Below are 115,343 nucleotides of genomic sequence, written 5' to 3'. Positions count from 1 at the left end.
GTGAAACAGCCACCTTGCATATCAGATGCCGTTAGCTTACCAGCACGTGCTTTCTTAGAGATAGTCATTAGCTCTTCAGATAGCTCGTAAATACCTTTCTTGTTCACGTCTTTAAATACAGGAACAACCAAGCCATTCGGAGTATCTACCGCGATGCCGATGTTGATGTATTTCTTCAAAATCAAGCTCGCGCCATCATCAGATAGTGAAGAGTTGAATGAAGGGAACGCTTCCAGTGCTTTTGCTACCGCTTTAAGAATGAACACAAGTGGCGTGATTTTCATGCCAGTGTCTTTCTTCGCTTCGATCGCGTTTTGATCTTTACGGAATGCTTCAAGCTCAGTGATATCTGCATTATCCCACTGTGTAACGTGTGGAATCATTACCCAGTTACGGTGCAGGTTAGCGCCAGAAATCTTCTTAATGCGAGAAAGTGGCTTAACTTCTGTGTCACCAAACTTGCTGAAGTCAATCTTCGGCCAAGGTAGTAGACCCAACGCTGCGCCATCGCCTTTACCTGAAGCCGATGCTGCTGCACCAGATTCAAGACGCTTAAGTGCATCTTTAACAAAGCTTTGAACGTCTTCTTTCAGTACGCGGTTCTTACGGCCAGTACCTTTAACTTTCGCAAGGTTAACGCCAAACTCACGTGCTAGACGACGAACAACCGGTGATGCATGTGCATAATCGTTGTTTTCTTCAAAGTCGCCAGTCGTTGCCGCAGGTGTTGATGCAACAGATGCTGCCACTGGAGCAGGAGCCGCTACTTGCGCAGGTGCTGCAACCGCTACCGCAACAGGTGCTGCGCCAACAACGTCAAAGATCATGATCAATGAACCAGTAGAAACCTTGTCGCCAGTTGCGATTTTGATTTCTTTGATAGTACCTGCAAACGGTGCCGGAACTTCCATTGATGCTTTGTCGCCTTCAACAGTAATTAAAGATTGCTCTTCTTCTACTGTATCGCCAACTGCAACCATGATTTCAGTTACTTCAACTTCGTCACCGCCGATATCAGGCACGTGAACTTCTTTTGCTGCTGCAACGGCTGGAGCCGCCGCCACAGGTGCTGCAACTGGAGCAGCTACTGCGCCAGAGCCTGCAACTTCAAAGATCATCACAAGTGAGCCAGTTGAAACTTTATCACCCGTTGCAATTTTGATTTCTTTTAGTACACCAGCGAACGGTGCAGGTACTTCCATTGACGCTTTATCGCCTTCAACAGTAAGTAGTGACTGCTCTTCTTCGATGCTGTCGCCGATAGCAACCATGATTTCAGTTACTTCAACTTCATCACCGCCGATGTCAGGCACGTGCACTTCTTTAAGTTCTGCTGTCGCTGCTGCAACAGGCGCAGCAACAGGTGCTGCTTCTGCTACAGGGGCAGCAACCGCTGCGCCTTCAGCTTCAAAGATCATGATCAATGAACCAGTCGATACTGTGTCACCAACAACGATTTTAATTTCTTTCACAATACCCGCTTGAGAAGCAGGCACTTCCATTGATGCTTTATCGCCTTCAACAGTGATCAGTGATTGTTCTTCTTCAACCTTGTCGCCAACGCTAACAAGAATCTCAGTTACTTCAACCTCATCCGCACCGATGTCAGGTACATTAATTTCGATTGCCATTATATTTGCCTCTTACGCGTATAGCGGATTGATCTTATCTGCGTCAATGTTGAATTTAGCGATTGCATCTGCAACAACTGAATTCTCAATGTCACCACGTTTTGCCAATTCAGAAAGTGCTGCAATAACAACGTAGCCAGCATTAACTTCAAAGTGACGACGTAGGTTAGCGCGGCTGTCTGAACGACCGAAGCCATCAGTACCCAGTACTTTAAATGACTCAGAAGGCATGAACGCGCGAACTTGTTCTGCGTAGTTCTTCATGTAGTCAGTCGCAGCGATTGCAGGTTCAGAACCCATAACCGTTGTGATGTAAGGCACTTTCTGCTCAGCTTGTGGGTGCAGCATGTTGTAACGCTCAACATCTTGACCGTCACGGGTCAATTCGTTGAATGATGTTACAGAGTAAACATCAGACGCCACACCGTACTCTTCACTAAGAATTTGAGCCGCAGCACGGACTTCATTCATGATAGTACCAGAGCTCATTAACTGAACTTTTGACGTCTCACCAGCGTAAGATTCAAGCTTATAAATACCCTTACGGATACCCGCTTCAGCGCCTTCTGGCATGCCAGGCATCGCGTAGTTTTCATTCATTACTGTTAGGTAGTAATAAATGTTCTCTTGGTTCTCACCGTACATGCGACGAATACCGTCTTGCATGATAACCGCTAGCTCGTAAGCAAACGTTGGATCATAAGAGACACAGTTTGGCACTGTATTAGCCATGATGTGTGAATGACCATCTTCGTGTTGAAGACCTTCACCGTTCAAGGTTGTACGACCCGCAGTAGCACCTAATAAGAAGCCACGAGCTTGTTGGTCACCCGCCATCCACGCCATGTCGCCAACACGTTGGAAGCCGAACATTGAGTAGTAAATGTAGAACGGAATCATTGGTAGGTTGTTGGTGCTGTATGATGTTGCAGCAGCAACCCAAGATGCCATTGAACCTAATTCGTTGATACCTTCTTGCAGTACCTGACCTGAGTTTGCTTCTTTGTAGTAAGAAACAACGCCACGGTCTTCAGGTGTGTAAGTTTGACCCGCTGGGTTGTAGATACCCACTTGACGGAACAGACCTTCCATACCAAAAGTACGCGCTTCATCACAAATGATTGGTACGATGTTTTTACCAATATTCTTATCTTTCAATAGAATATTTAGCGTACGCACGTAAGCCATTGTGGTAGAAATTTCACGCTTTTGCTCAACCAATAAAGAGGTAAACTCTTCAAGCTCAGGCACTTTAAATTCTTGAGTAAACTTAGGGCTACGCTTAGGTGTGTAACCTAGTAGTGCCTCACGACGAGCGTGTAAGTAGTTAAACTCAGCAGAGCCTTTTTCAAGCTCTAGATAAGGCAATGATTTAATTGCTTCATCAGAAATAAGATCTTGTAGACCTAAACGATCACGTAGGTATTGAACATGGGTCATGTCCATTTTCTTCACACCGTGAGCGATGTTTTTACCTTCCGCTGCATCACCCATGCCGTAACCTTTAACAGTTTTAGCAAGAATAACAGTCGGTTTACCTTGAGTGTCTTTCGCATTCGTAAATGCAGCAAATAGTTTCGATGAATCGTGACCACCACGTTTCAGATCGAAGATTTGCTCATCTGTCATGTCAGCAACAAGTGCCGCAGTCTCAGGGTATTTACCAAAGAAGTTCTCACGTACGTAAGCGCCATCTTTAGATTTAAATGTCTGGTAATCACCATCGACAGTTTCGTTCATTAACTGAAGTAACTTACCGGTAGTGTCTTTTGCTAGTAGTGAATCCCAGTTGTTACCCCAGATCACTTTAACCACATTCCAGCCAGCGCCTTTAAATAGACCTTCTAGCTCTTGAATGATCTTACCGTTACCCATAACCGGGCCATCAAGGCGCTGTAGGTTACAGTTGATAAGGAAACATAGGTTATCTAGCTTCTCACGCGCAGCGAAAGAGATCGCACCGCGTGATTCTGGCTCATCCATCTCGCCATCACCTAGGAACGCGTAAACACGTTGCGCTGAAGTATCTTTAAGACCGCGACCATTTAGATATTTAAGGAAACGTGCTTGGTAAATCGCAGAGATAGGACCTAGACCCATAGATACCGTAGGGAACTGCCAGAATTCAGGCATTAACTTAGGGTGTGGGTATGAAGGAATACCTTTGCCATCAACTTCTTGACGGAAGTTATCAAGCTGATCTGCTGTTAAGCGGCCTTCAACGAAAGCACGAGAGTAGATCCCTGGAGAGATGTGACCTTGGTAATAAACCAAATCGCCGCCATCAACGTCATTAGGTGCGCGGAAAAAGTGGTTAAAACATACTTCGTAGAAAGCAGAAGCAGACTGGTAAGACGCCATGTGGCCGCCTAGGTCTAAATCTTTCTTCGAGGCACGCAATACGATCATGATTGCGTTCCAACGGATGATAGAACGGATACGACGTTCTAGCGTAGTATCACCTGGGTACGCAGGTTGTTGCGCCGCAGGAATCGTATTAATGTAATTAGTATTGATGCCTGTTGCCATATCAACACCGTCTAAACGTGCTTTATCCAATACTTGCTCTAATAAGTACTGGGCGCGTTCAACACCTTCTTCACGAACTACTGATTCAAGAGCTTCTAACCAATCTTGAGTTTCCAGTACATCCAGGTCACTCTTCATGACTTCAGACATGCGATCTATCCTTTCGTTATAATCAACTAAACTAACAATGTCGCGACTTGCAAATGGCCTTTGGCTGATAAAGAACCCTAGTCAAGTCCGTCCTTGCGTTGCTGGATTCGACGGAGAGAGCGTTGACGTCTGCTATCTTCTCGCGATAAATCCAACAAAGTTTCCTCAATATAAGCCAAATGTGCATGGGATGCTTCACGCGCCTTTATAGGCTGTTTTGAAACAATCGCCTCGACAATATTGGCTCTATGTTTGCTTACCTTATCCACCACCGCTTGGTGCCGATTAAGATATTCAAAATTCTGTAATACGTTCTGTTCTAACAACGGCGCTAAGCTACGAATAATATGTAATAACACCACATTATGTGCCGACTCGGTGACCGCAATAAGGTATTGCATAACCGCGGTAGCTTCAGCGGCTAAATCGCCTTGTTGTTGTGCTTGCTGAATACGCACATGACAATCTTTAATACGATTAAAATCATCATCATTACCACGCAGGGCCGCATAATATGCCGCTAATCCCTCTAGCGCATGGCGCGCTTCGACTAAATCTAATTGTGTTTCTGGGTGTGCGGCTAATAAATCTAGCAATGGTTCAGAAAAACTCTTCCATAACTTCTCTGTCACAAAAGTGCCGCCACCTTGACGACGAGTCAGTAAATGTTTGGCCTCTAAACGTTGAATAGCTTCACGAACAGAGGGGCGAGAAACATCAAATTGCTTTGCTAGTTCACGCTCAGGAGGCAGTTGTTGTCCGGGTGATAATGTTCCCTCGACAATCAAACACTCAAGCTCTTTTTCGATAGCCTCACAAAGTTTGGGTTGGCGAATACGTTTATACGTCATTATGATGAATGCTTCTTATAATCAATATGATTGATAACAAAACTAACAACACGGGTAATTGGTATTACCAATTTGCTGACGTGGAAAGTTTACAGAAATAATCATGAAAGTCCACATTCAACTTGATTGAAATCATAGAACGAAGTTTGTTTAACAAAAAACTCACATTAAATACAAAGTAAAACAACAATCACGTTCAAATAAAACTACAGTCAATATTTAAAACCAACACTCAACCAACTATAGCCAACAGTTATTTTTCGTTTTTTATCAATAATATACTCAGTAGTTATTAATAAATAACCGCCTACAACTGGGCTTTATAATTATGCCAATCAAACACTAATCCCGGATCAGTTTTTCGCCCCGGTGCAATAAATTCATGCCCTGTTATTCGCTGGCGAGTAATCGCAGGATACTGCTGCATGATCTTTTGGGTTAAGGTGGCTAATGTTTCATACTGACAATCTGTGAACGGCAAATAATCACAACCTTCAAGTTCAATTCCTATCGAATAGTCATTACATTTATCTCGCCCTTCAAAGCAAGAAATCCCCGCATGCCACGCACGAGCATTGAACGGTACAAACTGAATAATGCTGCCATCACGACGAATCAAGCAGTGCGCCGAAACGCGGAACTGATGAATCAATGCGAAATAAGCATGCTCATTAGGATCAAGCTGACCCGTAAACAGTTGTTCAATATAAGGCCCACCAAATTCACCCGGTGGTAAGCTAATGTTATGCACTACCAGCAGTGATATATCATTCTCAGGGCGGGCATCACAAAATGGCGATGGCACCCGTTTAACGTTATCAAGCCAATGGTCACTGTTGATTGTTAGAGTCATAGAAATCTCAGATTATAGAAAAGGAGTATCGAGTATCGAGTATCGAGATAAAAATTAAAACCTCTCTCCTCGAAAACTGATTTTTTTCCCTGTATGCTTTTACTATCACTCGCGGTAATTCACTTACCGGCAAACTCTTGCTATGGATACGACATGACAACGATGGAACAAAAACACGACAGCAGCACTCGTCTTGCTTACCTTAAACAACAACTGCCATTGGAAATCACCCGCGCGGTTGCTGATGCTTTGCGTGAAGATTTAGGCGGTGAGATTCATGCCAATCGTGACATTACGGCTAATTTAATTGCCGCTGATAGTTACAGCACCGCCACCATTATTACCCGTGAATATGGCGTTTTTTGTGGGCAACTGTGGGCGAATGAAGTGTTTGTCCAATTGGGAGCTGAAGTGGTGATTGATTGGCACGTTGCCGATGGTGATGTCGTCAAACCCAACCAAGTGTTATGTACCCTGAGTGGCCCGTCACGGGTGTTGCTTACTGGCGAGCGTAATGCGATGAACTTTATTCAAACCCTTTCAGGCTGCGCTACCCTTACAGCGGAATATGTTAACCAACTGGTCGGCACTAATACTCGTTTATTAGACACCCGTAAAACCATCCCCGGTTTGCGCAGCGCACTTAAATATGCAGTCAGTTGTGGTGGCGGTTTTAACCATCGCATTGGGGTGTTTGATGCCTACTTAATTAAAGAAAACCACATCATGGCCTGTGGCGGGATTGAAAAAGCAATCGCCACTGCCAAGCAATTAAACCCCGGCAAACCCGTAGAAATTGAAACCGAATCGCTAGCAGAATTAGAACAAGCGATTATTGCTGGTGCGGATATTATTATGCTCGATAATTTTTCATTAGAGATGATGCGTGAAGCAGTAAAAATTAACGCAGGTCGTGCGGCGTTGGAAAACTCTGGTGATATTACCCTGAATAATATTCGCGAATGTGCGTTAACAGGTGTAGATTATATTTCAGTCGGTGCGCTAACCAAGCATGTGCGAGCAATGGATTTATCGATGCGGTTTAGTAACTAACCACCGTCGTTTTCAACAGGGAATGCCGAACTCACCCAGTCATTCCCTACAGTGAATGCCCGCGAGGGCGATAGGGAATCTACTCACTGCGCGTTGTTGAATTGATATTTTCACTGGCTTTTCCTGCTCTCCCTCGCCCCTTATTCACCTCACAACCTGCCACATTTCTGCGCCCCAACTCCAGCCCTATTTTGTAACTGCTGCAACAATGGCATAAATAATTCAAACTGTGCCGAGCAATAACACCACTGTTATTCAATCAATATCTTAAGCCTTTTATTCTAGTTCCACAGCACTACCCCTTTGTCCATGTTGGACAACTTAAAACCTTCAAGGAATGGAATATGAAAAAGCAACAAGGCTTTACCCTTATTGAACTGATGATCGTAGTGGCAATTATTGGTGTGTTATCGGCAATTGCAATTCCGGCTTATAAAGATTATGTAGCTAAAAGTGAAATGGCATCTGCAATGGCAACCATGAAAGCATTAATAACGCCGGCTGAATTACAAATACAAGAAAAGGGTGCTTTAAGTACAGCAGTATCTACATTAGGTATTGAAGAGGGATCAAATACTTTAGGCAAAATTACTGCAACGGCAGATACACTCGTTTTTACATTTGATGAAGGTTCATTATTAAATAAAACGCTTACATTTACTCGAGACCCTGATACTGGTTGGAAATGTGTTTCCACTGCAGAGACACCAACTGTTGAAGGCTGTCCAAATAGCTAATGCAAACCAACCTCGCTTCGATCCTGTTCCAAGCTGAGTTAATCAGCGCCGAACAAGAGCAGCAAATAGTCGAGTCGGTGACGGCGGAAGGGATCAATGTCCCAACCGCCATTACTCGCCTAGGTATCATGGCGGATGATGAACTAGCACGTTCATTATCGCACCTGTTTAATCTAGATCGAGTGGATGTTCACCATTATGACTTTCAAGGTTGCTGTCAAAGTGTCTACCAACGTGAATTGGTGTTACGCCATCGCGTGCTGCCGCTTGCGCAAGACAATAGCACCCTTTTTGTCGGCCTTAGCGATCCTACCAATGTCGAGGCGCAGGATGAGTTTCGCTTCGCCATTGGTAAGAACGTTGAACCACTGTTATTAGAAAATAAACAACTTGAATCGGCGATTCGACGGGTTTACGGCAGTGATATTGGTGATGTCGGTAACAGCCGCCAAATCAGCGATGAAGATTTAGGTAACTTAATTGATATTAACGATCTTGAAATTGATGACTCAACCGATTTAAGTCAAGACAGCGCCCCTGTTACCCGTTATATCAACCAAGTATTAATGGATGCGCTGCGCCGTAAAGCATCAGACATTCACTTTGAACCCTATGAAACCAGCTATCGAATTCGGTTTCGCTGTGATGGCATTTTACATCAACATTTAACCCCTCCGTCAAGTTTGTCGCGGCGGTTATCAACCCGTTTAAAGGTAATGTCAAAGCTCAATATTGCCGAACGTCGCCAACCACAAGATGGACGCATCAAGCTTAAATTATCGGAATCACTGGCGATTGATTTACGGGTATCGACCCTGCCCACGTTATGGGGTGAAAAAGTCGTACTGCGGATTTTAGACAGTTCCAGTGCCAGCTTAAATATTGATATTTTAGGGTATAGCGATGCTCAAAAGCAGGCTTATTTAAACGCCCTGCAACGCCCGCAAGGGATGATTTTAATGACGGGACCAACAGGCAGCGGCAAAACCGTATCGTTATATACCGGCTTAAGTATTTTAAATACCGATGAGCGCAATATTTCCACCGCTGAAGATCCGGTGGAGATCAACCTTCAAGGCATTAACCAAGTTCAGATCAACAATCTCGCCGGACTGGGGTTTGCAGAAGCATTACGATCATTTCTACGTCAAGACCCTGATGTGGTGATGGTTGGTGAAATTCGTGATTTAGAAACCGCCGAAATTGCGGTTAAAGCCGCCCAAACAGGGCACTTGGTATTATCAACGTTGCACACCAATTCAGCGGCAGAAACCATTACCCGTTTAACTAATATGGGAGTTGAAGATTTTAACCTTGCGTCATCACTGAGTTTAATTATTGCACAGCGGTTAGCACGCCGATTATGCAGTCACTGTAAACAACCGCACCTGCTGGATGACTTAACCTGTGAGCGCTTAAAACTGCCACTCAACACCAGCGTTTTTCAAGCCAATAAAGAAGGCTGTGATGATTGCAATAAAGGCTACGTTGGACGGGTGGGTATTTATGAAGTGATGCAGTTTAGCCGTGAGATTGCCGAAGCATTAATGCAAAATGCCACCAGCTTACAATTAGAAGATATTGCCGCCAGCCAAGGTATGCAACGATTACGAGAATCAGGCGTCGATAAATTAGTTGATGGCATTACCAGCCTTGTCGAATTACAACGGGTACTGCAACTCTGATCTCACCATCGTGTTATTGCTTGCAGCGCCCTTTAAACAATCTCTGTATTTTATTAAAAAGGATTTATTATGGTTGTTGCCACTAAAATTCGTTACTACCAATGGCGTGGCGTCAATCAAGCCGGACGTAAAGTCTCTGGCGTCACGATGGGATTTCAAGAACAAGAAGTTCGCCATCAGCTTACCGAGCAAATGATCAATATTAAAAAGATCAAGCGTACCTCTCCTGGCACCTTAAACCGCCTTCGCAATCAAATGAAATCCGAAGATGTCACCATGGTCACTCGTCAATTAGCCACCATGGTTGAATCAGGCGTACCTGTAGTACAAGCCCTAACACTGATGGCGAACAGTCATCATAAAGCAGAAATGCGCGCGACCCTTATTCAGGTCACCAATCAAGTTGAAGCGGGATCGTCATTATCCAAAGCGATGCGTTCCAGCTCGCCATTGTTTGATAAATTCTATTGCGACTTGGTCGATACTGGCGAGCAGACGGGGCACCTAGGGCAAGTATTTTCGCGTATTGCCATTTATCGTGAAAAAGCCGAAGCCATGCGCAAGAAGATCATCAAAGCGATGATCTACCCGTCAATGGTATCCATCACTGCAATATTAGTTACAGTACTCATGTTGGTATTTGTTATTCCGCAGTTTGCGGCTATTTTTAGTGGCTTTGGCGCTGAATTGCCGTGGTTTACTCGCCAAGTAATGAAAGCGTCCGATTTTTTAATTAATTATGGGCTTTATCTTGGACTTGGAATATTAATTACGATTATCGGCTACCGTTATAGCTACCACCATTATTATCGTTTTCATTACCGTATGGATAAACTGAGCTTAAAGTTACCGATTGTTGGAGAGGTATTACTCAAGGCGACGATTTCTCGTTTTTCTCGTACCCTCGCGACCACCTTTAATGCGGGTATCCCACTGTTAACGGGTATTCAATCAGCAGGAAAAATCAGTAATAACCTTTATATTGAACAAGCCATTGATGAGGTTTATAACAGCACCGCCGCCGGAATGCCTTTATACGTAGCCTTACGTCAAGCCGATGTTTTTCCTGAATTAATGCTGCAAATGGTGATGATTGGTGAAGAATCTGGCGCACTTGATGATATGCTCAATAAAATGGCACAGTTATACGAAGATGATGTTGATAATACTGTCGATAACTTGGGTCAAATTTTAGAACCGTTTATTATCATTATTCTTGGTATCATTATCGGTGGTTTATTAGTTGCGATGTACATGCCTATTTTTACGCTAATGAGCGTTATGGGATAATTTCAACGTATTCAATAGCCATGATATTAACGTTAATCGATGTATTTTTTAAGAGAGCACTTCATGGCTGTACTGAGTTATTACCCGTGGCTATACCCGCTGTTTGCAACACTCTTTGGTTTATTAATTGGCAGCTTCCTCAATGTGGTCATTTACCGCCTGCCAATCATGATGGAACGCCAATGGCGTCAAGAATGTCAGGATTATTTCCCAGAACTGGATGATCCACAATCCAATGATGTAACCCCATTTAATTTAAGTGTGCCTCGCTCTCGCTGCCCTCATTGTCATCATGCTATCAGTGCGTTGGAAAATATTCCGGTTATTAGCTGGTTAGCTTTAAGGGGTAAATGCCGCGAGTGTAAAGCACCGATCAGCAAACGCTACCCTGCGATTGAACTCCTAACGGCCATGATTAGCTTAACTGTCGCATTAGTATTACCGCCAACATGGTGGGCTGTTGCAGTGTTAGGTTGTAGCTTTGCCCTGATTGCGCTGACGTTTATTGATATCGACAAAATGCTACTGCCAGATCAAATCACGCTACCATTAATGTGGGCGGGTATTTTATTCGCTCTTATTGGTATCAGTCCGATTTCATTAACCGATTCAATTATTGGTGCAATGGCAGGATATTTATCACTGTGGTCAATTTTTTGGGCATTTAAGCTGCTGACAAAAAAAGATGGCATGGGTTACGGTGATTTTAAGCTATTAGCAGCTATCGGTGCGTGGGTGGGCTGGTCATTATTACCGTTTGTGGTCTTACTATCTTCTCTTGTCGGAGCGATATGTGGCATTGTCATGCTACGAATAAAGCATGAAGATCAACAAACCCCGTTCTCTTTTGGACCATATCTTGCTGTTGCTGGCGGGATTGCTATGCTATGGGGCGAACCAATTTTACATTGGTATGTTAGCTCTTATTTAGGATTCTGATTGATGACAATGGTGATTGGTTTAACAGGTGGAATTGGCAGCGGTAAAACGACTGTTGCTAATTTATTTGGTGCTTATGGAATTGATTTAATCGATGCCGACATCATAGCCCGCGAGGTAGTCGCCATCGGTAGTGTCGGTTTAGCGCGTATTATTGAAAAATTCGGTAACGACATACTGCTTGCTGATGGAAATCTAGATCGTAGCCAATTAAGAGCTGCAATATTTAGTGATCCACAACAGAAAAACTGGCTCAATCAACTGCTACATCCGTTGATCCGTGACAAAATGTTAGCAGATATCGATCGCGCGACTTCCCCGTATTGCCTACTGATTGTGCCGTTAATGATTGAAAATAACCTTCAAACCCTAACTGATCGCTTACTGGTAGTTGACGTTGACCAACAAACACAGATAATGCGTACCCAACAGCGAGATAATGTATCGCTTGAGCAAATAAAAAATATTCTTGCCGCACAAGCATCACGCCAACAGCGGCTTGATGCTGCCGATGATATCATTTGTAATAACGGTGATAATCAGGCACTGTTAACGCAAGTTGCTCAGCTACACCAATATTATCTCGCACTTGCACAAACTGCGAAATAACGCTTAGCGTGCATTCATTATTTTTTGATTTTCACTGGTTTTCCGTTATGCAAATACATAGCTATGAACATCCTCTAAATGAAAAAGTGCGTATTTACTTGCGCCTTGAACACTTACTCAAACAATTACACCACAGCAGCGAACTTAACGATCCGTGGCAATATACGATTTTCTTTAATGCATTGTTTGATTTTCTAGAATTAATAGAACAAATCCCAGTTAAAACCGATCTTGCTAAAGCGCTCAATAATCAAAGTATTAAATTGAAAGCATGGCTAGATTATGACGGCGTTGATCCCATCGCGATCCAGTCATTACTCGATAATATGAGTCATGCTCAGAAAAACCTATTAGCTGCACCACGTTTAGGTCAAAGCCTACGTGAAGACCGTTTTCTAAGCTCGATTCGTCAACGATTTTCGATTCCTGGTGGTACCTGTAGTTTTGACCTGCCAGCGCTGCACTTCTGGTGTCAACAACCACTAGAAGAACGTCAACAAACAATGCAAGCATGGCTCGATCAATTGGCTGAAGTCGATGAAGCACTCAAGCTATGGCTACACTTAGTCCGTCAATCTGCACAATACCAACCACAATCAGCACATAACGGTTTTTTCCAAAATGATGCTAGCTTATCGTGTTTACTTCGCATTGAAATCGATGCAAGCTATGGTGTTTATCCTGTTATATCCGGTCATCGTAGCCACTTCTCTATTCGTTTTTCTCCTTATGAAGAAGGAACGACAGTGGCAACCAATATCGACTTTAAACTAGCTATTTGCTGAGGTAACTATGTCGCAATCTCAACCGACTGTGGTGAAATGTCCAACCTGTAAAACTGACGTTGTCTGGGGTGAACAAAGCCCATATCGTCCTTTCTGCTGTAAACGCTGCCAATTAATTGATCTTGGAGAGTGGGCAGATGAAGAAAAAGCCATTGCTAGTGCGCCAGATATGTCTGACACTGATGTGTGGTCAGAAGATAACTACTAAAAACCACCATGCTATTTAGCAACTTATTGCTGATCAAGGGCGAACTAATATTACTATTAGCTCGCCCTTTTTAATGGCTACATTATTACTGACTGATTTTATGTAGGTACTACGTTATGACAAAAAAAGTGATAATCAAAAAACGAATTTGGATCGCAGCAGGGATCATTCTAAACCCAACTCAAGATCGAATTTTCATTACGCGTCGCCATGCTAATGCCCATCAAGGTGGATTATGGGAATTTGCAGGTGGCAAAGTAGAAGCCAATGAAACCGCTGAGCAAGCGGTTATTCGTGAACTTAACGAGGAAGTGGGGATTCAAGTCACTACGCTAACGCCATTGATTAGCCTTGCTCATGATTACCCCGATAAATCCTTACAGTTTGATTTTTTCGCCATCACAGCATTCACAGGTGAAGCGTGTGGTAATGAAGGTCAAACTGGATTGTGGGTCGCAATTCACGATCTTGATCAGTATCCATTCCCTGACGCTAATGTAGCGGTATTGGCGAAGATAGCAGCGGTTTATGGGGAATAAAAAAAGGTCGCTCTAGGCGACCTTTTTTATAACAGCTTAACAGCGATCTTAGTCGATCTTACCGTGACACTGCTTGTATTTCTTACCAGAACCACATGGGCAAGGCTCATTACGGCCGACTTTACGCTCTTCGCGCTCAAACGTACCTTGATGACCATTGTCTTCTGCTGGTGATGATTCATCAGCAATTTGATTGTCTGCATTTTGATGTTGGAATTGTTGACGATGTGCTAGCATTTCTGCCATTTGACGACGTTCGTCTTCCATACGATCAACTTCTTCCTGCTGCTGTACTCGTACCTTACTTAAGATAGAAACAACATCACTCTTCAAGTTATCTAACATCTCTTCAAACAGTTCAAACGACTCACGCTTGTACTCTTGCTTAGGGTTCTTTTGTGCATAACCACGTAGGTGAATACCTTGACGAAGATGATCCATTGCCGCTAGGTGTTCTTTCCATAATGTATCAAGGTTTTGCAGCATTACCGTTTTTTCAAAGTTCCGTAGCACTTCAGCGCCAACAACTTGTTCTTTCTCACGGTACAACTCAAATGCTTTTTCGATAATACGTTCACGAAGGGCTTCTTCATAAAGCTTATCTTCAGTGTCTAACCAATTTTTAATCGGGAACTCTAAATCAAAGTCTTCTTTTAGACGCGCTTCTAGGCCGTCGATATCCCACATTTCTTCTAGCGATTGCTGAGGAATGTAGTTATCAATAATTGCGTTCAACACGTCTTCACGGTTGTGCTCAATCATTTCACTGATATCGTTAGCATTCATAAGCTCATCACGTAGTTCATACACTACCTGACGCTGATCATTAGCGACGTCATCAAATTCAAGTAATTGCTTACGAATATCGAAGTTACGTCCTTCAACTTTACGTTGTGCGTTTTCGATAGCTTTTGATACCCATGGGTGCTCAATCGCTTCGCCTTCTTCCATACCTAGCTTCTTCATCATGCCTGAAACACGATCAGAGGCGAAGATACGCATAAGGCCATCTTCCATTGAAAGATAGAAACGAGACGAACCAGCATCACCCTGACGACCTGCACGACCACGTAACTGGTTGTCGATACGACGAGATTCATGACGCTCAGTACCAAGGATGTGTAAACCACCGGATGCTAATACTGCATCATGCTTGATTTGCCAATCAGCACGAATCTTTGCGATTTGCTCATCAGTAGGATCAATCAGTTTCTCAACATCCGCCTTCCACGAACCACCTAGCATGATATCAGTACCACGACCGGCCATGTTAGTTGCGATAGTTACCGTACTTGGCGAACCCGCTTCAGCAATAATATCGGCTTCTTTTTCGTGGAACTTAGCATTCAGTACGTTGTGCTTGATACCTGCATCTTTCAACGCTTTAGATAACAGCTCTGATTTTTCAATCGACACTGTACCGACAAGACATGGCTGACCATTTTTAACACGCTCAGAAATATCTTTACTGATTGCCACGAATTTCTCAGCTTCAGTCATGTAGACTAAATCGCCGTTATCAATACGTGCCATTGGGCGGTTAGTCGGTAACACTACCGTATCTAAATTATAAATAGACTGGAATTCAAACGCTTCAGTATCCGCAGTACCTGTCATACCTGATAATTTCTCGTATAAACGGAAATAGTTCTGGAAGGTAATCGATGCCAAGGTTTGGTTTTCGTTTTGAATCTTAACGCCTTCTTTCGCTTCAACAGCTTGGTGAAGACCTTCAGACCAACGACGACCTGGCATAGTACGGCCAGTATGTTCATCGACAATGACAACTTCATCATCTTGAACAATATAATCGACGTCTTTTTCAAACAACACGTGTGCACGTAAACCGGCATTAACGTGGTGCAGTAAACTAATATTAGCCGGAGAATATAGAGTATCGTTCTCAGCCATAATGTCATTTTTAATCAATAATTCTTCAATGAATTCTTGACCCGTTTCAGTAAAGTGCGCTTGCTTTGATTTTTCATCGACAGTGTAGTGACCATCGCCACGATAATCAGCGCTATCTTCTTTATCTTGACGAACAAGCAACGGAATTAAGTGATTAATCTTAATGTACATTTCCGAGCTATCTTCAGCAGGACCAGAGATAATCAACGGTGTACGCGCTTCATCAATTAGGATGGAGTCAACTTCATCGACAACCGCAAAGAAGCGCTCGCGTTGAACGCGATCTTCAGGACGGAACGCCATGTTGTCACGTAGGTAATCAAAACCAAATTCGTTGTTAGTACCGTAAAGTATGTCGGCAGCGTATGCTTCTTTTTTCGCTGGCGGTGACATATTAGGTACGTTAACGCCAATAGTCATACCGAGGAATTCAAATAATTCACGGTTAGTTTCGGCATCACGCGCAGCGAGGTAATCGTTCACGGTTACGATGTGAACGCCTTTACCTGTAAGGGCGTTAAGATATGACGGCAATGTTGCAGTAAGAGTTTTACCCTCACCAGTACGCATTTCAGCAATTTTACAGTCGTTTAAAACCATGCCACCAAGTAGCTGTACGTCAAAGTGACGCATGCCATAGACACGGCTTGATGCTTCGCGAACAGTCGCAAAGGCTTCTGGTAGTAGTTGATCTAGCGTTTCGCCTTGATCTAAACGCTCACGAAATTCAGCTGTTTTTACTTGCAGCTCATGATCTTGTAGGCTTTCAAACTGAGGTTCTAGCTTATTGATTTGATCAACAATTTTGCGCATACGACGCAGAGTGCGGTCGTTACGGCTACCGATAACTTTAGTCAGTAGTTTTGATAACATGGTGATGCCGGTTTCTCTTTGTTATATCAGCGTTTCTATTGCTGAATCGCTTAATTCGGGTTTCATTCCTTGGGGGACCTAAGCCATCCTTATCCCACAGGAATTGTCACGACGGTGACTAAGAAGTTAATCCTAAAACATGTGTTAATTGATATTGTGTCGCGATAGTCGCTTTTCAAGGGTTAACATTACTATCCTAACAAAAAGCACCTTACTCAATGCTAAACTAATACTGTTTATTGCCATCTAAGTACAAAAACACGCTGGTGACTGCGACTTAGCAGACATATCGCTCAACATATATTAACCTATATACCTAATATAATAAGTCATATTCGTGTCATCGCCTATGATAAAAGCCACTGCGCAGGTTTTTATCTTTGATAATGAAGATCATATCCGCAAAAGTAACATTTTTATTCTGTCGAATATCCAGGAATTAAAATCATGAGAGATCATCGCCCCCAAACCGCAGCACATCTACTTGATAGTGATGGTCTAACATCGATTCAACAACGGGCAGCGGCATTAAACCAACTGAATACTGCGGTAAAAAGCCACCTTAATTGTGCCGAGCATTGTCGAGTCAGTAATTATCGACAAGGGGTGTTAATCATTGAAACAGAATCAGCAGCATGGTCGATGCGACTTAACTATGAACGTTACCAATTAACGCTTAAATTACGCGAGAAATTATTACCCAAATTGCGTGAGATCGAAGTTAAGGTAAACCCCATATTGGCAGCAGTGGCAATTCGTAAACAAGATAAAATTCCCGATATTATTCAAAAGCCAATCAGCCATGTGGCCGCGCAACATCTGTTAGCAACAGCGGCTAATGCTCCAGATAAAGTCAAAGTCTGTTTAGAACGACTGGCTAAGCTAGCACAAAAAAATACTCGCTAATGCTTTGTTGAATGCGAATGTCGTATCGGTAAAGAATGTCACCTCGCTAAAAAATATCGCATCGGCAATTCGACAAATAACAGATACAAAAACGCCGAACATTTATGCTCGGCGTTTTTTAATACAAGGCAGTTGCGTGATTTACGCCAATACCATACCCGGTTGAGCAAAAGTGACAGGCACTTCACGCTCGTCTTCAAAGGTTGACCACTCATAGGCTTCTTGATCAGCCAATACTGCACGCAGTAGTTGGTTGTTAAGCGCATGACCTGATTTATAAGCGCGCATTTCACCAATGATATTGTGACCACACATGTAAAGGTCACCAATGGCATCCAATACTTTGTGAGTGACAAGTTCATTGTCAAAACGCAAACCATCCTCGTTCAGGATACGGTAGTCATCCAGTACAATTGCGTTATCAAAGCTACCACCAAGACACAAGTTTTGTGACTGGAGATATTCGATATCGCGCATGAAACCGAAAGTACGTGCACGGCTAATCTTTTTAACAAAAGACTGGCTTGAAAAATCTAACACTAGACGCTGCTGATCTGAATCAATCGCAGGGTGATTAAAGTCGATAGCAAAATCGAGACGGAAACCGTTATAAGGTACGAGTTCCGCCCACTTGTCGCCATCCTCAATGCGAACAGGCTTTTTAATACGTAAAAAACGCTTTGGCGAATTTAATGTATCAATACCAGCTGATTGAAGCAGGTAAATAAATGGGCTTGCGCTACCATCCATAATAGGAATTTCAGGCGCATTAACTTCGATAATCACGTTATCGATACCCATACCGGCTAGTGCAGCATTCAAGTGCTCAACTGTTGAAATGCGCACGCCTTGTTCATTAACAAGAGCGGTACATAACATGGTATCGCGTACTGAATCTGCATTTGCAGGGAAATCCACAGGTGGATTAAGGTCAGTACGGCGATAAATCACGCCAGTATTTGCGGCTGCAGGACGCAGGATAAGCGTCACTTTACGTCCAGAGTGGAGGCCCACACCAGTCGTCTGCACAATGCTTTTAAGTGTACGTTGTCTGATCATCTGCTTATATCTCAACGGTTAAACAAACTTTTGCTTGCAAACTAATTAGGTGAATAGAAACTATTCTCAACACCAGTATGGCGAATTGAACACTTATCATACCATAACCTAAAAAATATCCAAAATAATTCACTGCAGATGTAAAAAAGCATCTTTTGTGGTGAAACAAAAGATGCAGCTCTTACCCAGCTAAATTAGCTACCACAATCAATATGTTGGCTATTTTAGTCTGCTTGCTTACGCAAGAATGCAGGGATATCTAAGTAGTCATGATCCGCACCCTGAGCTTTAGCTTGTTGACTTTCAACAGGCTTATCTTCAGCGATTGCAGCAGGTTTTTCCTGTGCAACAACAGGTGCAGGCTTTGATGACGTTACTAATGTGATATCAGGCTTACACTCTTTGCCAATGCCTGTTGCCACTACGGTTACACGTAGCTCGTCAGTCATATCAGGGTCAAGTGAAGTACCAATAACCACGGTAGCGTTATCAGAAGCGAACGCTTTAACTGTGTTACCCACAGTTTCGAATTCGTCTAGACGCATATCCATACCAGCAGTAATGTTAACTAAAACACCACGAGCGCCAGCTAGGTCGATATCTTCTAGTAATGGGCTAGAAATTGCCATTTCAGCAGCTTCTTCAGCACGATCATCACCAGCAGCAACACCGCTACCCATCATTGCATGACCCATTTCAGACATTACGGTACGTACGTCCGCAAAGTCGACGTTGATCATGCCAGGGCGAGTGATTAGCTCAGCAATACCTTGAACAGCATTTTTAAGTACGTCGTTTGCTTTCGCAAAGGCATCAAGTAATGTGATACCACGACCAAGTACTTTAAGTAACTTTTCGTTAGGAATAGTAATTAATGAATCTACATGCTTAGAAAGCTCATCAATACCTTGCTCTGCAAATGCCATACGCTTCTTACCTTCGAAGCTAAATGGTTTAGTCACAACAGCAACAGTAAGAATACCAAGCTCTTTAGCCACTTCAGCAATGATTGGTGCAGCACCAGTACCGGTACCACCACCCATGCCCGCTGCAATGAAGATCATATCAGAGCCTTCAAGCTCTTTTTTGATCGCTTCACGATCTTCTAACGCTGAATCACGGCCCACTTGTGGGTTAGCACCCGCACCCAAACCTTTAGTGATATCACCACCGATCTGAATAACAGTACTTACGCTTGTTTTACGAAGAGCTTGTGCATCAGTGTTAACACTAATGAACTGCACGCCTTCAATAGACTCACGTACCATGTGATCGACTGCATTACCGCCGCCGCCGCCAACGCCAATGACCTTAATTACAGCTTCATCAGACATTTCCATCATCGGTTCAAACATTTGTTCTCTCCGTTATCCTGTTCGCATCAGGTTTAAAAATTCTTTTCGAACCAACCACTAATTCGTGAAAATAACCCAGTTACCGAGCGTTTCGGTTCTTGTGCATTTTCATCAAATGATTGACTATCCTTTCCGTAGTGCAGTAATCCTACTGCAGTAGCATAGGGTGGCGACTGAACATAATCAGTCAATCCACTCAGCTCAAGAGGCTGACCAATACGTACTTGATTGCGGAAAACCCGCTCAGCACATTCAGTTAAACCTTCCATTTGTGCAGCGCCCCCGGTAAGGACGATGCCCGCTGCTAGGTGGTGTTTAACACCAGCCTCTCGCAATTGATCTTGTACGGTTAGTAATTTTTGATTTACTAACCCTAGCAATTCACTATATCGAGGCTCTATTACTTCTGCGAGTGTTTGACTTTGCAAGCTTCTAGATGGACGACCACCAACACTCGGTACATCAACCTTAGCATCTTTGCTCACCAATTCACTCAGTGCACAACCGTATTTCACTTTAATATCTTCAGCGTCACCCGGTGGTGTACCAAACGCATAAGCAATATCACTGGTTACTGCATTACCAGCATACGGAATCACTTCCGCATGGCGTAATGCGCCGCCAGTCCAAATAGCAAGATCCATTGTACCGCCGCCAATATCGACCACGCATACGCCGAGCTCACGCTCATCTGGGGTCAGTACAGCATGGCTTGTTGCTAATCCTGAGAAAATCAGATGATCAACAGTTAAACCACAACGCTCTACTGCTTTAACGATGTTGCGCGCCATGTCGTTATGACAAGTGATCAAATGAACACTTGCTTCCATACGAACACCTGATAAACCAACAGGGTTTTTAATACCTTCTTGGTAATCAATCGCAAATTCTTGTGGAATCACATGCAACGTACGTTGCTCATCGCTTATTTTTACTGATTTCGCCGTATGAATAACATTATCGACGTCATCTTGAGTCACTTCTTTATCAGAAATTGGCACCATGCCTTTTTCTGTTTGGCAACTAATATGTTTACCTGATAGCGACAAACACACGGAACCAATTTGGCAATCAGCCATAAGTTCAGCCTGATCAACAGCACGTTGAACTGACTTCACTACTGACTCAAGGTCATTAACCCCACCTTTATCCATTCCGCGTGACGGGCTGCTACCTACACCAATGACATTAACATTGCCATCGGGTAGGACCTCCCCAACCAAAGCGCAAACTTTGGAAGTGCCGATATCAAGACCAACGATGAGTTTTTTATCTGCAGCCTTAGTCATCAGTGCACGCTCTTATTTTTTATCCGGCGCATGATTATCATACTCCGGCTTTGTTTTCCAACCCACAGCTGCGCCAGTATCGTAACGCAAATCTACATAATCAATCGGCTTATCCTGTTTCAATAAATCAGGATAAATCTCGATAAAACGCTTTATACGTTGCATTCGAGCGTCATGCCCCAATTCAAGTCTAATCCCGTTTGTTAATACCACGCGCCAAGCACGGCGTTCATTAAACGATAATGACGCAATCCCGAAACCCGCTTTTTTCAACACTGGACGCATTTCTTTGAGTCCAGCTAAAACTTCTTCACTGCTGCCTTTAGGACCAATAAGATTGGTTAACCCTAATCCTGCAACTTGCAATACTGGCGCTTTAAAAACAACGCCTGAACGGTTAACTAAATAAGTACCATTCCATTCAGCGACAGGTTGATTTTCAACCAAAAAAACTTTAATGGTATCTGGCCATTGTTTACGTACAGCAGCTTGAGCAACCCAAGGTAAAGCCTCGACGGATGCTTGAATACTATTTACATCTTGGGTCATAAAGCTACCCAAATGATGAAGATGTAAAATTGACTGTCTAACATCATCTTTAGTGAGATAATGTAACTGCCCTTGAATGACTAAATTTGACAAGGGTAATCGGTTTGCATCTGTCATCCAGTCTTTGGTAGCACTAACAAGCCAAACCGTAAAACCAATGACAAAGAGAAAAAACGCTAATCCACCCCAACGCTTTAAACCACGAGGTGAAGATAATATATGCTCTTTATTTTCGACTTGTTCAGTCATCGCGTGTCTATTTACCTTACCATTTAAGCCAAACCATTCCATAAAGGTATTTTATGATGGCGCGCTCAGTCAGGTATAACGAGCAAAGTTAAACGATTATACCGAGCAACTCGACCCACTCCAACACTCATAGGGCGTTTTCCGAGCATAACCTGACAATAAATTTATCTATTTGTCGAGAAATCACAAAAAATAGCGATCACTGGCGATGGAATATTCATTTTACAACCAGTAATCGATATTAATGCGTTTACTCAAAGCGAAACATACCAATTAAGCATCTTGACGCATATCGGCTATATTTAGTCTTAACTCTGCCAGTTGGCGAGCTATTTTTCCGACATCACCCGCACCTTGGGTCAACACCAAATCATCATTTTGGATAATATTGGCTAAAATTGCGGGCAAATGCTCTGCTTGTGACACAAAGATAGGATCAATTTTAGCGCGTGAACGAATAGTGCGACATAACGAACGACTATCAGCACCCGCAATAGGCGTTTCTCCCGCAGCATAAACATCCAGCACCAATAACACATCGACTTGCTCTAACACATTGGCAAAATCATCGTATAAATCACGAGTACGACTATAACGGTGCGGTTGGAATATCATCACTAACCGTTTATCTGGCCAACCAGCACGTGCAGCTTGAATCGTCACATCAACTTCACTTGGATGATGACCATAATCATCTACCAGCATCACGTTACCATTGCCGGTTTCAAACTCACCAAGATGATCAAAACGACGACCAGTACCTTCAAATTCAACTAAGGCGCGCATGATAGCATCATCACTGACACCTTCTTCGGTAGCCACAGCAATAGCCGCCGTTGCATTTAACGCGTTGTGCTTACCGGGAATATTAAGGGTAATATTCAATGCCGGCTTATCATTACGCAATACTGTAAAGTGACCCTGTTGGCCAGTTTGAGTATAGTTAACTAAACGCACATCAGCATCTTCCGCAAACCCATAAGTCAACATTGGGCGCCCCACTCGTGGTAATAATTCACGCACAACGGGATCATCAATACACATTACCGCTAAGCCATAGAATGGCAGATTATGGATAAAATCAATGAAGGTTTGTTTTAGCACCTCAAAATCGCCGCCATAAGTATCCATATGATCAGCTTCAATGTTAGTGATCACACACACCATCGGTTGCAAATGTAAAAATGACGCATCACTTTCATCAGCTTCGGCAATTAAATAACGGCTACAACCTAAACGTGCATTAGTACCAGCACTTTTTACCAAACCACCATTCACAAATGTTGGATCTAGCCCTGCTTCAGAATAAATTTGGGTTGTTAATGCTGTTGTGGTCGTTTTACCATGTGTTCCTGCAATCGCAATACCATGACGGTAACGCATTAATTCTGCCAACATTTCAGCACGACGCACAACCGGAATACGTAATTCTGTTGCAGCTAATAATTCTGGATTTTGTTTGTTGATAGCGGTTGATGCCACAACTACACTGGCACCAATCACATTTTCAGCCGCATGGCCAAAAAAGATCTCGACGCCTTTAGCCGTTAAACGATTAGTCAAAGCATTCGGTGTAATATCAGAACCACTGATACGATAACCTTCATTAACTAATACTTCTGCGATGCCGCTCATTCCAGCACCACCAATACCAACAAAGTGAATACGTTCGACTCGGCGCATCTCGGGCACCATAGTTCGAATTTTTGCTAATTGCTGGTTATCCAGTTTACTCATCACTTTGTTCCTGTTTAATTCTTTGCTAGTGATTTGATCACATCAGCAACACGTTGGTCTGCATCAATGATAGCAGCATTACGCGCAGCACAAGCCATGTGCTCAAGCGCAATACGATTTAATAAATTAATTTGCTGGGCTAAACCATCAACCGTTAATTGTGGTTGTTCAATCATTTTAGCCGCACCACATGCCACTAAATGCTCAGCATTTAATGCTTGCTGACGATCTTTATGCATGAAAGGAATAAAAATAGCACCAACACCCGCGGCCGATAATTCAGAAACAGTCAGTGCCCCTGAACGACAAACAACTAAATCGGCCCAAGCATAAGCGGCAGCTACATCATCAATAAACTCAGTCACTTTATGTTGTGTTTGGCTATCTTTTGCATAAGCTTGCTCAGTCGATTGCTGATTACCTTTACCCGCTTGATGCCAAATAGTGACATTTTCACCTAGGATCCCCGCCACTTCTGGCATGGTCTGGTTTAAAATTCTCGCCCCTTGACTGCCGCCCATCACCAGCACTCGAATTGGGCCGGTGCGTTCAGCAAAACGCTGTTGCGGTGCAGGTAATAATGTCACATCCTCACGAACCGGATTACCAACGACTTGCTTATCTTTAAATGCACCAGGGAATGCTTGTAGCACTTTACTGGCAATTTTAGCGAGCCATTGATTGGTTAGCCCAGCGACAGCATTTTGTTCATGCAATACCACTGGAATACCCAAAGACCATGCCGCAACACCACCAGGGCCACTGACATAACCGCCCATGCCAAGCACCACATCCGGTTGCCATGCTTTGATATATTTACGGGCTTGAATAATGGCACCAACAATTTTAAACGGTGCACCAAGTAAAGACACAATACCGCTACCACGCAGGCCTTTAACTTTAATGAAATCAATAGCAATACCATGCTTCGGTACTAACTCAGCTTCCATACGATCAGCCGTGCCTAGCCAGCGGATCTCCCACCCTTGTTGCTGTAATTTACGAGCAACTGCAAGTCCGGGGAAAACGTGACCGCCAGTACCACCAGCCATCACTAATAAACGTTTATTCTTTGTCATTAGAATGCTTTTTATCTTGTTCTAGTTGTGAATGATTAGCCGTTACAAGCACTTGAGAATCTAAAGTTCCTTGTTCAACCGCTACGTCCATCGTATCTAATGCTTCATCATCAACATCAGCAGGATGCTCTGATAAAAATTTAGCCGCGACCCGTTGTTCAAAATCGATTCGAATCAAAATAGCCACAGCAGCAGCCATAATAAACAAACTCGAACCACCATAACTGATCAAGGGTAACGTTAAGCCTTTCGTCGGTACAATACCTGCGGCGGCGCCAACGTTAACCAAGGTTTGAAATGCAAACCAAATACCAAACCCAAACGCTAAATAGCCGCCAAACAATAGGCCACCTTCAAGACATTTACGTCCAATAATAATTGCTTTAAACACTAGGGCAAACAACAGTGTTAATACCACAATCACCCCCGCCAAGCCTAATTCTTCGGCTAAGACGGCAAACACAAAGTCAGTATGTGCTTCAGGAAGATAGGCTAATTTTTGAATGGAGTTACCCAACCCCTGACCAAACCATTCACCACGACCGAATGCCATTAGTGATTGGGTTAACTGATAACCACTACCATAAGGATCTTGCCATGGGTCTAAAAACGAAGTTACCCGTCGCATACGATAAGGTTCAAAGGCAATCAGCATTGCAATACCGACTAATGCCGTTGCTAGCATCACTAAGAATTGCCATAACCGTGCACCTGCAATAAATAGCATCCCGATAGTACCAACAAACATCACCACGAACGAACCTAAGTCAGGTTGTTGTAGCAATAGAAAGCCCATAATACCGAGTACAACTAATGGCTTAGCAAAACCAATAAAACTGCCACGCACTTGGTTATATTGACGGACTAAATACCCGGCAAGAAACACAAATAACGACAATTTAGCGACTTCTGCAGGTTGTAAGTTAAATACCCCAAGTGGGATCCACCGTGCAGCACCATTAACTGAATGGCCAATAGCTAATACTACAATCAATAACAAGATTGAGATTAACAACATTGGCACACTGTACTTTTCCCATTGAGCTAATGGGATCCGCATAACAAATGCCGCGATCACTAACGAACAGACTAAAAAGAATCCATGTCGTAGTGCGAAGAAGAAAGGAACACCAGTAAGACGAGTTGCGACAGGTATGGATGCTGAAGTAACCATGACTAAACCGATCATCATCAGAGCTATTGCTATCCACACCAATTGGCGGTCATACAGAATCGGTTTGGCGGGTTTTAAAAACCAACCAGAGACTACCGATAATCCGTTACGGGCCATTTTAAACATTACATTTTTCCTGAGACTGAATCTTGAAGCCGAAGGGCTTGTTCAACAAAAGCATCACCGCGTGCCATAAAGTTGGCAAATTGATCCCAACTGGCACATGCTGGTGATAATAAAACCATATCGCCAGCTTTTACGGTAACTGCTGCGCGATCCATTGCTTCACTCATGGTATCGACATTTATCGCGTTTTCGACTAATTCGCTAAATAAATGACCATCACGACCAAAACAATAAAGTTGTACATTTAAGTCAGCTAGAACTGGTTTAAGTTCACTAAAATCAGCGCCTTTACCATCACCACCCATTAATAAATGCAGTTTTCCTGCTAATTGTAAGCCCGTTAATGCAGCTACTGTACTAGCAAGGTTTGTCGCCTTAGAATCATTGACCCATTTAACACCGTGACGATTCACTGCCAATTGACAACGATGGGCTAATCCAGTGTAACGACGCATGGTTTGACAAGCCGCTATACGATCAATACCGACAGCATCGGCTAACGCTAATGCAGCTAAACAGTTAGCGACATTATGGCGACCAACTAACGCAATTTCACTGACAGCCATTAATGGCTCACCCGCAATGGCTAACCATTCTGCGCCATCAACCATCACCAAACCATAATCAGTATTATCAAAACCAAAACTGGTCATGTTACCGTTAAAATCAGGCTTAGTTGCGAGATCGTCACGGTTATACACCGCTAATTTAGCATGATCAAAAATACGCATTTTAGCGTTACTATAATCAGCCAAACCACCAGGATAACGATCCATATGATCTTCAGACAGATTTAAATACACCGCAGCTTCAAGCACTAACGATGACGTAGTTTCTAACTGAAAACTAGACAGCTCAAGGACATAAAGATCATGATCTTGCCCTAGCATATCAAGTGCTGCAAAACCAATATTGCCACCAACACCAACATCAATGCCGGCTTCTTTTGCCATTTCACCGACTAAACTGGTGACGGTACTTTTGCCATTAGAACCAGTGATAGCCACTACGGGCTTATTCACTGCACGAGCAAATAGTTCAATATCACCGATAAGCTCAATGCCTGATTGTGCCGCTAACAATAACTCTGGAGTTGCTAATGCAATCCCAGGGCTAACAACAATTAAATCTGCGTCAAGTAGCCATTGCAGATTCCATTGACCAGCACACAGATCAACACCTGTAGGCAATTGTTCTTGGCCTGGTGGATTATCACGGGTATCAATTACTTTAATATCCAGCAATTGTGGTAATCGTACTAAATGATTCACCACCGATAGACCTGTCATTCCAAGTCCAATCACAACAACCTTGTTAATACCTACCAAGCCATTCATGTTAACGCACCTTCAATGTAGCTAATGCAATCAATACCAGCATCAGCGTAATAATCCAGAAACGGACAATAACGCGTGGTTCTGGCCAACCTTTTAATTCGTAGTGATGGTGAATCGGTGCCATGCGGAAAATACGTTGTCCACGCAGTTTAAACGAGCCAACTTGCAAAATAACCGATACCGTTTCCATCACGAACACACCGCCCATGATCACCAATAAAAATTCTTGGCGAACTAACACGGCAATCGTACCTAATGCGCCACCTAATGCTAATGAGCCTACATCGCCCATAAATACTTGCGCTGGATAGGTGTTAAACCATAAGAAACCCAAACCTGCACCAACAATAGCAGTACAAACAATAACTAACTCACCCGCATTACTTAAATAAGGGATATGTAAGTATTCAGCATAGTTGTAGTTACCCGTTGCCCATGCAATAAAGGCAAAACCACCAGCAACCATCACTGTTGGCATAATGGCAAGACCATCTAAACCATCGGTTAAATTAACCGCATTACTGGTACCGACAATCACAAAATAAGTCAGTACAATATAAGACAGACCTAACTGTGGCATCACATCTTTAAAAAATGGCAAGACTAATTGTGTCGCAGCGGTATCTTTTCCGTAGGCATAAAGCACAAAAGCCACCACAAGTGCGATAGCTGATTGCCAAAAATATTTCCAACGTGCAATTAAGCCATCGGTATTTTTTCGTACCACTTTACGGTAGTCATCAACAAAGCCAATCACACCATAGCCAAGCATAACGATAAGCACAGCCCATACATAAGGGTTGCTAAGATCACACCATAACAATACGGTTAACGTAATTGCAGCTAAAATCATCAGTCCGCCCATGGTTGGCGTACCACGCTTACTGAAATGTGACTCAGGACCATCGTTACGTACTATTTGCCCAATTTGCAGCATTTGCAATTTAGCAATCATGCGCGGGCCTAACCACAACGAAAATATTAACGCGGTTAAAATACTCATAATGGCGCGGAACGTCAGGTATTCAAACAGACGGAAAAAGGGGATTGAGGACTGAAAGTGGTCAGCTAACCAGTAAATCATTATTTATCTTCCTGCAATGCAATAATAACATCTTCCATCTGTGAGCTACGCGCGCCTTTAGCAAGCACAGTCACCTGAGGAGAATTAGGTTGGTTAAGTTGTTGATGTAATTTTTGTTTAAGTTCATCGATCAATGCAGTTTTATCGCTAAAATGTTGACCGTTATTTAATGCACTGACCACAGCACTGGCACGACCAAATGTCATCACACCATCAAACTGTTTATCACGCGCATATTCACCGACCTCACGATGTAAGCTCTCACTTTCTTCGCCCAGCTCAGCCATGTCGCCTAAAATAAAGTAACGTTTACCTCTGAAATTATGTAGCACATCAATTGCAGCTTTTACAGAAGCAACACTGGCATTATAAGTATCATCAATTAACCGTAACCCAGAAGGAAGCTGAGTGATCGCTAATCGACCTTTAACATTAACAACGCACTCTAACCCTTGTTTTACATCAGCAAGAGTGGCACCCAATGCCATAGTCAATGCGGCGGCGGCCAGTGCATTACTAACATTGTGAGTGCCCGCTAACGTTAAGCTAATATCAATAGCACCCATTGGGGTTTGCATTGTAAAACAAGCTAGCCCTTGAGAGTTAATATTTATATCAGTAGCGAAATAATCTGCATTATTAGTCGTTATCGAGAAGCAACTAACACGGTGCTGTGCCAGTAATGGTTGCCACATTGTTAACTGGTTAGAATCAAGATTAATGACCGCTTGCCCCTGTGCGGCTAATCCTTCAAAAATTTCACCTTTGGCTTTTGCAACACCGGCTAATGAACCGAAACCTTCAAGGTGAGCGGCCGCAAGATTATTAATTAATGCCACATCAGGTTTGACTAATGCTGTTGTATAAGCAATTTCACCTAAATGGTTAGCGCCTAATTCAATCACTGCGTAATTATAGGCAGGAGTTAAACGTAACAATGTCAGTGGGACGCCAATATCGTTATTAAAATTACCCGCAGTCGCTAATACTTGACCTTTAGTCGCTAAAATTGCCGCTGCCATTTCTTTTACAGTGGTTTTGCCACAACTACCCGTTAATGCTAATGTTTTTAACCCATGCTCAGCGGTCATTTTTGCTTTTAACCATTGACCTAACTGACCTAATGCTTGATGGGTATCAGCAACAACTAACTGTGGAATATCTAACGCTAAGGGTTTACTTACCAATAATGCTTTTGCACCATTTTCAACCGCCGTTTGACAAAAGTCATGGCCATCAAAACGCTCACCAATTAAGGCAATAAAGAGAGTGTCATTGTCGATTACACGCGTATCAGTTGATGTCGCTGCAATTTCAGTATCCGCGCCAATGAGTTCAGCATTTAAAACTGACTGTAAATGACTTAGTTGAACTTTTATCATGCCTGTTCTCTAAATAATGCGGCCACAGTTTCGCGGTCTGAATAGTGGATCGTACGATCTGCTAGAATTTGGTAGTCTTCATGGCCTTTACCTGCAACTAAAATAATGTCATTAGGTTTAGCCTGTGTAATAGCATAAGCACACGCTTGAGCGCGGTCATGGATCACAGTTGCAGCAGTCATTGCAGTTAACCCTGCTTGCATATCAAGCATGATTTGTTGAGGATCTTCACTACGCGGGTTGTCATCGACTAAAATAATATGATCAGCATATTGCTCTGCAATCGCAGCCATCATAGGGCGTTTGCCCGTATCACGATCACCACCACAGCCAAATAAACACCACAACTGACCGTCACAATGGACGCGTAATGCTTGCAGTGCTTTTTCTAGTGCATCTGGAGTATGAGCATAATCAACCACCATCATCGCTTTGTCGCCAATCGAGGATTGAAATACTTCCATACGCCCAATAACTGCTTGTAAACGCGGGGCGACTGCTAATAACTCTGGTAATGAATGACCGCTGACTAATAAGGTCGCCAATGCCAATAATAAATTAGTTGCATTAAATGAACCTACAAGTGGCGCGGTAAAGGTACCTTTACCCCAGCTAGACTCAAAACTAATGGTGACACCTTGGGTACTAAAATCGACCGCCGTTGCCCATAGTTTTGATCCAGAGTGAGCTATAACAGCGTCAGCATTCATTGCAACCGCAACCGCTTGAGGTAAATCAGCTAGCCATTGTTGACCAACCATATCATCAGCATTAATGACCGCAATACCGCTGTGATGCTCGGTAAATAAACTTTTTTTAGCCGCGGCGTAATGCGCCATATCACCATGATAATCAAGGTGATCACGACTAAGATTAGTAAAGATACTTGCTACAAAATGTAACGCACTAACTCGACCTTGTACTAAGCCATGGGATGACACTTCCATTGCCGCAAAATTAGCACCTTGAGCAACTAATTCGGATAACGTTTGTTGGATTTCAATCGCACTACCAGTGGTATTTGCAGCTGGTCGTAAATCAGTTAACAAGCCATTACCCGTCGTGCCCATTACGCCAGCACGATAACCAACCAAATCAGCCCATTGTGCTAATAGTTGGCTAATAGTGGTTTTACCATTGGTGCCTGTTACCGCATACAATTTAAGCTGGCTATCAGGCTCTCCATAAAAGCGCCCAGCAATGGCAGATAATTTATGACCAAGATTGTGCAAATAAATAATGATAACCCCATTTTCAAATAGGATCTCACCGTCAGCCGCAACACCATCGGCTTCTGCAATAATTGCGCTTGCACCAGCAGCAATCGCATTATCAATAAAACGACGCCCATCAACAGTATGACCGTTAACGGCCGCAAATAAGCAGCCAACCGTGACTTGACGGCTATCTAATGTCATTGAGGTTAACATCAACTGTAAATATACAGTTGGCACTTTTGCAACTGTTAACCAAGGTGCTAATAAAGCGCCTAATTGTACTTCCGGTTTAACCAATGCCATGATCACACTCATTTATCTATTTTTAGCGTATCAGCATCTGGCGGTACGTTCAGGATCTGTAATGCACCACCAAGTACTTTTGATAAAATTGGTGCTGCAACGGCACCACCATAGAATTTATCGCCTTTAGGTTCATTGACCATTACCACAATCGCTAATCGTGGATGACTAATTGGTGCCACACCAACGGTATAAGAGAAGTAATCATTACCATAGCCACCTGCAATCGCTTTTTTCGCAGTACCCGTTTTAACACCAATACGGTAACCTGGAATAGCACCACGCCAACCACCACCACCACCCGCTTTATCGGTCACTGATTCAATCATCAATAAAATCTTCTTAGCAATTTTAGGATCAAGCACTTGCTCTCCCGGCACCACTTTTTCTGTTTTTAAAATTGATAATGGACGTTTAATACCATAAGCACCTAAGGTGGTATAGGCATGTAGCAATTGAATTGGCGTTAATGAAATACCATAACCATAGGCTAAAGTAGCGCGACCAATGTCTGACCAACGATAACGATTAGGGAAGTGACCCGTTGTTTCACCAATCAGGTTGATCCCTGATGGTTCATCAAAACCAACTTTACGGTAAGTATCTAAAATATCTTCCACTGGCATCGCCAACGATAATTTACTCACGCCGATGTTACTCGATTTCTGTAAAATTCGTTGTACGGTTGCTAGAGGCTCAATCCGTGATACGTCAGTGATGACCTTACTACCAACGCGGAAATGCTTACTCTGTGGAATATTAATCAGCGTATGTTCGTTAACAACCCCTGTCTTAAGCGCGGTATAAACGACAAAAGGTTTCACCGTTGAGCCGGGTTCAAAGGTATCGGTAATGACTCGATTACGCATTTTATATGGCTGACGATCATTACGATCATTGGGATTAAATGACGGAGCATTAACCATCGCTAAAATTTCACCAGTACGCACATCTGAAACAGCAATACTGACCGAGGTTGCAGGAATATCCATTACCCCTTCTTTAGCTGCACGATAAGCAATCGCTTGAATGCGCTGATCAATACTAAGCTCTAATGGCTTACCTGGTTGCCGACTTTTCTGGGAGATATTTTCGACAACACGACCATAGCGATCTTTACGTACAGTACGACGACCTGGTTCACCCGTTAACCAACCATCATAGGTTTTTTCGATACCATCAAGTCCGTGACCATCAATACCTGTAAAGCCAATTAATTGTGCACTCACTTCACCAGAAGGATAAAAACGACGTGATTCCGCTTTTAGGCCAATACCGGGTAATTTAAGTTTTTTAACGTAATTTGCCATTGGAGGACTAACTTGGCGGGCAAGGTAAATAAAACGACGAGTCTTATTTTTTTCTAGGCGGTGTAATAATTTTGCGCGGTCAAGGTCGAGTACATCGGCAAGCGCATTCCAACGGTTGGTTTCACTTAAACCACCGTGTTTGAAAATTTCGACCGGATTGGCAAATACAGCTTGTACGGGCACACTAACGGCAAGTTGCTCACCGTTACGATCGGAAATAATACCGCGAGCAGAAGGCATCAACTGTACGCGTAGCGAACGAGCATCTCCCTCTTGAATAAGACGGCCCGGTTCAAGTACCTGAATATAGGCTGCACGAGCAATTAAGCCAAAGAAACCTAACAGAATAAAACCACAGACGATGATAAAACGCCATTTTAAAAATGGTGTGCTCTTAGGACTAACCTGAGTCTTTTTATTTGAACGATTAAATAATTTCATCTTTTAATGTATAACAATTTCATTATCGACAGATGGACGTTGCATTTTGAGTTCAGTTTCAGCTAATCGTTCAATGCGACTGTGTTCTGCAAGTGAATTTTCTTCAAGAATTTGATTTCGCCACTCAACATCATAATTCTCACGTTGCATCAGTAATTTTTCTTGCTGAGCAATTAATTGACGAGACTCATGAGTAACATAAACAACAGATAAGGCAGAAAGAAGGATAGCGAAAGCTAAAATCAGCGGCACCAACCCGACCGTGACGAGGTCTCGTCCGATCAGGCTAGCCAGATTCATTGAAGATTCTGTTGGTTTCATAGATGCTCGGCCAAACGTAGCACTGAACTACGAGCGCGAGTGTTATAACCTAATTCATTTTGTGACGGTTTAATCGCTTTACCGATAGGTTTCATCTCAGCACTACCCAGCGCTTTAATTTGATCTTCGGTCAATGGAAAACCCGCTGGAACTTCAGGCCCTTTACTCTGCTTACGAATAAAGCGTTTTACCATGCGATCTTCCAATGAATGGAAACTGATCACAGATAATCGACCACCAGCAGCAAGGGTATTCATTGCGCCATGCAGAGCTGTATCAATCTCTTCTAATTCACTGTTAATGTAAATACGAATCGCTTGGAAACTACGGGTCGCGGGATGCTTATGCTTATCTCTAAACGGTGACACTTCAGCGATAAGGCTGGCTAATTCACGAGTACGCGTTAACGGTTCTTTATCAGGATTTTCACGATGATCAACAATACCGCGAGCAATGCGCTTAGCGAAACGTTCTTCACCAAACTCTTTTAGTACCCATGCAATATCATCAACTTCTGCTTCTGCTAACCATTCAGCAGCAGACATTCCTGATGTTGGATCCATTCGCATATCAAGTGGGCCGTCACGCATGAAGCTAAAGCCACGTTCAGCATCATCAAGTTGTGGTGACGAAACACCAAGATCAAGTAATACACCATCAACACGACCAATCAGATCGCGTTCTTGCATGTATTTTTCCATGCCAGAAAAAGGCCCATGGATAATTTCAAAACGTGGATCATCAATTTTTTGCGCTTCAGCAATCGCTTGAGGATCACGATCGATACCGTAAAGGCGACCATTGTCACCTAATTTTGAAAGAATTAGACGGCTATGACCGCCGCGACCGAAAGTACCATCGATATAGATACCGTCGGGTTTAATTGCTAATCCGTCTACTGATTCATTAAGTAAAACGGAAACGTGCTCAAATTGCTCAGACATAAATATAATTTCAGCTAAAGTGAAAGCTCACTAAGGCGCGGGGAACATTCCGGCGCATCCTCAGCCTGAAGGTCGATATCATGTTCAATTTGCTGTTGCCATAAAGGCGTGGACCAAATTTCAAATTTATTTAGCTGGCCAACGACCATTATTTTATTCGCTAACTGAGCATATTGTCTTAACGTCGGTGGAATTAATATCCGTCCCTGCGCATCCAGTTCACATTCGCTAGCGTGGCCAAGCAACAATCGTTGTAAGCGGCGCTCTGCGAGGTGAAGGCTAGATAGACGTACTAATTTAGCTTCAATTCGTTCCCATTCATCGATGGGATATAGCAACAAGCAACAAAACTGGTGATCGATAGTACAAACAAAGTGTCCCTGACATTGTTCAATTAATGCAGTACGGTAACGCTTAGGCATTGCCCAGCGACCTTTGTCATCAATAACAACGTTAGTGGCACCTCTTAACATTTGGGGGATCTCGGTTAAATTACACGATAAAAGAGTACGTTAATCACTCATTTTAGCAGCATAACAACAAAGATAATGAGACGACACCACTTTTCCCCACAAATTCCCACCACAAAGTGTACGTATGAGACAAAAACGATGTCAAGCAATTGGCAGTAATTCAGACACATTTCTAACAATGGCCGAATAAACATAATTGCGAAATGTAATTTTGGCGGAAAATAAAACGAAAAAAAGGTGGTGCTTGTAATCAAACACCACCTTCTCTAAATGTAGGGAGTCGGTCGATAAGCCGGGTTTTGTTCCGCTTTCGCGGCGGCAATCATTCGTCTAGGTCTGCAATCGCTCACAGACTCAAGCAACCTACCCGTCCCCAACGCGGGCCGCGCCATTAGGGACCTATTTGGTCTTGCTCCGGGTGGAGTTTACCCTGCCACAAACTATTGCTAGCCGTGCGGTGCGCTCTTACCGCACCCTTTCACCCTTACCTGTGCACCATTGCAAGCAATGGGCCATCGGCGGTTTGCTCTCTGCTGCACTTGTCGTGGGCTCGCGCCCCCCAGACGTTATCTGGCACCCTGCCCTATGGAGCCCGGACTTTCCTCCCCTCCATTGATTTCCCGAAAGTTATCAACGAAGCGGCGATTACCTAACCAACTCCGCGGTGAATTGTATAAGACAACGCTCACAGTTACCAGTGAAAAAATCACCAAAATTGCAGCTTGAACAAAAAACCAACGGCTCAATTTTAATTTGTTGATTAAATCCACGCTCTTTGGCATTGCGAGCAAATATAAACAATCACCTATAATCCTTATTCTAGATTTTCAAGGCCCCACTTATACAATGCATTTTTCTTTACACCATGAATCTCAGCTGTTAATGCTGCCGCTTTTTTAAGGGGAAGCTCTTTTACAAGTAATGCTAATGTGCGTAGAACCTCAACCGATAGTTCATCTTTCTGCGCACGATGCCCTGCAACTAAGATTACCATCTCGCCACGAACACGATTACTGTCTTCTGCAATCCAATCAATCAACTCGCCAAGTGGTGCACTATGGATAGTTTCATAAGTTTTTGTTAACTCACGCGCTAATACTACTTGGCGATCAGGGCCAAGCACAGCTAACATATCACTTAGGGATTCATTAATACGATGTGGCGATTCATAAAAAATCAATGTTCGCGCATCGTCGGCTAATGCTTGAAAACAATCGCGGCGACCTTTACTTTTTGGAGGAAGAAAACCTTCAAAGCTAAAACGGTCAGACGGTAAACCAGAACCGCTCAAGGCTGTAATTACAGCACATGGGCCAGGTAATGGCACAACTTTAACACCCGCATGACGACAGCGATTAACAAGATGATACCCTGGATCACTGATCAGCGGCGTACCAGCATCTGACACAAGCGCAATACTGGTACCGGCTTGAAGTTTCTCAATCAAAAAGTCAGCTTTTTGCTGTTCATTATGATCGTGAAACGCAAAGGTGCGGGTCGAGATAGAGAAATGGGACAACAATCGCGATGTATGACGTGTATCTTCAGCAGCAATTAAATCTACGTTTGCTAATACATCTAATGCGCGCTGCGTTATATCAGCAAGATTACCGATAGGTGTTGGTACGATGTACAACGTTGCGACATCTACCATGCCTGAATTGCTCTCACTCATTTGTCTAAGATCTCATCTGCAATTAATATCAAAAGTAATTTGTCACAGTTGAATAAATTCAATGCCCAATTTTACCCATAAGCGTAAAAGTGTATCACGACTGATGGCGCCTGTAGCCCTTGCTGTTGCTTTAGCAGGGTGTAGCACGCCAAATCTGTATAATAATCAGGTGCCATTAACGGATATCACTGCGGTAGCCGCTCAAAGCTCAGCCGCCTATTTAAGTAAAGCTAATACCAGTAATGGCGCAGAACGCATTAACTGGGAGATCATGGCTGTTAAAGCAATGATCCTCGAAAATAAATGGCAACAAGCCGATCAATGGATTGCTAAATTATCCCAACAATCTATGAGTCCAACTCAAATTGCGGAATGGCAACTCGCGCGTGCCATGGTACGTGAGCATCAAGGTCAACCACAAGCTGCACTGAACAGTTTAAATTTTCAACCTTCATGGCAGTTAACTAAAAGCCAGTATCAACGCTATTACACGCTACGCGCTAACTTATTGGAACAATTAAACCATCAGTTCCAAGCGGCACGTGAACGTACTAAGCTTGATTTCTATTTAGATCATAGCCAAAAAGCGGCTAACTGGCAGCAAGTTTGGCATGATCTATCGGGTTATACTAACGCTCAATTAGGCAGTGTTAAACTAACTGATAACGAGAGTGTTTTAAAAGGCTGGGTTGAACTCGCAATGTTGAAAAATAGTGCGACGTTACCACCGATGCAACTTAAACAAGCACTTGAACAGTGGTTATCTCGTCATCCTCAACATCCAGCAAATCAATATTTACCCGCTAATTTAAAAGCGTTAATCGAGATGAAATCGATTAAACTGGGTAATATTGCATTATTGTTACCACTCTCAGGTCGTTTTTCCGCACAAGGTAAAGCAGTTCGGGATGGCTTCATCAATGCAATGATGGACGATAAAGGCCGTGATGCCGATAATGAGCTCAATATTTATGATACTGAAGCTCAATCAATGCCAACGATCATGGCACAACTACAACAAAACGGGACTCAGTTTGTTGTAGGACCATTACGTAAAAATATTATTACTGAATTTCAGCAAGATAACACCAGCCATATCAATATGCTGGCATTAAATATGCCACCGCAAATCAGTAATAATAAACCCAATGCTTGCTATTTTTCATTGTCACCAGAACAAGAAGCTCAACAAGCTGCAGAACGTATTTATGCTCAAGGTCACCGTAACCCTGCTGTATTAGTGCCTGCAAATAGTTTTGGTCAACGTGTTGCAACAGCATTTAATCAGCAATGGTCGCAACTTGATGGCCAATCAGTATTAACCGTTAACTTTGGTAATCAAGCTCAAATACCACAACAAATAAGAGCGGCTTTTGGCCGTGGTGCAGGCCGTCATGTTGATGCGATTTATATGGTAGCAAGTCGCAATGAAGTGATGATGCTAAAACCTTTTATTGAAGCAGCAATGCCACCAACAGGCAATCCAGCACAAATCTATACCAGCTCTCGCAGTAATCCCGATAGCCATAACACTAATCGTGAATTACGTGGTATTGAGGTGAGCGACATCCCATTACTGATCAATCCACAATCAGCTTATATGGAGCGCTTTAATCAATTATGGCCAAACCAAGGTAACACTAGTATCCGTTTACATGCCTTTGGTATGGATGCTTACGCGATCGCCAAGCAATTGCCTGAGATGCGCGCTAATCACCATCACACTATTCAAGGTGAAACGGGACAACTGGCAATGAATAACCAATGTGTTGTTCAACGACAAATAGATTGGGGTAAGTTCAGTAATGATGGCATAACACCGCTATCAACAACTCAAATTCCAGCAGCCACTATCTCTGATACGCCAGACAGCATTGATCTGATCAGTGGTGGTACGCCTGCCCAATAAACGTCAGATTGGCCAAGCCTATGAACAGATGGCGGAACAATATTTGTGCCGCCATCATTTGACGCCTATTGCTCGTAATTTTAGCTGTCGTAGTGGTGAGATTGATTTAATCATGCGACAAGGTAAATGTTTGGTATTTATTGAAGTAAAATACCGAACGCAATCCCATTATGGCTCGGCAGTTGAAGCCGTTAATTGGCGCAAACAACAAAAACTCAAACGAGCCGCTTTTTTTTGGATGCACAAAAATGGCATCTCAATTGAGCACAGCCAATTTCGCTTTGATGTCGTTGCAATCCAAGGTCATCACCACTACATTGAGTGGTTTACTAACATATTAGTTGAAGGTTAGTCATGCTAGATAGCATTCGAGAAAGTTTTACCGAAAGTATCCAAACCCAAATTGCTGCTGCGGAAGCGCTACCTGACGCGATTTCAAAAGCGACTCAAATGATGGTGCAAAGCTTATTAAATGGTAATAAAATTTTAAGCTGTGGCAATGGTGGTTCAGCCGCCAATGCTCAACAACTTGCGTCATGCTTAATTAATCGTTTTGAAATTGAGCGACCAAGTTTACCGGCTCTTGCATTAACAGCAAATAGCACTGTTTTAACCGCAATTGCCAACGATTATCACCATGATGAAGTGTTTTCAAAACAAGTCCGTGCTTTAGGTCAAGCCGGCGATATTTTAGTGGTGTTATCAACCAGTGGTAACAGCAAAAATATCATTAAAGCAATGGAAGCGGCATTAACACGAGATATGAATATCATTGCCTTAACAGGTAAAGATGGTGGTGAAATGGCAGGACTATTAGGCGTACAAGATGTTGAGATACGTATTCCATCACAACGTACGGTCCGTATTCAAGAAGGTCATTTGTTAACAGTACATTGTTTATGCGATTTGATTGATCAAGTTTTATTTCCGCATAACGAAGGCTAATCAATGAAGTGGTTATTGACGTTACTTGTTATATCAAGCTTATCGTTATCAGGATGTACGGTTTTTTCAACTAATGATCCGCGCAATAATGCTCAGCATTGGCAAGATCAAAAAATAGAAATGGATATTGCGGGCATTGCTCATACGCGTGAATATACCAAACAACTGAGTATAGATAGCATAGCGCTCGATGGGACAATTTTGTTGGTTGGCCAAGCAACATCACACCCCATTAAACAAGCATTTGTTAACCAAGTGCGTCATATTACAAGGGCGGATCGTATTTACGACCAAATCCAAGTACGCCCTTTACTCACCATGACAAGCATTAGCGAAGATGTATGGTTAACCACCAAAGTGAAGTCGCAACTGATTGCTAGTAAGCAACTTACCAATGTCGTTATCAAAGTGATCACTGAAAATAAACGGGTATTTTTATTAGGTTATGTCGCGCCAGAACAGGCGACAATAGCCACTAATATTGCACGGAATATTTCAGGTGTTGAACACGTTATTACCCTATTTGAAAAACCAGTCACTTTCTAACGATACCATCGTGTTTTAAATAAAAAAAACGCAGCCAATGGCTGCGTTTTTATTTTAGCAGATTGCCAATATTATTTGACAACGCGTAAGCTTGGACGACCACGTGGACGTGGTGGCTCATCATCAGGCTCATCACCTTCAGCCGCTTCAGTAACGACTGCAAATGGTGAAACTGTTGGAGCAACAACATCATCAGTGCTCTCGCCTTCTAACGCCTGCTCATCATCATAGATAGCGGAATCAGTATCATATGTAGCTTCTGGCTCGAACATCGTTCCTGCACCGTTTTCACGAGCATATATAGCCAAAACTGCATACATTGGTACGATAACAGAATGTGGGCGACCACTAAAACGTGCACTAAAGCTTACCGCTTCATTACTCAATTCTAAATTACCCACCGCCATTGGAGCAATGTTAAGGATGATTTGACCATCACTCACAAACTCCATTGGTACCTTAACGCCAGGTAAAGTCGCATCAACGACTAAATGTGGTGTTAGGTCGTTATCAACCAACCAATCATAAAACGCGCGCAGCAAATAAGGGCGACGCGGCGTCATATTTTCCATATCCATAATTACTGGCCAGTTAAACGCATTTCACGTTCAATTTCAGTTAAAGAAGCAAGGAATGAATCACGTTCAAATACGCGCGTCATATAAGCCTTCACTTCTTTAGATCCAGTACCACTTAGCTCAATACCCATTTCAGGTAAACGCCATAATAGTGGAGCAAGGTAGCAATCAACTAAGCTAAATTCATCACTCATAAAGAATGGATATTCAGCAAATACAGGTGCTAGCGCTAATAACTCTTCACGTAATTGCTTACGTGCTTTATCAGCTTCATCAGCAGTACCTGAGTTAATCTTATTCGCTAGTGAGTACCAGTTACGTTCAACACGGTACATCATTAAACGACTATTACCACGGGCAACAGGATAAACAGGCATTAGAGGTGGATGAGGGAAACGCTCATCCAAGTACTCCATGATAATGTTAGCTTGGTATAACGCTAATTCGCGATCAACCAATGTTGGAACTGAACTATATGGGTTCAATTCTAACAGATCTTCCGGCAGGTTCATTGGATCAACCAGCTCAATTTCAACACTAACGCCTTTTTCAGCTAGTACGATACGCACCTGATGGCTGTAGATGTCTGAAACATCAGAATACAGAGTCATCACAGAGCGTTTATTGGCAGCAACAGCCATCAACCCCTCCAGTATATTTAATACACAAAAAACAACGGAGGCTTTAGCCCCCATTGCGAGATTCTTAACCCACTAGATTACCTTATCAGTGGACATCACGCCAATATTCTTTCTTCAACAACACCGTTAATACTAAGAATATGGCAATAAACCCCATAACCCATAGCCCTAATCGCTGTCGTTCCAGTTTCATCGGCTCGGCAGAATAATCTAAAAAATTCACCAGATCACGTACTGCAGTATCATATTGTTGCGAATTTAACTCGCCACTACCGTCAGTTTCAATTCCGATTAAGACTTGAATTGAGCTACCGTCGATTATCTGTGTTTCATAAATCTTACGAGGTACCCCTTGTAATTCTTCCAATACATGGGGCATTCCTACACTAGGAAACAAGGTGTTATTAACCCCAAATGGACGACTAGGATCAGCATAGAATGAATGTAAATAAGTATATAACCAATCGGTCCCCCGTACTCTAGCTACCATGGTCAGATCCGGTGTTGGTGCACCAAAAGAAGCCGCGGCATATTGTTTCGACATTGCATTTGTCATTAAATCGCCAATTTTAGCATTAGGATTAAACATCAAATGCTGTTGCATTAATTCAACGGGGATCCCTAAATCGATAGCAACTCTTTCATAGCGCTGGTATTGAGTTGAATGACAACCTGCACAATAATTAGTAAATAATTGCGCTCCACGCTGTAAAGAGGCTTGATCAGTTAAATCATTGTTCGCAGGTTGCAGACGAACATTACCTCCGGCCGCAAAGGCTAATGCAGGAACCAACAGCAACAATATTACAATCCATTGTTTCATTTGAAGTTCACCCTCTTCGGTAGCGGTTGAGTCGCTTCATTTTTACTGTAGAAAAACAACACAATAAAAAACATAAAATAGGTAAAACTAAACATTTGAGCCAACGCAGTGAACAACGGCGTTACAGGTAGCGAGCCTAAAATCCCCAGAGCGATAAAACTCACGGTAAATTGAGCCAGGTTAATAACATGCCACTTACTCCGATAACGAAATGAACGCACATTACAACGGTCAAACCATGGTAATAAGAACAGAAATATAATTGCAGCCCCCATTGCAGCAACCCCAAGTAACTTATCAGGAACCGCCCGCAAAATGGCGTAAAAAGGAGTGAAATACCAAACAGGGGCAATATGTTCTGGTGTTTTCATCGAGTTAGCCGCTTCAAAATTTGGCGCTTCTAAAAAATATCCGCCCATTTCAGGCGCAAAAAAGATCACATAACTGAAAAATAATGCAAACACCGCCACCGCAATCAGATCTTTGACGGTGCCATAAGGATGAAACGGGATCGAATCAATAATGTCGTATTTTTTAGTATAATCGTCATGAAATTCAAACTGGGTTTGATAATCATCACCTTTGCTACCTTTAGGCAACTTAGTATCAATACCGTCAGGATTATTTGACCCTACCTCATGTAACGCTAACACGTGCAATACCACCAATAATAATAAAACCAATGGCAACGCAATGACATGTAACGCAAAGAAACGATTTAGGATTGCGCCAGAAATGACATAATCACCACGGATCCATAAGGTGAGATCATCGCCGATCACCGGAATAGCCCCAAACAGCGAAATAATAACCTGCGCCCCCCAATAAGACATTTGTCCCCACGGCAACAAATATCCCATAAAGGCTTCAGCCATCAACACCAAAAAAATCAGCATTCCAAATAACCACAATAGCTCGCGTGGTTTTTGGTAGGAGCCGTAAATCAACCCACGGAACATATGAAGATAAATCACCACAAAAAAGGCTGATGCACCAGTGGAATGCATATATCGCAATAGCCATCCATACTCAACGTCACGCATTATGTATTCAATAGATGCAAATGCACCATCAGCTGACGGCACATAATTCATGGTTAACCAAATACCGGTAATTATCTGATTCACCAGCACTAACATCGCTAATGAACCAAACACATACCAAAAATTAAAATTCTTCGGCATCGGATATTGAGACAAATGTTTACGGTACGCATTGGTTACCGGTAAGCGCTTATCGATCCAATCAACTAAGCCCGCCATTATGCTGTCTCCTTATCAAGTCCAATCAAAATGGTGTTATCGTCTAAGAATTGATGCGGTGGAACCACCAAATTAAGCGGAGCAGGAACACCTGCAAATACTCGACCAGCCATATCAAAGGTTGAACCATGGCATGGGCAAAAAAAACCAGCAGCAACGCCACTAACCTGTTCACTAAAGCTATTGGGTAAATAAGTGGGTGAACAACCGAGATGAGTACAAATCCCCACAGCTAAGAATATTTCAGGTTTTAATGATCGATAGGGATTTTGCGCATAAGCAGGTTGCTGGGGTTCATTAGAGATAGGATCACGAAGCTGATCATCGTGAGTGGCGAGTTGCTGTAATACGGCTTTACTACGCCGAACGATCCATACTGGCTTGCCTCGCCATTCAACGCGGATCATTTGTCCATCCGTTAATTTACTAATATTAACCTCAACAGGCGCCCCTGCCGCTTTCGCTTTTTCACTCGGATTCCATGATTTAATAAACGGGATTGCAATCGCAATCGCACCGATACCGCCAACGACGGACGTTGTTGCCGTTAAAAAGCGACGTCTTCCATTATTTATTCGCACATTGCTCATCCATTTTCTCCAATAGCTCCTGCTTGGATTTCTTCTTTTTTCTTTTTTATATCCCTAACGTTTAACTTGAGGCCTAACTAAAAAAGAATGTAGTAACAATTTCGTTACAGTTTTAAATTATCACCAACATTTAAAGAATAAGTAAAGGTCAACAGATTCACAAGTTCAAGCCATTGTTTAGCAACAAATGTTGGATATAGCGCATTTTTCGTTATTATGCATCAGTGTTTATTGAAAAATATGACGAGGTGCGAGGTGCGAGGTGCGAGGTGCGAGGTGCGAGGTGCGAGGTGCGAGGTGCGAGAAAACACATCATTGACAGTAATGAACAATACTTCTGTAAAAAATAATAAAAAAAAAGCCCAACCCGAGGGCTGAGCTTTCTGTACACAGTATCCAGATATAAAAATCTGGAAGCGTAATATTAACGCTTAGAGAACTGTGGTTTCTTACGTGCTTTACGTAGACCAACTTTCTTACGCTCAACGCAACGAGCGTCGCGAGTAACGTAGCCAGCTGCACGTAGAGCAGGACGTAGAGTTTCATCGTATTCCATAAGAGCACGAGTGATACCGTGACGGATAGCGCCAGATTGACCAGTGATACCACCACCTTTAACAGTGATGTATAGGTCAAATTTCTCAGTCATACCTACAAGCTCAAGAGCCTGAAGAACTACCATGCGCGCTGTTGGGCGGCTGAAGTACTCTTCGATGCTACGCTTGTTGATTACGATGTTACCAGTACCCGGTTTGATGAAAACGCGAGCTGCTGAGCTTTTACGGCGACCAGTGCCGTAGTATTGATTCTCTGCCATTGTCATAATTCCCAATTAGATGTCTAGTACTTTAGGCTGTTGTGCAGCATGGTTGTGCTCAGTACCCGCATAAACTTTAAGCTTACGGAACATAGCACGGCCTAGAGGACCTTTTGGAAGCATGCCTTTAACAGCAGTTTCAATAACCATTTCTGGTTTCTTAGCAATTAGCTTATCAAAGCTGATTGACTTAAGGCCGCCGATGAAGCCAGTGTGGTGATGGTACATTTTATCTGTACGCTTCTTACCAGTTACTGCTACTTTCTCAGCATTGATAACTACAATGTAGTCACCAGTGTCAACGTGTGGAGTATACTCCGGCTTATGCTTGCCACGTAGACGAGAAGCGATTTCAGTTGAAAGACGACCTAGAGTTTTACCTTCAGCGTCAACAACATACCAGTCACGTTTTACAGTTTCTGGTTTAGCAACGAAAGTTTTCATGCTAATTAATACCCATTATTTAAGATAGTTTCACTTACTAGAACCATCGAATGATGATTCCTCTGTTAAGAGCCCAGTCATCACCCCTTCGAGTGGGTGGTACTCCTGGCTTTCGCCATACAGGTACGGTGGGTCGCAAGATTATAGAGAAGGGTGCGGAAAAAATCACCTTATTTCCCAAAAAAAATGGTTTTTTTTCATATTAGCACCCATTAATTGCTAATTAGGCCAATAAATCACACTTTAAAGTGTGCTATTTACACGAATAACATCAATAACCTTGCTTGCTTGCCTGCCACAATTAATCCACTAAATGTGATCTTGCTAAATATTGCTCACTTTGCATTTCAATTAAGCGTGAACAACAGCGCTCAAATTCAAACAATAATCGACCTTCGATATAAAGTTCAGTTAATGGCACTTCAGCAGATATGATCACGGTAACATTACGCTCATAAAATTCATCAACCATGGCAATAAAGCGCCGAGCAGCATCTTGATGTTGTTCTTCCATCACCATCACATCCGCGATCAACACCGTATGATATAACTGTGCAATCTCTATATAATCATTTTGACTACGTGCGGTTTGGCATAATTGCTGAAAACTAAATTGTACAATGCCATTCGCTTCACGTTGAGCCGTAATTGCTCGTTGATTAATAATAATATCTTTAATGCTATAACGAGGTTCCGCACTCAACAATTCAAAATAATAGGCTAAATAGTCATTGGCTGGTTGCCCTAATGGCGAATAGTAAATTTCAGCTTGTGCCAACGACCGTAGCCGGTAGTCAATACCCGCATCAACATTAACCACTAGGCAATGTTGTTCAATAAGCGCGATGGCAGGTAAGAACCGTGCACGTTGCAAACCATTTCGATACAACTCTTCAGGGGCAATATTAGATGTTGCAACTAATGTGATACCCCGTTTAAACAGTGCATCAAGCAAGGTTGCCAGAATCATCGCATCAGTAATGTCACTAACATAAAATTCATCAAAACAAATAATATCAGTTTGTTGTTTAAAATTATCTGCTACATGTTCTAACGGATTTTCAATCCCTTCAAGTTGTTGCAACTGTTGGTGGATTCGATACATAAAACGATGAAAATGAATCCGCATTTTTCGTTGGGTTGGTAAACAATCATAAAAGGTATCCACCAAATAAGTTTTCCCTCGCCCAACACCGCCCCAAAAATACAATCCTTTTACTGGCACGATATCTGCTTTGTCATCAGACATTCGTAATAACATTTTGGTTGCTGAGCACCATCGTTGCCATTCTGTCAGCGGTAATGGCTTAACGGGTATAATTAACCTATGGTATAAATTATCTAAATGAGCCACGGCTTGGGCTTGCGCTGAGTCTGCAAAAAAATCAAGATGTTGCAAATCTTCATGATATTTATTTAGCGGTGTCAGCGTCTTCATTTGATGTTATTCCTTTTCATCTTATTACCATAAAATCAGAGCATCAATTGTCACAATATATGATTGAATAAGTATCATGCACAACCAGCTCAAGGTATAGTAATAATGTTATTACATACTAATAAACAGCATCTTGACTAAAAAAATACGTATTAACACTAAAATCACAAGGAGTTATCATGGCTATGAGTTGGATTATTGCAACGGCTATTTTTATTGTAGGGATCTGCGTTGGTTACATCATCAGTCGCTTAACCAATAAGAATCAAAAACAACAAACATCACTTAAAAAAGATCTTGATAAATCAAAATATGAACTAGAGCAGTATCGACAAGAACTTGTTGATCACTTTGCTCGCAGTGCTGAATTACTGGACAACGTCTCTAAAGATTACAGTAAACTTTATGAACATATGGCAAAGACCTCAGCAGAGCTTATGCCTAATTTACCGACTCAAGACAACCCATTTGCACAACGAATTGCGACCTTAGAACCTGTAGAAAACAATGAGCCCATTGAAGATGAAGTAATGGATCATCAACCACGAGATTATGCCAATGGCGCAACGGGACTCTTTAGTGATAAACCCACCGCCATTCGAGAGAATGAAATTCCAGTGGCAGAAGCAAAAGCAAGTTAGTATTAACTCACTACACCGCACATGCTTAACAAGAAAAGTATGATCATGGGAACTTAATTCCGGTTAACAAGTCATACTTTAACTTGTTAACTCGGAGTTAAAGTATGCGTAAAAAAAACCTTTTTGTTATTAGTGTATTAGCGTTAACAGTTAGTACACTGATGACCCCCTTTATTGCAAATGCTGCATTACCGATTACAGTAAATAATCAATCGATGCCTAGCCTTGCACCTATGCTTGAGCAAGTCATGCCAGCGGTTGTCAGTATCGCCATTGAAGGCAAGCAAGTTTCAAAGCAACAACTTCCTGACGCTTATCGTTTTTTCTTTGGTCCTGATTTTCCAACCGAGCAAATGCAAGAACGGCCGTTTCGAGGTTTAGGTTCTGGCGTTATTATTGACGCAAAAAAAGGCTATATAGTTACAAATCAGCATGTTATCAATAACGCTGATAAAATCACAATTCAACTTTATGATGGCCATGAAGTTATCGCTAAATTGATTGGTAGTGATAAATCATCAGATATCGCCTTATTACAAATTAATACCCCACAAAAATTAACTGCAATTCAATTAGCCAACTCCGATAAATTACGCGTAGGTGATTTTTCCGTTGCCATTGGTAATCCCTTTGGTCTTGGACAAACGGTCACTTCTGGAATTGTATCAGCCTTAGGGCGCAGTGGTTTAAACCTTGAAAATATAGAAAATTTCATTCAAACCGATGCGGCGATTAATAGTGGTAACTCTGGCGGTGCGCTAATTAATCTTCATGGTGAACTCATTGGTATTAATACTGCAATACTGGCACCAGATAGAGGCAATGTCGGAATTGGATTTGCGATCCCATCAAATATGGTTAGTAACCTTACTGCGCAGATCATCAAATTTGGCCACGTCCAACGAGGAACATTAGGCGTACAAGGACGTGAACTTACCGCTGAATTAGCGCAAACATTTGGTTATGACACCAATAAAGGTGCGTTTGTAAATCAAGTCATGCCAAATTCAGCCGCTCAAAAAGCGGGCTTAAAAGCAGGTGATATTATTACCGCCATTAATGGTAATCCTATCCGTTCATTCAGTGAGTTACGGGCAAAAGTTGCAACATTAGGAGCAGGAAAAACCTTAACCCTACAAGCAATGCGTAATGGTAAATTACAACAATTTACCGTCACTCTTAGTGCAAGCAAAGATAACAGTATTAACGCAGATGATCTTCATTCAAGCTTAACCGGAGTTCAATTTACGAATGCAACGCTTAATGGTAAAGCGCATGGCGTTGAAGTTATTCAATTGACTAAAGACTCGCTAGCTGCACAAGCGGGATTACTTAAAGGTGATATTGTTATTGGTCTTAATCGAACTGTGATTAATAACCTAGCTCAACTACGTAAAGCATTAACTCACCCACCGAAAATCATCGCATTAGAAATTCAACGAGGTAATAATGTGCTCTATCTTATTACTCGTTAATTTTATTTAATTAATACTCACTAATCTCTGATTGTAGAATAAATTCAACAATAGCAGTCAGCGCAATAGTTGGTTTCACTTTAGAGGGGGTGCTATTCTGTTAGCACCTTTTTCTTACTCATTTTATAAGGACTGTTAATGCTGGCATTTTTTGGTCGTTCTATTATCCTCGGCCTTATCACAGCCATTATTATACTGATTGCCGTCCCTGATTTACGTCCGACGACGCCAGAGTCTTTATTATTAACAGATAGCAACTCAACCCCGCTTTCATTTAATTACGCTGTTCGTCGTGCTTCCCCTGCCGTGGTTAATATTTATAACCGTCGTTATGATAATAATAGTGACGAAGAACGTGAGCTACGCACTCAAGGGCTGGGATCCGGTGTTATTATGAGTGACAAGGGTTATATTGTGACTAACTATCATGTCGTCGCCCATGCGGATCAAATCATTGTCGCACTTCAAGATGGACGAGTGCTCAATGCACAATTAATTGGTCTAGATCAACTAACAGATCTAGCCGTGCTAAAGATCAATGCTGATAACCTACCCATGATTCCTGTGAACCCTGAATATAAAGCTGCGGTTGGTGATGTAGTACTGGCAATCGGCAATCCATATAATCTTGGTCAAACGACTACTTTTGGGATTATCTCAGCGACTGGACGATCTGGTATGAGTTTCTATGGCCCTCAAGATTTTCTCCAAACTGATGCGGCGATAAATAAAGGCAATTCAGGCGGAGCGCTAGTGAATACTAAAGGGGAATTAGTCGGCATTAACACCGCCTCTTTTCAACAAGCGACAGACATTGAAACCTATGGTATTTCGTTTGCGATCCCTTATCAGCTCACAATTAAGATCATGCAGAAATTAATTGCAGACGGACGCGTTATTCGTGGTTGGATTGGCATTCAAGGTCGTGAAATAAACCCACTAATGGCACGACTTTATGATGTAGCAAAAGTTAATGGCATCATTGTTGATGGCATGGATCCTAGTGGTCCCGCATCCAAAGCTGGGTTTGAGAAAAATGATATTGTGGTTGAAATAGCGGGTAAAGAAGTCACCAATGTTCAGAGCGTGCGTGATATCGTTACTGATATTCGCCCAGGTACTCACATTGAGGTGAAGATTTTACGTAATGGCAAACCGATGATGATTCCCGTCACTGTTGCCAATAGACCGCCAGAAACTAATCCGCCTAAATAGATGGCGATAGCAGTCATGAATAACAGTAAAAAATAAAAAACAGCAACAAAAAAGCCTCGTATTTCCTTTAAACAAAAAAGGTATAATTACGAGGCTTTTTATTATCAATCTAAATTGTTATAGCTTATTCAGTAATACGTTCGATATTCATACCTAGCGCACTGAATTTTTGCTCAATAAACTCATAACCGCGATCGATATGGTAAATACGATCAACAATGGTTTCACCTTTCGCAATACTGCCAGCAATCACAAGACTTGCAGAAGCACGTAAATCAGTCGCCATTACTTGCGCGCCACTCAAACCATCGGTATCACCACAAATCACAGTATTACCTTCAATTTCAGCATGAGCCCCCATACGAATCAATTCAGGAATATGCATAAAACGGTTTTCAAAAATCGTTTCAGTAATAATACCTGTGCCTTTCGCGACTAAGTTTAATAGCGAGAATTGCGCTTGCATGTCCGTTGGGAAACCTGGATGCGGAGCAGTACGAATATTAACAGCCTTCAGCTCACGATCAGTCATGTCTAGGCAGATCCAATCAGAACCCGTTTCAACCAATGCACCCGCTTCTTCTAGCTTCGCTAATACGGCTTCAAGTAATTCAGGCTTAGTATTGCGACAAACAATTTTGCCACCAGAAACAGCAGCAGCAACTAAGAAAGTACCTGTCTCAATTCGGTCTGCAACCACTTCATGGCAACCACCAGCAAGACGATCAACACCTTCAATAGTGATAGTTGCAGTGCCTGCACCAGTAATTTTGGCACCAATTGCATTTAAGAATGCCGCGGTATCTTCAATCTCTGGCTCACGGGCCGCATTTTCAATTACCGTTGTACCTTCTGCTAATGTTGCCGCAGACATAATGGTAACTGTAGCGCCAACACTCACTTTATCCATCACTATATGAGCGCCTTTAAGACGACCATCGACCGAGGCTTTGACATAACCTTCATCTAACGTAATCGTTGCACCAAGCTGTTCAAGACCAACAATGTGTAAATCAACAGGACGTGCACCAATAGCACAACCGCCAGGTAATGATACTTGGCCTTGACCAAAACGCGCCACTAATGGACCTAATGCCCAAATAGACGCGCGCATGGTTTTTACGAGATCATAAGGCGCACAAAATTCATTAACGTTACTTGCGTCAATATGAACAGATGAACCATTACGAGAAACTATTACACCTAAACGTGACAGTAATTCCATCGTAGTATCAATATCACGTAACTGAGGAACATTGGCAATTTCTACCGGACCATCAGCAAGTAATGCGGCAAATAAAATTGGTAATGCTGCATTTTTAGCGCCAGAAATAGACACTTCACCGCTTAGTGGGCCACTGCCCTGAATACGAAACTTTTGCATCATTTAGCTCTCTATAACGACATTAATTTTTTATCACGCGCCCACTCTTCAGGCGTATATGTTTTAATACTTAACGCGTGAATGTCGTTTGCTGCAATACGATCCATTAGCGGACCATAAATTGTTTGTTGTTTTTTGACACGGCTCATACCGTCAAATAGTGTACCCACCGCGATCACTTGGTAGTGGCTACCTTCACCTTTAACGATGATTTCATCAACGTCTAAAGCCGTTTCTAGAATTTGTTTAATCTCAGAGATTTCCACAAGCTATCCTCTCTACAGCTTACTCCATGCAAGCTGCTAACATTGGTTCGATATGGCTTAAGCGAAACAGCGTCTTAAGCTGTTGAGGTACATTGTGCAACATAACGCGACTCCCTGCTTGCTCAAGATGCTGGCACAAATGCAGTAACATCACCATGCCAGAAGAGTCTACTCGAGACAAGTCAACAAGATCGAGTACAAGCTGCTTATTATGTGGCATCCATTCGCTTCTTTGGCGCCAAAAAGCAGGCACTGTGTCACGATCTAACGACCCTGACAAGCGGTATTGCCCTTCAGCAACCACCAGCCAACAAATCTCATTCGCAGCCATGATTAATTATTCTCAATTTGAATCGGTTTTGCTGCTAAATCACGTAAACTTTGTGTTACAGCATCAATGCCTTTAGTGCGAAGTTGACCACTCCACTCACTTTGCTTCGTTGAAAGCATACTGACACCTTCTGCAACCATGTCAAATCCCTGCCATTCTTTGGTTTTTTTATTCAAGCGTAATTTAAAATCAAGACGAATGGGTGGACGTTGCGGGCCAACAATATCAACCCGAACCGAAATAATACTGCGATCAGCTGGAACTGGCTTAGGTGATTCTAATTCAATTTTCTGATCGGTATATTGCGTCAATACTTGAGCATATGATGCCACTAAATAATCAGTGAAAGCCGCCGTAAATGCATCACGTTGCTCAGCTGTTGTATTACGTAAATTAGATCCTAAAACTTTGTAAGCTGCATAACGGGTATTAATATACGGCAATAATTCTTGCTTCACGATCACCCGTAATTGTTCTGGATTCGCTTTAATTTTTGTTTGTTCTGCTTTTAAAGTACCAAATAAATGCGCAGATACTGTATTCATCATTTTATAAGGGTTGGTTTGATCAACTGTTGCCGCTTGGGCTAACATTGGTATAGCTAATAAACATAGCATTAAACCTCGTACAAATTTCATAGTAACTATCCTCATTATTTCTTATCACCGCCAAGGCTATACAGCACTTGACCAATCATATCTTCTAATACTAACGCAGATTTAGTGTCTTCAATTAAATCACCGTTATGTAACATCTCAGTATCAGTATCAATAAATCCAGGGCTAATACCTAAGTATTGTTCACCTAATAGACCTGAAGTCAAAATAGAGGCTGAACTGGTTTCAGGGAAATAACCAAACTTTTTATTAACATCTAGGGTAACAATAGGAACATACGTCTGTTTATCTAAGGTAATCGAGGTTACTTCACCAACAGTAACACCACCGACCTTAACAGGTGATCGTACTTTTAGGCCGCCAATATTATCAAAATGCGCTTTCAGGGTATAAGTTTCAGTACTACCAAAACTTTGTATGTTAGCGACTTTAAACGCTAACACTAATAAGGCACTAATGCCGGCGAGCATAAACACACCAACCCACAATTCTAATCGTTTATTTTGTTGCATTATCTTTTATCCATGTAATTTATGCCGTCGTATGCATGCGGCTAAGTGAATGTTTAGCTTCCAAACATTAATGCTGTTAACACAAAATCAAGCCCGAGTACCGCCAATGATGAATTAACCACCGTACGAGTTGTTGCCCGACTAATGCCTTCGGAGGTTGGTACGGCATCATAACCATTAAAGACTGCAATCCATGTAATCACGATAGCAAATACGACCGACTTGATAATGCTATTACCAATGTCAGTACTAAAATCAACTGATGATTGCATCACAGACCAGAAACTGCCGTAATCAATGCCTTTCCAATCAACACCGACTAATTGTGCGCCCCAAAGTCCAATTAAAGAGAACATTAGTGCTAACAATGGCATTGAAATAACACCCGCCCAAAAACGCGGTGCAATCACACGACGTAGTGGATCGACGGCCATCATTTCCATACTGGATAATTGTTCGGTGGTTTTCATTAACCCAATTTCTGCCGTTAACGCAGAGCCTGCACGACCTGCAAATAATAGGGCCGTTACTACTGGTCCTAATTCACGTAATAAAGATAATGCCACCATTTGTCCAAGGCTGGTTTCTGCACCATAACCTGCGAGGACCAAATAACCTTGGAGGCTTAACACCATACCAATAAATAATCCCGATACTAAAATAATCGCCATTGATAGCACCCCAACTGAATACAGTTGTTTGATCAATAATGGCAACATTTTTATCGGTTGTGGCTTACACACTAACGCCCCATATAACATCAAGCTTGCACGACCGCATGCTTGACACTTTTCAATGGTCGCTCGTCCCAATCGGGAAATAGCATCAATTATCATTTTTTGCTCATATTTTCTATTGTCATACACTAATGCCATAACAGCGTTCAGGGCTACAAATTAACCAAACAAATCATCATGTAATGGTTGTGCTGGAAATTGAAAAGGAACAGGACCATCAGCATCACCATCTAAAAATTGGCGTACTTGAGGGTTAGTATCGGCACGTAATTGATCAGGAGTACCGCTACCAATAATCTTAGCACCAGAAAGAATATAGACATGATCGGCAATACTCATCACTTCAGGCACATCGTGAGATACGATGACAGAGGTAATATTTAAAGCTTGATTAAGATCGCGGATTAACTTAACCAATACCCCCATTGTAATCGGATCTTGGCCAACAAACGGTTCATCATACATCATTAAATCAGGATCAAGGGCAATCGCGCGCGCCAATGCTGCTCGACGGGCCATACCGCCTGACAATTCATTGGGCATCAATTGTGCAGCTCCCCGCAAACCGACCGCTTCTAATTTCAAGAGTACTAATGTTCGCAGTAAATCTTCAGGTAGCTGAGTGTGTTCTCGCAGTGGGAAAGCAACATTATCAAACACGGTCATATCGGTAAATAATGCCCCAGATTGAAATAACATACTCATACGTTTACGCGCTTGGTAAAGTTCACTGCGGCGCAATGTGGGTATATTCCATTGATCAAACCACACCTCACCATTATCTGGCGCAATCTGACCGCCAATCAAGCGTAATAAGGTCGTTTTTCCGATCCCTGATGGCCCCATAATAGCGGTGATTTTTCCGCGTGGAATATCAAGGCTAATATTATCAAAAATAAGCCGTTCACTACGGGAGAAACTCATGTTTTTAATCGAAATCAGTACATCGTCATTGAACATTATGTTTACGGCACCTCTCGCTAGCTTGCGTAAGCGATGAATATTGATGTTATTTGACACAATAGCGTTTCATGCCACTTTTAATAAATAACTTAAAAATAATTAATCGACATTATAAAAACAGATCGACGATGATAGGAGGAATTAAACGCTAACTCAACCAAAGCGCAGAATTATCATACTTTAACGGTAGGTTTTTATTAAAAAATAACACATTTACCATAAAATTTATCCTAACCGCTTTATTCCATTCTAAAACAAATCAAACTTATTATAAGTCACTTAAAATAAAACATTGTTTTAATAGTGTAAATAGTCAACGGCTGATTTCTAACCTTTATCGGTTCAAGTTCAGCACTAGTTAATCCATCAGAGCGCCTAAAACAACCTTAAGATAATAATTAGTATTGGCTTATGCTTCCCTTTTGCATGAGTTAACGTCAAAATTGACAACTCAAATTGGAAATATTTTATCAATTGACTAAAAACCGCTTTTTTAGCGAGTCATACTGAAAAGGAATTAAAATGCTAGAAGCCATTGTGTTGCTCTGTATCGGATTAGCTTTACTGGTTTGGAGTGCAGATAGATTGGTATATGGTGCCGCAGCATTAGCAAAAAACTTTGGTGTTGCACCACTGGTTATTGGTATGACTATTTTGGCAATGGGATCTTCTGCACCAGAAATGATGGTTTCAGCCACCGCAGCGCTGGCAGATAAAACTGATACCGCCGTCGGTAATGTACTAGGTTCAAACATTGCTAATATCGCGTTAATTCTTGGTATTACAGCGATAATAAAACCATTATGCATTAGCTCAACCATTATTCGACGTGAATTACCGATTATGCTGGGCGTCACAGTTATTGCTGGGGTGGTTCTGTGGGATAATTATTTAAGCCGTCACGAGGGTATTATTCTCGCAGTACTGTTTGGTATTTTCTTAATCGCTATGCTAAAAATTAGCCGCGACAGTAAGAGCGATCCATTAGTAGAAGAACAACAAGCAGACATTCCCGCGGGCGTCAGTAATACCAAAGCGATTATCTGGGTATTTATCGGCCTAGGTCTTCTATTATACTCTTCAGATATGGTGGTGGGGTCAGCAGTTACTATCGCTAAATATTACGGTATGAGTGACTTAGTGATTGGTTTAACAATCATTGCTGTCGGTACCAGCTTGCCTGAACTTGCAGCCTCAATAGCCAGCGTTTTTAAAGGCGAAGATGATATGGCCGTTGGTAATATTATTGGCTCTAATATTTTTAATATTTTAGCGGTAATGGGCATCCCTGGATTACTGAATCCATCAGCATTAAGCCCGTTGGCTATGAGCCGTGATTTTTATGTTATGTTGGCTATTTCAATTTTATTACTGGTAATGGCACTCGGTAAACGCCGCCTCATTAATCGTATTGAAGGTGGAATATTAGTGATTTGCTTTATTGCTTATCAAGCATTTTTATTTCTTAATATCGCCGCATAACAGGAGCATTCTCTAATGTCTGGTCAATTTGATTTTTGCAGCCATGGTAAAAAAGTACTCAATACTGAATTACAAGCACTTGAAAAAATCCGTGATTATATTGATAACAGCTTTACCCTTGCGTGTGAGTTAATCTTACACTGCCAAGGTAAAGTGATTGTAATGGGTATGGGGAAATCAGGTCATATTGGGCGAAAAATAGCCGCAACATTGGCCAGCACAGGAACCCCTGCATTCTTTGTTCATCCAGGTGAAGCCAGCCATGGTGACTTAGGCATGATCAAAAAAAGTGATGTCGTGATTGCCATTTCTAACTCAGGTGAAGCAGTTGAAATACTCGCATTACTGCCCGTTATTAAACGACTCGGTATTGCGATGATCAGCATGACAGGCAAGCCTGAATCCAGCATGGCAAAAATGGCGCAAGTTAATCTTCAAGTCACGGTAGATAAAGAAGCCTGCCCATTAAATCTAGCTCCCACCTCAAGTACAACCGCTACTCTTGTTATGGGTGATGCTGTTGCTATTTCAGTAATGGAAGCTCGCGGTTTTACTGCTGACGATTTTGCGCTTTCTCATCCAGGTGGTGCCTTGGGTCGTAAATTATTACTTCGCATTGCAGATGTTATGCACAGTGGCGAGTTACTGCCGGTGATAGAAGAACACGCAAGCATCAAAGACGCCCTATTAGAAATATCACACAAAGGCTTAGGAATGACGGCAATTGTTGATCACAACCAACAATTACGTGGTATTTTTACCGACGGTGATTTACGCCGTTTACTGGATAATCATATTGATATTCACAACACTCGTATTGGCGAAGTGATGTCGAGTAACCCACGAACGATTTCACCACAACTTTTAGCCGCAGAAGGGCTAAAATTAATGGAAGATAACAAAATTAATGGCTTATTGGTAACGGAAGACAACCAATTAGTTGGAGCGCTAAATATGCACGATTTGCTTAAAGCCGGTGTTCTATAGCGCTACTATATCTCTGAAAATCATCGGTAACACCAAAGAAAATAAAGGCTTAAGTCTATGACTTTTAAAAAGCTATTCTATGTACTATTAATGATTATATGTGCATGGCTCGGCTATTATCTACTTGAACAATATTGGCAACAAGATGTTCAAGTAAAACCTAATGACGAAAAACCAATGTTTATTGGTAGTAAAGTCAGTAATACCAGCTTTGATTTGAAGGGAATCCGTCAATATCAAATTGATGCTGAACATCTTGAACACTTCAATGTTAGTGGTGAGACAACATTCACCCAACCGGTATTATGGATTTTTAGGCAAGGGCAAGATGCTGAATGGCGAATCAGTGCTAATAATGCCAAACTAGAACAAGATAAAATCTTACACTTACAAGGTAATGTGCGTATTTTCAATCTATTACCTGATTCCGATATTCAGGTTATTAAAACAGATAATTTACGTTTAAACTTAGTCAATAAAGACTTTAGTACCAATGATCATGTCACTATCAATGGCCCAGTATTCCAAAATCAAGGCGATGGCATGAAAGGTAATATGGATCGTAACGTGGCAACTCTTCTAAAAAATGTAAAAGGTAGATATGAACCGACTAAAAATTAGTACTCTACTATGCTTGTTGTGTATCAGTGCACCAACATGGGCAATGAAAAGTGACACTAAACAACCCATTTATATTGACTCAGACAGTCAACAAGTTGATATGCCAAATAATATTGTCACGTTTATCGGTAATGTTAAGTTACGTCAAGGTACGATTGATATTCGCGCTAATAAAGTTGTTATCACTCGAGAAAATGCTAAATCTCAACAACAAACTATCATGGCATATGGACAACCGGCTACATTCCATCAAATAATGGATAACGGTAAACCCCTTGATGGTGAAGCACTTAAAATGCGTTATGAAACCGCCACTGAACACCTAAAAATGACAGGTAAAGCCGAGCTAAATCAAGATGGTAGCAATATTAAAGGTAATATCATCACCTACAATATTCCCAATCAACGTCTAGTCGCAGAAAGCGGTAAAAAAGAACGTGTCACCACCGTGATACTACCAAGTCAATTAAACAATAATAAGAAATAAACATTATTTATGGCTATTCTAAAAGCTGAACACCTTGCAAAAAGTTACAACGGACGCAAAGTCGTTTCCGATGTCAGCCTTGAGGTAGAATCAGGGAAAATTGTTGGTTTACTTGGTCCTAACGGTGCAGGGAAAACTACCTCCTTTTACATGATCGTTGGCTTGGTTAGTCGCGATGAAGGTACGATCACCATTGATGGTGAAGATATTAGCCTCCAACCGATGCATAACCGTTCACGAATGGGTATCGGCTATTTACCACAAGAAGCATCAATTTTCCGTCGTCTAACGGTTTATGACAACCTAATGGCAGTGTTAGAAACCCGTAAAGAACTAACCAAAGATGCACGTCAAAACAAAGCAGAAGAATTGTTAGATGAATTTAATATTCAACACATTCGCGATAGCTTAGGACAAGCATTATCTGGTGGTGAGCGACGTCGAGTTGAAATTGCTCGCGCATTAGCAGCGAATCCTAAGTTTATTTTACTGGATGAACCGTTTGCAGGTGTCGATCCCATTTCAGTTATCGATATCAAAAAAATCATTAAACATTTACGAGATCGTGGGTTAGGGGTATTAATTACTGACCATAACGTCCGTGAAACACTGGATGTCTGTGAGCATGCTTATATTGTAAGCCAAGGCCATCTGATCGCGAATGGAACCCCAGAGCATGTACTTAATCATGAACATGTTAAGCGGGTTTATCTTGGTGATCAGTTCCGTCTCTAGCCCTCACCATTAGCTATTGATTGCAGATAATAACAATAATAACAATAAGGTGTATCAACGTTAATGAAAACTTCGCTCCAACTTAAGCTCGGTCAGCAGTTAGCAATGACGCCTCAATTGCAGCAAGCGATTCGCTTGTTGCAACTCTCTACATTGGAACTTCAACAAGAAATCCAAGAAGCGCTTGATGGTAACCCTCTCCTAGAGCTCGATGAAACTAATGAAGCGGATGAAGTTAACACTAACAATGAGACCTCAATCGCAGACACTTCCACAAATGATAGCAACGAAAATCCCGATGATATCGAGAGCTTTGATACCGCAGAAGTTATTGAAACTCGCGAACTACCAACAGAACTCCCCGTTGATAGTACTTGGGATGATGTTTACAGTGCCGGAACAGGCAGTACGGGTATTGCCATTGATGATGATATTCCGATCTACCAAGGTGAAACCACTGAATCATTGCAAGATTATTTAATGTGGCAAGTACATCTCACCCCATTTAGCGAAACAGATTTAGCGATTGCAATCGCCATTATAGATGCAGTGAATGATAAAGGTTACCTCAGTTGTACCACCGCCGAAATTCTAGAAAATTTTGAAGATGAAGAACTCGATGTTGAGCTTGATGAAGTAGAAGCTGTACTCAAACGCGTACAGCAATTTGATCCACTCGGTGTCGCTTCGCGCAATTTACAAGAATGCTTACTACTTCAACTCGCCACCTATCCCAAACAAACGCAATGGCTTGCCGAAGCTAAAATACTATTACGTGAACATATTAACTTATTAGGCAATCGCGATTATCGCCAACTGATGCGCGAAACTAAACTCAAAGAACCCGAACTTAAAGCGGTAATGGATCTGATTCATAACTTAGATCCTCGCCCGGGCAATCACGTTGTTTCAACCGAAACCGAATATGTTATCCCCGATGTATCAGTATTTAAAGATAATGGTGAATGGATCGTCAGTATCAACCCTAATAGTGTTCCACGCATTAAAGTGAATCAGCAATACGCCGCATTAAGTAATAACACCCGCAACAGTGCGGATGGACAATTTATTCGCACCCACCTTCAAGATGCAAAATGGCTGATTAAAAGCCTTGAAAGCCGCAATGAAACCTTGTTGAAAGTCGCTCGTTGTATTGTAAAACAACAACAAGATTTTTTTGAATTTGGCGAAGAAGCCATGAAACCGATGGTTCTCAACGACATTGCCCTTGAAGTTGAAATGCACGAATCCACCATATCCCGAGTCACGACTCAAAAATATATGCATACACCTCGGGGTATTTTTGAATTGAAATACTTCTTCTCAAGTCATGTCAGTACGGATAGTGGCGGTGAATGTTCATCGACAGCTATTCGCGCACTGGTGAAGAAACTTGTTGCTGCTGAAAATCAGGTTAAACCCCTGAGTGACAGCAAAATTGCGACTTTATTGGCAGAACAAGGGATCATAGTTGCGCGACGAACTATCGCAAAATACCGTGAATCTTTAGGAATTCCGCCATCAAATCAGCGAAAATGTCTGATCTAAATCGGATCAGCGCCAACAAAAGGAAGATGTCTATGCAAATCAATATCACCGGACACCATGTTGATGTAACCGATTCTTTGCGAGAATATGTCAGTACCAAGTTTGAAAAACTAGAGCGTTTTTTCGACAAAATTAATACCATTCAAGTGATATTAAATGTCGAAAAACTCCAACAAATTGCCGAAGCAACTCTGCATATTAATTCAGGAGAAATCCACGCGAAAGCGGACTCTGAAAATATGTATGCCGCGATTGACGAATTGACTGATAAACTGGTCCGTCAATTAAACAAACACAAAGATAAACTCAATAGTCACTAATCATGCAACTGAGTAACGTATTGAGCCTAGACTGCACCAAAAGTGCAGTCTCTTGCTCCAGTAAAAAACGCGCGCTAGAGCTCATTAGTGAGATCGCGGCAACACATCTTGATCAAAATCCGCAGCCATTATTTGAATGTATGCTCAATCGTGAAAAATTGGGTACCACAGGTATAGGTAACGGGGTTGCGATCCCTCACGGCCGAATCAGTAACAGTGATCATGCGATCGCCGTACTCATTCAATGCCAACAACCGATCGATTTTGATGCTATAGATGGTCAACCTATTGACCTTTTATTTGCACTTCTGGTACCAGAAGAACAATGTAAAGAGCACTTATCGACCCTTGCAAGCATGGCAGAAAAACTCGGCAATAAGAAAATTTGTAAGCAACTTCGCAATGCAACAACAGATCAAGAATTATATAACATACTGATTGATGATGAAGAAGTCAGTGTAACCCCACAATAAAAGGTAGCTTAGCCATGAGGTTAATGGTTGTTAGCGGCCGTTCAGGTTCAGGTAAATCTGTTGCACTACGCGTGCTAGAAGATTTAGGTTATTACTGTGTTGATAACCTTCCTGTTCATCTGCTGCCGCAATTTGTAAATGACATTGCTAATAGCGAACAAGATATTGCCGTTAGTGTCGATATTCGTAATATGCCCCCCCATCAAGGTGAACTTGAGGTAATTTTTAATAATTTACCCAATGATGTTGATACCAATTTTATTTTTCTTGATGCCGATGACAAAGAATTAGTTAAACGTTTTAGTGAAACTCGTCGTTTACACCCGCTTTCACGCCACAATATGAGCCTTGAGCAAGCCATTCAATCTGAAGCGATTCTACTCGGTGAACTCAAAGAACATGCTGATCTTGTCATTGATACCACCAATAGTTCAATTCATGATTTAAGTGAAACCGTTCGAGCCCGAGTCTTAGGCCGAGAAGCTCGAGAGTTAGTATTAGTATTTGAATCTTTTGGTTTTAAACATGGTTTACCTTCTGATGCTGACTACGTGTTTGATGTCCGCTTTTTACCAAACCCACATTGGGTTCCAGAGCTCAAACCACAGACAGGTCTTGATCAACCCGTTAAAGATTTTTTAGCGGCTCATGCTGAAGTGAATAAACTTAACTATCAATTACGTAATTTTCTAGAAACATGGTTACCAATGCTAGAAAAAAATAATCGTAGTTATGTCACTGTCGCAATTGGTTGTACGGGTGGTCAACACCGCTCAGTCTATATCGCTCAACAACTGGCTGATTATTTCACCCAACAAGGTCAACAAGTGCAGGTACGCCACCGCACATTGGAAAACTATAAATGACCATTAAACGCGAATTATTTATTCGTAATCGTCTCGGGCTTCATGCTCGAGCCGCAATAAAATTGGTTGAATTAGCCCAAAGTTTTTCTGCCATAATTACCATCACTAATGGTGATAACAGCGCTACTGCTGATAGTGTCATGGGCTTGCTAATGCTAGATTCAGCCCAAGGTCAAAAAATCATGGTTAGCGCTGATGGCCAAGATGCAAAACCTGCATTAATTGCCATTTCAAACTTAATTGAAGCTGGGTTTGATGAAGAAAATTAATCGCCAATATTACTAACAACAAATGGTCCGTTAAAAACCTTCTTTTATGGTTGATATTAATAATTATTTAACACGTAATACTTTGCCATCAAATGTGCTAGTTAGCTGTTATTAGCAGAGAAAATGCATGAAATGTAGATATCTCGCGATTATAATCATACATATTTCCAATACTTCATCAGTTTATAAGCTAATAAAATCGCAATCAGCACAAGACAAAGACTCACTGATTACGTTAAAATTCAGCTTATTGCGCCATCAAATATAAGTGGGCCTAATACCTATGGCGGATGTATTAGAACAAGATCAAACCCATCACACACTGCAAGAAGTCAACAAAGCCCTTGAAAATGGCATGTTTGTCCATGTTCGCCGGTTACTCCAAGATATGGAGCCGGAGGATATTGCTCACCTGTTAGAAGCCTCGCCACCGAAAGAACGTCAAGTCTTATGGCAATTGACGGATCCGGAAGAGCAAGGTGAGATCCTTGATGAACTTTCTGAAGATGTAAAAGATGGCATCGTCTCGCAAATGGAACCAGAAAAACTGGCAGCCGTTACCGAGGGGATGGAAAGTGATGACGTTGCATACGTATTGCGTAGCCTCTCTGATGAGCGTTACCAAGAAGTATTAGCACAAATCGATACCACCGATAGGCATAGGATCGAGGAAGCATTAGCTTATCCGGAAGATACTGCCGGTGGAATGATGAGTACCGATTTCATCACCATCCGTGGTGACGTAACAGCGGATGTAGTATTACGTTATTTACGCATGCGTGGTGAGTTACCAGAAGCAACAGATTCGTTATATGTTGTTGATAAAAAACAAGTGTTAATTGGTCACCTGTCATTATCAACCTTAATTACCACACAACCTAACATTGAAATTAAAGATGTTATGCAAGATGCTGATGAAGCGATTGCGGTGGATATGGCTGACAGTGAAATTGCTAACCTTTTTGAACGTCGAAATTGGTTATCAGCTCCGGTTGTTGATGTGAATAACCATTTATTAGGTCGTATTACTATCGATGACGTGGTTGACTTGATCCGTGAAGAAGCGGAGCACTCAATGATGTCCATGGCGGGTATGGATGATGACGAAGATACCTTTGCACCAGTATTAAAATCAGCTAAAAGCCGAAGTATTTGGCTTGGCGTTAATGTACTGACAGCATTAGCAGCCGCATCTGTTTCCAATATGTTTGAACACACTTTACAACAGATGGCGACCGTTGCTGTATTAATGACTATCGTCCCCTCAATGGGTGGCGTTGCTGGTAATCAAACGGTTGCCTTGGTTATTCGAGGTCTTGCTGTTGGTCATATCGGTGACACCAACACCCGTTGGCTACTCAGTAAAGAGGCTCGGGTCGGTTTAATTAACGGTGTGGTTTGGGCGTTAATTATCGGTCTGGTGGTCTTTGTTTGGAAAGGCAGTTTGATACTTAGCGTGATTATGGCAGGAGCGATGTTAGCTAACCTGTTTATTGCAGGTGTCGCTGGAGTATTAATTCCAATTGGACTTAAAAAGCTCAAGATTGACCCAGCTTTAGCGGGCGGAATGGCACTCACCACCTGTACTGACATTGTTGGTTTAATGGTGTTCTTAGGCCTAGCTACAATATTTATTACGCCTTAACTCGCAGCCAAATGATTAATCAAAAAAGCCCGAATCAATAACTTGATTCGGGCTTTTTTATTCAGACTAAATTGCTTATTCGAATAATATTATTCGCCAGCTATTTTCATTGAATCTAACAACATTGAGCCCGTTAGGATCTGACTGCGCATCTCAGTATCACTACCAATTGCGACAATGTTTTGCATCATATCTTTAAGATTACCCGCAATGGTAATTTCAGAGACAGGATATTGAATTTGACCATTCTCAACCCAGAAGCCAGCCGCACCACGAGAATAATCACCCGTGATAATGTTAACTCCTTGGCCCATCAATTCAGTCACCAACAAACCACGATCCATCTTCTTCAGCATTTGCTCAAAGTTTTCACCAGTTGATGACACGATCCAGTTGTGGATACCACCAGCATGACCTGTTGGTTGCATCTTCATCTTACGTGCCGCATAGCTGGTTAACAGATACGTTTGCAGTGCGCCGCCAGTAATAATCTCACGATCATAGGTCGCTAACCCTTCACTATCAAACGGCGTACTTGCCATACCACGTAGAATATGAGGACGCTCACTGATATTTAACCACTCAGGGAAAATCTGCTCACCCAACTTATCAAGTAAGAATGACGATTTACGGTATAAATTAGCGCCGCTGATCCCCATCACTAAATGACCAAACAGTCCGGTTGCAACATCCGCTGCAAACATTACTGGCGCTTCACGTGTTGTCAGTTTTTGCGGGTCAATACGGCTAACAGTACGCTCAGCTGCATGACGGCCCACACGTTCAGGTGTCCACATATCAGACGCTAAACGTGAAGTCGTATAACTATAATCACGCTCCATATTGCCGTCTTTACCTTCACTGATCACACAACAACTGATACTGTGACGACTAGAAGCATAACTGGCTAACATGCCATGACTGTTACCGTAAACACGCACACCATAGTGACTATCGTAACTCGCACCATCACTTTGTTTTACGCGCGGATCAAAAGCAAGCGCCGCTTCTTCTGCTGCAATGGCAATGGCAGCAGCACGATCAGGTTCAGGCTCATCAGGATAAAATAAGTCTAAATCAGGAATATTACGCGCCATCAGTTCCGCAGGGCCGGGGCCTGAAAACGGATCTTCAGAGGTGTAATTGGCAATATCTAAAGCTGCTGCAACCGTTTGTGCAATGGCAGCTTCACTTAAATCAGAAGTTGAAGCGCTACCTTTACGGTGACCGCGATACACAGTAATACCCAGTGCACCATCGCTATTAAATTCAACATTTTCTACTTCACACATACGAGTAGAAACACTGATACCTGTTGTTTTGTTAATGGCTACTTCGGCTGCATCAGCCTGTTTACCAGCGACTTCAAGCGCTTTTGCTACTGCGGCTTCAAGTTCAACACGCTGATGAGCAACCTGTTCTCTTACGTCCATACAATCACTTAAGGTTAGGGTTTAGCTTATTAGTTATAGAATAATGTAATTTACGCCCAAAATCGTTATTAAACTGATAAAATAGAACTATTGATACAATAAGTGAGCCCATTTATGAGCCGTAAAAATAAAAAAGCCCCTTGGGATGAAGAAGAAGAAATCATCTGGGTAAGTAAGTCTGAGATGAAACGCGACATGGAAGAGTTGCAAAAAATTGGTGAAGCGTTAGTTGAATTAACGCCTAACGCTCTTGCAAAAATACCATTAGATGAAGAAATGATGGACGCAATTAAAGACGCCCAACGCTTTAGTAAAGAAGCGCGTCGTCGTCAATTGCAGTTTATTGGTAAGCAAATGCGTCATATGGATCTCGATCCAATTCAAGCCGGACTCGACAAATTAAATAATAAGCACTCTCAGCACACTGTTGCCCTTAAAAAGCTTGAGATTAAACGTGACAAGCTCGTTGAGAATGGTGACAGCATGCTAAATGCTATTCTGGTTGATCATCCTGATGCTGATCGCCAACACCTACGCCAATTGATGCGCCAAGCAACAAAAGAAAAGGCGCAAGAAAAACCAGGCAAGGCGAATCGTGAGATTTTTCAATATTTGAAATCTCTTTACCTTGCTGATTAATCGCTTCGATTAATCCATATTATGAACAAAAAAATGCCAGCATTTTTGCTGGCATTTTATTTATTACTTTTATTCAACACCATGGCTTTTTATTTCAAGCCACGTCGCAATAAAAAATTATTCAGTACCACCAACGGTCATTGAATCAATTTTCAATGTTGGCTGACCAACACCGACAGGCACGCTCTGACCCCCTTTACCACACACACCAACCCCACGGTCGATATCAAGATCATTACCCACCATCGACACTTGCTGCATGGCTTCAATACCACTACCAATTAAAGTCGCACCTTTAATTGGACGGGTTACTTTACCGTTTTCAATTAAATAGGCTTCTGAGGCTGAGAATACAAACTTACCTGAAGTAATGTCGACTTGACCACCACCAAAGTTTGGTGCGTAAATACCATTTTTAACACTGGCAATAATTTCTTCTGGTGTATGCTCACCCGGCAACATGTACGTATTGGTCATGCGAGGCATAGGTAAATGGGCATACGATTCACGACGACCATTACCTGTTGGAGCAACGCCCATTAGACGCGCATTCAACTTATCTTGCATATAGCCTTTCAGCTTACCACCTTCAACCAGTACATTGTGTTGGCCTGGCGTACCTTCATCATCAATGTTAACTGAACCACGACGATTAATCAGCGTTCCATCATCAACAATCGTACAAAGTGGCGATGTAACCTGCTGTCCGATTTGACCTGCAAACATTGATGAGCCTTTACGGTTAAAGTCACCTTCTAAACCATGACCAACGGCTTCATGCAATAAAACGCCAGGCCAACCAGCGCCTAATACAATCGGCATTGTGCCAGCAGGAGCAGCATCCGCCTCAAGGTTTACTAATGCTTGACGAATCGCTTCATCAGCAAAAAAGATCGCTTGGCTTTTACCAGTAGAATCTTCCGTTAAAAAGGTTTCGTAACCATAACGGCCGCCGCCACCCGCACTACCACGCTCACGCTTATCACCTTTCTCAACTAATACTGTCACCGATAATCGTACCAATGGACGAATATCTGCCGCATAAGTGCCATCTAATGCCGCGACTAATACTTCTTCGTAGACACCATTAATGCTGGCTGATACTTCAGTAACCAACGGCTCTTTAGTACGAATATAACGATCGATTTCTTCAAGTAAGGCAATCTTTTGGTATTTATCAAAGCTGCCTAATGGATTAATCGGTGAATAAATACCTGACGATGCCATCGGCGCAAAAGTTTGTACTTTACCATTACCGCCTTGACGCACAATTCCGCGCGCCGCTTTCGCACTTTGAGTCAATGCTAATAAATTAATTTGGTCGGAGTAAGCAAAACCCGTTTTCTCACCCGCAACAGCACGAACACCGACACCGCGATCAATATTAAACGAGCCATCTTTAATGATACTGTCTTCTAAAACTAACGACTCATGCCAGCATGACTGGAAATATATATCAGCATAATCAACATCACGAGTAGCAATTAAGCCAAGGATCTTATGCAATTCATCACGACCAAGACCAGATTGGTCTAGCATGGTACTTTCTACAGTGTTAAGGGTCATTAATTTGCTCTTAATTATTGAATATGACTGAACACCAATCGGGCATGATCAGCCACTGGCATATTGGTACGGATCTTATGGGTTAATTGTAAATCAACATTTGCCGTCAGAACACCCGTTCCTTGTTGTTGGCAAGCAATCACTTGTCCCCATGGGTCAACAATCATTGAATGCCCCCATGTTTCTCGAGTTTCATTATGCTCGCCCCATTGCGCAGCGGCAACAACCCAACACTGGGTTTCAATGGCACGTGCTCGAACTAATATTTCCCAATGAGCACGCCCTGTTAATTTGGTAAAGGCTGCTGGAATAATAATAATATCAGCACCTTGCTGGCGTAACTCACTATAAAGCTGAGGAAAACGAATATCATAACAAATTGATAATCCGAGTTTACCAAAAGGCGTATCAATCACTTTTATGTCATCGCCAGCTTTAAAGGTATCAGATTCGCGGTAACTCTGATGCTTATCCGCAACATTAACATCAAACATGTGCATTTTATTATAATGCGCGTGGATCTTACCCTGATCATCAAATAATACCGAGGTAGTAGTAATGCTACCATCAGCTTGTAAAATCGGCATAGAACCAATAAGTAGCCAAATCCCTAGTTGCTGAGAAAATTGGGATAATTGTTGTTGTAATGGACCATTACCTAATGGTTCAGCCCAACGTTGATAATCAGCTTTACTACCAAAAACAACACTATTTTCAGGAGTAACAACTAATTTAGCCCCTTGTAGTTGTAACCCTTGCATAAACTTCTTTATTTGGCTCAGGTTACGCTCAGGATCAGTACCTGAATTCATTTGTACTACACCAATCTTTGTCATGGTTATCTCTCTGAACGATGACTGAAATTAATCAGATTTATCTACCGTCACGACTATCGTAACGAGGTCAACTTAAAGGCGATTATTTTCTGGTACTTTATATTCGCCTTCTAGCCGAGATCTTTCGATAACCTTCGGCGAGGCAATAGGCCCTGTAACTTGATAATTTACTTGAGTAATAACATCTAATACTGGCGATAACACGGTTGAAATCGCAAACACATACAATGCTACTTGCGGCGCGACAGCAAAGGCCGTCATTACTGGTAACCCCGAGGTGAAATCAGGAATAAATTTGACGTTAGCGTTCACGATTTCATCAACAAGATTAACTTTACCATTGATGTACATATCACCCGCGAGTGCTTGCATCTTAATATCATGACTATTAAAAATACCGTCTTTGATAGTGCCATTCCCTCGAATATAATTAAAGGCTAAACCATTATCAAATATCCCTGAAAAATCGAGCTTCATCTTTCGAATAATGGAATCAAGACTAAATAAGCCTAATAACCGTCCTGCACCACCAACACCACTGACAATACCTTTACCAATGTCCGTCTTCACCGTACCATTTAATGTAGTACGATCAATTCCCCAAGGCGTACCTTGCCAGTTAACGATGACGTGGGTATTAAATGGCGCATTTTGTACACCGCCTGAAATCCCAAATCGATCGAGTAAGTCGGTGCTATTCGTACCACTGATCACCATATCAAGTTTAGTGTGATTATGTTGTCGAGCCATACTCCAGTCACCAGAAGCACTTAATTTTACATTGCCAGACTTAACCTTAAACTGCTGCAACTGTAAACGCTGATTGTGCTTAGTTAACGTCGCTGTTACCGCCCCTAAGCGATAGCCTTGTAACCATGCATCTGCAATCGATAAATCAATCGCAGGCATCGTTGCCATAGTGCTGCGATCGTTAGCGGTAACCAAGGTTGAAGGCGGTTTGGTGGCTAATTTTGGCGTTAATAATGCACCGGGTGGCTGCTGCTCTAATTGCGGTAAATTAAGATGTAATGATTTTAAAATGATATTTAACGGTTGATTTTTAATCCATGAGATATAACCATTCGCTTCTTGCGACGCTAACTTAATCGACCATCCTCGCCCACGCGTTGCGACCGCATCAAGTTGATGCCAAGCAAGACCACCTAAGGTTAATTGATCAATCTTAGCCATCACACGTGTCGGTAAGGGTAATGAGAATCCCGCAGTATGGGTTGTTGCCCCTGACGATAATGAAGTATGGTTATCCATTAATTGTCTTATTACTGCCAACCATTGATCCGCATTAAACTGACGACTATTAATACGTACTAATTGACCTTGCAATGGTGATGTTAATAACTTTTCATCACCGATAGAAAGATTACTCGCAGTAATTTTAGGCACGGTAGCCAACAATGACACCTGAGCTTGATAACTAACGTTAGGTAACACAGCTTGCGTGTACAATTGGTTTTTATCCCCCTTAACGTTAACTTTTAATACTGCGGTAGTGTCCTTAAAATGTTGCAATGGATAAGGTAATTTACTATTAACCTGCGTTAAAGGTACCGTAACACCAACGTTATAATCAAACCCACTCGGTTTAATATTAACCCTAACCAAAGCTTTCCAATTACTACTACCATTTATATTGTTCAATACTGCCGACGGTAAATAATCTTTTAATTTAGCAAGTTGCCATTGCCCACCAACGTTAACATTCACTTTATAATCAGCTGATTTTTTAACAGTATTACCATCAAATCCAAACTGAATAGGCTGTTGATATAACAACCCAACTAACCCTTGGGCTTTAATCTTATTGTTATTAAAACTTAAGCTACCGTTAACGTTTTTAATCGCTAAATGTGGCGTGGTCAGTGTGATCTGATTATGTTTAAAATATACCTTACCGCTCGCATCAACATCAGAGCCATTAAACGGAATATCCAAATTAAGCTTTGCCGTTACGGGCCCTGCAACATCAATAGTCGTCAAAGTACTACCAACAGAACTTACTAATGGGCTATTGAGCATATATTGACGAACTTGAGGTCCAGTAGCAGCAAGATCAATTGCGAGTTTAAGCTGGCCATTAGGGGTTAAATCAGCCTTACCGACTACTTTTGAGCTACTTGCACCTAAAGTCTTCACATGATTGGCATCAATATACATTTTGTCATTTTCAAATAACAAATTAAGTTGAAGATCACGAAGCACAGGCCATGCAGGATCAAAACTAAATTTAGCGTGTGTTAACGGCACAAAAGCTTGAAAAACGCCATCATGATGTTGATAAGGAAAATCATTAAGTGCGCCATACCATAAAATACGCGCCGACTTAACCTTGCCGCCTTTAATTGCTGTCGCTAAATAATCAGTTAAGCGATCCCCCAACGCAGGTCGCGGTAAATAACGCCATGTTTGGCCCGCATCGGTAACATTGGCTTCACCGTATAACGATAACCATGTGGGTGCACTAGCTGGAATATCAACTCGAGCTTGCCCTGAAAAAGTTAAATCTGGTGTTGCCACTGCCAGTTGGTCACTCCATAACGTAGTACCTCGAGCATCGTGATGCCAATAAGCCTGTACTTGAGCGTGATTTATTTTTAGCGGTTTGGAAAACACCTTTTCATAAGCAAAACTATCGGCCGCGACATTAAGCGTGACGTTACCTTGAAGGCCATCGCCAGCAATAGTGGCATTTAAATGATTAATACCTGGAACCCATTGCCAAGGTTTAACACTTAATTGTTGTATTTTAAATGAAAAACGAGGCACTTTATTTACTTCACCGGCAACGCGAATATGAGTCAATAATCCACTCGGTTTAAGATGCCGCACTGCATCAACCAGCTTATTGGTTGATGGTAAAAAGTTCATTAGCGGTAATAATCGTTGCAAGGCAATATTACTTAACGCCAATTTCCATTGATTTAATTGGTCATGGTCATCAAAACTTAATTGGCCTGCAATATCAAACGTTGGCCACGCGACATCATCGGTATAAATAGCAAATTTTTCAGTATCAATCCGCCATGTTCGAGATCCATCAGCCAATCGAATCGGCCTTAACGCCACCAGCCCATGTTTAATATTAATTTGATGCTGTTTTTTACCTACTTGCCAATCAATAATACTGTTATTGATCTTTGCCTTAGCACTCTTAATTTGACCATGTTTAAATGCCAACCAAGCCTCAACCCCAATTTCACTATCAGTAATATTTGCCACGCCAGAAAATTGCTTATTAAGCCATGGCGTTACTGATACATGCTTACCTTTTATATACACCAGACCAGATAAACTTTTAAGTCCACCTTGTTCTGATATATTCGCTTTAATCGCTAATTGCCCCAGATCAGAATTAGAAAAATTAATATTGCCTTGTGCCAAATGACGGCCATCAACATTTACCCAATCAAGCTGTTTAATATTAAGTTTTTGCTCAGATCCTGACGGAGCAACAAAAGATACGGATGAATCGAGGAGTTGAAATTGCCCTAAGCGCGTAAAAAACAGTTGTTCTAAACGTTGAGCAACACTGACATCAGCCACATTTAACGCTGATGAAGACGGCTTTATTTTAGTAAGATCAAGATCAACCTGACTAATAGTCACTTGTTTGAAAATTGGACGCAAATGCAGAGCTGAATGCCAAATATCAAAATAAAATGAGACTTGACCAATATTAGCAAGGGGTTGTGAATGAGGTTGAGCAGATATAGAAATACCCGTAACCGTTACAGTAGGACCAGCAATTTGCCAGTCCCCATTAATTGACGTTAATGTTAAAGCAACATCTGCCTGCTGCGACACCCAGTGTGCTATGGGCAGACGGTAATCATTAAGATGAGGAAGCAATAACCTTAAGCCAGTGATTAATGATGCTAAGAATAACGCTACAATCACTATCAACCACAACCCACTGCGTACAAGACGTACGAGTATTTTTGGCACTATTACTTCCTCTCTAGGTACATTACATCATAACAACATCAAACTGCTCTTGAGTATAAAGCGGCTCTGGTTTGATTTTTACTTGCTTACCAATAAATACTTCTAGCTCAGCCAGAGCATGATACTCATCACCCGCTAGAGCATCACCAACAGAAGATGACACATAGACCACAAATCGGTCAGCATCATAAGCGCGATTAACGCGGGTTATTTCACGTAGAATTTCATAACACACACTTTCAACCGTTTTAACGGTACCTCGGCCTTCACAAGAGGGGCAAGTATTACATAATACATGTTCAATACTTTCACGGGTACGCTTACGGGTCATTTCAACTAATCCAAGCTGAGTAAAACCATTAACGTTTGTTTTCACGCGATCAAACGACAGTGCTTGTTCTAACGCTTGTAAGACGCGACGTTGGTGCTCTTCTAATGCCATATCAATAAAATCGATAATAATAATGCCACCTAAATTACGTAACCGTAACTGGCGAGCAATCACTTTAGTCGCTTCAATATTGGTATTAAAAATGGTTTCATCAAGATTACGACGACCAACAAATGCCCCAGTATTAATATCAACAGTGGTCATGGCTTCGGTTTGATCAATAATCAAATACCCACCCGATTTCATTTCTACTTTACGATCAAGCGAACGTTGAATTTCAGCTTCAGTATCATAAAGATCAAAAATAGGTTGGTCACCAGAATAATACTCAATATTTTCGGTAACCTCTGGCACAAACTCATCAGTGAATTCTTTAAGTTTATCAAACGCAACCCGTGAATCGACTTGAATATGATTAATTTGAGTACCAACAAAATCACGTAAAATACGCTGCGCTAATCCAAGTTCACCATATAACATTGAACGTGGTTTATATTTTGCACGACGCTCAATCACCTTACGCCATAGATGCTTTAAAAATGCCGCATCTTGTGCCACTTCATCCGGATCTGCACCTTCTGCGGCGGTACGAATAATAAACCCACCTAGGTGATCACAATGTTGTGATACTGCTTTTTTCAAACGATCGCGTTCTTTTTCACATTCAATTCGTTGTGAGACACCAACATGACTTGCACCAGGCATAAACACTAAATAACGTGAGGGCAAAGTAATATCCGTCGTTAAACGGGCACCTTTAGTTCCCAATGGATCTTTAACCACTTGCACCACAATATCTTGTCCTTGACGGACTAACTCTGAGATATCACGGACTTTAAATTGTTTCTTTTCATTTTCGGCCACACATTCAGTATGCGGGACAATATCTGACGCATGTAAAAATGCCGCTTTATCTAAACCGATATCAATAAATGCAGCCTGCATTCCCGGTAAGACACGACTAACACGTCCTTTATAAATATTGCCAACAATACCTCGCTTTGATTCACGTTCAATGTGAATCTCTTGCAAAATACCGCCTTCAATCATTGCGACACGCGTTTCACTCGGCGTGACATTTATTAGCAGCTCAATGCCCATGGTTGCCTCTACTTATAATTTTAAAAAATCTTGAACCATGATGTCGGTTTCCACTAACGGTAACCCCATCACAGCATAATAACTGCCGTCAATACGGGTAATAAATTTGCCACCTATTCCCTGAATGCCATAGCTTCCTGCTTTATCTTGCGGTTCACCACTGTGCCAATATTTTTTAATATCGTTATCTGACAAAGTTTTAAACCACACTTGGGTGGTAACTAAACATGTTTCGCTGTGCGATTGTGTTGCTAAGGTAACAGCCGTCATCACTTGATGCTGCCTTCCTGATAATAACCTCAGCATACGCGCAGCATCCTCAAAATCGACTGGTTTTTCTAGAATTTGTTGATCTACTACAACAATAGTATCAGCCCCCAGTACGGGAATGTCATTATTCGCCGCTTTTACACCCGCAAAAGCTTTATCTCGTGATAATCGTTGCACATATTGTGCCGCCGTTTCTTCAGCTTGATGACATTCTTCGACATCAACCACTATGCGTTCAAAGTTATAACCAAGTTGAGTTAAAAGCTCCATTCGACGTGGTGATCCAGAGGCAAGATAAAGTTGAAGAGAAGTCATAATGATCCTTTATTAAATAGTCTGCTGTTAAGTGAGCTATTATCAAATATTAGCGTATTAAATGATTACGTAATTTTTGCGCCAAAAGAACAAAGGGGGATGCCTATTGGCTCCCCCTATAAAATTTATTTTTACTAACAAATTGCTAATTTACGTCGAATTCGGCGCAGCAATAAAAATAGCCACGGCCACAATATAAAGTTTAATAACACTGCCAAGAACTGCTGAGGATAAAAACTAATATTTGAAACTAAATATTCAGCCCAGAATTCAATTAATTTAGCCGCTAAAGATAATAACGCGATGATAATCGCTTGCTGCCACAATGATAAATTACGTAATACTCTAAAATTGAGTGCAATAATATAAGCAATCACTGACAACATCAGGCCACGAACACCCAGTGTTGAACCTAAAGTTAAATCCCATAACAAGCCGACCACTAAGGCTGTACCAACGTTGACGCGATGCGGTAATGCTAACACCCAATAACACGTCACTAATACTACCCATGACGGCCGAAAGGGTTCAAGTTCTCCCGGCCATGGTACAGCTTGCAACACTAATGCAAATAAAAATGACAACCAAATCCAGATTCGGCCATGTGCTTTATTGGTTGGCATTATTTACCTTCTTCGGTGTTGGCACGACAAGATCCGTTGGTTTTGCTGGCATATTCAATATTATAGGATCAACCGTATCAATAGGTGTAACCGCTGTCATTATCGGCTTACCGTCAGCAACGACTGTATTAACTTTCATTTTAGAACGATCGGTTGGCCATACTAATAAGAGATAACGTAAACGATCAAACTGGACTGTCGTCTTTGCCGTAATTTGTGCAAATGGACGTTTATTATCAAACGTAAATGATGTTACACGAGCCACAGGATACCCTTCAGGATAACGTCCTCCAAGCCCAGAACTCACCAGTAGATCACCCTTTTTAATATCGGTACTACTTGGAACATGTTCCAATAAAATCTGATGATTACGCCCACCACCCGTTGCAATAACACGAATGTCATTACGTACAACTTGAACTGGAATCGCATTAGTAGGATCAATGAGCAATAACACGCGGCTATTATGCGCACCGACATAAGAGACTTGGCCGACAATACCTTTATCATTGATCACAGGCTGGCCTTCATAAACACCATCAACACGACCTTTATTTATCATCACTTGATAACTATAAGGATCAGAATCAACGGCCATTACTTCAGCCACCATTTTACGTTCATCACGCACAAATGGAGAACCAAGTAACTCTCTTAAACGCTGGTTTTCTTGCTGTAATTGATCGAGTAATAACACATTACTTTTCATGACTAATAAATCACGTTTTAATGCTTTATTTTCTGTCAATAATCGTTGATGAGAACTGAATTGCCCACGTAGAACATCTAACATTTCACGCGGTAAATTGGCAGCATATTGCAGCGGTGCGACCGCCGAATTCAATAAATAACGAATATTGGCAAAAGCACCAAGACGACTATCGGCTAGCATTAAGCTAGCCGATAATAATATGGCAAGAAACAGGCGTAATTGCAGAGATGGACCTCTGCCAAATATAGGTTTCATATAACACTATAACCTGTTTAATTAGGATCCTATGATGGTATTATTCTTCGCTGAAGAGATCGCCACCATGCATATCGATCATTTCAAGCGCTTTACCGCCCCCACGCGCTACACACGTTAATGGATCTTCTGCTACAACAACAGGAATACCTGTTTCTTCGGTGAGTAGACGATCAAGATCACGTAATAATGCACCACCACCGGTTAATACCATGCCACGCTCTGAAATATCAGAGGCTAATTCTGGTGGACATTGTTCAAGCGCAACCATAACAGCAGACACAATCCCCGTTAACGGTTCTTGCAATGCTTCTAAAATTTCATTGGAATTCAATATAAAGCTACGAGGAACACCTTCTGCAAGGTTACGTCCACGGACTTCAATTTCAAGGACTTCATCACCTGGATAAGCCGATCCAATTTCATGTTTAATACGCTCTGCGGTTGCTTCACCAATTAGGCTGCCGTAATTACGACGAACATAGTTAATAATAGCTTCATCAAAACGATCACCACCAATACGAACTGATGATGAATACACCACACCATTCAATGAAATAACCGCAACTTCAGTCGTTCCACCACCGATATCAATCACCATTGAACCCGTAGCTTCAGATACAGGCATACCTGCACCAATTGCCGCTGCCATTGGCTCATCAATAAGATAAACTTCACGCGCACCAGCACCTTGAGCAGATTCGCGAATCGCACGACGCTCAACTTGGGTGGATCCACAAGGCACAGCCACTAATACACGTGGGCTTGGACGTAAAAAACTATTGTTATGCACTTGTTTGATAAAGTGTTGAAGCATTTTTTCAGTAACGTAAAAATCGGCAATAACGCCATCTTTCATGGGACGAATTGCGGCAATATTACCTGGTGTACGACCAAGCATAAGTTTAGCATCATGACCTACTGCAGCAACACTTTTGGTTGCCCCAGTGCGATCTTGACGAATAGCCACAACAGAGGGTTCATCAAGAACAATTCCTTGTCCTTTGACATAAATAAGGGTGTTGGCAGTGCCCAAGTCAATAGACAAGTCATTGGAAAACATGCCACGAAGCTTCTTAAACATAGTCTTCAGCTATTCCTGCAAGCGTTAAAAAATCGTAAATTGAACTCAATGTATCAAGTGCACCTAAGTGAAACAAGATCTGGATCGCGAAACCGCGTCTATACACGCAATTTATTTACGCTATGGGTTGATTGAGGCCTTTTTATATCGATATTTTAAAATATTACGACCAACCTTAACATCAGAATTAAAATCTATTCTAAATATCAACCCTTATATGAAACACGCATTATTGATAATTTAGATACGGAATCGACTGACCAGCATCATTTGTTTCTCCACGATAAATAATGCGATTATTACCATGATAAACCCCAAAGGTTACCGTTGCTGATGGGTCTTCATCGCCTATTCCACGCCAGTTATAACTTAGCCATGGTTGATTTGATGCGCTATCTTTACAATAAATTTTCGGCGTCTTAGCTATTTTGGTTGGCTTAGTGAATGCTGATAATCGCTGCCAAAAACGAATTTGCTGTTTAAAATCACCATCAGGATTCGCCATTAACTGGCTAAGCAATGGTTGACCTAAATTAACAGTACCAGCACCAGACGTTGTTGGATTATTGGGCGTATGAGGCACGGGTTCTTGTATTAATATTTGACGACAATAATTAGCACCATCAAATGTTGAGGCTGAATCATCGCTATTAGTGACAAACTCAGCGCCGTTCCAATACTCAACCCGTAATGGAATCGTTAATGACTTACCAATATCACCCGCAGCATCTTGTAGTGCCATGCGACCATAGCGCATAGGATTTTGATTACCGATCCTTAAGCTTATTACTTTTTGTACCGTTGGATTGGTACAACCATCTTTAGAACTACATAACTCAGATGTTAATAAACGAGGAGAATCAATTGGTCGATTATCACTAGGATTAAGTAAATTTAACCATAATTGCCATAATTCATCAGGACCATCTGGCGATGTAATTAATGGTATCGATAAAAACCCCTTACGAGCATAAGTAACATTCGATTGATAATTAATATATGAATGGCTATTTGCCGTATTATGTGACCATTTTTCAGGAATAGGATCTTGCAATAACAATCGCTGATCATCGCCACCATTATTGTTTTTCACCACAAATCCAAATTTAGCCGTCAATGTTTCAGCAAATTGATCATAATTATCTAATGCCTTTCCTTGCTGATTAAATGCATTTACAGTCCAATGCACCGGAAAAGGCTGCCCCATATAAGTAAACGATGTCATTGCTGGCGTTAATTGATTATGAGTTAAACCAAAATAAGCAGGGAAGAAACGACCAATATGACGTTTGCTCGAGTTGACTGTCATACCTAAATAATTAGTTAAGTTTGCATTGACCCATAGACTACCAACCTCTGACCACGAATTGTCTGCGATTAGTAAACCATTAAATTCTTGCTGACTATTATCGGTTTGAGGTTGACTTGAAAACACTCCCTTTTGACCATTATTAGGTGAATCTAAACCACCATTAGATAATGTCACTCCCGTATTTAAGGAAGGAGCATCTTTTGCAAAAAAGTTCTGAGTTACAGGACGATTACAATATGTCTGCTCAGATACATCGACCATTGCACTTTCTGAATCAGGATCGCCGATTTGCCAAATTAATGGTTTAGCAACAATATCAAACGGTTTGCCTGCGGCAGTATAAGCTTCACCACCATTAGAGGTACCGCTTGCATTATCATATTTATTTTTACCATTAAACGTTAGCGGACATATAGCAAACGTCCACGGGCGCGATTTAATAGACATCGATCCAACCAAACCATAAGATAACACCTGCTTAAACTTTTTATCTTGTTGGGTTTTATTGTTAATCAACGAACAATTTTCAGGAGTACAATTAGGGTCTGTAACTTGCCACTTTAGGACTCCCGCATCTCGATAACGTAAGCTCAATTCCTCGGATTTTCCAGCAGTAAAATGAATGTTAGCCTGATCAGTAACTCCACCATGATTCATTATCTCAACTTTTATTGGCCGACTACGGTCTAAAATACCATTTTTATTTTCTTCATAATCAGGCGTTGTTGGCTGTTCATATTGAGTAGTAAACCTCAATATTTTTGAGCCATTATAATCAGTAATTACTTTAGGCTGACTATCAGTAGGACAGGAAACTGCTTTTATATCTACGGGAAATCGCTTACCTGCAATAATATCGTCGTTAGTTAGTTTAGTTACCTGAAAACCACCAGGAATAAACGAATACTCACCAAGAGGAGCTGTATCTTCCATTTGATATATAGAACCAGAGACTGTAATCTTTTCAGCACCATTGGCTCGAAACCAAAACTTAGCTTGGTTATTATGTACAGGTAATTGGAATAATTCTTCAGTTTTAAATTCTTTTATCTTTGAAAAATCTGATTTTGTGGACCATATACCACCAAACTTTGATTTAATTATTACATTCACATTACCATTGTAAGCAATAAATGATCCATCAGTAGCTTGAATATCAAATTGTACCGGTTGATTTTCACATAACGTGTTAGTTTTATTTTCTGGTGTGATTGTTAAATCATAATTAGGTGTAGAGTTAAAGCATTTATCCAAACTACCATTTATCACACTATTATTATGCAGCTGAATACCAATAGCTGTAACAGCACCATTTATTTCGGATTTATTACTTAGGTCAACAAGTCGTTCACTATATAGATATCCTTTAAAAAAAGCCTTATTTATATCTACATTATCTAAAAAAGTACTAGGTTTAACCCCACCGTTTTTTACAAATACAACTGTTGATATATTACCATTATTAAGAATCAGATCCTGACTTTCAAAAGAAGAGCCATCAGACATATTAAAATAATGCGTATAAATCCTTACATTTTGACCTTTTGGAATAATCACTTTATTATGATTACCAATAACTAGCGAATTAAAATAATAATCACCAGAAAATAATGTTAAGGTTAACCCTCTTCGTTCATAATCAACATTCTTAAATATCCCACCATTACGCCATGTTTCATTTTTAGATATCCGTTTATCTTGTCCATTTGTAGGTATATCTGATATGGCAACTTTCTTTACCATCAAACTTGATAATGGATAACATTTATTACCATTACATGCTGTTTTAAAATCTGTACCTCTTATCTTAGAAAAACCTAAATATCTTTTCTTATTATATAAAAATGCATTATTAATTTTAGACTTATTATCTAATAATAAAAAACGAGAGTCATCCCATGTTTGAGCTGGCCCTTTAAATAAATCACATGTATTTGTAGGATTAACACGTTGAAATGCCATAAAACCATAAGATTCATTATCATGTCGACGTTCAATACAATCCTGTCCACCACAAGCTTCGTCTTCATCTCCTCTGCGAGGTTCATTTAAATCTTCATCAATAACAAAGCTTACTCTATATGGTTTTTTTATTGTCTGTCTACATAATCTAAATATACCACCATCAGTACCATTTCGACTGTTTCTCGATGCTAGAATTAATGGTTTATCTATAAAATCATCACCATGATTTATTTTAACAAGACCATTATTACATTGTTTTTCAGGCGAAAGAGTAACATTATTAAACCCACTATATAATTTATCATCTCCTAGTGTTTTATTTGTTTTTCCTTGACCAAGGGAAAATAAAAGACCTTTATATTGACCATGCCCTTTAACCAACAAATACGCAACAGTTTGCGTTGAATTAATCCAAGAACTCTTATCAGTTTTAAATGGCAATATTGTTTCACCACGATCCAATGCTAAATATGCCGTATTATCCTTTTTAACCCCTCCAGCTATAAACCATTTATGTCTATAACCTTTCTCATTAAAAACACCTGATGGAGGTAATTCATTTGTATCTTTAGGTGCTTGGGCTTGTACTATCAGGCCATAATTTTCAATTCCAATCTTACTATTTATCTTTTTGCCAGTTTTATCATTAATCGCTTCAGCATACTTAACATACTTATTAACTGTTTCAGAACTAGAAATAATCTGTCCCGCATTACCTAAATCCACATTTGAATTATTATCGATAACAAAATAACTAATATTTAGCATTGGTTTTTTTTCAATACACCAAGACTTCCCTTTACACTCACCAGCAGAAAGTAACGTTAAGTAATTTGAATTATAAGGTGCAAAAAATTGTCTAATAACAGCTTTTTCATTATCTAAAGATGTGATTTTTAATGTTGCAGGCGCATCATTCCAGTCTTCATTAAACTGTTTATATTCCTTTAATTTTGATTCAAACTTTTTTGTTGCATCCTCACAAGCCAGTTTATGTCGCTTGTTTTTACATTTTTTATTTTTAATAGATTCTTCATGACTCGGGTAAAATATATCTTTATTAATATTTATTGGTGCTGAAAATGAAGGCATAATAAAAACTAATGGATCGATATATTTTTTTTTAAAATATATCGTACAATTCGGACTATTTTCCTCAAGACAAGGACCAGAAAGCGTTCCAAATTCAAAATTACCTGTCGACTCTTTTTGAGGCTGAGCCGAAACAACACTGGAAAACAAACATAATATTAAAAATAAATAGTGCTTCATTTTAATCCCTTCGCCCAAACTTCTTGTGTTCTTGTCATGGTTATTTTTCCACTACCGCATGTTGCAGTACTTATTAATTTATATTGTTGGGTTTTATTTATCATTTGAGGCTCACACGTCACGGTTATAATTTTACATCCTTTTTGAAAAAGAGGCATATCCGCTTGAGTATATTTTTTTCCGCTGTCATTGCCACAAGCAGTACGATCGCTTTGTAATGGATTTCCCAATGGAAATAACTTAGTTAACACCACTTCATTGCCAGAATTAGCAGTAAACCATGCGCGAGTACCAAGCACTTCTTTAGTGGTCATGGTTTGGCTTGAAGCACCGATTTTGATCATTGCCATAGCCATAAAGCCCATCACAACAATCACGAACAATATTATCATTAAGCCACTGCCGCGCTGTTTAGTATAATGATTACAATACATTTAACACCTGCACACTGTGATTATAATTCGCGATTTCATTGGTCTTTGGATCGCTAAATTTAATGCCAATTAATGCTATCGCACTACTATTTAATCCGGCGGCTTGTACTTTGGGCATAAACTCAATAATATTGGTTGCCATTAACACCCCATCGCTATTATTTACTTTACGAACAATAGTATTACCAAGCTGACAATAACTAATTTGATCGTGATATAAATAAAGTCGCTTACCGGGTGATGAGGTAGTGATTATATTTGAATCTTTTAACAATAATGTCCACATACCTTTATTCTCAGGAGAGGTATCTTTTTCTGCACCAGACATAACAACATTATTATCTTGGTATTGTTCTGCTGACGCAAAACCTACAGCAACATTCCAGTCTGTATTCAATCTCCAGACATCAGTATTATCAGGATCAAACACAGAGACATTTAATTCATTACTATTATTAGGTAATTCAGCATAATAGACCGCAGAACTCACAATCGGATAAAAACGAATACAACGATCCCCAACGATTAAACTATTAGGTGCAGCATGGCGGATCTCTTTAGTCATTCGCGCCACTAAAAAACGGGCTTGTGATTGTAGTCGTTCACGATCAATCGTATTGGTATAACCTTTCACACCCAACGCAATATAACTACCGATACCAATCATAATGATCGACAGCACCACCATTGCGATCACCATTTCTAATAAGGTAAAACCTTTGTTGTGGTTACGCATTAATAATTCCCTTTATAGGCAATATAATCATACTTACCATAACGCCCCGCATTCACGTTCACTATCACTTTTTTTAATGACTGACCAACAACTTCAACATTAATGGTGGCAAAAATATGGTTGTAATCGCTATCAGGTAAACTCGGTACTAAATCAACTAAATTACCGCGACGTGAGGCTAAGGTGGGTTTTTTATATGCTTTTCCATTATAAGTGTATGTCTGCGGGCATTGTTGAGCCGTTCCCCAACAGCCAATAAAATCATCAACGTCATTATCAAATTGTGGTTTAGTGGCTTCTTCTGATGAATCAGGACCAAAACGTGCAGGTACGGTGCAAGTATTAAAAACGTCAATCCGTTTTCCTTTAGCATCACTTTTGGGCACCATTTCCCCACAGCGATAAACACTGTCACCATTAGGATCGGAATGTTGATCAAATTGACGCGCCAGCACTTGATTGAGTATTGCTTCACCCATCGCCGCCGAGCGGGCTTGGTAATAAGGGATCGCTGAACGTTCAACTTGAGGAAACAAAAAGCTGATCAAGGTGATCATTGCGATGGCTAATAAAACAATAGTGATGATCCCTTCGATAAGGGTAAAACCTTTTGCTTTACGATAAAGATTCACTGTGAACACGCCTCATCGGTTTTTTTGTAAATATAACCTTGGCTATTAATACAAATACTGGCTTGATGGTTATTTTTGGCCGTTATTGTAATTGTACAACCTGATGTACAGCTGAGTACTACAGTTGATAAATTATTGACGGTCGGTTGCCCCAGTAAATTAAATGATAAACTTTTTAATGATATACCACTCGGCTGTTGTGACATCGCAAATGTAGTCTGTGTTTGTGCATAACGGAGGCTGTCATTTGTGTCAGTTAGTGAATATTCACACACACCAAGACAATTTGATTCAACCGTTAGTGGTTGGCTATCACCGTTCATGGCTGAAATTTGAAGCTGACGAATCAGTGATATTGCTTGATCGCGAGTGATCTGAGCATCAAATTCACTTCGCCCTGAAAAACGCGCAGCAGCCGTGGCACTGAGGATCCCAATAAGGATGATCACCATGATAAGTTCAATAAGGGAGAAACCTTGTTGTGACTTCACTTCGCCGCCTAATTATTGATATGTTTGTTTAATTTATCAGGTTTAACCAAAAAAGGCGCAGCCAAGTGACTACGCCTTTGTATCTAACACATGATGCTAGAGATTATTTACAAGGAACAACTGTTACAGCAGGGGCTGCACCAGATTCTGCCGCTGCATAATTCACATAACAGCTATCAGTTATAGATGAATTAGCAAAAGTAAAATTAATACCACTCTTTTGTGTACCAGTTGCTGTAATCTCTTTCCACTCTTTAGCATCTTCAAGACCATTAACAGCTAACTTAATACCACTAGATGTCGCAGCAGGATAACCATTAATTAAATCAACACCAGTTGTATTAGCAGTCTTCGCATTAGTAGTACTATTTTTAATATCAGAACTTGCTTCAACACCATCAATTGCAGCTTTACCGTAAACAATACCTGCCGCACCCTGAATTGCGCCTTTCAGACCTTGTAGTGATGCATTACGCGCATCAACTTGTAGGTTCATAAACTTAGGCGCTGCAGTTACTGCAAGAATACCTAGAATAACGATAACTACAACTAATTCAATTAAGGTAAAACCTTGTTGTTTTTTCATATTTTTTCTCTTTCAATATATTTAACAACGAGAGGAATAATGTCCTCTCGTTATAATAACAAACGATAGTATTTAGTCTTTACAAGCACCAGCATCCAAAATAACAGATGCTGCTTGAGATGGGCTTGTTGCTGCGTTATAAGTTAAGAAACAATTTTTTGGTGGTGTAGTATCACTAGCATAATTTTTAAAAGTAAATTGGATTGTTGTACCGTTATCAGAACTACCTTTCACAACAACAAAATCTGTATCAGATGTGTTTTCACCTAGTCCTTCAACCGCTTTTACAATGCCATCTTTAGATGCGGTAGGGTAACCAAATTTAGTTGCAACAGTACCAGTGCCCGCACTTACAGCACCAGAAGTCGACTCAATACCAGCAATTGCAGCTTTACCGTAAACAATGCCAGCTGCACCTTGAATAGCGCCTTTTAGACCTTGTAGTGACGCGTTACGTGCATCACCTTGTAGGTTCATAAACTTAGGCGCTGCAGTAACAGCAAGAATACCCAAAATAACAATCACAACCACTAATTCAATTAATGTAAAACCTTGTTGACGCTTCATTCTATTTCTCTCTTTGTTTTTGTTGTAAATCAACTTCAACGCGACCTAATGTCGGTTTATAGGTAAACGAATGTCCGGCTAATGGATTAACATCACCCGCACTGTTTTTACTTGCCGACGCTAATTGATAATAGCGACATTGTTTTGCTTCAGTAATAATCCCTTGAGGGTTAATACCATTTATATCTTTAATTTTTACATTTTCAACAGTGACATAAAACTCAGCCTTACCATCTGCAACTGTATTTTTCGATATTATTGCTAATGGCGGATTTTGCATTAACTCCTCTAACAAATCTACGCAATCGTTAGCGGTAATATCTAATACATTCACAGTTTTACTACTGTTTAATGCAAAAGGATAACCCATGCGAATGTTTTTTTGTTGATCAACATTGGTTAACTTAAATTCAGTACCATCATAATTAACAATATTATTATTGCTATGATCGACCGGGCGACCATAAGCTTCCCATTGTGCTCGAGCTGAAATAACTGCAGTCGCAAACCCACCTGCCATTGCTTCAATGGCTGATTTTTTTGCTGCATCGGTAATATTCATAAATCGAGGTAACGCAGTGGCGGCTAATATTCCTAAAATGATAATCACAACGACAAGTTCTATTAATGAAAAGCCATTATGTTTTTTCATTTTAAATCCTTTTTTAATCACTTATTCACTAAATGACTGAAGTCGATGACCACTTAATACTTTATTACAATATATCAATTGGTTACTTCAGATTTATTCTTTATTGCTATATAAAACAACAATATTAAATCACGATATGTATTTTGCCATCAATATAAAAAATTGCCAATGCTTTATTATTAATCATATAAGTACAATGATTTTTAGCTATTAATCTACTATTCTTAACGTATAAATATTCATTATGACTACTATGATTAATTTTATTGGTAAGTAATAACCATAACTTTTCACAATTAAGTTTATTATCAATATTTACAATCGGCCAGCCTAATTGGGTATATTGAAAATCAATGCCATCAATATAATCATGAGATGGTTTATTATTCATTTCCCATTGTTGTTTTAAGTTTACAGCACCTTGGTAAAGATTCTTTTGGGTTAATATAAGCTGAATATCTTCTGCTTCATACTCAAGTTGCTGCCACTTATATAACAGTACACTAATAAGTAATAATATAACGGCAGCCCAAGCCATATTTTTTAGACGTGCTTCAGATCTCATTTTATCCATGTTGAGCGACATTAAGCATCCCCCACATAGGTAAGAAAATACCTAATGCAAGCATCAATACAATACCCGCAACCACAACCAGCATAATCGGTTCAATTCTGGCAGTTAATGTTTGTAAATCATACTCAACTTCGCGATCATAAAATTCAGCAGCTTCTAATAGTAAATCATCCACTTGACCCGTTTCTTCACCGACGGCAATCATCTGTAACACTAAGGGCGTAAAAACGTCTGATTGTCGCGCCATATGAGCAATACTACTACCACCTTCTATTCCCGTTTTCATATCAATTAAGCGTTTTTCTAGAAAAGCATTACCTAATGATTCGGCAGACATTTGAATAGCGCTATTTAACGGTACACCCGCTCGAAGCATTAATGCAAAAGTCCGCGAAAAACGCGCCATTTGAGCACGATTAACTATTGAACCGGTGATCGGCATACGTAACCGCCAATAATCCCACTTTTCTTGGCCTTTTATCGTATTACGCCATAAACGGATAGCAAACCACACCGCTATAGAGCCAAGTATCATTGCTAACCAGTAATGAACAAAGAAATTAGATGTGCCAATTAAAATACGAGTAGGTAGTGGTAATTCAACCCCAAACCGTGAAAACATAGAAGCAAATTGCGGGATCACCTTGGTATTTAATATTCCCATCGCAATAACAATTGACATCATAACAAACGTTGGATAACGCATCGCAGAAGAAATCTGACGGCGTGTTTTCATCTCTTGCTCATAATAATTTGCCAATTGCAGCAAAATCTCATCTAGCCGTCCAGTATTCTCACCAACATGGATCATCGAGATAAACAGGCGAGAAAAAACCCGTGGATGTTGTTGCATCGATGCTGATAACGCACGACCATTGGTCAAATCTAATGTTACGGCCGCTAATGTTTCTTTTAACAAGGTATGGGTTGTACTTTGCGATAAACCATTAAATGCTCGCAATAAAGGAACACCCGCCTTAGTAAGGCTATATAACTGCCGACAAAAAATCACCAGCACTTCAAGAGGTAACTGTGATTGAAATAATGACATTAAATCAAATGATTTAGCGCTCACTTTTATTTCTTTAATATCTAACGGGATCACGCCTTGGCGCAATAATAAATCAGCAGCGCTATTTTCATTAGATGCTTCAATCGTACCACGTTTAAGCTGGCCTCTATCGGTTCGCCCTCGATAACTAAATACAGCCATTGCTTAGCCTCTATTTTTACAGATCATCAAGTATGTCGCCTTCACCAAGTATCAAGACTTCATCAATCGAGGTTTTACCTGACAATGCTAATTCCATGGCTGATTCAATTAATGGTTTATAACCTTCACTTTTTCGGGCTAATTGCGTGAAAAGCACGGCATTATTTTCTCGTAATGCATCCATCATATTTTGACGCATCTCAAGTAACTCAAACACCCCAATTCGACCTTTATACCCACTAAAATTACAACTATGGCAACCACGTCCATGCTTGAATATTTGTTTTTCATGCGCAGGAAATCGCGTTTCTATCCATGTTAATTGGCTTTCTTCTAACACATCATCTTCTATACAATCAGGGCAAATACGACGAACTAAACGCTGTGCTAATACCGCTCGAACAGAACTTGCTACTAAATAACCCGGCGCTTCCATATCAATCATTCGTAGCGCACTGTCAATAGCATCATTAGTGTGTAGTGTTGAAAGAACAAGGTGACCTGTTAATGCCGCTCGCAAACCAATTTCAACGGTTTCTTGATCGCGCATTTCACCAATTAAAATCACATCAGGATCTTGGCGTAAAAACGTTCTTAAAATAGAAGAAAAAGTTAGTCCAATACGATTATTTACTTGAACCTGATTAACTCGTGGTAAACGGTATTCCACCGGATCTTCAGCCGTGATCAACTTTTTACCCGGTTTATTTAATTCATTTAAAGCGCCATAAAGTGTCGTCGTTTTACCTGAACCTGTTGGTCCTGTGACTAATAGCATTCCATGTGGTCGTTTTAATTGGCGACGAAAACGTTCTACTAAATCGGCAGGCATACCAATTTCATCAAGGCTGAGAATACCAGCTGATTGATCTAATAATCGCATTACCACCGACTCACCATGTTGAATCGGCATGGTAGAAATACGAACATCAACCGAATGGTCTCTTACTTTGATATTAAAACGACCGTCTTGTGGTAGCCGTTTTTCTGATATATCTAAACCACTCATTAATTTCAGGCGTAATACTAATGCGGCAGAAACACTACTTTCTTTTAATAAAGTTTCATGTAAAACCCCATCAATCCGCTGCCGAATACGCAACACATCGGCATCCGGTTCAATATGAATATCTGACGCTCCTACTTGGATCGCATCTTCAAACAACGAGTTAATTAACTTAACAACCGTTACTTTTTCTTTATCGGTATCTTCCATACCATAAGAAAAACCTTGATCTGATTGGTGCTCAGCTTTCAACTGTTCAGCAAAAGAAGCAATTTCTTTGGTTCGACGATAATAGCGATCAAAAGCAGCCAGTAATTGACGTTCAGGAGCGATAACTAATTCAACACGATAATCATGAAGTAGATCAAACACCGCTTCTTGGGAAGTTAAATCAGCAGGATCACTCATCACAACCCGAACAGTGTCACCTTGTCGTCCTAGAACTAATGCCCGTAAACGACGCGCATTCACTTCGGATAATAAAGAAATATTATCGCGATCAATATCAACCTTAGTCAAATCAACTAAAGCAATCCCTAATTGTTGAGCCAAAAATTGTAGCATTTTTGTTTCGGTTAAAAAGCCCATATTAATGAGCGTATCACCAAGTTTTCTGCCCGTTTGTTGGTGTTTTTCTAATGCTAAATCAAGATCATTTTGAGTAATAATATTAGCATCAACAAGAAGATCGCCAAGGCGCTTTCGTAATCGAAGAGACATTATTTACTCCTTATGTTGCTGTTTAATTGCATTCAACCGTTGTTGAATAAACAATTGAGAAGAAGATGATATATTTCCTACAACTAACGCCTTGTGGTAAGACGTTAACGCTTTATTGATAGCTTTAGTTTGTTCTTGGACAATGGCTAAGCCCATCCACCAACGACCGTCATTAGGTGCTCGCTGAATTAATTGCTGGTAACAAGCAAGGGCGATATTATGATGTTTTAGCTGCTGAGCCAGTGCACCACGCATGGCAAGATACTGGATGCTCATGTGACCACTTCGCTCATTCAGCACCGTTAATGCTGCCTGCAACTGTGATTCATTAATTAATAATTTGGCCAATGTTAACCGTAAATCAACTTGATTTGGCTGGGCGGCTAATCCACGTTCAAGCGTCGCTATCGCTTCCTGTACATTACCTCTTCCATAATATAAGGCGGCTAATTTTTGTCGTGCCATCACCCAGTGAGGTCGATAATACAATGCTGATTCAAGATTTAAGGCAGCTTGTTTACTATTTTGCTGATCTAAGGCTTTTTCTGCATTGAGATATTCAACATTTGCCAATTCATTGGGTGTTAATGATACGGTCTCAATCGACAATTCACTTTTAATCGGCCGTGATACTTTTTTTTGTTTTTGATGCTCTTCCGCTAAGCCTTGTTCATAACCATTATTATATCCATCATCATAAACACTTTGCTCATCATGATCAGTGATAACTGGTGAATCAATTACATCAGTTGCCGCCATGACAGGCATTGTTACCGTACTAATCATCATGCTAAAACAACTAAAAATAACACCATATAACGATATTAATTTTCTCTTTCGAGTAAAGTTTTTTATTTTCATCACAGTTTCTTTTTTATTAATAAGGTCTAACCGTTGATAACTAACAACAGGCAAGACCTTTTTGATGAGCAAACAAAGTTATAGATTTCTATAAAAGAAACCGAAGATTGACGACTTAAGCTTCATCTGGAAACCACTGATTAATTAAAGATCGAGATCGCTCAATTTCTTGCTGCCAAGTATGATCAGTAACTACTGTCGGTTTTAATAAAATAACTAATTCTGTTTTATGTTTCACTCTATTGGTATGACGGAATAAATTACCTAGAACAGGGATATCACCCAGCAATGGCACCTTAGTCACTTGATCGCTATAGCTCGTTTTCATCAAACCACCAATAACAACAACATCTCCAGAACGAGCATGAATAATAGAGTCTGATTCTCGAATAGTACTCTTTGCTAATGGCAATTGATAAGTACCATATTTTTCGCCTAAATCGACACTTTTAACGTCATTTTTCACATCAACGACAACGGGATGTACATGTAATAATACGCCGCCTTTATCATCAATTTGAGGTGTAACATCAAGAGAAATACCAGAGAAGAAAGGGGTTAATTGAATATCTGGAGCTGAACTACTATTATCCCCAGAAACATTACTACTTGAAATGTTAGTAACGAAATATTCGTCACCACCCACTTTAATAACTGCTTTTTGGTTATTGGCAGCCGTCACGCGAGGGCTAGATAACACATTCAAATCACCTTGAGTGGAAAGAAAACTCATCACAGCATTAAAATTACCGTCAGTGATCGTTATATTGGCTTGGCCATTAACGATACTAGCAACGGCACCGCGAGCACCTTTTACAATAGCGCCAACAGAGCCGCCGAGACTACTGGTTAAATTATTCCAATCAATCCCTTGTTGATAACTATCATCAAGTGTAACTTCCATAATTTTTGCTTCTAAGACAACTTGACGTGTTAATCTTGCTTGCGACATACCAAGAAATTGTTTAACTTCTCGAAGTTCATTTGGATAAGCGCGAACTGAAATTAATCCAGCTTGAGGTGAGACCATAACATTACGACCATCCCCTTTACCGATCATTCCACTCACAACTTTTTCTAATTGACCCCAAAAATCACTCTTAGACGTCGTTTCAATTGTTGTTCCACCGGTAGTGGTATTATTATCATTATTACTATTACTGCTGTTATTATTATTATTATTATCACTATTATTGTTGCTATTGTTGTTATCACTATTATTGCTATTGTTACTATTACTACTATCATCACCCGTCGCTGACCCAGTAGTAATCGATGTGAGTGACACACCTTTACGTTGTAGCTGTAAATAGTTAACCGGAATAACATCGGTACGTAATGATGCGGGGAAAACTTGAATGATATTTCCTTGACGAGTAATGTGATAGCCATAAATATCTGAAACGACATCTAAAACATTATCTAAAGTAACATCTTTTAATTTCATCGTAATTAGACCTGTGACATTAGGATCAATAACAATATTAAAAGGTGTCCCTTTAACTAAACTCGTAAAAAACACATTGGCATCAACATTTTTAGCATTAATACGAAAACGTTTATCTAACACTTTATTAGATACGGGGGTATTGGCTAATGCAGGCATCAAATCAGCACTTACTGATGGCGGTAACGTAAACTGAGGCTGACTGCTTGACTCATTAACTGCATTATTTAATGCTTGTTTTATATCTGTTGGATTATGGTGTCCCATATTAGTTGAACAACCAACTAATGATGAAATCATAATAGCTAAAATGACTCGACGCATACTTATTTAACCTTTAATTTATTCTTATGTTTTCAGCGAATAACGCCAATTGCCATTTTTTACCATTACGACTTAAGGTAACGGTATTATCAGTAATATGTGTTAATTTATATCCTTGAACGCTTCCACCTAAACCAACAACAATTCCATTCAAAATAACGGAACAATGTTGACCGCCACAAATGATACTTTGTAATATAGGTAGTTGGGATCGAGATATAACACGTACCTTATTATTATTTATCCATCCTAATGGCGCGGTCGGATCTTGTGCTGCAAATGTCGGCTGCATAATAAAACCAGTTACCAATATAATTATCAATGCTCTATATTTAACCACCAATAAAGTCCTTATTCTCACCTAATGTATAAACTTTTAATTCAATATTAGCCAAGGGATATTTTTCAACTTGATAATTCAAACTTAACCAATAATACTTAACAGGCAATGTTTCTAATTTTTTTAAATAATCAACCACATCAAAATAACTACCACGGAAAGTTAAACTCACGGGATGCATAAAATATCCCACATCATTACCAGGAATTAATTGCTGCGGTGGCAATGATGTCATAGATTCTAACGTTAATGCTGAACTATGTCGTAACACCTGCTCTAGTAATCTAGTCATTTGTGTCGGTGTAACTAAACTGCCTATTTTAGTTTCAAGTTTTTTTGCTAATCTATTATTTTGTTGTTTATATTTCTCTATTTTAGTTTCAAGTTCTTTATTCGGATTTATAGCTAATTTTCTTTTTGCTATAATTATTTCATTTTTTACTGTTTGAATATCATTATTCGCATTTAATAATGACATTTTTATATTCTGAGATGTAACCATCTGAGGCTGAATAACCAACATAAAGCCAATGAATATAATTGCAACCCATCCCGTAATAGCAATTAGCCATTGCTCTCGACGAGACAAAGTTAAAAAACGCTGATTTAATTCTCGCCACAAGTCCATTAATGAAGATCCTCAATTACATGTTGGTTCTTTACGGCTTGTAAACTAAATGTCACCACATTTTTATCATTTCGTCCTAGTGACATTTTTTGGAAACGCCTATTCATTAACGATGAATAACGATTAAATACTCCAACCCAGCGTGGAACAGCGTCAGGATTACGTGCCATACCATTTAAATCCATCAATTTACCTGCAACATAAATATGCTGTAATGAAATATCACCATTAGACGCATCAGCTAATTGATTTAATAACTCTGCATAACCAACTTTTAAACTGTCATCATGTTTGTAAATCGCTTTTAAAGCATTTTTTTTTGTAATTAATTCAGTCTCTAATTTTTTAGCTTGTGATGCTTTAAGAGGATCAACCACCATCGAGGCAATTTTATCTGTCATCAAATGAAGCTGATTTTTCTCTACCGTCAATACTGATTGCTGGTGATCCAGTTGTTTTTGTTGCTCCATATTTTGCCATTGATTAAAACCGAACCACCCCATGAAAATAACAATGAGTACCCCCCAACTCATAGCAAGATTAGAAAATGTCATCCACTCTTTAAGCGGTAATAAACTATCTCGATATAAGTTTAAGGCTGAGTTCGAAGAACGCTGTAAAGCAGCCCAACCAAGTCGAGATACATTACAGTCAATATCGATAGCAACATCATCAATCACTTTGACATTAATATTTAGACGCTGATTTAATTCATCGGCTAATTTTTCATTTTGTTGTTTATTACAACTAACGATCAATTGATTAATAGCATCGCCACGTAATTGGGCACTAATATAATCTAATGAACGCTGCAATTCTAACGCTAAGTTATCCAGTTGCTGTTGGCGATTTTCTACTATTGAAGTATCTAATGTTGATAATGAAACCCCACGCAATTGACGTTGAAAACAGAGGTTTTGCTCATGAAAAGCAGTTAATTGAAGATCACCACTCTCATCACTATGAATAATTAACTGGCTACGGTTCGCCTCTGTAAAAGCACTCCAAACCACATCTTCAACAGTGATATCATTAACGTGACATCCGGCATTATTACACGTTAGTATTATATCTGTAATTAATTGTCGAGAAGCAACAATAACCTGCAAATGCCCACTGACAATGGCAGGAAAACCATCAGCGATCAGATCAGCAGGAGAATCATTAACTAAATCTTTTATTAAAAACGGTAAGGCGATAGGTAATTCTTCAGCACTTAAATTAGGCTGATCAATAATTAAACTCTGATATGACCCATGACCTAATACTATTTTTACTAGATAACCAGATAATTGGTGCTTAATAATTAAATCATGTGCGGCATTATTCCAATCAGAAGTGGTCGATACCGCAGTGCGATCAACAATGAAATGGTCATGATTCTGCAGAACAAGAACAACCGTCGTATCCTCAAAAACAAGAGATGCGACAGATTTAGACGCATTTTTTTTAAAAAACTTAAGAAGACGTTGTTTCATATGTACCTAGAAATAAACATACTTTAGTATGATATTATTGAATAATAAAATTGATTAGACTTCAGACATTACGGAGCATAATACAGCATAATATCCTTTTTAAAAAATAGTCATGAGCACAATCGTCACCTATAAGTAATAAGGTTTTTTATAATAAATTTTACTTATATTCTAATTTCAGCTGCAAAAAGTCGCCCTTGTGCCGCAACCACACCGAGCTGTTGTAACACTCGCCATTCCTTGTTGGTTTCTACTCCAACGGCAATTACTTTTGCATCACTGTTTGCACATGCTCCAAGCATACTTCGCACAAATAATTGATTTTCTTGGCGCTGATGAATATCTCGCACTAAACCACGGTGTAATTTAATATAATCCGCTTTAATATCTTTAATATAGTAAGTGCTAACTATCGTTCTTCCTGCTTGTGAAACAATAAGTTTACAGCCAAGCCCTGTCAGTACACGTAATACTGGCCGTATCGTATCAAGATGCTTAACCAACATACTTTCTGATACTTCAAACAATAATCGATTCAATACTGGCCGCGGCAATTGTAATAACTCGTCTCGTAGCCATTTGACAAATTTTTTGTCACGTAAACTGATGGTGGTAATATTAACCGCATAACTATTGTCTGCCGATTGCTGTTTGAGTAACAGTAAGGTTTGCGTAATAACCGCCCGATCAAAACGCACCGAATAACCCACTTGTTCGACGGCTGACATAAAATGTGAGGCTTTAATAATATCGCCATTATCATCTTGAATACGAGCCAATAAGGCATAACTCATTATCTGTTCATTTTCAGCCATAATAATCGGCTGTTGATATAGCAATGGTCCACCTTGAGTTAAGGTTTTATCTATCAATGTTCGCCAGCGTACATTGCCGCGTGATTTATCCCATTGGTGATCTTTATTAAAGCTATTCCAACTGTTGGCACCCTGTAATTGCGAACTGCGTAAAGCGGTATCAACTTCATCCATAATCCGTCCACGGCGATCGCCACCATGAAAATATGTCACCCCAATATGACACCAATTGTCTCTTTCCATTGGCGGTGGCGGCGATAAACGTTCAACCGCATTTAATAATTGATGGGTAAATATTTTAATTTCTTTGGCGGGTTGCTGAGGAATGAGGATTGCAAACTCAGCGTCAAAATATCGTGCAAGGACGGTATCAGGAAAACGCTGAATGAAATTAGAGAGGATCACACTAATGTCTTGTAACAACTCATCAGCAATACTTCTTCCTTGCTGAGCACACATTTCGTCCCAGTCACTTAAACGCAATAAAACAACAGCACCATGACTATCTTGATCTTGCACCATTGATTGCAAGCGACTATCAAATAACACCCGATTCGCAGTACCTGTTAATTGATCTAAAAAAGTATGGGTACGAATAAAAGTATCAAACCGACTGCGTTCTTGACGGGCATCTTTAAGCTCACCAATTAATTGATCAAGAGCCAAACTTGCTGTTGCTGGCCATTCATAATCATTACCTTCAGCATATTGCTCAACTCGACCAGCCAAAATCATCCGCCCACGCTCTTCTAATAATTCAGAACCATGAAGCTGAGTGCGCAACCAATGAACACCACGTATTAACCCTAAAATGACAATCAACATCGCTAATGAAATTGAGGACATTGCGCCTAGAGAATAGGTGAATTCACTATACAGAGGAATTGCAGTAATCGTTACTTGATAACCGGGGTGTGATGGCAGTTGATATTGATGATGATAAATAACATTAGGATCAGGAACAATTTGACTACCTTTAAAATCAAATAATTGCTTCTTGCTATCATTAATAGTTAACGTCACCACATTACTGGCTTGCAATAATGTCGGTAGCCAGCGAGGTAAGGCTTGGGCTCCTTGAGGATCAGCTAACTCTTGATCAATAACTGTCACTACCCCATCTAGATAATGCACTAACGAATCTTGACCGAGTTTACGAAAACTCAATGCACCACCAATAAAAATAACTAAAATCGCGCAAATCACGATCATGGTAACAAAGGCAACTAAGCGATTTGTTAACTTCATCCTTGAGGCTTTTCTCATAGCATCCTTACTTTACATATGCCATTAATATCAATAGGTAATCATCAAACAATGTTAATCATTTTTCCTTGCTAAGCATACGCTACATTAGGTCTGTTAATCGATTACTAATATTACAATAAAGGAATAATACTTTATGGACTGGATCACCGCAGCCAACATAATTACCTATTATTTGACGATCAAGATCATCAGTAAGATCATGTTTTTGAGTATAATCAACGGCTTTTATTACTACTCATCCAGAAGCACTAGCTACAGGAGCCGTTGCTGGTATGGGGCTCATTTTAACCAGTAACCAAACTATAAAACGTGAATTAGATAATGGTTTATTAATACACGTTTTATCAATATTAAGCCAACCAATAAATGCGATTTATGCCTATTATCCTAATAATAAAATTACCATCATGTTAAAACAAAATTATTTATCAAACAAAAATCATCAATAATGGAATCTGCTAATAAAAAACCTAAAAAGGTTGATATTTATAATTACCACCTTCATGTTTAATTATTTCATCAGGATCATTTTTCAAAGATCTAAATAACACCATTTTATTACCACTTAATACTTGAATATTATTATTTTTTGGCAATTGATAAACATTAAGTGATGGTAACTGTATTGTTTTAACCCCAATCCAATTAGAAAAAATAGACATGAAATTAAATGCACTAATGTGCTTATTCAACGTTACATGCTGATGCATATCACTGGCGATTTCAATTAATGGTACTTCATAATTTTGTTTATACAAATCACCATGCAGTAATTGTGTCTTTCCTTTGATAGTGCTGACATTATTTAAACCATGATCAGAAAAGTATATTAATGAATAACTATCTTGGGTTGCTTTTAAATCATTAACAACTTTTTTAATAATCGTATCAGTTTGGTTATATGTTGATAAATAACAAGATAAGTCTTTATCTTTTAACCTATAAATATCTTTTTTTATCCGATCGCAAAAATTCTCATGGGATCCCATGATATGCAACACAATTAATTTTGAACCATTATAAGGCTGTGTTAATGCCTGTTTAAATAACGGTAATAGTGCATAATCACTAGTATTATTGGTAAGAAAATTACCTTTTTTTAAAAATTCTTTTTCTGAAGCATGAACGGCTATTGCAGAGACCGCCGTATCATATTTACCAATAAACCCTTGATTTGATAACCATATTGTTTTCATTTTTGCTGCATTGGCTAACGTGACAATATTATCAACAGGATGCAAGTCTAAGCCATGACTGATACCTAATGTTCGAGGTAATGAAACAGCAGTATGAGATGCCGTCGATAAATAGCCATTCACAAATATACCCGGAGTTGTTGCTAAAAAAGGTGTGGTATTCAGTGGATAACCATAACTCGACATATAATCTTTACGCATGCTTTCACCAATAATTAATACATAAATTTTATATTTTGGTTTAGCCTTTAAAATAGTCCAATTAGCTGTTTGATGAATACTTTCTTTTAGCGCATTTATTTGAATAATGTAGTGTTCAGTACTGGCATAGCAATGGGATATAAATAAACTTAGTGATGAAAAATAAAAGCATACACATCCAAATAGAAAAGCAGTCTTACTCCATTTAAATATAAATTCAACCCGTATTAAATAATAAATAAACGTTACCAATAAAATCATATTAAGGATCCATATCTTTATTGGAATAGCTAATAAGAATTCAATACTTTCGCGTTTATCTGTTTCAAATAAGGATGCTATAATACCGATATTTGGATGTCCATAAATATAACCCGACTGGAAGTATAATACAGCAACCAATCCAATGGGAAATATGAAAACCCATTTAAACCAACGTTTAGCTGATAAAAAAATCAATGCTAAAAATAAGCATCCAGCCACTATTATTATTTTATTCTCGTATCCAACACCTAGTGTTAGTAATAAAGACAATAATAATGTAATAACGATATCTAAATATTTCATAAATATAACAAGATAAATAATGAGAGAAAGAATATTCTAACGTAGGTCTGATATTTTTGACACAAAAAAACCCAGTATTTCTGCTGGGTTAGTATTTAATTTGGTAATTAAAAGCGTTTATTCTTACACTTTTATTTTATATGAGTCCTAGAATGGAATATCGTCGTCAAAATCCATTGGTGGTTCATTATATTGCTGTTGTGGCTGCTGTGGCGCCGACTGCTGAGGTGCTTGCTGTTGTGACGGCTTTGGTTGCTGTGGTGCATAATTTTGCTGTGGCGCAGCAGCTGGTTGTTGAGGCTGACCCCAGTTACCTTGATTTTGCTGTTGTTGCTGACCACCCATTGGTGCACCTTGGCCACCATTACGGCTACCTAGCATTTGCATCACACCATTAAAACCTTGAACAACAACTTCAGTTGTGTATTGATCTTGGCCTTGCTGATTCTGCCACTTACGTGTTTGTAATTGGCCTTCAATGTACACTTGTGAGCCTTTACGTAAGTATTCACCAGCGACTTCTGCTAATTTTCCAAACAATGCTACACGGTGCCATTCTGTTTTTTCACGCTGCTCACCGGTAGCTTTATCACGCCAAGATTCAGAGGTTGCAATAGTAATATTAGCTACTGCACCACCGCTAGGCATGTAACGAATTTCTGGATCATTTCCTAAGTTACCGATTAGGATAACTTTATTTACGCCACGACTGGCCATAGTTCACTCCAAAGCTGATAGCGACGGTACTGGGTGTTAATAGCCGCTTAATGTAAGTTTATACTTAATCTTACAGTTTATCATGTCAGCAAGGCTAAGGCATAGCGCCAAAATATGTCAGGTCACACAATCACCCATGTAAAATGCTATATGGGTGATCATAAAAACATAATCGAAGTCTATATCCTAGTCTCGTAACCGTAATTGGAAGCATAAAGCTATCATTTATATGACACTTATAATTTGCGAGTTCGACAATGATATTCAGTTGATTTATCGTTTAAAATCTCTAACATTGTGCATAATTTTCTTTATGAGTTAACAAAACAATAACGACTATTTTTTTGTTAATTCTCGCTAACGAAATAAGTAGATATATTTCAATCTGCATTCAATACATTATCAATTACATGAAATCTAGGAAACACTATGATCAAGAAATGTCTATTTCCAGCAGCTGGCTACGGCACCCGTTTTCTTCCTGCAACAAAATCAATGCCAAAAGAGATGATGCCTATCGTAAATAAACCTCTGATTGAATATGGTGTTGAAGAAGCAATTCAAGCTGGTATGAATGGTATGTGTATCGTTACTGGTCGTGGTAAAAATACCTTGATGGATCACTTTGATAAAAACTACGAACTAGAACATCAAATTAGCGGTACTAATAAAGAAGAGCTTTTATTTGATATCCGTCGCGTGATTGATTCAGCGCACTTCACTTACATTCGTCAAGGTGAAATGAAAGGCTTAGGCCACGCGATCCTTGTGGGCCGTGAGTTAGTAGGTAACGAACCATTTGCAGTGGTACTTGCTGATGACCTTTGTGTAAACGAAGATCAAGGTGTACTCGCTCAAATGGCGGCACTTTATAAGCAATTCCGTTGTTCAATCGTTGCGGTTGAAGAAGTCCCAGCAGAAGATACCCATAAATACGGTGTGATCGCAGGTCAAATGATCCGTGATGATCTCTTCCGAGTTGATAACATGGTAGAGAAACCAGAACCAGGTACAGCACCAAGCAACCTTGCTATTATCGGTCGTTACATTCTAACGCCTGATATTTTTGATATCATCGAAGACACAGAGCCAGGTAAAGGCGGTGAGATCCAAATCACTGATGCTCTACTAAAACAAGCACAATCTGGTTGTGTATTAGCATACAAATTTAAAGGTAAACGTTTTGACTGTGGTAGCGTTGATGGCTACATCGAAGCAACCAACTACTGCTATGAAAATATTTATAAAAAAGATCAAGCTTCTAAGTTAGCACAACAGCAAACCAGCAAGAAGTAAGCAAACTAAAACGTCAAACAATCCCGCTTACTGATAGTGGGATTTTTACCGCTGTGTTTTTATTCAGTATCTTTTGCTCATTAAAAGCGGCTATGAAATACTACTCACTAACAATCAAGTAAAACAATAGTGATGGGTATGGATTACATCGAAGTACAGGGTGCACGCACCCATAATCTCAAAAATATCAATATTTCCATTCCTCGCGACAAGCTCGTTGTTATCACGGGCTTATCGGGTTCGGGAAAATCATCGTTAGCCTTCGATACCTTATATGCTGAAGGTCAACGCCGCTATGTCGAATCACTGTCAGCTTATGCTCGCCAATTTTTATCGTTAATGGAAAAGCCTGATGTTGATCATATTGAAGGTTTATCACCCGCCATTTCAATTGAACAAAAATCAACGTCACATAATCCTCGTTCTACTGTCGGCACTATTACCGAAATTTATGACTATTTACGTTTACTCTATGCTCGTGTAGGCGAACCTCGCTGCCCAACCCATAATATTACTCTTGCAGCCCAAACCGTTAGCCAAATGGTCGATCAAGTACTCGCCATGGACGAAGGCAGCAAATTAATGTTGCTCGCTCCCATCGTAAAAGAGCGCAAAGGCGAACATGTAAAAACCCTCTCCAACCTTGCCGCCCAAGGTTATATTCGTGCGCGTATTGATGGCGAAGTGTGTGACCTATCAGATCCACCGACATTAGAACTTCAGAAAAAACACACTATTGAAGTTGTCGTTGATCGTCTTAAAGTCCGTGATGATCTGCAATTACGTTTGGCCGAATCATTTGAAACCGCACTCGAACTTTCAGGCGGTACAGTGATTATTGCACCAATGATTACTGGCGAGGCACCAGAACAGGTTTTTTCAGCTAACTTTGCTTGCCCACATTGTGGCTACAGTATGCAAGAACTTGAGCCGCGATTATTTTCGTTTAATAACCCTGCGGGGGCTTGTGGCACCTGTGATGGCTTAGGCGTTCAACAATATTTTGATCCTGAGCGCGTGGTGCAAAATGACCAACTCAGTTTAGCTGGCGGTGCTATTCGCGGCTGGGATAAACGTAATTTTTACTATTTCCAAATGCTCAAATCATTAGCTGAGCATTTCAAATTTGATGTTGAAGCACCTTTCAATACCTTACCTAAAAAAATTCAAACCTTGATCCTAAGTGGATCTGGCACCACAGATATTGAATTTAAATATATTAATGATCGCGGTGACATTACCGTTCGTCGGCATCCGTTTGAAGGTATTTTAAATAATATGGAACGCCGTTATCACGAAACAGAATCTAACTCTGTCCGTGAAGAACTGGCTAAATTTGTATCAAAAAAACCATGTTCAAGCTGCCACGGTTCACGGTTACGTCAAGAAGCACGTCACGTTTTTATTGGTAAAACTAACCTTCCTCATATTTGCGACATGAGTATCAATGACGCATTTACTTTCTTTGATCAATTAAAATTAACAGGTCAACGAGCTCAAATTTCCGCTAAAATACTCAAAGAAATCAATCAACGTTTAAGCTTCTTAATCAATGTCGGCTTAAATTATTTAAGTATTTCTCGTAGTGCCGATACCCTTTCAGGTGGTGAAGCGCAGCGTATTCGACTCGCAAGTCAAATTGGCGCTGGTTTAATGGGAGTCATGTATGTACTTGATGAACCTTCGATTGGTCTCCACCAGCGTGACAACGAACGATTACTTAAAACCCTGATCCATTTACGTGATCTTGGTAATACCGTGATTGTGGTTGAGCATGATGAAGATGCCATTCGTGCCGCTGACTATGTGATTGATATCGGTCCTGGCGCAGGTGTACATGGCGGTGAAATTATTGCCGAAGGCACGATTAAAGATATTTTAAAATCAAAAAAATCGTTAACTGGTCAATATCTTAGTGGTAAAAAATCAATCGCTATTCCAGCACAACGCGTACCTTTTGATCCTGAAAAAACAGTTAAACTTTTAGGGGCCAGCGGTAATAACCTTAAAGATGTTAATGTCGAAATTCCTGTTGGATTATTTACCTGCATTACGGGTGTTTCGGGATCAGGTAAATCGACCTTGATCAATGATACTTTCTTTAAGATCGCCCACCAGCGACTCAATGGTGCAACAACGGGTACACCTGCACCTTATAAAGAAATTCAAGATTTAGAACATTTTGATAAAGTGATCGACATTGATCAAAGCCCGATTGGCCGCACACCACGTTCAAACCCCGCCACTTATACGGGTATTTTTACGCCTATTCGTGAACTCTTTGCGGGTACTCAAGAATCCCGCTCTCGAGGTTATAAACCTGGGCGCTTTAGCTTTAATGTTCGCGGTGGACGTTGTGAAGCGTGCCAAGGTGATGGCGTTATCAAAGTTGAAATGCACTTTTTACCTGACGTTTATGTACCATGTGATGCGTGTAAAGGTAAACGCTACAATCGTGAAACCTTAGAGGTACGTTACAAAGGAAAAAGTATTGATGAAGTTTTACAGCTAACCGTTGAGGATGCGCATCAGTTTTTTGAACCTGTTCCAGCAATTGCGCGAAAATTGAAAACATTAATCGATGTCGGTTTATCGTATATTCGTCTAGGACAAGCAGCTACAACCTTATCGGGTGGTGAAGCACAACGGGTTAAACTGGCTAAAGAGTTATCTAAACGTGACACAGGTCAGACCTTGTATATTTTAGATGAACCCACAACAGGCTTACACTTCCATGATATTCAGCAACTGCTAACGGTACTACATAAGCTACGTGATCGTGGTAATACCATCGTTGTTATCGAACATAATCTCGATGTAATAAAAACCGCAGACTGGGTAATTGATCTCGGTCCGGAAGGCGGTAATGGTGGTGGTGAAATTATAGCGATAGGTACACCTGAAGATGTAGCCAAAGTAAAAGGCTCACATACAGCAAGGTTCCTCAAACCGTTGCTAAGTTAACAGATGAAAATGCTTTAACATGTATCAACAGGCTGATTTTATTCAGCCTGTTTGCTTATTCATACTCAGGAACAACCATGACAGTGTTACAACTTAAAGGTACCAAATTAGAACAAAAACGGATTTCTAAACCTTTGGTACCCTATTTCCTTGCAACAATAGGAATTATTTTTATTGTTGCAATGCATTACTTTCAACATAATCCCGGTGGTTCGGGGCTTGAACTCTCATTTAATGCCGCAGTATGGATCCCATTTAGCTTTGCTATATCTTTGGGCTTACTCGAAATTTACCGTCAACAAATATGGCGTTACTCTCGGCTAACGTTACTACTATTTGGCTGCTGTATACTACTCACACTTCCCGTTTTTTACCCTAATGCTGATGCAGAGGCTGCGTTTAATCGCTTATTTACTTTGTGGGCAGGATTTCTTTTCTTTGTGAGTTTGCAACAATTTGTTTTTACCCATCAACAGCGCCAACGTTTACTGTGGTTTATTTTAATTGGCGTTTTAATTGAAGCTATTTTTGCATGGTATCAATATCTTTGGATCCCAGCAAAGAACCCTATTGGCTATAACGTCATTGCCAACCGCCCTTATGGAATATTCCAACAACCTAATGTAATGGCAAGCTTCTTAGCCACAGGACTAGTGATTAGTACTTATCTATTAGCACGAGTACCGTTATATCGTGGTAAATGGTCATGGCAACATATCACCTTACTTATCACTCCAGTTCTTACCATTCCCATTATTGTCGTATTAAATTCGCGTACAGGATGGTTAGGTGCAATCATTGGCCTACTGCTAATGCTGCCATATTTACGTCGTTTTGCCGCTAAACAAACTCAACGCTTATGGCTATTAATGATTGCATTAGGGCTATGTTTTGCATGGAATATCGCATCAACTGAACATTGGTCACCAAGAGGAGAAAGTGTCTCATTAGAAAGCCCTCGAGAAATCCATTTTCCACAAGCCTATGAGATGTTTACTACCAAACCATTAACGGGCTATGGCTATGGTAAATTTGAAATCGCATATATCACCCAAACAGCACTATGGCATCAACAAGATCCCGCACATCAACCAGCAGGGATCCCAAGCTTAGATCATCCTCACAATGAACTATTATATTGGGCAGTAGAGGGCGGTATTATACCGTTAATCGGTTTATTATTAGCGGCATTTGCTGTTTTAATAAAGATAAGAAGAGCCCCTAATGGAACGCAATTAGCATTAACTGGCTTGTTTTTTCCTATCGTGCTGCATACCCAACTTGAATACCCGTTCTACCATTCTTTGGTACATTGGCTAATATTTATCATCTTAATTTTTTGGGTCGATAATCTCACTGCAAAATATCACCGCCGACAAGTAACATATACTTTAAGCATCAAAGTTTTTGCTATTATTACCCCCATAATTATCACTGGCTTTATGCTAACAACATTATATTCAGGTTGGTTACTCACCAAATTTGAAACAACACGACCGGTTAATATTGATTATTTAATTAAAGTGAATAATCCATGGGCGTGGCAAAATCGTTTTGAATGGGATCTTCATTTAACTCAACTACAATTAGGTATTGCAACCGAAAAACCTCAGTTAATTACTGAATATATTCAATGGGCAAACCAAAAAGCACAGCATTGGCCTCGTCCCGCATTATTTGAAAACCTAATACTTGCGTACACAGCACAAGGTAATACCGATCAAGCAGCCCAAGTGACACATGAAGCGCAACAATTATTTCCAAGTATCAGTCAGCTTAGCGACGCAACTTCATCAGCGAAGTAACCATCAATGGCTATTACAATGGCCATTGATGGTTCATCACTCTATTTATTTTAACGTGCTTTCAAGGGCTTTCAGACACAAAGCAACGTTTTCACTGCGCGCAGCATAGCCCATTAACCCAATACGCCATGCTTTACCTGCGAGTGTGCCTAATCCCGCACCAATCTCAAGATTATAGCGTTCTAATAAGGTCGATCTTACCGCGGCATCATCGATACCTTCAGGAATATACACCGCATTAAGCTGTGGCAGTCGATACGCGTCTTCAACCACAAATTGAATTCCTAGCGTTTCAAGTCCTGTTTTTAATTCAAGATGCGCTCGGTGATGTCGCTGCCATGCTTGCTCTAAACCTTCATTGTGTAACAACACTAATGCTTCATGTAATGCATATAAGCTATTGACGGGCGCGGTATGGTGATAGCTACGCTTACCTTCACCACCCCAATAACCCAGCACTAAACTTTGATCCAAAAACCAACTTTGGACTGGTGTTTTACGTTGTTGAATTTTAGCAATTGCTTGCTCGGAAAACGTCAGTGGCGACAATCCTGGCACACAAGATAAGCATTTTTGACTGCCCGAATAAACCGCATCCAGTTGCCATTCATCCACCAGTAAAGGTACACCACCTAATGAAGTCACGGCATCGACAATGGTTAAACAGCCATACTTTCGCGCAATTTCAGCCAAAGTTTTAGCATCAGATAGCGCGCCCGTTGACGTTTCTGCATGTACAAACGCGACAATTTTAATCTCAGGATCGGCGTGTAATGCTTGCTCAACTAAAACTGGCGAGACGGGCTCCCCCCATGCATTATCAACCATGATTGCGATGCCACCACAACGTTCAACGTTCTCTCGCATGCGGTCACCAAAGACACCATTACGGCAAACTAAGACCTTATCACCCGCCTCAACTAAATTAACAAAACACGCTTCCATGCCAGCACTACCCGGTGCTGATACTGCAATCGTAAACGTATTTTTAGTTTGAAAAGCGTATTGCAGCAGTTGTTTAAGCTCATCCATCATTTTAATAAACAATGGATCAAGATGGCCAATTGTCGGCCGACTTAGGGCTTGTAATACTTGCGGATAGATATCAGAAGGACCCGGTCCCATAAGTGTTCTTTGAGGTGGTATAAAACTGGTGATAGACATAGATTCAACTCCATTAAATCATGATTATTATCAATAAGGTGATAGCACGATAGTGGTCACTACAGAGTATTAGAGCAACACAAAAGCCGCAAGTAATAACCCAAAACCCTGTCATAAATACATACTTTTTATTAACCTTAAATAAATCATCATTTAACAATTGACAACTAAGGGCGATTTCCTATTCAATGACAACAGTGATTATTCACTACAGAAGAGGTGCGTGACTGCCTATTACCTCCTCGACAATGGACGTCGGGAATTCTTCCGAAGCAAAAGCCGACCTTGCACGATTGACAACAAAAGGGAGAACACCGTAATGAGCATGATTCCGACCACGACAACAAATCCATTAATTGTGGCTAAATTTGGCGGCACCAGTGTTGCCGATTATGCAGCAATGTGCCGCAGTGCAAATATTGTTATTACCAATCCACACACCAAAATAGTGTTAATAAGTGCTTGTTCAGGCGTAACTAATTTACTGGTTGCCTTAGCTAATGGCATTAGTGATATCACGCTACGCCAGCAACATTTACAGCAATTAACTGATACTCACCAACAGATACTGAATCAACTACAGCACCCACACACGGTCAGTGATGCTATTTACGCATTATTCGATGATATAACCTCAGCTTCTGCACAAGCAGCAATTGCATCATCCCCCCAACTCACGGATAAATTAGTCAGTCATGGCGAGCTATTATCAACCTACCTCTTTAACCAAATTTTAGTTGAGATGAATGCCGCTGCCATTCGATTTGATATTCGTGATGTAATGCGTACCGACACCCAGTTTGGTAAAGCGATTCCACAGCCAGATCTTATTCGTCAATTAGCTCAACAGCATCTACTCCCGCAACTAGTCAGTCATATTGTGGTCTCGCAAGGATTTATTGGCCGTGATAGTCAAGGTAATACCACCACTCTAGGACGCGGTGGGAGTGATTACAGTGCCGCATTAATTGCAGAAGCCGTTGATGCTACAACGTTAGAAATCTGGACTGATGTACCGGGGATGTACACCACTGATCCACGCATTACCGCAGCCGCTAAGCCTATTAAAGAAATCAGTTTTAGCGAAGCCTCTGAAATGGCCAATTTTGGAGCGAAAATACTGCATCCATCAACACTGGTGCCCGCAGTTCGCCAACAGATCCCAGTCTTTGTCGGCTCATCAATAGCACCGCAACAAGGTGGAACATGGATCAGAAAAACCGTTGAACAAGCACCACTATTTCGAGCATTGGCGTTACGTGGCAATCAAACCTTGGTGACTTTAACTAGTCTCAATATGTTTCAAGCTTATGGTTTTTTAGCCGAAGTATTTCGTATTTTGGCAGAACATAAAATCTCAGTCGATTTAATTACCACCTCCGAAGTTAGCGTTTCATTAACCCTTGATCAAACCGATACTGGCGGCGGTGCACCGACCTTACCCTTAGCCGCCGTTGAACAGCTCAATCAATTATGCCGCGTCGATATTGAACAAGGTTTGTCGTTAGTGGCATTGATAGGGAATCATATGAGTGACAGTAAAGGCTCCGCTAAGCATATCTTTGGCGCTCTTGATGCGTATAATTTACGTCTTATTTGTTATGGTGCTAGTCCGCATAATCTGTGTTTTTTAGTCAATGAAGCCGATGCTAAATCTGTCATAACAACACTGCATCAGCAACTTTTAGAATAACCACTATCAGCACCAACAAGAAAAAAAAACCAAAAAAGGCGCAACGTTTGCGCCTTATTTATTTTAACCTAATAATTTTATGACAAATTAGGCCCTAACCACTTTTCAGCTTCAATTAAATCCCAACCTTTACGATCTGCATAACTTTCCAACTGATCATGTTGGATCTGCGCGACCGCAAAATAACGCGCATCTGGATGTGAAAAATACCATCCTGATACCGCCGCACCTGGCCACATCGCATAGCTCTCGGTCAACACCATTCCTGTATTGGCTTCTGCATCCAATAACTGCCAAATCGCCCCTTTTTCGGTATGCTCTGGGCAAGCTGCATAGCCAGGAGCTGGACGAATACCCTGATACTTTTCACGGATCAAATCATCATTACTAAGATCTTCATCCGCTGCATAGCCCCAAATTTGTTTACGTACCATTTGGTGCATACATTCAGCAAACGCTTCTGCTAATCGATCCGCCACCGCTTGAACCATGATCGCGTTATAATCATCACCCTGCGCTTTAAACTGATCAGCAATGTCATATTCACCAATACCTCCTGTCACGGCGAACGCACCAATCCAGTCCGCTTTACCACTCCCTTTAGGGGCAATGTAATCTGATAAACAATAATTGGGACCTTTGGGCTTCTTGGTTTGTTGGCGTAAGCCATGCAGTACCGTTAATACTTCTGTGCGCGTTTCATCCGTGTAAACTTCAATATCATCACCAATATTATTTGCAGGGAATAAACCACAGACGCCATTGGCTTTGATCATGCCTGTGCGTTCAATATCATCGAGGATCTGATTTGCATCTTCAAACAACTTAGTCGCTTCAACCCCCACCACCTCATGGCGTAAAATGGTTGGATATTTTCCACTTAATGACCAAGTCATAAAAAATGGCGTCCAATCGATATATTGACGTAATTTAGCAACCGGAAAATCAGTAAAGGTATGCACGCCAGCTTTTTTAGGCGCTGGCGGCGTGTAATTAACCCAATCAAGGGCGACAGCATTAGCTCGAGCTTGATCAAGTGTGATCGGTGGTGTTCGTGGTTTTTTACGCGCATGTTGTTCACGTACAACATCATATTCAGCGGCTAAGCGCTCTACAAATGCTGGTTTTTGTTGTTCAGACAACAACGCAGAGCAAACGCCAACCGCCCGCGAGGCATTAGAGACATACACCACTGGCTGTTGATAATTTTGTTCAATTTTTACTGCGGTATGTGCTTTTGAGGTAGTCGCTCCGCCAATCAGTAACGGCACCTCAAAACCTCGACGCTGCATTTCTTTAGCCACATAGACCATTTCATCAAGCGAAGGGGTGATCAAACCACTCAATCCAATAATATCAACATTCCGTTCTTGAGCGACCTGCAAAATTTTATCGCATGAAACCATGACACCTAAGTCGATAATTTCATAGTTATTACATTGAAGTACCACCCCAACAATATTCTTACCAATATCGTGTACATCACCTTTTACCGTGGCTAATAAAATCTTACCATTGGTATATCCGGCTTGCTTTTCCGCATTAATGTACGGCTCTAAATGGGCAACGGCTTGTTTCATAACACGAGCAGATTTAACGACTTGAGGTAAAAACATCTTACCTTCACCAAACAAGTCACCAACGACATTCATCCCCGCCATCAAAGGACCTTCAATCACTTCTAATGGCTTATCCGCATTCACTCGAGCCAGTTCAGTATCTTCAACAATAAACTCAGTGATCCCTTTAACTAAAGCGTGCTCTAATCGTTTATCAACAGGCCAACTGCGCCACTCTTGCAGGGTACGATCTTCTTCAACGGCACCACTATCACGATAATTAGCGGCGATATCGAGTAGGCGATCAGTACTATCATCACGACGATTAAGCACTACATCTTCAACCGCATTACGCAATTCATCAGACAGATCATCATAAATCGCTAACTGACCCGCATTAACGATCCCCATATCCATGCCATTTTTAAAGCAGTAATATAAAAACACCGCATGGATCGCTTCTCGAACAGGGTTATTACCCCGAAATGAAAACGACACATTGGACACGCCGCCAGAAATCATCGCATGGGGTAAAGTACGTTTAATCTCAGCAATAGCTTCAATAAAATCAACCGCATAATTATTATGTTCTTCAATGCCTGTCGCAATCGCAAAAATATTGGGATCAAAAATAATATCTTCAGCAGGAAAACCCACTTCATCGACCAATATATGATAAGCATTAGTACAGATTTCAATTTTACGCTCGCGAGTATCAGCCTGACCCACTTCATCAAATGCCATTACAATCACTGCTGCGCCATAACGACGTAGCAACTTAGCTTGCGCAATAAAGTTCTCTTTGCCTTCTTTGAGTGAAATAGAGTTAACAATCGGTTTGCCCTGAACACATTTAAGTCCAGCTTCAATAATCTCCCACTTCGAGGAATCAACCATAATTGGCACTTTGGCTATATCTGGCTCTGTTGCACACAAATTAAGAAAGCGCACCATTGCCGCCTGCGCATCCAACATGCCTTCATCCATGTTGATATCAATAATTTGCGCGCCAGATTCCACTTGCTGACGAGCAACATCTAATGCTTCATCATAAAGTTCATCTTTAATTAAACGCTTAAAACGTGCAGATCCGGTGACATTGGTCCGTTCACCAACATTAACAAATAAACTTTCAGCTTCAATAGTCAGCGGCTCTAACCCCGATAATCGACACGCAACTTTAATTTCAGGTAACACGCGAGGTTTAATATTCTTGGTAACTTGATACATCTGTCGAATATGTTCAGGAGTAGTACCACAACATCCGCCAACTAAATTTAAAAAGCCTTGTTGCGCCCATTCTTTAATATGCTCAGCCATTTCATCGGCTTCAAGATCATACTCACCAAATGCATTAGGCAATCCAGCATTTGGGTGGGCTGATACTGCACATTCAGAAATACGTGATAACTCAGCCACATATTGGCGTAATTCATCAGGGCCGAGGGCGCAATTTAAGCCAAAGGAAATCGGCTTTACGTGGCGCAAAGAATTATAGAAAGCTTCAGTCGTTTGACCAGAAAGCGTACGCCCAGAGGCATCAGTAATGGTGCCTGAAATCATCACAGGAAGCTCATATCCAAGCTCTTCAAAAACCCCCGTGACCGCAAAAGCACAGGCTTTGGCATTCAGAGTATCAAAAATGGTTTCAATCAAAATAATATCGACGCCACCTTTGATTAACGCGTGGGTAGACTCGCTATAAGCAATCACCAACTCATCAAAAGTGACATTTCGAAACCCAGGATCATTCACATCGGGAGAAATAGAACAGGTACGGTTCGTTGGTCCTAGAACTCCAGCCACAAAACGGGGTTTATTCGGGGTTTGTGCCGTCCATTCATCTGCTGCCTCACGAGCAAGCGTTGCTGCGGCAAAATTAATGTCGGCACTGAGGCTTTCCATATCATAGTCAGCCATTGCAATGGTGGTCGCGTTAAAGGTGTTGGTTTCTAAAATATCAGCGCCAGCTTCAAGATACTCGAGATGAATATCTTTAATTAATTGCGGCTGAGTTAAAACTAATAGATCATTATTACCTTTAAGATCAGCATGCCAATCACTAAATCGTTGGCCTCGATAATCTTGCTCGTCGAACTTATAACTTTGAATCATGGTGCCCATGCCACCATCAATGATCAAAATCTGCTGTTCAAGTCGCTTATGCAGTACATCCTTGTCTTTTAACACTACATTATATCCTTATAATCCATTACAGCTTGATAACATCCTATCACAATTCAAATAGGAATCTAGACGTCCAAACATGTACAATGGCAAAATAAGTTAATTAACGATAGCCATTACTAACTGATGGTTTTACTATCACAAACCATTAAATCTACTCAATAATTTAATCTAGAGGTTTTGCATGTCGGTTTACAACACCCTCTGCTTCCTAGCTGCAGCAGCAATGCTTATAGCTTTTATAAACAGTAAGATAGGTAAGATGCAAACCACCATCGCCATTACGGCTGGTTCTCTTATCTTATCGCTACTTATTATTTTTGCAGGCCATAATGGCTGGTTTCATCTTGAAGATATTGCTTCAACCCAGATGGGAAAAATCAACTTTGAAGACTTTTTGTTAAAAGGGATTTTAGGATTTTTGCTCTTTGCAGGTGGGCTTGGTATTAAATTGCCACACCTCAAAGAGCAAAAATGGGAAATCACTACCTTAGCTTTAGGTTCCACACTCTTTTCAACCTTTTTTATTGGCTTTAGCTTATGGGGTATTTGTCAGTTACTAGGGATCCAACTTGATCTTATTTACTGTTTATTATTTGGCTCACTGATCTCACCAACTGACCCCATTGCCGTACTTGCTATTGTTAAAAAGATGAACGCCCCTCGCCGAATCTCGACTCAAATCGAAGGTGAGTCATTATTTAATGATGGTTTTGGTTTAGTTATCTTCGTAACTCTATTTACCGTCGCTTTTGGTAATCAAACGCCAACAGTCTTAAGCGTGACCCAATTATTCTTACAAGAAGCGATAGGCGGCATTGTTTATGGTTTCATTTTAGGTTTAATCTTCCATTACCTTATCTGCTCGACTAACGACCACTCAATGGAATTATTATTAACCATTGGTATTCCAACGGCTGGTTATGCTTTTGCTGAAATTATCCATGTATCAGGCCCACTCGCCATGGTTGTCTCTGGCATTATGATCGGCAACTGGACGCGCTATATTGGCTTTTCAAAAGAAAGTGAAGAGCACCTTGATCACTTCTGGGAATTAGTTGATGAGTTCCTAAACGGTCTATTATTCTTACTTATTGGTATGACCATGCTTGAATTCAGTTTTCACCAAGAGGACTGGATATTAATGGCAATTGCAATTCCATTGGTATTACTAAGCCGTTATTTAAGCGTAAAACTGCCTTATATTGGCTTTAGCCATTACCGTCAATATAATCCAATGTCAGTTAAGATTCTAACGTGGGGAGGGTTACGTGGTGGTTTAGCACTCGCAATGGCCATGGCGGTACCTGCGGGAGTGATCGTTATTCCAGCAAAAGATATTGATGTCAGAGAAATCATCCTTGTCATGACCTACTCAGTGGTAGTTTTCTCTATATTGATTCAAGGTTCAACAATTACCGCATTAATTGAAAAAGCCAAACTATGGGAAAAACAGAATAAACATTAATTTCTGCCTCACTCATAAATAATAAAAAGGCCAGCTAACTAAGCTGGCCTTTTTATTAATCTTTGGTAAAACTGGCTTCTGAAAAATGCGCCAAATCATAAGGTGTCTGTTGGTAAACACAATAATTAAGCCAATTACTAAAAAGTAAATGACCATGACTACGCCAACTCGCAACAGGTACGCTATTAACATCATCATTAGGATAGTAATTTACAGGAATCGTTGGCTCCATCCCTTGCTCACTATCACGAACAAATTCATGATGGAGTGTATCGACATCATATTCAGGATGACCCGTAACAAAGACATTACGCTTATCTTTAGTCGCCGCTAAATAAACACCGGCTAGATCAGATGTCGCTAAAATATCTAAGTCAGTATGTGTACTTAGATAATCTGCAGAAAAATCAGCATAACGAGAATGGGGGGCAAAAAAGGTATCATCAAAACCACGCAACACCGGGTGATGGCAATCATGAATACGATGATGATAAACCCCAGACAGTTTTTCTTTACGTGTACGCTTAGGCAAATCATACAACAACTTCAATCCTGCTTGAGCAGCCCAGCAGACAAACAATGTTGAGGTCACATGATCCTTAGCCCAATTCATGATCAGCTGAATTTCTTCCCAATACAGTACATCTTCAAACTGCACTAACCCTAGTGGCGCTCCCGTCACAATCAACCCATCAAAATTACGATCTTTCACCATTTCAAATTGACGATAAAACGTATCTAAATGTTCCTGAGGAGTATTTTTTGTCGGTCTGTTATCAATCCGTAATAACTCAACATCCACTTGTAATGGGCTATTAGAAAGTAAGCGTAAAAACTGGGTTTCAGTCTCAATCTTCTTTGGCATCAAGTTTAGTAATAATACTTTCAGTGGTCGAATACCCTGACTCGCAGCACGTGCTTCCGTCATAACAAAGATATTCTCACTTCTTAAAATATCTGTTGCTGGTAAACGATCCGGTATTTTAATTGGCACTTTGGTTTTCTCCTTACCCCAAAATGGCTTTAGCCGTCTAGATATCTAGTTAAAGCTATAGAAAAAACAATATTGGTGCAAGTAAAATCCCATAACCTCGATCGATATTAAATTGAGGTGTGATTTTAATAAATAAAAAATAATGAGGAATAATCAGGGGGAATAAAAACATTGAAAAGCTAGAAATGAAAAAACCCAGCCGAAGGCTGGGTTTTAAAGAGGTATTTAGCAATGTCCTACTCTCACATGGGGAGACCCCACACTACCATCGGCGCTACAACGTTTCACTTCTGAGTTCGGCATGGGATCAGGTGGTACCGCTGCGCTATGGTTGCTAAAAAAATGAATGGTGCTAGTACCCAGAGTCGAACTGGGGACCTCACCCTTACCAAGGGTGCGCTCTACCAACTGAGCCATACCAGCACACAAAGCTGTTATGAATCTGCAAGTGCAAATTCTAAAATTTGAAGCCTGGCGATGTCCTACTCTCACATGGGGAGACCCCACACTACCATCGGCGCTATTACGTTTCACTACTGAGTTCGGCATGGGATCAGGTGGGTCCATAATGCTATGGTCGCCAAGCAAATTCTGTTTTATTTATCGCCTTATGGCAATAAATAGCAATCTGGGAAAAATCTGACTAGTTGTTCTCACACTCATTCAAGCGTTTGTAGAGTCCGTCTCTTCTCTTTAGAGAAGAAAAACCCCTTGGGTGTTGTATGGTTAAGCCTCACGGGCAATTAGTATCAGTTAGCTCAATGCCTCGCAGCACTTACACACCTGACCTATCAACGTTGTA

General features: G+C 40.7%; 101 protein-coding genes, 1 tRNA gene, 3 rRNA genes and 1 other RNA gene (1 of these 106 running past the window's edge). 34 read left to right on the top strand and 72 right to left on the bottom strand.

Annotated elements, in window-relative coordinates; translation table 11 throughout:
- From aceF to ampD, 4 genes are all read right to left on the bottom strand, one after another.
- Positions 1-1,631: the 5' portion of a pyruvate dehydrogenase complex dihydrolipoyllysine-residue acetyltransferase gene (gene aceF / locus CIK00_RS09015; protein ID WP_101768555.1), read on the bottom strand. 247 nt of this gene lie to the left of the window's left edge; 1,631 of the gene's 1,878 nt are visible here — the first part of the coding sequence; its start codon is at positions 1,629-1,631; its stop codon lies beyond the left edge, outside the window.
- 12 nt (positions 1,632-1,643) lie between these two features.
- Positions 1,644-4,310 (bottom strand): pyruvate dehydrogenase (acetyl-transferring), homodimeric type, encoded by a 2,667-nt coding sequence (aceE, locus tag CIK00_RS09010; RefSeq protein ID WP_101768554.1) that lies wholly within the window; start codon positions 4,308-4,310, stop codon positions 1,644-1,646.
- A 77-nt stretch (positions 4,311-4,387) separates the two neighbouring features.
- Positions 4,388-5,161 carry a pyruvate dehydrogenase complex transcriptional repressor PdhR gene (gene pdhR, locus CIK00_RS09005; protein ID WP_101768553.1) on the bottom strand — a complete coding sequence of 258 codons (774 nt, stop codon included), beginning with the start codon at positions 5,159-5,161 and terminating at the stop codon, positions 4,388-4,390.
- Between the two features lie 307 nt (positions 5,162-5,468).
- Positions 5,469-6,014: a 1,6-anhydro-N-acetylmuramyl-L-alanine amidase AmpD gene (ampD, locus tag CIK00_RS09000; protein WP_101768552.1), complete on the bottom strand. Its 546-nt coding sequence runs from the start codon at positions 6,012-6,014 to the stop codon at positions 5,469-5,471.
- A 162-nt stretch (positions 6,015-6,176) separates the two neighbouring features.
- Between ampD and nadC the strand changes: the two genes are divergently transcribed.
- The 9 genes from nadC to mutT all read left to right on the top strand — a co-directional run bounded on the left by nadC (position 6,177) and on the right by mutT (position 13,859).
- The gene (nadC, locus tag CIK00_RS08995) at positions 6,177-7,067 is read left to right on the top strand and encodes a carboxylating nicotinate-nucleotide diphosphorylase (protein WP_101768583.1); all 891 of its coding nucleotides are present in this window, start codon (positions 6,177-6,179) and stop codon (positions 7,065-7,067) included.
- 344 nt (positions 7,068-7,411) lie between these two features.
- Positions 7,412-7,804: a pilin gene (locus CIK00_RS08990; protein WP_101768551.1), complete on the top strand. Its 393-nt coding sequence runs from the start codon at positions 7,412-7,414 to the stop codon at positions 7,802-7,804.
- A complete protein-coding gene (pilB, locus tag CIK00_RS08985; RefSeq protein WP_045037346.1) occupies positions 7,804-9,489 on the top strand; it encodes a type IV-A pilus assembly ATPase PilB in 1,686 nt (561 codons plus the stop codon). Before CIK00_RS08990 ends, pilB begins: the two co-directional genes overlap by 1 nt.
- A 69-nt stretch (positions 9,490-9,558) precedes the next feature.
- The gene (locus CIK00_RS08980) at positions 9,559-10,779 is read left to right on the top strand and encodes a type II secretion system F family protein (protein ID WP_167388540.1); all 1,221 of its coding nucleotides are present in this window, start codon (positions 9,559-9,561) and stop codon (positions 10,777-10,779) included.
- Between the two features lie 63 nt (positions 10,780-10,842).
- On the top strand, positions 10,843-11,718 hold the full coding sequence (locus tag CIK00_RS08975) for a prepilin peptidase (RefSeq protein WP_101768549.1): 876 nt from the start codon (positions 10,843-10,845) through the stop codon (positions 11,716-11,718).
- A gap of 3 nt (positions 11,719-11,721) precedes the next feature.
- Positions 11,722-12,327, top strand: coding sequence for a dephospho-CoA kinase (coaE, locus tag CIK00_RS08970; RefSeq protein ID WP_101768548.1), 606 nt, complete (start codon positions 11,722-11,724; stop codon positions 12,325-12,327).
- A gap of 47 nt (positions 12,328-12,374) precedes the next feature.
- Positions 12,375-13,112 carry a cell division protein ZapD gene (gene zapD / locus CIK00_RS08965; RefSeq protein WP_101768547.1) on the top strand — a complete coding sequence of 246 codons (738 nt, stop codon included), beginning with the start codon at positions 12,375-12,377 and terminating at the stop codon, positions 13,110-13,112.
- 7 nt (positions 13,113-13,119) lie between these two features.
- On the top strand, positions 13,120-13,320 hold the full coding sequence (gene yacG, locus CIK00_RS08960) for a DNA gyrase inhibitor YacG (protein ID WP_101768546.1): 201 nt from the start codon (positions 13,120-13,122) through the stop codon (positions 13,318-13,320).
- Between the two features lie 116 nt (positions 13,321-13,436).
- Complete coding sequence (gene mutT / locus CIK00_RS08955; protein WP_269154995.1) at positions 13,437-13,859, top strand: 8-oxo-dGTP diphosphatase MutT; 423 nt, start codon at positions 13,437-13,439, stop codon at positions 13,857-13,859.
- 48 nt (positions 13,860-13,907) lie between these two features.
- Here mutT and secA read toward each other — a convergent pair whose 3' ends face one another.
- Positions 13,908-16,643, bottom strand: coding sequence for a preprotein translocase subunit SecA (gene secA / locus CIK00_RS08950; protein WP_101768545.1), 2,736 nt, complete (start codon positions 16,641-16,643; stop codon positions 13,908-13,910).
- A gap of 447 nt (positions 16,644-17,090) precedes the next feature.
- On the opposite strand from secA, the gene CIK00_RS08945 reads away from it, so the two are divergent.
- Positions 17,091-17,549 (top strand): DUF721 domain-containing protein, encoded by a 459-nt coding sequence (locus CIK00_RS08945; protein ID WP_101768544.1) that lies wholly within the window; start codon positions 17,091-17,093, stop codon positions 17,547-17,549.
- A 141-nt stretch (positions 17,550-17,690) separates the two neighbouring features.
- Here CIK00_RS08945 and lpxC read toward each other — a convergent pair whose 3' ends face one another.
- The 17 genes from lpxC to rsmI form a co-directional block, all read right to left on the bottom strand.
- Positions 17,691-18,608, bottom strand: coding sequence for a UDP-3-O-acyl-N-acetylglucosamine deacetylase (lpxC, locus tag CIK00_RS08940; RefSeq protein ID WP_101768543.1), 918 nt, complete (start codon positions 18,606-18,608; stop codon positions 17,691-17,693).
- Positions 18,609-18,832: 224 nt separating this feature from the next.
- A complete protein-coding gene (gene ftsZ / locus CIK00_RS08935) occupies positions 18,833-19,963 on the bottom strand; it encodes a cell division protein FtsZ (protein WP_101768542.1) in 1,131 nt (376 codons plus the stop codon).
- Between the two features lie 32 nt (positions 19,964-19,995).
- Complete coding sequence (gene ftsA / locus CIK00_RS08930; protein WP_101768541.1) at positions 19,996-21,252, bottom strand: cell division protein FtsA; 1,257 nt, start codon at positions 21,250-21,252, stop codon at positions 19,996-19,998.
- A 12-nt stretch (positions 21,253-21,264) separates the two neighbouring features.
- Positions 21,265-22,050, bottom strand: a complete 786-nt coding sequence (locus CIK00_RS08925; protein ID WP_101768581.1) for a cell division protein FtsQ/DivIB — start codon at positions 22,048-22,050, stop codon at positions 21,265-21,267.
- Positions 22,051-22,323: 273 nt separating this feature from the next.
- Positions 22,324-23,787, bottom strand: coding sequence for a UDP-N-acetylmuramate--L-alanine ligase (gene murC, locus CIK00_RS08920; RefSeq protein ID WP_101768540.1), 1,464 nt, complete (start codon positions 23,785-23,787; stop codon positions 22,324-22,326).
- A gap of 14 nt (positions 23,788-23,801) precedes the next feature.
- Positions 23,802-24,866 (bottom strand): undecaprenyldiphospho-muramoylpentapeptide beta-N-acetylglucosaminyltransferase, encoded by a 1,065-nt coding sequence (gene murG, locus CIK00_RS08915; protein ID WP_101768539.1) that lies wholly within the window; start codon positions 24,864-24,866, stop codon positions 23,802-23,804.
- Positions 24,853-26,166, bottom strand: coding sequence for a cell division protein FtsW (ftsW, locus tag CIK00_RS08910; protein WP_101768538.1), 1,314 nt, complete (start codon positions 26,164-26,166; stop codon positions 24,853-24,855). The genes murG and ftsW overlap by 14 nt, the downstream gene beginning before the upstream one ends.
- Complete coding sequence (gene murD, locus CIK00_RS08905; protein WP_101768537.1) at positions 26,166-27,503, bottom strand: UDP-N-acetylmuramoyl-L-alanine--D-glutamate ligase; 1,338 nt, start codon at positions 27,501-27,503, stop codon at positions 26,166-26,168. The genes ftsW and murD overlap by 1 nt, the downstream gene beginning before the upstream one ends.
- Before the next feature lies 1 nt (position 27,504).
- Positions 27,505-28,587: a phospho-N-acetylmuramoyl-pentapeptide-transferase gene (gene mraY / locus CIK00_RS08900; RefSeq protein ID WP_101768536.1), complete on the bottom strand. Its 1,083-nt coding sequence runs from the start codon at positions 28,585-28,587 to the stop codon at positions 27,505-27,507.
- A complete protein-coding gene (gene murF, locus CIK00_RS08895; protein WP_101768535.1) occupies positions 28,587-29,969 on the bottom strand; it encodes a UDP-N-acetylmuramoyl-tripeptide--D-alanyl-D-alanine ligase in 1,383 nt (460 codons plus the stop codon). Before murF ends, mraY begins: the two co-directional genes overlap by 1 nt.
- Complete coding sequence (gene murE, locus CIK00_RS08890) at positions 29,966-31,489, bottom strand: UDP-N-acetylmuramoyl-L-alanyl-D-glutamate--2,6-diaminopimelate ligase (protein WP_101768534.1); 1,524 nt, start codon at positions 31,487-31,489, stop codon at positions 29,966-29,968. Before murE ends, murF begins: the two co-directional genes overlap by 4 nt.
- An 8-nt stretch (positions 31,490-31,497) precedes the next feature.
- Positions 31,498-33,240, bottom strand: a complete 1,743-nt coding sequence (locus CIK00_RS08885; RefSeq protein WP_101768533.1) for a penicillin-binding transpeptidase domain-containing protein — start codon at positions 33,238-33,240, stop codon at positions 31,498-31,500.
- A 3-nt stretch (positions 33,241-33,243) separates the two neighbouring features.
- Complete coding sequence (ftsL, locus tag CIK00_RS08880; RefSeq protein ID WP_045028111.1) at positions 33,244-33,561, bottom strand: cell division protein FtsL; 318 nt, start codon at positions 33,559-33,561, stop codon at positions 33,244-33,246.
- Entirely contained in the window at positions 33,558-34,505 is a 948-nt protein-coding gene (gene rsmH / locus CIK00_RS08875; protein WP_101768532.1) for a 16S rRNA (cytosine(1402)-N(4))-methyltransferase RsmH, read from the bottom strand. The genes ftsL and rsmH overlap by 4 nt, the downstream gene beginning before the upstream one ends.
- Positions 34,506-34,519: 14 nt before the next feature.
- Positions 34,520-34,978, bottom strand: a complete 459-nt coding sequence (gene mraZ, locus CIK00_RS08870) for a division/cell wall cluster transcriptional repressor MraZ (RefSeq protein WP_101768531.1) — start codon at positions 34,976-34,978, stop codon at positions 34,520-34,522.
- Between the two features lie 272 nt (positions 34,979-35,250).
- Positions 35,251-35,639: RNase P RNA component class A (gene rnpB, locus CIK00_RS08865), an RNA gene on the bottom strand.
- A 153-nt stretch (positions 35,640-35,792) separates the two neighbouring features.
- On the bottom strand, positions 35,793-36,653 hold the full coding sequence (gene rsmI, locus CIK00_RS08860; RefSeq protein WP_101768530.1) for a 16S rRNA (cytidine(1402)-2'-O)-methyltransferase: 861 nt from the start codon (positions 36,651-36,653) through the stop codon (positions 35,793-35,795).
- 61 nt (positions 36,654-36,714) lie between these two features.
- Between rsmI and CIK00_RS08855 the strand changes: the two genes are divergently transcribed.
- The 4 genes from CIK00_RS08855 to CIK00_RS08840 are packed head-to-tail and all read left to right on the top strand — an operon-like array spanning position 36,715 to position 40,053.
- Positions 36,715-38,562 carry a penicillin-binding protein activator gene (locus CIK00_RS08855; protein ID WP_101768529.1) on the top strand — a complete coding sequence of 616 codons (1,848 nt, stop codon included), beginning with the start codon at positions 36,715-36,717 and terminating at the stop codon, positions 38,560-38,562.
- Positions 38,543-38,914: a YraN family protein gene (locus CIK00_RS08850; RefSeq protein ID WP_167388541.1), complete on the top strand. Its 372-nt coding sequence runs from the start codon at positions 38,543-38,545 to the stop codon at positions 38,912-38,914. The genes CIK00_RS08855 and CIK00_RS08850 overlap by 20 nt, the downstream gene beginning before the upstream one ends.
- A gap of 2 nt (positions 38,915-38,916) precedes the next feature.
- Complete coding sequence (locus CIK00_RS08845; protein WP_101768527.1) at positions 38,917-39,507, top strand: phosphoheptose isomerase; 591 nt, start codon at positions 38,917-38,919, stop codon at positions 39,505-39,507.
- A gap of 3 nt (positions 39,508-39,510) precedes the next feature.
- A complete protein-coding gene (locus CIK00_RS08840) occupies positions 39,511-40,053 on the top strand; it encodes a BON domain-containing protein (RefSeq protein ID WP_101768526.1) in 543 nt (180 codons plus the stop codon).
- 71 nt (positions 40,054-40,124) lie between these two features.
- On the opposite strand, the gene sspB is transcribed toward CIK00_RS08840, so the two are convergent.
- The 8 genes from sspB to zapE all read right to left on the bottom strand — a co-directional run bounded on the left by sspB (position 40,125) and on the right by zapE (position 46,637).
- A complete protein-coding gene (gene sspB, locus CIK00_RS08835; RefSeq protein WP_101768525.1) occupies positions 40,125-40,631 on the bottom strand; it encodes a ClpXP protease specificity-enhancing factor in 507 nt (168 codons plus the stop codon).
- A gap of 2 nt (positions 40,632-40,633) precedes the next feature.
- Positions 40,634-41,272, bottom strand: coding sequence for a stringent starvation protein SspA (sspA, locus tag CIK00_RS08830; protein ID WP_101768524.1), 639 nt, complete (start codon positions 41,270-41,272; stop codon positions 40,634-40,636).
- Positions 41,273-41,357: 85 nt separating this feature from the next.
- Positions 41,358-42,095 (bottom strand): cytochrome c1, encoded by a 738-nt coding sequence (locus CIK00_RS08825; protein ID WP_101768523.1) that lies wholly within the window; start codon positions 42,093-42,095, stop codon positions 41,358-41,360.
- The gene (locus CIK00_RS08820) at positions 42,092-43,357 is read right to left on the bottom strand and encodes a cytochrome b (RefSeq protein WP_101768522.1); all 1,266 of its coding nucleotides are present in this window, start codon (positions 43,355-43,357) and stop codon (positions 42,092-42,094) included. Before CIK00_RS08820 ends, CIK00_RS08825 begins: the two co-directional genes overlap by 4 nt.
- Entirely contained in the window at positions 43,357-43,947 is a 591-nt protein-coding gene (petA, locus tag CIK00_RS08815) for a ubiquinol-cytochrome c reductase iron-sulfur subunit (RefSeq protein WP_101768521.1), read from the bottom strand. Before petA ends, CIK00_RS08820 begins: the two co-directional genes overlap by 1 nt.
- 424 nt (positions 43,948-44,371) lie before the next feature.
- Positions 44,372-44,764 carry a 30S ribosomal protein S9 gene (rpsI, locus tag CIK00_RS08810; RefSeq protein WP_101768520.1) on the bottom strand — a complete coding sequence of 131 codons (393 nt, stop codon included), beginning with the start codon at positions 44,762-44,764 and terminating at the stop codon, positions 44,372-44,374.
- Positions 44,765-44,779: 15 nt separating this feature from the next.
- A complete protein-coding gene (rplM, locus tag CIK00_RS08805) occupies positions 44,780-45,208 on the bottom strand; it encodes a 50S ribosomal protein L13 (RefSeq protein ID WP_045030122.1) in 429 nt (142 codons plus the stop codon).
- Between the two features lie 301 nt (positions 45,209-45,509).
- The gene (gene zapE / locus CIK00_RS08800; RefSeq protein WP_101768580.1) at positions 45,510-46,637 is read right to left on the bottom strand and encodes a cell division protein ZapE; all 1,128 of its coding nucleotides are present in this window, start codon (positions 46,635-46,637) and stop codon (positions 45,510-45,512) included.
- Between the two features lie 194 nt (positions 46,638-46,831).
- Here zapE and zapG point away from each other — a divergent pair, with 194 nt between their 5' ends.
- The 3 genes from zapG to degS all read left to right on the top strand — a co-directional run bounded on the left by zapG (position 46,832) and on the right by degS (position 49,977).
- On the top strand, positions 46,832-47,287 hold the full coding sequence (gene zapG / locus CIK00_RS08795; RefSeq protein ID WP_101768579.1) for a Z-ring associated protein ZapG: 456 nt from the start codon (positions 46,832-46,834) through the stop codon (positions 47,285-47,287).
- A gap of 104 nt (positions 47,288-47,391) precedes the next feature.
- The gene (locus tag CIK00_RS08790; RefSeq protein ID WP_101768519.1) at positions 47,392-48,762 is read left to right on the top strand and encodes a Do family serine endopeptidase; all 1,371 of its coding nucleotides are present in this window, start codon (positions 47,392-47,394) and stop codon (positions 48,760-48,762) included.
- Between the two features lie 138 nt (positions 48,763-48,900).
- Positions 48,901-49,977, top strand: a complete 1,077-nt coding sequence (degS, locus tag CIK00_RS08785) for an outer membrane-stress sensor serine endopeptidase DegS (protein WP_101768518.1) — start codon at positions 48,901-48,903, stop codon at positions 49,975-49,977.
- Positions 49,978-50,101: 124 nt separating this feature from the next.
- On the opposite strand, the gene murA is transcribed toward degS, so the two are convergent.
- The 7 genes from murA to mlaF are packed head-to-tail and all read right to left on the bottom strand — an operon-like array spanning position 50,102 to position 54,784.
- Positions 50,102-51,361, bottom strand: coding sequence for a UDP-N-acetylglucosamine 1-carboxyvinyltransferase (gene murA, locus CIK00_RS08780; protein WP_101768578.1), 1,260 nt, complete (start codon positions 51,359-51,361; stop codon positions 50,102-50,104).
- 11 nt (positions 51,362-51,372) lie between these two features.
- On the bottom strand, positions 51,373-51,627 hold the full coding sequence (ibaG, locus tag CIK00_RS08775; RefSeq protein ID WP_101768517.1) for a BolA family iron metabolism protein IbaG: 255 nt from the start codon (positions 51,625-51,627) through the stop codon (positions 51,373-51,375).
- 19 nt (positions 51,628-51,646) lie between these two features.
- Positions 51,647-51,958: an STAS domain-containing protein gene (locus CIK00_RS08770; RefSeq protein ID WP_101768516.1), complete on the bottom strand. Its 312-nt coding sequence runs from the start codon at positions 51,956-51,958 to the stop codon at positions 51,647-51,649.
- A 2-nt stretch (positions 51,959-51,960) separates the two neighbouring features.
- Positions 51,961-52,596, bottom strand: a complete 636-nt coding sequence (mlaC, locus tag CIK00_RS08765; RefSeq protein WP_101768515.1) for a phospholipid-binding protein MlaC — start codon at positions 52,594-52,596, stop codon at positions 51,961-51,963.
- 14 nt (positions 52,597-52,610) lie between these two features.
- The gene (gene mlaD, locus CIK00_RS08760) at positions 52,611-53,087 is read right to left on the bottom strand and encodes an outer membrane lipid asymmetry maintenance protein MlaD (RefSeq protein WP_101768514.1); all 477 of its coding nucleotides are present in this window, start codon (positions 53,085-53,087) and stop codon (positions 52,611-52,613) included.
- A 53-nt stretch (positions 53,088-53,140) separates the two neighbouring features.
- Positions 53,141-53,923 (bottom strand): lipid asymmetry maintenance ABC transporter permease subunit MlaE, encoded by a 783-nt coding sequence (gene mlaE, locus CIK00_RS08755; RefSeq protein WP_101768513.1) that lies wholly within the window; start codon positions 53,921-53,923, stop codon positions 53,141-53,143.
- A 60-nt stretch (positions 53,924-53,983) separates the two neighbouring features.
- Complete coding sequence (gene mlaF, locus CIK00_RS08750; RefSeq protein ID WP_101768512.1) at positions 53,984-54,784, bottom strand: phospholipid ABC transporter ATP-binding protein MlaF; 801 nt, start codon at positions 54,782-54,784, stop codon at positions 53,984-53,986.
- A gap of 525 nt (positions 54,785-55,309) precedes the next feature.
- On the opposite strand from mlaF, the gene CIK00_RS08745 reads away from it, so the two are divergent.
- The 11 genes from CIK00_RS08745 to mgtE all read left to right on the top strand — a co-directional run bounded on the left by CIK00_RS08745 (position 55,310) and on the right by mgtE (position 64,220).
- Positions 55,310-56,269, top strand: coding sequence for a calcium/sodium antiporter (locus tag CIK00_RS08745; protein WP_101768511.1), 960 nt, complete (start codon positions 55,310-55,312; stop codon positions 56,267-56,269).
- Between the two features lie 15 nt (positions 56,270-56,284).
- Entirely contained in the window at positions 56,285-57,256 is a 972-nt protein-coding gene (locus CIK00_RS08740) for a KpsF/GutQ family sugar-phosphate isomerase (protein WP_101768510.1), read from the top strand.
- A 57-nt stretch (positions 57,257-57,313) separates the two neighbouring features.
- Positions 57,314-57,877 (top strand): LPS export ABC transporter periplasmic protein LptC, encoded by a 564-nt coding sequence (gene lptC / locus CIK00_RS08735; RefSeq protein ID WP_101768509.1) that lies wholly within the window; start codon positions 57,314-57,316, stop codon positions 57,875-57,877.
- Positions 57,858-58,364 carry a lipopolysaccharide transport periplasmic protein LptA gene (gene lptA, locus CIK00_RS08730; RefSeq protein ID WP_101768508.1) on the top strand — a complete coding sequence of 169 codons (507 nt, stop codon included), beginning with the start codon at positions 57,858-57,860 and terminating at the stop codon, positions 58,362-58,364. The genes lptC and lptA overlap by 20 nt, the downstream gene beginning before the upstream one ends.
- A 9-nt stretch (positions 58,365-58,373) precedes the next feature.
- On the top strand, positions 58,374-59,099 hold the full coding sequence (gene lptB / locus CIK00_RS08725; protein WP_101768507.1) for an LPS export ABC transporter ATP-binding protein: 726 nt from the start codon (positions 58,374-58,376) through the stop codon (positions 59,097-59,099).
- A 63-nt stretch (positions 59,100-59,162) separates the two neighbouring features.
- Complete coding sequence (locus CIK00_RS08720) at positions 59,163-60,647, top strand: RNA polymerase factor sigma-54 (protein WP_101768506.1); 1,485 nt, start codon at positions 59,163-59,165, stop codon at positions 60,645-60,647.
- Between the two features lie 32 nt (positions 60,648-60,679).
- Positions 60,680-60,967, top strand: a complete 288-nt coding sequence (hpf, locus tag CIK00_RS08715; protein WP_101768505.1) for a ribosome hibernation promoting factor — start codon at positions 60,680-60,682, stop codon at positions 60,965-60,967.
- Between the two features lie 2 nt (positions 60,968-60,969).
- The gene (ptsN, locus tag CIK00_RS08710) at positions 60,970-61,440 is read left to right on the top strand and encodes a PTS IIA-like nitrogen regulatory protein PtsN (RefSeq protein WP_101768504.1); all 471 of its coding nucleotides are present in this window, start codon (positions 60,970-60,972) and stop codon (positions 61,438-61,440) included.
- A gap of 14 nt (positions 61,441-61,454) precedes the next feature.
- A complete protein-coding gene (gene rapZ, locus CIK00_RS08705) occupies positions 61,455-62,306 on the top strand; it encodes an RNase adapter RapZ (protein WP_101768503.1) in 852 nt (283 codons plus the stop codon).
- Entirely contained in the window at positions 62,303-62,575 is a 273-nt protein-coding gene (locus CIK00_RS08700) for an HPr family phosphocarrier protein (protein ID WP_101768502.1), read from the top strand. Before rapZ ends, CIK00_RS08700 begins: the two co-directional genes overlap by 4 nt.
- A 283-nt stretch (positions 62,576-62,858) precedes the next feature.
- Complete coding sequence (gene mgtE / locus CIK00_RS08695) at positions 62,859-64,220, top strand: magnesium transporter (protein WP_101768501.1); 1,362 nt, start codon at positions 62,859-62,861, stop codon at positions 64,218-64,220.
- A gap of 89 nt (positions 64,221-64,309) precedes the next feature.
- Here the strand turns inward: mgtE and pmbA are convergent, their stop codons facing one another.
- Complete coding sequence (gene pmbA / locus CIK00_RS08690; protein ID WP_101768500.1) at positions 64,310-65,653, bottom strand: metalloprotease PmbA; 1,344 nt, start codon at positions 65,651-65,653, stop codon at positions 64,310-64,312.
- Positions 65,654-65,767: 114 nt separating this feature from the next.
- Between pmbA and yjgA the strand changes: the two genes are divergently transcribed.
- Positions 65,768-66,292 (top strand): ribosome biogenesis factor YjgA, encoded by a 525-nt coding sequence (yjgA, locus tag CIK00_RS08685; protein WP_101768499.1) that lies wholly within the window; start codon positions 65,768-65,770, stop codon positions 66,290-66,292.
- A gap of 117 nt (positions 66,293-66,409) precedes the next feature.
- Here the strand turns inward: yjgA and tldD are convergent, their stop codons facing one another.
- The 27 genes from tldD to CIK00_RS08550 form a co-directional block, all read right to left on the bottom strand.
- Positions 66,410-67,858 carry a metalloprotease TldD gene (gene tldD, locus CIK00_RS08680; RefSeq protein ID WP_101768498.1) on the bottom strand — a complete coding sequence of 483 codons (1,449 nt, stop codon included), beginning with the start codon at positions 67,856-67,858 and terminating at the stop codon, positions 66,410-66,412.
- Positions 67,859-67,872: 14 nt separating this feature from the next.
- Positions 67,873-68,694, bottom strand: a complete 822-nt coding sequence (locus tag CIK00_RS08675) for a carbon-nitrogen hydrolase family protein (protein WP_101768497.1) — start codon at positions 68,692-68,694, stop codon at positions 67,873-67,875.
- 72 nt (positions 68,695-68,766) lie between these two features.
- Positions 68,767-72,657: a YhdP family protein gene (locus CIK00_RS08670; protein ID WP_101768496.1), complete on the bottom strand. Its 3,891-nt coding sequence runs from the start codon at positions 72,655-72,657 to the stop codon at positions 68,767-68,769.
- Positions 72,658-72,679: 22 nt separating this feature from the next.
- Entirely contained in the window at positions 72,680-74,149 is a 1,470-nt protein-coding gene (gene rng, locus CIK00_RS08665; protein ID WP_101768495.1) for a ribonuclease G, read from the bottom strand.
- Between the two features lie 12 nt (positions 74,150-74,161).
- Positions 74,162-74,734: a Maf family protein gene (locus CIK00_RS08660; RefSeq protein WP_101768494.1), complete on the bottom strand. Its 573-nt coding sequence runs from the start codon at positions 74,732-74,734 to the stop codon at positions 74,162-74,164.
- 134 nt (positions 74,735-74,868) lie between these two features.
- Positions 74,869-75,357, bottom strand: a complete 489-nt coding sequence (gene mreD, locus CIK00_RS08655) for a rod shape-determining protein MreD (RefSeq protein WP_101768493.1) — start codon at positions 75,355-75,357, stop codon at positions 74,869-74,871.
- Entirely contained in the window at positions 75,344-76,324 is a 981-nt protein-coding gene (gene mreC / locus CIK00_RS08650) for a rod shape-determining protein MreC (RefSeq protein WP_101768492.1), read from the bottom strand. Before mreC ends, mreD begins: the two co-directional genes overlap by 14 nt.
- 40 nt (positions 76,325-76,364) lie before the next feature.
- The gene (locus CIK00_RS08645; RefSeq protein ID WP_101768491.1) at positions 76,365-77,408 is read right to left on the bottom strand and encodes a rod shape-determining protein; all 1,044 of its coding nucleotides are present in this window, start codon (positions 77,406-77,408) and stop codon (positions 76,365-76,367) included.
- A gap of 229 nt (positions 77,409-77,637) precedes the next feature.
- Positions 77,638-81,957, bottom strand: a complete 4,320-nt coding sequence (locus tag CIK00_RS08640) for a DUF6701 domain-containing protein (RefSeq protein WP_101768490.1) — start codon at positions 81,955-81,957, stop codon at positions 77,638-77,640.
- Positions 81,954-82,391 (bottom strand): MshP protein, encoded by a 438-nt coding sequence (locus tag CIK00_RS08635; RefSeq protein ID WP_101768489.1) that lies wholly within the window; start codon positions 82,389-82,391, stop codon positions 81,954-81,956. The genes CIK00_RS08640 and CIK00_RS08635 overlap by 4 nt, the downstream gene beginning before the upstream one ends.
- Entirely contained in the window at positions 82,381-83,127 is a 747-nt protein-coding gene (locus tag CIK00_RS08630; RefSeq protein WP_101768488.1) for a PilW family protein, read from the bottom strand. The genes CIK00_RS08635 and CIK00_RS08630 overlap by 11 nt, the downstream gene beginning before the upstream one ends.
- On the bottom strand, positions 83,127-83,759 hold the full coding sequence (locus tag CIK00_RS08625; protein ID WP_101768487.1) for a type IV pilus modification PilV family protein: 633 nt from the start codon (positions 83,757-83,759) through the stop codon (positions 83,127-83,129). The genes CIK00_RS08630 and CIK00_RS08625 overlap by 1 nt, the downstream gene beginning before the upstream one ends.
- The gene (locus tag CIK00_RS08620; RefSeq protein ID WP_101768486.1) at positions 83,756-84,250 is read right to left on the bottom strand and encodes a type II secretion system protein; all 495 of its coding nucleotides are present in this window, start codon (positions 84,248-84,250) and stop codon (positions 83,756-83,758) included. The genes CIK00_RS08625 and CIK00_RS08620 overlap by 4 nt, the downstream gene beginning before the upstream one ends.
- Before the next feature lie 103 nt (positions 84,251-84,353).
- Positions 84,354-84,836, bottom strand: a complete 483-nt coding sequence (locus CIK00_RS08615) for a type II secretion system protein (protein ID WP_101768485.1) — start codon at positions 84,834-84,836, stop codon at positions 84,354-84,356.
- Between the two features lie 72 nt (positions 84,837-84,908).
- Entirely contained in the window at positions 84,909-85,403 is a 495-nt protein-coding gene (locus CIK00_RS08610; protein ID WP_101768484.1) for a type II secretion system protein, read from the bottom strand.
- A gap of 1 nt (position 85,404) precedes the next feature.
- Positions 85,405-86,055: a type II secretion system protein gene (locus CIK00_RS08605; RefSeq protein WP_101768483.1), complete on the bottom strand. Its 651-nt coding sequence runs from the start codon at positions 86,053-86,055 to the stop codon at positions 85,405-85,407.
- 124 nt (positions 86,056-86,179) lie between these two features.
- The gene (locus CIK00_RS08600) at positions 86,180-86,629 is read right to left on the bottom strand and encodes a hypothetical protein (protein ID WP_233426547.1); all 450 of its coding nucleotides are present in this window, start codon (positions 86,627-86,629) and stop codon (positions 86,180-86,182) included.
- Positions 86,622-87,842 carry a type II secretion system F family protein gene (locus CIK00_RS08595; protein WP_101768481.1) on the bottom strand — a complete coding sequence of 407 codons (1,221 nt, stop codon included), beginning with the start codon at positions 87,840-87,842 and terminating at the stop codon, positions 86,622-86,624. Before CIK00_RS08595 ends, CIK00_RS08600 begins: the two co-directional genes overlap by 8 nt.
- Positions 87,843-87,858: 16 nt before the next feature.
- Positions 87,859-89,568, bottom strand: coding sequence for a GspE/PulE family protein (locus tag CIK00_RS08590; RefSeq protein ID WP_101768480.1), 1,710 nt, complete (start codon positions 89,566-89,568; stop codon positions 87,859-87,861).
- 3 nt (positions 89,569-89,571) lie between these two features.
- Complete coding sequence (locus tag CIK00_RS08585) at positions 89,572-90,357, bottom strand: tetratricopeptide repeat protein (RefSeq protein ID WP_232600271.1); 786 nt, start codon at positions 90,355-90,357, stop codon at positions 89,572-89,574.
- 187 nt (positions 90,358-90,544) lie between these two features.
- On the bottom strand, positions 90,545-92,200 hold the full coding sequence (gene mshL, locus CIK00_RS08580) for a pilus (MSHA type) biogenesis protein MshL (protein WP_101768478.1): 1,656 nt from the start codon (positions 92,198-92,200) through the stop codon (positions 90,545-90,547).
- A gap of 13 nt (positions 92,201-92,213) precedes the next feature.
- Positions 92,214-92,492, bottom strand: coding sequence for an MSHA biogenesis protein MshK (locus CIK00_RS08575; RefSeq protein ID WP_101768577.1), 279 nt, complete (start codon positions 92,490-92,492; stop codon positions 92,214-92,216).
- A gap of 40 nt (positions 92,493-92,532) precedes the next feature.
- Complete coding sequence (gspM, locus tag CIK00_RS08570; protein WP_101768477.1) at positions 92,533-93,168, bottom strand: type II secretion system protein GspM; 636 nt, start codon at positions 93,166-93,168, stop codon at positions 92,533-92,535.
- Positions 93,168-94,646, bottom strand: a complete 1,479-nt coding sequence (locus CIK00_RS08565; protein WP_101768476.1) for an MSHA biogenesis protein MshI — start codon at positions 94,644-94,646, stop codon at positions 93,168-93,170. The genes gspM and CIK00_RS08565 overlap by 1 nt, the downstream gene beginning before the upstream one ends.
- Before the next feature lie 164 nt (positions 94,647-94,810).
- Positions 94,811-96,727, bottom strand: coding sequence for an RNase E specificity factor CsrD (gene csrD / locus CIK00_RS08560; RefSeq protein WP_101768475.1), 1,917 nt, complete (start codon positions 96,725-96,727; stop codon positions 94,811-94,813).
- Positions 96,728-97,200: 473 nt separating this feature from the next.
- Positions 97,201-98,694, bottom strand: a complete 1,494-nt coding sequence (locus CIK00_RS08555) for a phosphoethanolamine transferase (protein WP_101768474.1) — start codon at positions 98,692-98,694, stop codon at positions 97,201-97,203.
- A gap of 147 nt (positions 98,695-98,841) precedes the next feature.
- Complete coding sequence (locus CIK00_RS08550) at positions 98,842-99,411, bottom strand: single-stranded DNA-binding protein (RefSeq protein ID WP_101768473.1); 570 nt, start codon at positions 99,409-99,411, stop codon at positions 98,842-98,844.
- Between the two features lie 429 nt (positions 99,412-99,840).
- Here CIK00_RS08550 and galU point away from each other — a divergent pair, with 429 nt between their 5' ends.
- From galU to CIK00_RS08535, 3 genes are all read left to right on the top strand, one after another.
- Complete coding sequence (gene galU, locus CIK00_RS08545) at positions 99,841-100,707, top strand: UTP--glucose-1-phosphate uridylyltransferase GalU (protein ID WP_101768472.1); 867 nt, start codon at positions 99,841-99,843, stop codon at positions 100,705-100,707.
- Between the two features lie 138 nt (positions 100,708-100,845).
- Positions 100,846-103,671 (top strand): excinuclease ABC subunit UvrA, encoded by a 2,826-nt coding sequence (uvrA, locus tag CIK00_RS08540; protein ID WP_101768471.1) that lies wholly within the window; start codon positions 100,846-100,848, stop codon positions 103,669-103,671.
- A 77-nt stretch (positions 103,672-103,748) separates the two neighbouring features.
- On the top strand, positions 103,749-105,476 hold the full coding sequence (locus CIK00_RS08535) for a PglL family O-oligosaccharyltransferase (RefSeq protein WP_101768470.1): 1,728 nt from the start codon (positions 103,749-103,751) through the stop codon (positions 105,474-105,476).
- A 45-nt stretch (positions 105,477-105,521) separates the two neighbouring features.
- On the opposite strand, the gene CIK00_RS08530 is transcribed toward CIK00_RS08535, so the two are convergent.
- Entirely contained in the window at positions 105,522-106,640 is a 1,119-nt protein-coding gene (locus CIK00_RS08530; protein WP_101768469.1) for a pyridoxal-phosphate-dependent aminotransferase family protein, read from the bottom strand.
- Between the two features lie 325 nt (positions 106,641-106,965).
- Here CIK00_RS08530 and lysC point away from each other — a divergent pair, with 325 nt between their 5' ends.
- Positions 106,966-108,333: a lysine-sensitive aspartokinase 3 gene (gene lysC / locus CIK00_RS08525; RefSeq protein WP_373322851.1), complete on the top strand. Its 1,368-nt coding sequence runs from the start codon at positions 106,966-106,968 to the stop codon at positions 108,331-108,333.
- Positions 108,334-108,410: 77 nt separating this feature from the next.
- Here lysC and metH read toward each other — a convergent pair whose 3' ends face one another.
- Positions 108,411-112,082: a methionine synthase gene (metH, locus tag CIK00_RS08520; protein WP_101768467.1), complete on the bottom strand. Its 3,672-nt coding sequence runs from the start codon at positions 112,080-112,082 to the stop codon at positions 108,411-108,413.
- A gap of 181 nt (positions 112,083-112,263) precedes the next feature.
- Between metH and CIK00_RS08515 the strand changes: the two genes are divergently transcribed.
- Positions 112,264-113,547: a cation:proton antiporter gene (locus tag CIK00_RS08515; protein ID WP_101768466.1), complete on the top strand. Its 1,284-nt coding sequence runs from the start codon at positions 112,264-112,266 to the stop codon at positions 113,545-113,547.
- A gap of 55 nt (positions 113,548-113,602) precedes the next feature.
- Here the strand turns inward: CIK00_RS08515 and metA are convergent, their stop codons facing one another.
- The 5 genes from metA to CIK00_RS08490 form a co-directional block, all read right to left on the bottom strand.
- On the bottom strand, positions 113,603-114,541 hold the full coding sequence (gene metA, locus CIK00_RS08510; protein ID WP_101768465.1) for a homoserine O-acetyltransferase MetA: 939 nt from the start codon (positions 114,539-114,541) through the stop codon (positions 113,603-113,605).
- Between the two features lie 223 nt (positions 114,542-114,764).
- Positions 114,765-114,880: ribosomal RNA gene (rrf, locus tag CIK00_RS08505) — 5S ribosomal RNA — on the bottom strand.
- A gap of 8 nt (positions 114,881-114,888) precedes the next feature.
- Positions 114,889-114,964: transfer RNA gene (locus CIK00_RS08500), tRNA-Thr, on the bottom strand.
- Between the two features lie 46 nt (positions 114,965-115,010).
- A 5S ribosomal RNA gene (rrf, locus tag CIK00_RS08495) occupies positions 115,011-115,126 on the bottom strand.
- Between the two features lie 137 nt (positions 115,127-115,263).
- Positions 115,264-115,343: ribosomal RNA gene (locus CIK00_RS08490) — 23S ribosomal RNA — on the bottom strand; the annotation flags it as partial.

The sequence above is a fragment of the Photobacterium carnosum genome (assembly GCF_002849605.1).
Lineage (GTDB): Bacteria > Pseudomonadota > Gammaproteobacteria > Enterobacterales > Vibrionaceae > Photobacterium > Photobacterium carnosum.
Note: the sequence above shows the minus strand (reverse complement) of the source record. Positions and strands in the feature narration are given on the sequence as shown.

Bases quoted from the DNA above. Each gene is read 5' to 3' on its own strand.
- rpsI (WP_101768520.1), bottom strand. From the start codon at position 44,764: ATGGCAGAGAATCAATACTACGGCACTGGTCGCCGTAAAAGCTCAGCA.
- mlaD (WP_101768514.1), bottom strand. From the start codon at position 53,087: ATGCAACAAAATAAACGATTAGAATTGTGGGTTGGTGTGTTTATGCTC.
- lysC (WP_373322851.1), top strand. From the start codon at position 106,966: ATGATTCCGACCACGACAACAAATCCATTAATTGTGGCTAAATTTGGC.
- CIK00_RS08675 (WP_101768497.1), bottom strand. From the start codon at position 68,694: ATGACAAAGATTGGTGTAGTACAAATGAATTCAGGTACTGATCCTGAG.
- CIK00_RS08720 (WP_101768506.1), top strand. From the start codon at position 59,163: ATGAAAACTTCGCTCCAACTTAAGCTCGGTCAGCAGTTAGCAATGACG.
- ftsZ (WP_101768542.1), bottom strand. From the start codon at position 19,963: ATGTTTGAACCGATGATGGAAATGTCTGATGAAGCTGTAATTAAGGTC.
- tldD (WP_101768498.1), bottom strand. From the start codon at position 67,858: ATGACCCTTAACACTGTAGAAAGTACCATGCTAGACCAATCTGGTCTT.
- mreD (WP_101768493.1), bottom strand. From the start codon at position 75,357: ATGCCAACCAATAAAGCACATGGCCGAATCTGGATTTGGTTGTCATTT.
- CIK00_RS08980 (WP_167388540.1), top strand. From the start codon at position 9,559: ATGGTTGTTGCCACTAAAATTCGTTACTACCAATGGCGTGGCGTCAAT.
- CIK00_RS08740 (WP_101768510.1), top strand. From the start codon at position 56,285: ATGTCTGGTCAATTTGATTTTTGCAGCCATGGTAAAAAAGTACTCAAT.
- rapZ (WP_101768503.1), top strand. From the start codon at position 61,455: ATGAGGTTAATGGTTGTTAGCGGCCGTTCAGGTTCAGGTAAATCTGTT.
- murC (WP_101768540.1), bottom strand. From the start codon at position 23,787: ATGAGTAAACTGGATAACCAGCAATTAGCAAAAATTCGAACTATGGTG.
- murE (WP_101768534.1), bottom strand. From the start codon at position 31,489: ATGGCATTGGTTAAACCGGAAGTACAATTAGGCGCTTTATTAGCACCT.
- mlaE (WP_101768513.1), bottom strand. From the start codon at position 53,923: ATGATAATTGATGCTATTTCCCGATTGGGACGAGCGACCATTGAAAAG.
- uvrA (WP_101768471.1), top strand. From the start codon at position 100,846: ATGGATTACATCGAAGTACAGGGTGCACGCACCCATAATCTCAAAAAT.
- mutT (WP_269154995.1), top strand. From the start codon at position 13,437: ATGACAAAAAAAGTGATAATCAAAAAACGAATTTGGATCGCAGCAGGG.
- CIK00_RS08515 (WP_101768466.1), top strand. From the start codon at position 112,264: ATGTCGGTTTACAACACCCTCTGCTTCCTAGCTGCAGCAGCAATGCTT.
- gspM (WP_101768477.1), bottom strand. From the start codon at position 93,168: ATGGACTTGTGGCGAGAATTAAATCAGCGTTTTTTAACTTTGTCTCGT.
- murF (WP_101768535.1), bottom strand. From the start codon at position 29,969: ATGATAAAAGTTCAACTAAGTCATTTACAGTCAGTTTTAAATGCTGAA.
- CIK00_RS08925 (WP_101768581.1), bottom strand. From the start codon at position 22,050: ATGACTGAACAAGTCGAAAATAAAGAGCATATATTATCTTCACCTCGT.
- secA (WP_101768545.1), bottom strand. From the start codon at position 16,643: ATGTTATCAAAACTACTGACTAAAGTTATCGGTAGCCGTAACGACCGC.
- CIK00_RS08610 (WP_101768484.1), bottom strand. From the start codon at position 85,403: ATGAAGCGTCAACAAGGTTTTACATTAATTGAATTAGTGGTTGTGATT.
- CIK00_RS08600 (WP_233426547.1), bottom strand. From the start codon at position 86,629: ATGGATAAAATGAGATCTGAAGCACGTCTAAAAAATATGGCTTGGGCT.
- CIK00_RS08550 (WP_101768473.1), bottom strand. From the start codon at position 99,411: ATGGCCAGTCGTGGCGTAAATAAAGTTATCCTAATCGGTAACTTAGGA.
- ptsN (WP_101768504.1), top strand. From the start codon at position 60,970: ATGCAACTGAGTAACGTATTGAGCCTAGACTGCACCAAAAGTGCAGTC.
- zapD (WP_101768547.1), top strand. From the start codon at position 12,375: ATGCAAATACATAGCTATGAACATCCTCTAAATGAAAAAGTGCGTATT.
- yacG (WP_101768546.1), top strand. From the start codon at position 13,120: ATGTCGCAATCTCAACCGACTGTGGTGAAATGTCCAACCTGTAAAACT.
- lptC (WP_101768509.1), top strand. From the start codon at position 57,314: ATGACTTTTAAAAAGCTATTCTATGTACTATTAATGATTATATGTGCA.
- sspA (WP_101768524.1), bottom strand. From the start codon at position 41,272: ATGGCTGTTGCTGCCAATAAACGCTCTGTGATGACTCTGTATTCTGAT.
- CIK00_RS08700 (WP_101768502.1), top strand. From the start codon at position 62,303: ATGACCATTAAACGCGAATTATTTATTCGTAATCGTCTCGGGCTTCAT.
- CIK00_RS08585 (WP_232600271.1), bottom strand. From the start codon at position 90,357: ATGATGATTAGTACGGTAACAATGCCTGTCATGGCGGCAACTGATGTA.
- rsmH (WP_101768532.1), bottom strand. From the start codon at position 34,505: ATGTCTGAGCAATTTGAGCACGTTTCCGTTTTACTTAATGAATCAGTA.
- CIK00_RS08635 (WP_101768489.1), bottom strand. From the start codon at position 82,391: ATGTATTGTAATCATTATACTAAACAGCGCGGCAGTGGCTTAATGATA.
- coaE (WP_101768548.1), top strand. From the start codon at position 11,722: ATGACAATGGTGATTGGTTTAACAGGTGGAATTGGCAGCGGTAAAACG.
- CIK00_RS08590 (WP_101768480.1), bottom strand. From the start codon at position 89,568: ATGTCTCTTCGATTACGAAAGCGCCTTGGCGATCTTCTTGTTGATGCT.
- CIK00_RS08845 (WP_101768527.1), top strand. From the start codon at position 38,917: ATGCTAGATAGCATTCGAGAAAGTTTTACCGAAAGTATCCAAACCCAA.
- rng (WP_101768495.1), bottom strand. From the start codon at position 74,149: ATGGGCATTGAGCTGCTAATAAATGTCACGCCGAGTGAAACGCGTGTC.
- mgtE (WP_101768501.1), top strand. From the start codon at position 62,859: ATGGCGGATGTATTAGAACAAGATCAAACCCATCACACACTGCAAGAA.
- sspB (WP_101768525.1), bottom strand. From the start codon at position 40,631: ATGGATATGGAAAATATGACGCCGCGTCGCCCTTATTTGCTGCGCGCG.
- mlaF (WP_101768512.1), bottom strand. From the start codon at position 54,784: ATGTTCAATGACGATGTACTGATTTCGATTAAAAACATGAGTTTCTCC.
- CIK00_RS08660 (WP_101768494.1), bottom strand. From the start codon at position 74,734: ATGACTTCTCTTCAACTTTATCTTGCCTCTGGATCACCACGTCGAATG.
- rplM (WP_045030122.1), bottom strand. From the start codon at position 45,208: ATGAAAACTTTCGTTGCTAAACCAGAAACTGTAAAACGTGACTGGTAT.
- CIK00_RS08770 (WP_101768516.1), bottom strand. From the start codon at position 51,958: ATGGCTGCGAATGAGATTTGTTGGCTGGTGGTTGCTGAAGGGCAATAC.
- mlaC (WP_101768515.1), bottom strand. From the start codon at position 52,596: ATGAAATTTGTACGAGGTTTAATGCTATGTTTATTAGCTATACCAATG.
- CIK00_RS08790 (WP_101768519.1), top strand. From the start codon at position 47,392: ATGCGTAAAAAAAACCTTTTTGTTATTAGTGTATTAGCGTTAACAGTT.
- CIK00_RS08825 (WP_101768523.1), bottom strand. From the start codon at position 42,095: ATGAAACAATGGATTGTAATATTGTTGCTGTTGGTTCCTGCATTAGCC.
- CIK00_RS08605 (WP_101768483.1), bottom strand. From the start codon at position 86,055: ATGAAAAAACATAATGGCTTTTCATTAATAGAACTTGTCGTTGTGATT.
- petA (WP_101768521.1), bottom strand. From the start codon at position 43,947: ATGAGCAATGTGCGAATAAATAATGGAAGACGTCGCTTTTTAACGGCA.
- CIK00_RS08840 (WP_101768526.1), top strand. From the start codon at position 39,511: ATGAAGTGGTTATTGACGTTACTTGTTATATCAAGCTTATCGTTATCA.
- CIK00_RS08615 (WP_101768485.1), bottom strand. From the start codon at position 84,836: ATGAAAAAACAACAAGGTTTTACCTTAATTGAATTAGTTGTAGTTATC.
- rsmI (WP_101768530.1), bottom strand. From the start codon at position 36,653: ATGAGTGAGAGCAATTCAGGCATGGTAGATGTCGCAACGTTGTACATC.
- pilB (WP_045037346.1), top strand. From the start codon at position 7,804: ATGCAAACCAACCTCGCTTCGATCCTGTTCCAAGCTGAGTTAATCAGC.
- CIK00_RS08745 (WP_101768511.1), top strand. From the start codon at position 55,310: ATGCTAGAAGCCATTGTGTTGCTCTGTATCGGATTAGCTTTACTGGTT.
- ftsA (WP_101768541.1), bottom strand. From the start codon at position 21,252: ATGACTAAGGCTGCAGATAAAAAACTCATCGTTGGTCTTGATATCGGC.
- CIK00_RS08990 (WP_101768551.1), top strand. From the start codon at position 7,412: ATGAAAAAGCAACAAGGCTTTACCCTTATTGAACTGATGATCGTAGTG.
- degS (WP_101768518.1), top strand. From the start codon at position 48,901: ATGCTGGCATTTTTTGGTCGTTCTATTATCCTCGGCCTTATCACAGCC.
- CIK00_RS08885 (WP_101768533.1), bottom strand. From the start codon at position 33,240: ATGAAATTATTTAATCGTTCAAATAAAAAGACTCAGGTTAGTCCTAAG.
- mshL (WP_101768478.1), bottom strand. From the start codon at position 92,200: ATGCGTCGAGTCATTTTAGCTATTATGATTTCATCATTAGTTGGTTGT.
- aceE (WP_101768554.1), bottom strand. From the start codon at position 4,310: ATGTCTGAAGTCATGAAGAGTGACCTGGATGTACTGGAAACTCAAGAT.
- lptA (WP_101768508.1), top strand. From the start codon at position 57,858: ATGAACCGACTAAAAATTAGTACTCTACTATGCTTGTTGTGTATCAGT.
- CIK00_RS08595 (WP_101768481.1), bottom strand. From the start codon at position 87,842: ATGGCTGTATTTAGTTATCGAGGGCGAACCGATAGAGGCCAGCTTAAA.
- zapG (WP_101768579.1), top strand. From the start codon at position 46,832: ATGAGTTGGATTATTGCAACGGCTATTTTTATTGTAGGGATCTGCGTT.
- mraY (WP_101768536.1), bottom strand. From the start codon at position 28,587: ATGATTTACTGGTTAGCTGACCACTTTCAGTCCTCAATCCCCTTTTTC.
- CIK00_RS08630 (WP_101768488.1), bottom strand. From the start codon at position 83,127: ATGCGTAACCACAACAAAGGTTTTACCTTATTAGAAATGGTGATCGCA.
- CIK00_RS08975 (WP_101768549.1), top strand. From the start codon at position 10,843: ATGGCTGTACTGAGTTATTACCCGTGGCTATACCCGCTGTTTGCAACA.
- hpf (WP_101768505.1), top strand. From the start codon at position 60,680: ATGCAAATCAATATCACCGGACACCATGTTGATGTAACCGATTCTTTG.
- murD (WP_101768537.1), bottom strand. From the start codon at position 27,503: ATGAATGGCTTGGTAGGTATTAACAAGGTTGTTGTGATTGGACTTGGA.
- murA (WP_101768578.1), bottom strand. From the start codon at position 51,361: ATGCAAAAGTTTCGTATTCAGGGCAGTGGCCCACTAAGCGGTGAAGTG.
- CIK00_RS08645 (WP_101768491.1), bottom strand. From the start codon at position 77,408: ATGTTTAAGAAGCTTCGTGGCATGTTTTCCAATGACTTGTCTATTGAC.
- lpxC (WP_101768543.1), bottom strand. From the start codon at position 18,608: ATGATCAGACAACGTACACTTAAAAGCATTGTGCAGACGACTGGTGTG.
- ftsW (WP_101768538.1), bottom strand. From the start codon at position 26,166: ATGTTTAAAATGGCCCGTAACGGATTATCGGTAGTCTCTGGTTGGTTT.
- CIK00_RS08820 (WP_101768522.1), bottom strand. From the start codon at position 43,357: ATGGCGGGCTTAGTTGATTGGATCGATAAGCGCTTACCGGTAACCAAT.
- CIK00_RS08530 (WP_101768469.1), bottom strand. From the start codon at position 106,640: ATGTCTATCACCAGTTTTATACCACCTCAAAGAACACTTATGGGACCG.
- CIK00_RS08575 (WP_101768577.1), bottom strand. From the start codon at position 92,492: ATGCAGCCGACATTTGCAGCACAAGATCCGACCGCGCCATTAGGATGG.
- CIK00_RS08640 (WP_101768490.1), bottom strand. From the start codon at position 81,957: ATGAAGCACTATTTATTTTTAATATTATGTTTGTTTTCCAGTGTTGTT.
- CIK00_RS08565 (WP_101768476.1), bottom strand. From the start codon at position 94,646: ATGAAACAACGTCTTCTTAAGTTTTTTAAAAAAAATGCGTCTAAATCT.
- lptB (WP_101768507.1), top strand. From the start codon at position 58,374: ATGGCTATTCTAAAAGCTGAACACCTTGCAAAAAGTTACAACGGACGC.
- pmbA (WP_101768500.1), bottom strand. From the start codon at position 65,653: ATGGACGTAAGAGAACAGGTTGCTCATCAGCGTGTTGAACTTGAAGCC.
- galU (WP_101768472.1), top strand. From the start codon at position 99,841: ATGATCAAGAAATGTCTATTTCCAGCAGCTGGCTACGGCACCCGTTTT.
- yjgA (WP_101768499.1), top strand. From the start codon at position 65,768: ATGAGCCGTAAAAATAAAAAAGCCCCTTGGGATGAAGAAGAAGAAATC.
- CIK00_RS08945 (WP_101768544.1), top strand. From the start codon at position 17,091: ATGAGAGATCATCGCCCCCAAACCGCAGCACATCTACTTGATAGTGAT.
- mraZ (WP_101768531.1), bottom strand. From the start codon at position 34,978: ATGTTAAGAGGTGCCACTAACGTTGTTATTGATGACAAAGGTCGCTGG.
- pdhR (WP_101768553.1), bottom strand. From the start codon at position 5,161: ATGACGTATAAACGTATTCGCCAACCCAAACTTTGTGAGGCTATCGAA.
- mreC (WP_101768492.1), bottom strand. From the start codon at position 76,324: ATGAAACCTATATTTGGCAGAGGTCCATCTCTGCAATTACGCCTGTTT.
- csrD (WP_101768475.1), bottom strand. From the start codon at position 96,727: ATGAGAAAAGCCTCAAGGATGAAGTTAACAAATCGCTTAGTTGCCTTT.
- CIK00_RS08555 (WP_101768474.1), bottom strand. From the start codon at position 98,694: ATGAAATATTTAGATATCGTTATTACATTATTATTGTCTTTATTACTA.
- ftsL (WP_045028111.1), bottom strand. From the start codon at position 33,561: ATGAAACCAACAGAATCTTCAATGAATCTGGCTAGCCTGATCGGACGA.
- CIK00_RS08535 (WP_101768470.1), top strand. From the start codon at position 103,749: ATGACAGTGTTACAACTTAAAGGTACCAAATTAGAACAAAAACGGATT.
- ampD (WP_101768552.1), bottom strand. From the start codon at position 6,014: ATGACTCTAACAATCAACAGTGACCATTGGCTTGATAACGTTAAACGG.
- nadC (WP_101768583.1), top strand. From the start codon at position 6,177: ATGGAACAAAAACACGACAGCAGCACTCGTCTTGCTTACCTTAAACAA.
- CIK00_RS08855 (WP_101768529.1), top strand. From the start codon at position 36,715: ATGCCCAATTTTACCCATAAGCGTAAAAGTGTATCACGACTGATGGCG.
- murG (WP_101768539.1), bottom strand. From the start codon at position 24,866: ATGACAAAGAATAAACGTTTATTAGTGATGGCTGGTGGTACTGGCGGT.